The organism is Citrobacter sp. Cu233 (genome assembly GCF_030332225.1).
Lineage (GTDB): Bacteria > Pseudomonadota > Gammaproteobacteria > Enterobacterales > Enterobacteriaceae > Citrobacter.
The window spans coordinates 172667-287465 of sequence record NZ_JAOWIF010000040.1 but is presented as its reverse complement, the minus strand read 5'-3'; the positions used below and the strand labels follow the sequence as shown (position 1 = coordinate 287465).

General features: G+C 51.2%; 113 protein-coding genes, 2 tRNA genes, 2 pseudogenes and 1 riboswitch (2 of these 118 cut by a window edge). Of the genes and pseudogenes, 52 read left to right on the top strand and 65 right to left on the bottom strand.

Annotated features, from left to right (window positions below):
• On the bottom strand, window positions 1-167 hold the 5' end (the start) of the coding sequence (gene ttrB, locus OGX95_RS17735) for a tetrathionate reductase subunit TtrB (RefSeq protein ID WP_353655431.1). The gene continues 568 nt to the left of window position 1, outside the view; the window shows 167 of its 735 coding nt (coding positions 1-167); the start codon lies at window positions 165-167; its stop codon lies beyond the left edge, outside the window.
• A gap of 227 nt (window positions 168-394) precedes the next feature.
• On the opposite strand from ttrB, the gene ttrS reads away from it, so the two are divergent.
• The 9 genes from ttrS to ydhT all read left to right on the top strand — a co-directional run bounded on the left by ttrS (window position 395) and on the right by ydhT (window position 9358).
• Window positions 395-2128 (top strand): tetrathionate respiration histidine kinase TtrS, encoded by a 1734-nt coding sequence (gene ttrS / locus OGX95_RS17730; RefSeq protein WP_286630427.1) that lies wholly within the window; start codon window positions 395-397, stop codon window positions 2126-2128.
• Window positions 2103-2687, top strand: a complete 585-nt coding sequence (gene ttrR / locus OGX95_RS17725; protein ID WP_286630403.1) for a tetrathionate respiration response regulator TtrR — start codon at window positions 2103-2105, stop codon at window positions 2685-2687. The genes ttrS and ttrR overlap by 26 nt, the downstream gene beginning before the upstream one ends.
• 92 nt (window positions 2688-2779) lie before the next feature.
• Window positions 2780-2989 (top strand): fumarate hydratase FumD, encoded by a 210-nt coding sequence (gene fumD, locus OGX95_RS17720; protein ID WP_003029345.1) that lies wholly within the window; start codon window positions 2780-2782, stop codon window positions 2987-2989.
• A gap of 499 nt (window positions 2990-3488) precedes the next feature.
• Window positions 3489-4115 (top strand): ferredoxin-like protein, encoded by a 627-nt coding sequence (locus OGX95_RS17715; RefSeq protein WP_005122832.1) that lies wholly within the window; start codon window positions 3489-3491, stop codon window positions 4113-4115.
• A 121-nt stretch (window positions 4116-4236) separates the two neighbouring features.
• Complete coding sequence (locus OGX95_RS17710) at window positions 4237-6339, top strand: aldehyde ferredoxin oxidoreductase (RefSeq protein WP_286630426.1); 2103 nt, start codon at window positions 4237-4239, stop codon at window positions 6337-6339.
• Window positions 6340-6349: 10 nt separating this feature from the next.
• Window positions 6350-7027, top strand: coding sequence for a YdhW family putative oxidoreductase system protein (locus OGX95_RS17705; protein WP_286630402.1), 678 nt, complete (start codon window positions 6350-6352; stop codon window positions 7025-7027).
• A 64-nt stretch (window positions 7028-7091) separates the two neighbouring features.
• Window positions 7092-7760 (top strand): 4Fe-4S dicluster domain-containing protein, encoded by a 669-nt coding sequence (locus OGX95_RS17700; protein WP_286630401.1) that lies wholly within the window; start codon window positions 7092-7094, stop codon window positions 7758-7760.
• The gene (gene phsC / locus OGX95_RS17695) at window positions 7757-8542 is read left to right on the top strand and encodes a thiosulfate reductase cytochrome B subunit (protein WP_286630400.1); all 786 of its coding nucleotides are present in this window, start codon (window positions 7757-7759) and stop codon (window positions 8540-8542) included. The genes OGX95_RS17700 and phsC overlap by 4 nt, the downstream gene beginning before the upstream one ends.
• Window positions 8543-8545: 3 nt before the next feature.
• Window positions 8546-9358 (top strand): protein YdhT, encoded by an 813-nt coding sequence (ydhT, locus tag OGX95_RS17690; protein ID WP_286630399.1) that lies wholly within the window; start codon window positions 8546-8548, stop codon window positions 9356-9358.
• Window positions 9359-9367: 9 nt separating this feature from the next.
• Here the strand turns inward: ydhT and OGX95_RS17685 are convergent, their stop codons facing one another.
• From OGX95_RS17685 to OGX95_RS17670, 4 genes are read right to left on the bottom strand one after another with little or no spacing between them, the layout of a single operon-like run.
• Window positions 9368-10045, bottom strand: coding sequence for an amino acid ABC transporter permease (locus OGX95_RS17685; RefSeq protein WP_286630398.1), 678 nt, complete (start codon window positions 10043-10045; stop codon window positions 9368-9370).
• On the bottom strand, window positions 10035-10820 hold the full coding sequence (locus OGX95_RS17680) for an amino acid ABC transporter permease (protein WP_286630397.1): 786 nt from the start codon (window positions 10818-10820) through the stop codon (window positions 10035-10037). Before OGX95_RS17680 ends, OGX95_RS17685 begins: the two co-directional genes overlap by 11 nt.
• On the bottom strand, window positions 10820-11638 hold the full coding sequence (locus tag OGX95_RS17675; protein ID WP_286630396.1) for an amino acid ABC transporter ATP-binding protein: 819 nt from the start codon (window positions 11636-11638) through the stop codon (window positions 10820-10822). The genes OGX95_RS17680 and OGX95_RS17675 overlap by 1 nt, the downstream gene beginning before the upstream one ends.
• Window position 11639: 1 nt before the next feature.
• Window positions 11640-12473: an ABC transporter substrate-binding protein gene (locus OGX95_RS17670; protein WP_286630395.1), complete on the bottom strand. Its 834-nt coding sequence runs from the start codon at window positions 12471-12473 to the stop codon at window positions 11640-11642.
• A gap of 248 nt (window positions 12474-12721) precedes the next feature.
• Here OGX95_RS17670 and OGX95_RS17665 point away from each other — a divergent pair, with 248 nt between their 5' ends.
• Window positions 12722-12901, top strand: coding sequence for a hypothetical protein (locus OGX95_RS17665; protein WP_005122845.1), 180 nt, complete (start codon window positions 12722-12724; stop codon window positions 12899-12901).
• 117 nt (window positions 12902-13018) lie between these two features.
• Window positions 13019-13912: a LysR family transcriptional regulator gene (locus OGX95_RS17660; protein ID WP_286630394.1), complete on the top strand. Its 894-nt coding sequence runs from the start codon at window positions 13019-13021 to the stop codon at window positions 13910-13912.
• Between the two features lie 46 nt (window positions 13913-13958).
• On the opposite strand, the gene OGX95_RS17655 is transcribed toward OGX95_RS17660, so the two are convergent.
• Together OGX95_RS17655 and OGX95_RS17650 are read right to left on the bottom strand one after the other, a co-directional pair.
• Window positions 13959-14099: a hypothetical protein gene (locus tag OGX95_RS17655; protein WP_003832695.1), complete on the bottom strand. Its 141-nt coding sequence runs from the start codon at window positions 14097-14099 to the stop codon at window positions 13959-13961.
• Window positions 14100-14191: 92 nt separating this feature from the next.
• Window positions 14192-14413, bottom strand: coding sequence for a hypothetical protein (locus OGX95_RS17650; RefSeq protein WP_286630393.1), 222 nt, complete (start codon window positions 14411-14413; stop codon window positions 14192-14194).
• A 191-nt stretch (window positions 14414-14604) separates the two neighbouring features.
• On the opposite strand from OGX95_RS17650, the gene OGX95_RS17645 reads away from it, so the two are divergent.
• Entirely contained in the window at window positions 14605-16086 is a 1482-nt protein-coding gene (locus OGX95_RS17645) for an APC family permease (protein ID WP_286630392.1), read from the top strand.
• 77 nt (window positions 16087-16163) lie between these two features.
• Here the strand turns inward: OGX95_RS17645 and OGX95_RS17640 are convergent, their stop codons facing one another.
• Window positions 16164-16877 carry a cache domain-containing protein gene (locus tag OGX95_RS17640; RefSeq protein WP_286630391.1) on the bottom strand — a complete coding sequence of 238 codons (714 nt, stop codon included), beginning with the start codon at window positions 16875-16877 and terminating at the stop codon, window positions 16164-16166.
• A gap of 24 nt (window positions 16878-16901) precedes the next feature.
• Entirely contained in the window at window positions 16902-17627 is a 726-nt protein-coding gene (locus tag OGX95_RS17635) for a FadR/GntR family transcriptional regulator (protein ID WP_271440812.1), read from the bottom strand.
• 304 nt (window positions 17628-17931) lie between these two features.
• Between OGX95_RS17635 and OGX95_RS17630 the strand changes: the two genes are divergently transcribed.
• The 4 genes from OGX95_RS17630 to OGX95_RS17615 all read left to right on the top strand — a co-directional run bounded on the left by OGX95_RS17630 (window position 17932) and on the right by OGX95_RS17615 (window position 23038).
• Window positions 17932-19359 (top strand): aminobutyraldehyde dehydrogenase, encoded by a 1428-nt coding sequence (locus OGX95_RS17630; RefSeq protein WP_286630390.1) that lies wholly within the window; start codon window positions 17932-17934, stop codon window positions 19357-19359.
• Between the two features lie 11 nt (window positions 19360-19370).
• Window positions 19371-19844 carry an ester cyclase gene (locus OGX95_RS17625; RefSeq protein ID WP_286630389.1) on the top strand — a complete coding sequence of 158 codons (474 nt, stop codon included), beginning with the start codon at window positions 19371-19373 and terminating at the stop codon, window positions 19842-19844.
• Window positions 19845-19933: 89 nt separating this feature from the next.
• A complete protein-coding gene (locus OGX95_RS17620) occupies window positions 19934-21826 on the top strand; it encodes an NAD(P)-binding protein (protein ID WP_286630388.1) in 1893 nt (630 codons plus the stop codon).
• Window positions 21827-21829: 3 nt separating this feature from the next.
• Window positions 21830-23038: a cytochrome c gene (locus tag OGX95_RS17615; RefSeq protein ID WP_286630387.1), complete on the top strand. Its 1209-nt coding sequence runs from the start codon at window positions 21830-21832 to the stop codon at window positions 23036-23038.
• A gap of 98 nt (window positions 23039-23136) precedes the next feature.
• Here OGX95_RS17615 and pdxR read toward each other — a convergent pair whose 3' ends face one another.
• Window positions 23137-24615, bottom strand: a complete 1479-nt coding sequence (pdxR, locus tag OGX95_RS17610) for a MocR-like pyridoxine biosynthesis transcription factor PdxR (RefSeq protein ID WP_286630386.1) — start codon at window positions 24613-24615, stop codon at window positions 23137-23139.
• Window positions 24616-24720: 105 nt separating this feature from the next.
• Here pdxR and puuE point away from each other — a divergent pair, with 105 nt between their 5' ends.
• The 6 genes from puuE (at window position 24721) to OGX95_RS17580 (ending at window position 32312) form a co-directional block, all read left to right on the top strand.
• Entirely contained in the window at window positions 24721-25983 is a 1263-nt protein-coding gene (puuE, locus tag OGX95_RS17605) for a 4-aminobutyrate transaminase (RefSeq protein WP_286630385.1), read from the top strand.
• Between the two features lie 216 nt (window positions 25984-26199).
• Window positions 26200-28332: a TonB-dependent receptor gene (locus tag OGX95_RS17600; RefSeq protein ID WP_286630384.1), complete on the top strand. Its 2133-nt coding sequence runs from the start codon at window positions 26200-26202 to the stop codon at window positions 28330-28332.
• Between the two features lie 9 nt (window positions 28333-28341).
• Window positions 28342-29352 (top strand): ABC transporter substrate-binding protein, encoded by a 1011-nt coding sequence (locus OGX95_RS17595; protein WP_286630383.1) that lies wholly within the window; start codon window positions 28342-28344, stop codon window positions 29350-29352.
• A gap of 164 nt (window positions 29353-29516) precedes the next feature.
• Window positions 29517-30572 (top strand): ABC transporter substrate-binding protein, encoded by a 1056-nt coding sequence (locus OGX95_RS17590; RefSeq protein WP_286630382.1) that lies wholly within the window; start codon window positions 29517-29519, stop codon window positions 30570-30572.
• Window positions 30559-31563 (top strand): FecCD family ABC transporter permease, encoded by a 1005-nt coding sequence (locus OGX95_RS17585; protein ID WP_286630381.1) that lies wholly within the window; start codon window positions 30559-30561, stop codon window positions 31561-31563. The genes OGX95_RS17590 and OGX95_RS17585 overlap by 14 nt, the downstream gene beginning before the upstream one ends.
• The gene (locus OGX95_RS17580) at window positions 31560-32312 is read left to right on the top strand and encodes an ABC transporter ATP-binding protein (protein WP_286630380.1); all 753 of its coding nucleotides are present in this window, start codon (window positions 31560-31562) and stop codon (window positions 32310-32312) included. Before OGX95_RS17585 ends, OGX95_RS17580 begins: the two co-directional genes overlap by 4 nt.
• Here OGX95_RS17580 and OGX95_RS17575 read toward each other — a convergent pair.
• The 4 genes from OGX95_RS17575 to OGX95_RS17560 form a co-directional block, all read right to left on the bottom strand.
• A complete protein-coding gene (locus OGX95_RS17575) occupies window positions 32281-33021 on the bottom strand; it encodes a substrate-binding domain-containing protein (RefSeq protein WP_286630379.1) in 741 nt (246 codons plus the stop codon). The two genes, OGX95_RS17580 and OGX95_RS17575, sit on opposite strands and share 32 nt — an antisense overlap.
• Before the next feature lie 211 nt (window positions 33022-33232).
• Window positions 33233-33309 (bottom strand) — tRNA-Val (locus tag OGX95_RS17570).
• Between the two features lie 3 nt (window positions 33310-33312).
• Window positions 33313-33389 (bottom strand) — tRNA-Val (locus tag OGX95_RS17565).
• A gap of 407 nt (window positions 33390-33796) precedes the next feature.
• The gene (locus OGX95_RS17560) at window positions 33797-34141 is read right to left on the bottom strand and encodes a DUF1294 domain-containing protein (RefSeq protein ID WP_286630378.1); all 345 of its coding nucleotides are present in this window, start codon (window positions 34139-34141) and stop codon (window positions 33797-33799) included.
• 199 nt (window positions 34142-34340) lie between these two features.
• Between OGX95_RS17560 and OGX95_RS17555 the strand changes: the two genes are divergently transcribed.
• A complete protein-coding gene (locus OGX95_RS17555) occupies window positions 34341-34811 on the top strand; it encodes a GNAT family N-acetyltransferase (RefSeq protein WP_286630377.1) in 471 nt (156 codons plus the stop codon).
• A gap of 274 nt (window positions 34812-35085) precedes the next feature.
• Here OGX95_RS17555 and OGX95_RS17550 read toward each other — a convergent pair whose 3' ends face one another.
• A complete protein-coding gene (locus OGX95_RS17550; protein WP_286630376.1) occupies window positions 35086-35568 on the bottom strand; it encodes a glutathione peroxidase in 483 nt (160 codons plus the stop codon).
• An 89-nt stretch (window positions 35569-35657) separates the two neighbouring features.
• Window positions 35658-36662 carry a tryptophan--tRNA ligase gene (gene trpS / locus OGX95_RS17545; RefSeq protein ID WP_286630375.1) on the bottom strand — a complete coding sequence of 335 codons (1005 nt, stop codon included), beginning with the start codon at window positions 36660-36662 and terminating at the stop codon, window positions 35658-35660.
• A 311-nt stretch (window positions 36663-36973) separates the two neighbouring features.
• Here trpS and OGX95_RS17540 point away from each other — a divergent pair, with 311 nt between their 5' ends.
• Window positions 36974-38371: a hypothetical protein gene (locus OGX95_RS17540; RefSeq protein WP_286630374.1), complete on the top strand. Its 1398-nt coding sequence runs from the start codon at window positions 36974-36976 to the stop codon at window positions 38369-38371.
• Between the two features lie 62 nt (window positions 38372-38433).
• Here the strand turns inward: OGX95_RS17540 and OGX95_RS17535 are convergent, their stop codons facing one another.
• Both OGX95_RS17535 and OGX95_RS17530 read right to left on the bottom strand, forming a co-directional pair.
• Entirely contained in the window at window positions 38434-40218 is a 1785-nt protein-coding gene (locus tag OGX95_RS17535) for a diguanylate cyclase (RefSeq protein WP_286630373.1), read from the bottom strand.
• A gap of 116 nt (window positions 40219-40334) precedes the next feature.
• Entirely contained in the window at window positions 40335-41444 is a 1110-nt protein-coding gene (locus tag OGX95_RS17530) for an AI-2E family transporter (protein WP_286630372.1), read from the bottom strand.
• A 181-nt stretch (window positions 41445-41625) separates the two neighbouring features.
• On the opposite strand from OGX95_RS17530, the gene OGX95_RS17525 reads away from it, so the two are divergent.
• Window positions 41626-42324 (top strand): RluA family pseudouridine synthase, encoded by a 699-nt coding sequence (locus OGX95_RS17525; RefSeq protein ID WP_286630371.1) that lies wholly within the window; start codon window positions 41626-41628, stop codon window positions 42322-42324.
• A 19-nt stretch (window positions 42325-42343) separates the two neighbouring features.
• On the opposite strand, the gene mdtK is transcribed toward OGX95_RS17525, so the two are convergent.
• Entirely contained in the window at window positions 42344-43717 is a 1374-nt protein-coding gene (gene mdtK, locus OGX95_RS17520) for a multidrug efflux MATE transporter MdtK (RefSeq protein WP_286630370.1), read from the bottom strand.
• A 217-nt stretch (window positions 43718-43934) separates the two neighbouring features.
• On the opposite strand from mdtK, the gene OGX95_RS17515 reads away from it, so the two are divergent.
• Entirely contained in the window at window positions 43935-44582 is a 648-nt protein-coding gene (locus OGX95_RS17515; RefSeq protein WP_286630369.1) for a riboflavin synthase subunit alpha, read from the top strand.
• A 48-nt stretch (window positions 44583-44630) separates the two neighbouring features.
• On the opposite strand, the gene cfa is transcribed toward OGX95_RS17515, so the two are convergent.
• Both cfa and punC read right to left on the bottom strand, forming a co-directional pair.
• Window positions 44631-45779, bottom strand: coding sequence for a cyclopropane fatty acyl phospholipid synthase (gene cfa / locus OGX95_RS17510; RefSeq protein WP_286630368.1), 1149 nt, complete (start codon window positions 45777-45779; stop codon window positions 44631-44633).
• Between the two features lie 290 nt (window positions 45780-46069).
• Window positions 46070-47275: a purine nucleoside transporter PunC gene (gene punC, locus OGX95_RS17505; protein WP_286630367.1), complete on the bottom strand. Its 1206-nt coding sequence runs from the start codon at window positions 47273-47275 to the stop codon at window positions 46070-46072.
• A gap of 111 nt (window positions 47276-47386) precedes the next feature.
• Here punC and punR point away from each other — a divergent pair, with 111 nt between their 5' ends.
• Window positions 47387-48319, top strand: coding sequence for a DNA-binding transcriptional activator PunR (punR, locus tag OGX95_RS17500; protein ID WP_286630366.1), 933 nt, complete (start codon window positions 47387-47389; stop codon window positions 48317-48319).
• Here the strand turns inward: punR and purR are convergent.
• Complete coding sequence (gene purR / locus OGX95_RS17495) at window positions 48316-49341, bottom strand: HTH-type transcriptional repressor PurR (protein ID WP_286630365.1); 1026 nt, start codon at window positions 49339-49341, stop codon at window positions 48316-48318. The genes punR and purR overlap by 4 nt on opposite strands.
• A 297-nt stretch (window positions 49342-49638) precedes the next feature.
• Between purR and cydH the strand changes: the two genes are divergently transcribed.
• Together cydH and OGX95_RS17485 are read left to right on the top strand one after the other, a co-directional pair.
• Window positions 49639-49728, top strand: a complete 90-nt coding sequence (gene cydH / locus OGX95_RS17490) for a cytochrome bd-I accessory subunit CydH (RefSeq protein ID WP_003029209.1) — start codon at window positions 49639-49641, stop codon at window positions 49726-49728.
• A gap of 178 nt (window positions 49729-49906) precedes the next feature.
• Window positions 49907-51076 carry an MFS transporter gene (locus OGX95_RS17485; RefSeq protein ID WP_286630364.1) on the top strand — a complete coding sequence of 390 codons (1170 nt, stop codon included), beginning with the start codon at window positions 49907-49909 and terminating at the stop codon, window positions 51074-51076.
• Window positions 51077-51116: 40 nt separating this feature from the next.
• On the opposite strand, the gene sodB is transcribed toward OGX95_RS17485, so the two are convergent.
• Window positions 51117-51698 (bottom strand): superoxide dismutase [Fe], encoded by a 582-nt coding sequence (sodB, locus tag OGX95_RS17480; protein WP_048211764.1) that lies wholly within the window; start codon window positions 51696-51698, stop codon window positions 51117-51119.
• A gap of 127 nt (window positions 51699-51825) precedes the next feature.
• Complete coding sequence (locus OGX95_RS17475) at window positions 51826-52656, bottom strand: C40 family peptidase (protein WP_286630363.1); 831 nt, start codon at window positions 52654-52656, stop codon at window positions 51826-51828.
• A gap of 334 nt (window positions 52657-52990) precedes the next feature.
• Between OGX95_RS17475 and grxD the strand changes: the two genes are divergently transcribed.
• Window positions 52991-53338 (top strand): monothiol glutaredoxin 4, encoded by a 348-nt coding sequence (gene grxD, locus OGX95_RS17470; RefSeq protein WP_003832760.1) that lies wholly within the window; start codon window positions 52991-52993, stop codon window positions 53336-53338.
• A 51-nt stretch (window positions 53339-53389) separates the two neighbouring features.
• Here the strand turns inward: grxD and rnt are convergent, their stop codons facing one another.
• From rnt to OGX95_RS17450, 4 genes are all read right to left on the bottom strand, one after another.
• Window positions 53390-54037: a ribonuclease T gene (rnt, locus tag OGX95_RS17465; RefSeq protein ID WP_286630362.1), complete on the bottom strand. Its 648-nt coding sequence runs from the start codon at window positions 54035-54037 to the stop codon at window positions 53390-53392.
• Between the two features lie 94 nt (window positions 54038-54131).
• Window positions 54132-54539, bottom strand: coding sequence for a lactoylglutathione lyase (gloA, locus tag OGX95_RS17460; RefSeq protein ID WP_003029198.1), 408 nt, complete (start codon window positions 54537-54539; stop codon window positions 54132-54134).
• Window positions 54540-54651: 112 nt separating this feature from the next.
• Window positions 54652-55749, bottom strand: coding sequence for an alkene reductase (locus OGX95_RS17455; RefSeq protein WP_286630361.1), 1098 nt, complete (start codon window positions 55747-55749; stop codon window positions 54652-54654).
• 58 nt (window positions 55750-55807) lie between these two features.
• On the bottom strand, window positions 55808-56407 hold the full coding sequence (locus OGX95_RS17450; RefSeq protein WP_286630360.1) for a TetR/AcrR family transcriptional regulator: 600 nt from the start codon (window positions 56405-56407) through the stop codon (window positions 55808-55810).
• Window positions 56408-56508: 101 nt separating this feature from the next.
• Between OGX95_RS17450 and OGX95_RS17445 the strand changes: the two genes are divergently transcribed.
• The 3 genes from OGX95_RS17445 (at window position 56509) to sodC (ending at window position 58297) form a co-directional block, all read left to right on the top strand.
• Window positions 56509-56748, top strand: a complete 240-nt coding sequence (locus tag OGX95_RS17445; protein WP_286630359.1) for a DUF1289 domain-containing protein — start codon at window positions 56509-56511, stop codon at window positions 56746-56748.
• Between the two features lie 49 nt (window positions 56749-56797).
• Complete coding sequence (locus OGX95_RS17440) at window positions 56798-57694, top strand: aldo/keto reductase (protein ID WP_286630358.1); 897 nt, start codon at window positions 56798-56800, stop codon at window positions 57692-57694.
• 81 nt (window positions 57695-57775) lie between these two features.
• On the top strand, window positions 57776-58297 hold the full coding sequence (gene sodC, locus OGX95_RS17435) for a superoxide dismutase [Cu-Zn] SodC (RefSeq protein WP_286630357.1): 522 nt from the start codon (window positions 57776-57778) through the stop codon (window positions 58295-58297).
• On the opposite strand, the pseudogene OGX95_RS17430 reads toward sodC, so the two are convergent.
• The 3 genes and pseudogenes from OGX95_RS17430 to OGX95_RS17420 all read right to left on the bottom strand — a co-directional run bounded on the left by OGX95_RS17430 (window position 58273) and on the right by OGX95_RS17420 (window position 61412).
• Window positions 58273-60313 (bottom strand): annotated as a pseudogene (locus OGX95_RS17430) (FUSC family protein). The gene sodC and the pseudogene OGX95_RS17430 sit on opposite strands and share 25 nt — an antisense overlap.
• Window positions 60310-61173, bottom strand: a complete 864-nt coding sequence (locus OGX95_RS17425; protein ID WP_286630356.1) for an efflux RND transporter periplasmic adaptor subunit — start codon at window positions 61171-61173, stop codon at window positions 60310-60312. The pseudogene OGX95_RS17430 and the gene OGX95_RS17425 overlap by 4 nt, the downstream one beginning before the upstream one ends.
• Before the next feature lie 2 nt (window positions 61174-61175).
• A complete protein-coding gene (locus tag OGX95_RS17420) occupies window positions 61176-61412 on the bottom strand; it encodes a DUF1656 domain-containing protein (RefSeq protein ID WP_286630355.1) in 237 nt (78 codons plus the stop codon).
• Window positions 61413-61604: 192 nt separating this feature from the next.
• On the opposite strand from OGX95_RS17420, the gene slyA reads away from it, so the two are divergent.
• Complete coding sequence (gene slyA, locus OGX95_RS17415; RefSeq protein ID WP_019076732.1) at window positions 61605-62045, top strand: transcriptional regulator SlyA; 441 nt, start codon at window positions 61605-61607, stop codon at window positions 62043-62045.
• A gap of 48 nt (window positions 62046-62093) precedes the next feature.
• Here slyA and slyB read toward each other — a convergent pair whose 3' ends face one another.
• Window positions 62094-62561, bottom strand: coding sequence for an outer membrane lipoprotein SlyB (gene slyB, locus OGX95_RS17410; protein ID WP_003029175.1), 468 nt, complete (start codon window positions 62559-62561; stop codon window positions 62094-62096).
• A 274-nt stretch (window positions 62562-62835) separates the two neighbouring features.
• Here slyB and anmK point away from each other — a divergent pair, with 274 nt between their 5' ends.
• The 5 genes from anmK to pdxY all read left to right on the top strand — a co-directional run bounded on the left by anmK (window position 62836) and on the right by pdxY (window position 67415).
• Window positions 62836-63957, top strand: a complete 1122-nt coding sequence (gene anmK / locus OGX95_RS17405) for an anhydro-N-acetylmuramic acid kinase (protein WP_286630354.1) — start codon at window positions 62836-62838, stop codon at window positions 63955-63957.
• Between the two features lie 87 nt (window positions 63958-64044).
• Window positions 64045-64374, top strand: coding sequence for a C-type lysozyme inhibitor (gene mliC / locus OGX95_RS17400; protein ID WP_005127174.1), 330 nt, complete (start codon window positions 64045-64047; stop codon window positions 64372-64374).
• Between the two features lie 59 nt (window positions 64375-64433).
• Complete coding sequence (gene pdxH / locus OGX95_RS17395; protein ID WP_005127173.1) at window positions 64434-65090, top strand: pyridoxamine 5'-phosphate oxidase; 657 nt, start codon at window positions 64434-64436, stop codon at window positions 65088-65090.
• Window positions 65091-65216: 126 nt separating this feature from the next.
• Window positions 65217-66491 (top strand): tyrosine--tRNA ligase, encoded by a 1275-nt coding sequence (gene tyrS, locus OGX95_RS17390; RefSeq protein WP_286630353.1) that lies wholly within the window; start codon window positions 65217-65219, stop codon window positions 66489-66491.
• Between the two features lie 63 nt (window positions 66492-66554).
• The gene (pdxY, locus tag OGX95_RS17385; protein ID WP_286630352.1) at window positions 66555-67415 is read left to right on the top strand and encodes a pyridoxal kinase PdxY; all 861 of its coding nucleotides are present in this window, start codon (window positions 66555-66557) and stop codon (window positions 67413-67415) included.
• Window positions 67416-67498: 83 nt separating this feature from the next.
• On the opposite strand, the gene gstA is transcribed toward pdxY, so the two are convergent.
• From gstA to blr, 12 genes are all read right to left on the bottom strand, one after another.
• The gene (gene gstA / locus OGX95_RS17380; protein WP_286630351.1) at window positions 67499-68104 is read right to left on the bottom strand and encodes a glutathione transferase GstA; all 606 of its coding nucleotides are present in this window, start codon (window positions 68102-68104) and stop codon (window positions 67499-67501) included.
• Between the two features lie 104 nt (window positions 68105-68208).
• Window positions 68209-69714, bottom strand: coding sequence for a dipeptide/tripeptide permease DtpA (gene dtpA / locus OGX95_RS17375; protein WP_271440569.1), 1506 nt, complete (start codon window positions 69712-69714; stop codon window positions 68209-68211).
• 611 nt (window positions 69715-70325) lie between these two features.
• Complete coding sequence (gene nth / locus OGX95_RS17370; protein ID WP_286630350.1) at window positions 70326-70961, bottom strand: endonuclease III; 636 nt, start codon at window positions 70959-70961, stop codon at window positions 70326-70328.
• Window positions 70961-71653, bottom strand: coding sequence for an electron transport complex subunit E (locus tag OGX95_RS17365; RefSeq protein WP_286630349.1), 693 nt, complete (start codon window positions 71651-71653; stop codon window positions 70961-70963). The genes nth and OGX95_RS17365 overlap by 1 nt, the downstream gene beginning before the upstream one ends.
• 2 nt (window positions 71654-71655) lie before the next feature.
• Entirely contained in the window at window positions 71656-72276 is a 621-nt protein-coding gene (gene rsxG, locus OGX95_RS17360) for an electron transport complex subunit RsxG (protein ID WP_286630348.1), read from the bottom strand.
• A gap of 9 nt (window positions 72277-72285) precedes the next feature.
• Complete coding sequence (rsxD, locus tag OGX95_RS17355; RefSeq protein WP_286630347.1) at window positions 72286-73338, bottom strand: electron transport complex subunit RsxD; 1053 nt, start codon at window positions 73336-73338, stop codon at window positions 72286-72288.
• Window positions 73339-75456 carry an electron transport complex subunit RsxC gene (gene rsxC, locus OGX95_RS17350; protein WP_286630346.1) on the bottom strand — a complete coding sequence of 706 codons (2118 nt, stop codon included), beginning with the start codon at window positions 75454-75456 and terminating at the stop codon, window positions 73339-73341.
• Window positions 75449-76027 carry an electron transport complex subunit RsxB gene (gene rsxB / locus OGX95_RS17345; RefSeq protein WP_271454397.1) on the bottom strand — a complete coding sequence of 193 codons (579 nt, stop codon included), beginning with the start codon at window positions 76025-76027 and terminating at the stop codon, window positions 75449-75451. The genes rsxC and rsxB overlap by 8 nt, the downstream gene beginning before the upstream one ends.
• A complete protein-coding gene (rsxA, locus tag OGX95_RS17340; protein ID WP_005121199.1) occupies window positions 76027-76608 on the bottom strand; it encodes an electron transport complex subunit RsxA in 582 nt (193 codons plus the stop codon). Before rsxA ends, rsxB begins: the two co-directional genes overlap by 1 nt.
• 76 nt (window positions 76609-76684) lie before the next feature.
• Window positions 76685-77125 carry a DUF2569 domain-containing protein gene (locus OGX95_RS17335; RefSeq protein WP_040233903.1) on the bottom strand — a complete coding sequence of 147 codons (441 nt, stop codon included), beginning with the start codon at window positions 77123-77125 and terminating at the stop codon, window positions 76685-76687.
• A gap of 91 nt (window positions 77126-77216) precedes the next feature.
• Window positions 77217-77432, bottom strand: coding sequence for a transcription modulator YdgT (gene ydgT / locus OGX95_RS17330; RefSeq protein WP_003832804.1), 216 nt, complete (start codon window positions 77430-77432; stop codon window positions 77217-77219).
• A 206-nt stretch (window positions 77433-77638) separates the two neighbouring features.
• On the bottom strand, window positions 77639-77764 hold the full coding sequence (gene blr, locus OGX95_RS17325) for a division septum protein Blr (protein ID WP_040233850.1): 126 nt from the start codon (window positions 77762-77764) through the stop codon (window positions 77639-77641).
• A gap of 241 nt (window positions 77765-78005) precedes the next feature.
• Between blr and OGX95_RS17320 the strand changes: the two genes are divergently transcribed.
• The gene (locus OGX95_RS17320; RefSeq protein WP_286630345.1) at window positions 78006-79046 is read left to right on the top strand and encodes an oxidoreductase; all 1041 of its coding nucleotides are present in this window, start codon (window positions 78006-78008) and stop codon (window positions 79044-79046) included.
• Window positions 79047-79136: 90 nt separating this feature from the next.
• Here OGX95_RS17320 and add read toward each other — a convergent pair whose 3' ends face one another.
• The 3 genes from add to malX all read right to left on the bottom strand — a co-directional run bounded on the left by add (window position 79137) and on the right by malX (window position 83014).
• Window positions 79137-80138, bottom strand: a complete 1002-nt coding sequence (gene add, locus OGX95_RS17315; protein WP_286630344.1) for an adenosine deaminase — start codon at window positions 80136-80138, stop codon at window positions 79137-79139.
• Window positions 80139-80238: 100 nt separating this feature from the next.
• Window positions 80239-81411 carry a MalY/PatB family protein gene (locus OGX95_RS17310; protein ID WP_286630343.1) on the bottom strand — a complete coding sequence of 391 codons (1173 nt, stop codon included), beginning with the start codon at window positions 81409-81411 and terminating at the stop codon, window positions 80239-80241.
• Between the two features lie 10 nt (window positions 81412-81421).
• The gene (gene malX, locus OGX95_RS17305; RefSeq protein ID WP_286630342.1) at window positions 81422-83014 is read right to left on the bottom strand and encodes a maltose/glucose-specific PTS transporter subunit IIBC; all 1593 of its coding nucleotides are present in this window, start codon (window positions 83012-83014) and stop codon (window positions 81422-81424) included.
• A 169-nt stretch (window positions 83015-83183) separates the two neighbouring features.
• On the opposite strand from malX, the gene OGX95_RS17300 reads away from it, so the two are divergent.
• The gene (locus tag OGX95_RS17300) at window positions 83184-84212 is read left to right on the top strand and encodes a Mal regulon transcriptional regulator MalI (RefSeq protein WP_286630341.1); all 1029 of its coding nucleotides are present in this window, start codon (window positions 83184-83186) and stop codon (window positions 84210-84212) included.
• Window positions 84213-84269: 57 nt separating this feature from the next.
• On the opposite strand, the gene OGX95_RS17295 is transcribed toward OGX95_RS17300, so the two are convergent.
• Together OGX95_RS17295 and manA are read right to left on the bottom strand one after the other, a co-directional pair.
• Window positions 84270-85778, bottom strand: coding sequence for a YdgA family protein (locus OGX95_RS17295; protein WP_286630340.1), 1509 nt, complete (start codon window positions 85776-85778; stop codon window positions 84270-84272).
• Between the two features lie 107 nt (window positions 85779-85885).
• Window positions 85886-87061 carry a mannose-6-phosphate isomerase gene (manA, locus tag OGX95_RS17290; protein ID WP_286630339.1) on the bottom strand — a complete coding sequence of 392 codons (1176 nt, stop codon included), beginning with the start codon at window positions 87059-87061 and terminating at the stop codon, window positions 85886-85888.
• A 263-nt stretch (window positions 87062-87324) separates the two neighbouring features.
• Between manA and fumB the strand changes: the two genes are divergently transcribed.
• Both fumB and fumC read left to right on the top strand, forming a co-directional pair.
• A complete protein-coding gene (gene fumB / locus OGX95_RS17285) occupies window positions 87325-88971 on the top strand; it encodes a class I fumarate hydratase (protein WP_286630338.1) in 1647 nt (548 codons plus the stop codon).
• Between the two features lie 141 nt (window positions 88972-89112).
• Entirely contained in the window at window positions 89113-90516 is a 1404-nt protein-coding gene (gene fumC, locus OGX95_RS17280; RefSeq protein ID WP_286630337.1) for a class II fumarate hydratase, read from the top strand.
• Here the strand turns inward: fumC and tus are convergent.
• The 3 genes from tus to OGX95_RS17265 all read right to left on the bottom strand — a co-directional run bounded on the left by tus (window position 90513) and on the right by OGX95_RS17265 (window position 94487).
• On the bottom strand, window positions 90513-91442 hold the full coding sequence (gene tus, locus OGX95_RS17275; RefSeq protein ID WP_286630336.1) for a DNA replication terminus site-binding protein: 930 nt from the start codon (window positions 91440-91442) through the stop codon (window positions 90513-90515). The two genes, fumC and tus, sit on opposite strands and share 4 nt — an antisense overlap.
• Before the next feature lie 73 nt (window positions 91443-91515).
• Complete coding sequence (rstB, locus tag OGX95_RS17270; RefSeq protein WP_286630335.1) at window positions 91516-92817, bottom strand: two-component system sensor histidine kinase RstB; 1302 nt, start codon at window positions 92815-92817, stop codon at window positions 91516-91518.
• A 377-nt stretch (window positions 92818-93194) separates the two neighbouring features.
• The gene (locus OGX95_RS17265) at window positions 93195-94487 is read right to left on the bottom strand and encodes a voltage-gated chloride channel family protein (protein ID WP_286630425.1); all 1293 of its coding nucleotides are present in this window, start codon (window positions 94485-94487) and stop codon (window positions 93195-93197) included.
• A gap of 87 nt (window positions 94488-94574) precedes the next feature.
• Window positions 94575-94636, bottom strand: a riboswitch (Fluoride riboswitch).
• 62 nt (window positions 94637-94698) lie between these two features.
• Here OGX95_RS17265 and OGX95_RS17260 point away from each other — a divergent pair.
• A pseudogene (locus tag OGX95_RS17260) lies at window positions 94699-95540 on the top strand (aminoglycoside phosphotransferase family protein).
• Window positions 95541-95661: 121 nt separating this feature from the next.
• Window positions 95662-96690, top strand: coding sequence for a HoxN/HupN/NixA family nickel/cobalt transporter (locus tag OGX95_RS17255; protein ID WP_286630334.1), 1029 nt, complete (start codon window positions 95662-95664; stop codon window positions 96688-96690).
• 40 nt (window positions 96691-96730) lie between these two features.
• Here OGX95_RS17255 and OGX95_RS17250 read toward each other — a convergent pair whose 3' ends face one another.
• Window positions 96731-98086 carry an L-cystine transporter gene (locus OGX95_RS17250; RefSeq protein WP_286630424.1) on the bottom strand — a complete coding sequence of 452 codons (1356 nt, stop codon included), beginning with the start codon at window positions 98084-98086 and terminating at the stop codon, window positions 96731-96733.
• Window positions 98087-98320: 234 nt separating this feature from the next.
• Complete coding sequence (gene rstA, locus OGX95_RS17245; protein WP_286630333.1) at window positions 98321-99055, bottom strand: two-component system response regulator RstA; 735 nt, start codon at window positions 99053-99055, stop codon at window positions 98321-98323.
• Window positions 99056-99181: 126 nt separating this feature from the next.
• Between rstA and OGX95_RS17240 the strand changes: the two genes are divergently transcribed.
• The gene (locus OGX95_RS17240) at window positions 99182-99517 is read left to right on the top strand and encodes a GlpM family protein (protein ID WP_005121178.1); all 336 of its coding nucleotides are present in this window, start codon (window positions 99182-99184) and stop codon (window positions 99515-99517) included.
• Here OGX95_RS17240 and folM read toward each other — a convergent pair.
• The 3 genes from folM to ydgH form a co-directional block, all read right to left on the bottom strand.
• Window positions 99514-100236, bottom strand: a complete 723-nt coding sequence (gene folM / locus OGX95_RS17235; protein WP_286630332.1) for a dihydromonapterin reductase — start codon at window positions 100234-100236, stop codon at window positions 99514-99516. The genes OGX95_RS17240 and folM overlap by 4 nt on opposite strands.
• Before the next feature lie 37 nt (window positions 100237-100273).
• Complete coding sequence (locus tag OGX95_RS17230; protein WP_286630331.1) at window positions 100274-101656, bottom strand: amino acid permease; 1383 nt, start codon at window positions 101654-101656, stop codon at window positions 100274-100276.
• Window positions 101657-101842: 186 nt separating this feature from the next.
• Entirely contained in the window at window positions 101843-102787 is a 945-nt protein-coding gene (ydgH, locus tag OGX95_RS17225) for a DUF1471 family protein YdgH (RefSeq protein ID WP_005121175.1), read from the bottom strand.
• A 525-nt stretch (window positions 102788-103312) separates the two neighbouring features.
• On the opposite strand from ydgH, the gene pntA reads away from it, so the two are divergent.
• Both pntA and pntB read left to right on the top strand, forming a co-directional pair.
• Window positions 103313-104842: a Re/Si-specific NAD(P)(+) transhydrogenase subunit alpha gene (gene pntA / locus OGX95_RS17220; RefSeq protein ID WP_286630330.1), complete on the top strand. Its 1530-nt coding sequence runs from the start codon at window positions 103313-103315 to the stop codon at window positions 104840-104842.
• Window positions 104843-104852: 10 nt separating this feature from the next.
• Window positions 104853-106241 carry a Re/Si-specific NAD(P)(+) transhydrogenase subunit beta gene (gene pntB, locus OGX95_RS17215; protein ID WP_286630329.1) on the top strand — a complete coding sequence of 463 codons (1389 nt, stop codon included), beginning with the start codon at window positions 104853-104855 and terminating at the stop codon, window positions 106239-106241.
• 45 nt (window positions 106242-106286) lie between these two features.
• Here the strand turns inward: pntB and OGX95_RS17210 are convergent, their stop codons facing one another.
• A complete protein-coding gene (locus tag OGX95_RS17210) occupies window positions 106287-107138 on the bottom strand; it encodes an aldo/keto reductase (protein ID WP_286630328.1) in 852 nt (283 codons plus the stop codon).
• A 262-nt stretch (window positions 107139-107400) separates the two neighbouring features.
• Here OGX95_RS17210 and OGX95_RS17205 point away from each other — a divergent pair, with 262 nt between their 5' ends.
• Entirely contained in the window at window positions 107401-108597 is a 1197-nt protein-coding gene (locus OGX95_RS17205) for a multidrug effflux MFS transporter (protein ID WP_286630327.1), read from the top strand.
• Window positions 108598-108628: 31 nt separating this feature from the next.
• On the opposite strand, the gene OGX95_RS17200 is transcribed toward OGX95_RS17205, so the two are convergent.
• Window positions 108629-109663, bottom strand: coding sequence for an AI-2E family transporter (locus OGX95_RS17200; RefSeq protein WP_286630326.1), 1035 nt, complete (start codon window positions 109661-109663; stop codon window positions 108629-108631).
• Window positions 109664-109794: 131 nt separating this feature from the next.
• Between OGX95_RS17200 and OGX95_RS23045 the strand changes: the two genes are divergently transcribed.
• The 3 genes from OGX95_RS23045 to mdtI all read left to right on the top strand — a co-directional run bounded on the left by OGX95_RS23045 (window position 109795) and on the right by mdtI (window position 110754).
• Entirely contained in the window at window positions 109795-109965 is a 171-nt protein-coding gene (locus tag OGX95_RS23045; protein ID WP_086523670.1) for a protein YdgV, read from the top strand.
• A 110-nt stretch (window positions 109966-110075) separates the two neighbouring features.
• The gene (mdtJ, locus tag OGX95_RS17195; RefSeq protein WP_286630325.1) at window positions 110076-110438 is read left to right on the top strand and encodes a multidrug/spermidine efflux SMR transporter subunit MdtJ; all 363 of its coding nucleotides are present in this window, start codon (window positions 110076-110078) and stop codon (window positions 110436-110438) included.
• The gene (gene mdtI, locus OGX95_RS17190; RefSeq protein ID WP_040233868.1) at window positions 110425-110754 is read left to right on the top strand and encodes a multidrug/spermidine efflux SMR transporter subunit MdtI; all 330 of its coding nucleotides are present in this window, start codon (window positions 110425-110427) and stop codon (window positions 110752-110754) included. The genes mdtJ and mdtI overlap by 14 nt, the downstream gene beginning before the upstream one ends.
• Before the next feature lie 34 nt (window positions 110755-110788).
• Here the strand turns inward: mdtI and OGX95_RS17185 are convergent, their stop codons facing one another.
• The 6 genes from OGX95_RS17185 to msrP all read right to left on the bottom strand — a co-directional run.
• Window positions 110789-111610, bottom strand: coding sequence for a trypsin-like serine peptidase (locus tag OGX95_RS17185; RefSeq protein WP_286630324.1), 822 nt, complete (start codon window positions 111608-111610; stop codon window positions 110789-110791).
• A 100-nt stretch (window positions 111611-111710) separates the two neighbouring features.
• Window positions 111711-111794 carry a small membrane protein YdgU gene (gene ydgU / locus OGX95_RS23040; protein WP_049259791.1) on the bottom strand — a complete coding sequence of 28 codons (84 nt, stop codon included), beginning with the start codon at window positions 111792-111794 and terminating at the stop codon, window positions 111711-111713.
• Between the two features lie 86 nt (window positions 111795-111880).
• Window positions 111881-112261, bottom strand: a complete 381-nt coding sequence (gene asr, locus OGX95_RS17180) for an acid resistance repetitive basic protein Asr (RefSeq protein ID WP_271455396.1) — start codon at window positions 112259-112261, stop codon at window positions 111881-111883.
• Window positions 112262-112398: 137 nt separating this feature from the next.
• On the bottom strand, window positions 112399-113886 hold the full coding sequence (locus OGX95_RS17175) for a carboxypeptidase M32 (RefSeq protein ID WP_286630323.1): 1488 nt from the start codon (window positions 113884-113886) through the stop codon (window positions 112399-112401).
• A 46-nt stretch (window positions 113887-113932) separates the two neighbouring features.
• A complete protein-coding gene (msrQ, locus tag OGX95_RS17170) occupies window positions 113933-114559 on the bottom strand; it encodes a protein-methionine-sulfoxide reductase heme-binding subunit MsrQ (protein WP_286630322.1) in 627 nt (208 codons plus the stop codon).
• Window positions 114560-114799, bottom strand: the 3' portion of a protein-coding gene (msrP, locus tag OGX95_RS17165) for a protein-methionine-sulfoxide reductase catalytic subunit MsrP (RefSeq protein WP_286630321.1). It continues 765 nt past the right edge of the window; the window shows 240 of its 1005 coding nt (coding positions 766-1005); its start codon lies off the right edge, out of view — the gene reads right to left on this strand; its stop codon occupies window positions 114560-114562.

The window sequence follows — 114799 nt, the reverse complement described above, 5'->3', positions numbered from 1 at the left end:
CAGCCGATACACCGACGCAGATCGACCAGCATGCCATAGCGGTGCTGGGGCGATCCTTCATGCCGTTCAGGCGAAAAAGGAAACTGGGCCTGTGCCAGGGGAACCAGTGATGCGCCAGCGGTCAGGACGCCAAGTTGCTGGAGAAACTGCCGTTTACTGCTGTCCATATTTTCTCCCGTCACGATGCAACAACGAAACATTGGTCACGCCGTTGATTTGCGTGTGATGAATAAAGAATCTCAATGATTTACAGTGTAAAAATCGTGGCGGGGGTAGCTCTATTGTGGTTAACCACATACCCGGCTTGTTGTTGATCTAAAACAACATCATTGACAGGGATAATTCAGTGGGATGTAACGTCGTTCGATGTCTGACGGTATTGGCCTCCGTGTGGATGCTAAACACCGTGGCATGGGCAGGTTCGTGGAATGTGGGTGTTTTGGCGATGCGTGGAGAGGTCTCTACACGTACCCACTGGCAACCGCTGGAAACCCTGTTAAATCAGCAAATCCCGGGTGAACAGTTTCATATTCAACCGCTGGATCTTCAGCAGATGCAGGAGGCGGTTAACCGTGGAACAGTCCAGTTTGTGGTCACCAACCCTGCACAATTCGTGCAGCTAAACAGCCATGCCGCGCTGCGCTGGCTGGCATCATTACGCTCCACTCGTGGCGGAAAGGCAACCAGCAACGTGATTGGCAGTGCTGTCCTCGTCAGACGCGACAGTGGGATTGCGAATGCACACGATCTGATTGGTAAAACGGTAGGTGCCATTGATGCCCAGGCATTTGGCGGTTATTTGCTGGGATACAAAGCACTCAGCGATACTGGTTTGCGCCCTGAGCATGATTTACGTCTGACGTTTACCGGCTTTCCTGCCGATGCCTTGCTGTATTTATTACGCGAAAAAGCGGTTCAGGCGGTGATTGTGCCCGTGTGTCTGCTGGAAAAAATGGACGAAGAAGGACTAATCCGCAAAGCGGACTTTAGGGCCGTGATTACCTATCCAACGTCAATTCCTTGCGTAACCAGCACGCCGCTCTATCCTGACTGGTCGTTTGCTGCATTGCCCGCGGTCAGTGATGAACTGGCCGATCGCGTGACGCGGGTACTGTTTAACGCGCCACAAAACGCCGTCTTTCGTTGGGGCGCGCCGGCTTCGACCCGCGAAGTAGAAGCCTTGCTGCGCGATGTCCGCCAGCACCCACAGCAGCGCCAACTCTGGCTGGATGTTAAAAGCTGGTTTATTCAACATCGTCTGGCCATGGGGGCGGCGGGTATCGTCCTGTTGTTGCTGACGCTCAATTACATCTGGGTCATGCTGTTGGTCCGCCGACGCGGAAGACTGCTTGAGCGTAATAATGTGCTGTTGCGCAAACAGGAACAGGCGCTGGAAACCGCGCGTCAAATGAGTGTGCTGGGAGAGATGACATCCGGATTCGCTCATGAACTCAACCAGCCGCTTTCGGCTATCCGTCACTATGCACAGGGCTGCCTGATTCGTCTGCGTGGCCAGGATCAGCAGCATCCGTTGTTACCCGCCCTTGAACAGATTGACGTGCAGGCACAGCGGGGCGCCGATACGCTACGCAATTTACGTCAGTGGGTCAGTCAGGCTCAGGGAAATCCGGTGATGACCGATGACTGGGAGCCCATTAACGTTCATGATGCGATCCATCATGTCTGGCAGTTATTACGCATGGCACAGCAATTCCCGACGGTAGCGTTACAAACGCAGGTCGACAATTCGCTCACGGTGACACTGCCGACCGTTTTGCTGGAGCAGGTTCTGGCTAATCTGGTATTAAACGCGGCCCAGGCGGGGGCAAAAACGGTGTGGTTCTCAGCGTGCAGTGAGGAGCATGGTGTGCGCATTCTGGTGCAGGATAACGCCGGAGGGATCGACGATGCGCAGTTATATCAGGCATTCCAGCCCTTTATGACCACCCGCAAGGAAGGGATGGGACTCGGGCTGGCCATTTGTCAGCGACTGGTTCGCTATGCAAATGGCGATATTAGTATCAAAAATCACCCCGCGCCTGACGGTCTGGCCGGCGTAGTGGTGACATTACAATTTAAGCAAACACAGGAAGGAGGGCGTCGTGGCAATAATTCATCTGTTGGATGATGATGTAGCTGTAACTCAGGCCTGTGCATTTTTACTGGAAAGTATGGGGTATGAGGTGCGTTGCTGGGAGCAGGGTGGCGCGTTTTTGGCTCAGGCCGATCTGCACCAGGTCGGCGTATTGCTGCTGGATATGCGCATGCCGGTACTGGATGGACATGCCGTGCATGAAGCAATGCGTCAGCGCGAGAGCACCCTGGCGGTGGTATTCCTGACCGGGCATGGTGATGTGCCCATGGCGGTTGAACAAATGAAGCGCGGAGCCGTTGATTTCTTACAGAAGCCGGTTTCAGCCTCGCCGCTACAGGCTGCGCTGGAAAATGCTTTGCAGGCCTCGGTAGCGGCTTTTTCGCGACAGGAAATCGTTGCTTGCTATCAGCAACTTACACCGAAGGAACGAGAACTGGCGAATCTGGTTGCAAAGGGATTGATAAACCGGGAAATAGCCGATGCCATGAATATTGCCGTTCGCACGGTTGAAGTGCATCGGGCGCGGGTGATGGAAAAAATGCAGGCCGGAAGCCTTGCCGGGCTGGTAAATCGACTTCAGCAGATCCAGTGAAATTGTGACATTTGTTTGATTTTCATTGGATTTTGTCTAATTCACCAGAGTGATATATGCTGTGGGTTTGAGTTAATGACGAGCGGGTGAATATGGGAAATCAGACCAAAGACGACGAGCTGTACCGCGAGATGTGCAGAGTAGTCGGTAAAGTAGTGCTGGAAATGCGCGATCTGGGGCAAGAGCCTAAGCATATCGTCATTGCTGGTGTACTGAGAACAACCCTCGCCAATCAGCGTGTGAAGCGCAGTGAGTTAGAAAAACAGGCTATTGAGACGGTGATCAAAGCATTGGCCGGTTAATCCATAAAAGAGGTCGGTAGAAATATTCTGCCGTCCTCTTATTTTAATCTTCGTTATCTTCCAATAAATATAATTTAGTTTGGTCACTAAAATTACAAATTTCGTTATATATTTCATTATATATCGAGTGGTATATAACACGGTATTTGTGATTGTACTCCCAAATATTTATCGTGCATATGAAATATTATTTCAATCTCGCTTAATGATAATAAATATCACTCCACATTAATTATTTCCCTTCCGATTTTTAATTGATAACGATCAAGGTTACAGGGGGGGAATAACCACATTATTTATCCGCCTAACCCTAAAGGATTATACCCGTGTTTAGGGTATGGATTGATTCAGTTTAACCACCGTCATCTGTGCGATCAGGTTAGGGCAAAAATTCACGTGTTGTTGGCAACATTTATGGCCGATTTGACCTGATCTGCATTCATTAAAATTAGCCTGGATCTGTTGCTACTACAGCGTTTGCGAAGAGGATGCGAAATAAATGAACCAGGTTGATCGTCCATTTTTAGATTGTGGTTTAACGCGGCTTGAGTTTCTGCGTATATCAGGGAAGGGGCTGGCAGGATTAACTATTGCCCCCGCGCTGCTATCCCTTTTGGGGTGTAAGCAGGAAGATATCGATAGCGGCACCGTCGGACTTATCAATACGCCGAAAGGGGTGCTGGTGACTCAACGAGCCCGCTGTACTGGCTGCCACCGCTGTGAAATTTCCTGTACTAATTATAACGATGGCGCTGTTGGCACCTTCTTTTCCCGCATCAAAATTCATCGAAACTACTTCTTTGGCGATGATGGAGTCGGGTCCGGTGGCGGGTTGTACGGCGATTTAAACTACACCGCAGACACTTGCCGTCAGTGTAAAGATCCCCAGTGCATGAAAGTCTGCCCGATTGGCGCAATTACCTGGAAACAGGAAGACGGTTGCATTGCCGTAGATCATAAACGCTGTATTGGCTGCAGTGCCTGTACCACGGCCTGCCCATGGATGATGGCGACTGTTAATACCGTAACGAAGAAATCCTCAAAATGTGTTTTATGCGGGGAATGCGCTAATGCTTGTCCGACTGGGGCATTAAAAATTATTGAGTGGAAAGATATTACTGTTTGATGGATAGCAGGGCTGCCTGATACGCGTCATTTATTGCCAGAAAAATTGCAGTTTTTGAATAAAAGAACTGCCTGAAAGGTGGCGAGTATATCTATCGGACCTTCTTGCAAAGGAAAACATGATGGCTAATGGTTGGACAGGTAATATTTTACGGGTCAATCTCTCCACGGGTAATATCACCGTTGAAGATTCCAGTAAATTTAAGAAATTTGTCGGTGGGATGGGCTTTGGCTATAAAATTATGTACGACGAAGTCCAGCCAGGCACCAAACCTTTTGATGAAGGAAATAAACTGGTTTTCGCGACCGGGCCGCTAACCGGTTCGGGCGCCCCCTGCAGTTCTCGCGTCAATATCACCTCATTATCGACATTTACCAAAGGCAATTTAGTGGTCGATGCCCATATGGGCGGTTTCTTTGCCGCACAAATGAAATTCGCGGGTTACGACGCCATTATTATCGAAGGGAAATCACCTTCTCCGGTTTGGATTAACATCAAAGACGATAAGGTCAGCATCGAAAAAGCGGACTTCATATGGGGTAAGGGTACGCGCGCAACCACCGAAGAAATTTGCCGTATCACCAGTCCGGAAACGTGCGTTGCAGCTATTGGTCAGGCGGGTGAAAATCTCGTTCCGCTTTCCTGCATGATTAACAGCCGTAACCACAGCGGCGGGGCCGGCACTGGCGCAATCATGGGGTCTAAAAACCTGAAGGCCATCGCGGTAGAAGGGACCAAAGGGGTCAACATTGCCGATCGCAAAGAGATGAAGCGGCTTAATGACTACATGATGACCGAACTTATCGGCGCCAACAATAACCATGTTGTGCCGAGCACGCCGCAGGCCTGGGCTGAATACTCTTCACCTAATTCGCGCTGGACGGCTCGCAAAGGGCTGTTCTGGGGCGCTGCGGAAGGCGGGCCAATCGAAACGGGGGAAATTCCGCCGGGAAACCAGAATACTGTCGGTTTTCGTACCCATAAATCCGTCTTTGATCTCGGCCCGGCCGCTGAGAAGTACACCGTCAAAATGAGTGGCTGCCATTCATGTCCAATTCGCTGTATGTCGCAACTCAATGTTCCCCGTGTGAAAGACTTTGGTGTGCCGAGTACCGGCGGGAATACTTGCGTGGCGAACTTTGTACATACCACTATTTTTCCGAATGGGCCGAAAGATTTCGACGATAAAGACGATGGACGCGTCGTAGGGAACCTGGTTGGCCTGAACCTGTTCGATGATTATGGTATTTGGTGTAACTACGGTCAGTTACATCGTGACTTTACGTACTGCTACGCCAAAGGCGTCTTTAAGCGGGTGTTACCTGCAACAGAGTATGCAGAGATCCGTTGGGATCAACTGGAAGCAGGCGATCCGAACTTTATCAAGGATTTCTACTATCGACTGGCGCACCGCGTGGGTGAACTCAGCCACCTGGCAGATGGCTCCTATGCGATTGCAGAACGCTGGAACTTAGGCGAAGAGTACTGGGGTTACGCGAAGAATAAACTGTGGTCGCCGTTTGGTTTCCCTGTTCACCATGCGAACGAAGCCTCGGCGCAGGTGGGGGCGATCACCAACTGTATGTTCAACCGCGACTGTATGGCGCATACCCATATCAACTTTATCGGCTCCGGTTTACCGCTGGCGCTACAGCGCGAAGTGGCGGGCGAACTGTTTGGTTCACAGGATGCATACGATGAAACCAAAAACTACACCCCGATTAATGCCGCCAAAATCAAATATGCCAAATGGACACTGCTGAAAGTCTGTCTGCACAATGCGGTTACGCTGTGTAACTGGGTCTGGCCAATGACGGTCTCGCCACTGAAGAGTCGAAACTATCGCGGAGACCTCGATCTGGAAGCGAAATTCTTCCAGGCCGTAACGGGGGATGAAACGACTCAGGCTAGTCTGGATTTGGCGGCGGAGCGCATTTTTACCCTGCATCGTGCTTATACAGTCAAGTTGATGCAAACCATGGATATGCGTAATGAGCACGACCTGATCTGCTCCTGGGTGTTCGATAAAGATCCGAAGATCCCGGTCTTTACCGAAGGGACCGACAAGATGGACCGGGAAGATATGCGTCAGTCGCTTACCATGTTCTATCAGGAAATGGGCTGGGACCCGGCGTTGGGCTGCCCAACTCGCGACACCCTTCACCGACTCGGCCTTGAGGATGTGGCAGCCGACCTGGCTGCACACAATCTGTTGCCGGCGTAAGGAACGCAAGATGACTAACGTGAGCAACGCTCTGGTCGCCGATGAGGAAGCGTGCATGGCGCTTCCTGATGAGGTGGATAGCCAAAAGAGACAATGGCTACAGGCGTTACACCCGGCCATAGCGCCCAGCAACGCATCGCAGGTCGAAGAGCCCGTAACGGCGGAGTCGATAGTGGCGGATTTTATCCGCCAGCATTCTGCGTCAGGTCAACTGGTGGCACGCAGTGTGTTTCTGTTGCCACCTTATTCGGTTCCAGAAAGTGACCTGGCTACGCTGCTGGACGCGATATGTCAGCACGCATCCGACGCAGATATTACCTGTATCCAGGGCTCAGAGGATACCTACTTCTACTCGACGCAAACCATGACGGCAAACTACGCCGAGATGTGTGTGCAGGTGGTGGAAAATGATATCTGCCGTGCCATTGCAGAAGCGGTACGTTTTGACTGCCAAACGTATCCTCGCCCCTATAAGGTCGCCATGCTGGCGCAGCCGCCATACCACTTTGAACCTGAGCAGGTTACAGCGGCGCTCACGGCAATGGAAACGCATCCTGATTATGCAGACATACGTGCTGTGGAATCGTCGAATGCGGAACCTTATCTGTTTAGCGAGCGCTTTATGAGTTACGGCAAAGCGTATGGCCTGTGCGAATGGCTTGAGGTTGAGCAGTATCAGAACCCCTGAATTTTTCAGGTTGATGTCATGGAACGTGTGGACGATCACTGTCACAGCATTAGAGGATAACCCGATGTCCTTCACCCGACGAAAATTTGTCATTGGCATGGGGACGGTGATTTTTTTCACCGGCCCAGGCCAAAACCTGTTAGCGAGTACGAAGAGTACTAAAGACGTTCGTTATGTCATGATCCACGACGAATCATTGTGCAACGGATGTAATATTTGCGCCCGGGCATGCAGGAAAACGAATCATGTTCCTGTTCAGGGGAGTCGTTTATCGATAGCCCATATCCCGGTAACGGATAACGATAACGAAACGTTGTATCACTATTTTCGTCAGTCCTGTCAGCATTGTGACGATGCCCCCTGCATTGAGGTGTGTCCTACCGGTGCTTCCTGGCGAGATGAAAACGGGATTGTGCGAGTCGACACCTCTCGTTGTATCGGCTGCAGTTACTGCATTGGCGCATGTCCGTATCAGGTACGCTATCTCAACCCACACACCAAAGTGGCGGATAAATGCGACTTCTGCGCCGAATCACGCCTGGCGAAAGGTTTCCCGCCAATTTGCGTCAATTCTTGTCCAGAACATGCGTTGATTTTTGGCCGCGAGGACAGCCCGGAAATTCAGACCTGGTTACGGGAAAACAAGTACTACGAATATCAACTTGCAGGCGCCGGGAAGCCCCATCTGTATCGTCGGTTCGGTCAACATTTGATTAAAAAGGATAATGTATGAACGCGTCGCAGAATGCCGAACAGTTTCACGCACAGCTTGCTCAGTACGTCCCGATGTTTTCGCCGGATTACTGGCCTGTCTGGTTGGTTTTCGCCGGGTTAATGCTGGTGGGGATGTGGCTGGTGCTGGCACTCCACGCAATGTTGCGCTTTCGTTCAGCGAATAAAGCGTCTGCAGGACACGGAGAGAAGGTCTATTTATACTCGAAAGCTGTCCGTTTGTGGCACTGGTCGAATGCGCTGTTATTTCTGTTGCTGCTGACCAGCGGCCTGATAAACCATTTCACCGCGGTCAGTGCCCCAGTGATGAAAAGCCTGCTGACTGTGCATGAGGTCTGTGGCTTTTTGCTGCTTGCCTGCTGGATCGGTTTTGTCCTGATTAACCTGATTGGGGGGAACGGTCATCATTATATTATTCAGCGTCAGGGCTGGATCGGCCGGGCGCAGAGGCAGACGCGATTCTACCTGTTTGGTATTATGCAGGGCGAAGCGCATCCATTCCCGGCATCAACACGTTCGAAATTCAATCCGTTACAGCAGGCGGCGTATGTCGGCGTGATGTACGGTTTGCTGCCGCTACTGCTGATCTCTGGATTGCTATCCCTGTACCCACAGGCTGTGGGCGATCTGTTCCCTGGCGTACGTTACTGGTTGCTGCAGGCGCACTTTGCGCTGGCGATCGTGAGCTTGTTTTTCATTTTTGGACATCTTTATCTCTGCACGACAGGACGCACACCGGGCGAAACCTTTAAGTGCATGGTGGATGGCTATCACCGGCATTAAGAGATGATGATTACTCGTGGTGACTTACGGGCCTGGCGCGTCGGGCCTGTGATGTATCGCTGGTTTCTGCGTGCGTTTCCTGAGGGAGGCAGCTATGCGGAGGTGCACCGTGCACTCCAGCAGGAAGGATACAGTGACTGGGCGAATAGCCTCGTAGAATACGGCTGGTCAAGATGGCAGGATGAAGAGAATTTTGTCCAGCAGGATATCTGTGCGATGGGCAATGTTGCCTGCCCGCAGACGGCAGACGACAACGGTAAACAATTGGCGAGCGCGGCTGATGGCGACAGCTTAGGTAGCGCGGGGGCTAACATCAAAATCGCCAGCGCCGGGTACGCCGCACAGATTGCCAGTGCAGGCTACAGCGCACGTATTGGCTGCGTGGGTTATAACGCCCATGTTGCCAGCTCCGGTGAGCGTGGTCGTATTGCCATCGCGGGAAATTCCACACGTATCAGTAGTGTGGGGGGCGGTACACGAATGGCCAGCACGGGTATGCGGGTGCGCATCAGTTCGCTGGGTGACAGAAGTCGTATTGCCTGCAGCGGTGATTTAACCCAGATAGCCAGTTTTGGCGCAGAGTCGAAAATCGCCAATTGCGCAGACAACGTGCAGATCATCGCCAACGGAGAAAACACCGTTATTGCCAGTACTGGCGTGGTCGATTCGATAATCCTCGGCCCCGGCGGATGCGCGGCGCTCGCCTATCACGACGGTAAGAGAATGCGCTTTGCGGTGGCTATTGAGGGGGAAAATAACATCCGTGCAGGGGTGAAGTATCGGCTCAACGAAGACCATCAGTTTGTGGCATGTTGAGCCGTGGTGCTATTTCAAGGCGAACCGACGCTGAGTGATCTTCTCCAGGCTAAAGCACAGCAGGTAATAGACCAGCCCGGTAAAGACAAAAATGGCAGCCGGGTAAATTTGTACCCGGCTGTTAACCTGACCCGCAACCGTCGTGAGCTCAGGTACGTTGACGATAAACGCCAGCGACGTGTCCTTTAGTAGTCCGATAAAAATCCCCGTTAGCGAGGGGAGTACGTTGCGCAGAACCTGTGGCAACAGAATTAACCCGAGCGCCTGGAGTGGGCTAAATCCCTGAACGACGGCAGCATCAGACTGACCGCCAGGCAACGCAGTCATGCCTGCATACACGGAATGCATCACCGAGGCGGCGGTAAACCAGGCCAATGCCAGCGTGACGGTTATGGCTCCCGGTAAATCACTGCCTGTGAGCATGGGCAACAGATACCACATCCAGAAAATCACGAAGATTAACGGAATACCACGAATAAACTCTGCCCAGATAAACAGCCCCTTACGTATCCCTCCAGGAAAACGCCAGGCACAGCAGGCGAGCGCAATCCCGGCGGGAAGCGCCAGTACCGCTGCGCCAATCGCCATCAACAGCGTGAGCAGAACGCCCCCCGGTTGACCCTCTGCGACCCGCCCCCACAGGAGATAGTCCAGATTGTCGGTAATAACCGAAATATTAGCGATCATGCAGTAGGCTCCTGAAACGAAATATGCGTGTTTTACGCGCCAACGGTTTACCTGCTGCAGGTACAGGGCCAAGACGGGTTAACAACACCCCCAGCACAATACCGGTCAGCAGGTAGAGTGCCGTGCCGACGGCAAAGGCTTCCAACGCATGGGCGTTATAGCTTTCAATTTGCCGCACCTGGTACGTAAGTTCAGCAAAACCAATGCCGCTGGCCAATGAAGACAGCTTCATCAGATTAAGATATTGCCCCACGATCGGCTGCCAGGCATTTGCCAGCCCCTGAGGGAGCAGGATGTGACGGAACGTCGCCCATGACGAAAACCCCTGTGCTATGGCTGCCTCGCGTTGCCCGCCAGACACAGCCTGTAAACCGGAGGCTACCTCCTCGACCAGAAAGGCCGAGGTAAAAACACCCAGTCCCCATGCGGAGCAGAGAAACTCCGGTGTTAACCACCAGACATCCCCTGGCAGAATGGACCAGGAATGTTCCGCATTAATGAAGGTAATCACGTCGCGAGGAAGGAGATTCCACGCCGCGAAGTACCAGAACATCAGTTGAACGAGTAAAGGGGTATTGCGAAAAACAGAGACCCACACGCTGACCACGGTGGTCGCAAAGCGATATCCTGTCAGGCGCAGGCTGAGCAGAAAGATGGCAAACACCGTGGCGAGTACCACGCCGGCTAACGTGACCCAAAGCGTGGTCAGAAAACCGGAGATTATCCATTGCAGAGGTTGCCCGCTCAGCACCCCCTGCCAGTCCATTGCATGCATTATAACGATGACTCCTGGTGTAACGGGTCGAGCACTTTTTTCAGAAAACGTTGGGTCCTGGGGTGCTGAGGGCGAGTGAAAAACGCCTCAGGAGGCGCGACTTCGAGAATATCGCCGCCATCAATAAACACCACTCGATCGGCAATCTCCCGGGCGAAATGCATTTCATGGGTCACGACAATCATGGTGATACCGCTATGGGCCAGACTCTTCATGACCTGCAACACTTCGCCGATCATCTCTGGATCCAGCGCGGAGGTGGGTTCATCGAACAGGATGATTTGTGGTGAGGAGGCCAGTGCGCGGGCGATGGCAACACGTTGTTGCTGTCCGCCGGAAAGTTGGGCGGCATATGCATCGGCTTTCTCGGCCAATCCTACCTGTTCCAGCAGTTCAAGTGCCCGTTGCTCTGCATCGGCTTTTTTCCAACCGTGAACATATTCCAGCGCCAGCGTGATGTTCTGCTGTGCCGTCAGGTGGGTGTAGAGATTAAATTGCTGGAACACAAAGCCAATTCGACTGCGTAACTGACGCAATGCGGGACCGCGCAGCTGACCGATTGGTTTGTCATCAATAAAAATATCGCCGCCGCTCAGTGACTCCAGTTGGTTGATCAGGCGAATAAGCGTCGATTTTCCTGAGCCAGAGGGCCCGAGAATGGTGACGACTTCACCCGGTTCAACCAACAGGCTGACGCCGTTAAGCACGGTATGATTGTCATAGTGTTTTATGACATTACGCAGTTCAACACGCGCCTGGCGCAAATGCGTAAAATCCGCAGCCGAAGCTGCGGGACGATTAAAAAGGCCTGAGAGCATATTACTTCGCTTCTATTTTGAAGGCGCGGGGCTGTGGATTTTTGGTTTGCGGACCAAACCAGACATCATAAATTTTGGCTGCCTGCCCAGTAGACTCGAGCTTTAAGAGCTCATCGTTCACGGCCTTTAACAGCGCAGGTTCACCTTTTTTCACACCTACACCAATCTCTTCTTTGCTCAACAGGTCGGGCAAAATTTTGAAATCGGCTTTATCCGGCGCACCACCTAACAACCCTGCCAGAATGGTGCTGTCCTGGGTGATCGCCTGGACATTACCATTACGCAGTGCGGTTAATGCCAGCGGAATATCATCATAGGCCAGCACACGTGATTGTGGAAAACGCTGATGCAACGCCTGCTCACCTGTCGTCCCTTTCACTGCGCCGATACGGGCCTTGCTGTAGTCATCAAGGTTATCCGGAGATTTTGCCGGGACAAGAAATTGCTGTCCGGTAACAAAGTAAGGGGCGGAGAAATCGATAACCTGTGCACGCTCAGGCGTAATGGTGATATCCGCTACGATTAAATCGGCCTTACCGGACTGCAATAACGGTATACGGTTAGCCGGATTGGTGGCGACCAGTTCCAGTTTAACGCCAAGTGATTTAGCCAGCGCTTCCGCAAAATCAACGTCGTAGCCGACAATCTTATGCGTTTTTGCATCAATAGAGCCGAACGGTGGATTGGCGTCAAAGGTGGCGATTTTTACCACGCCTGCGGCTTTGATATCGGCCAGTTGATCGGCCTGAGCATATGACGCGGCAATGCCTGACGCCAGCAGGACACTGAGTGCCAGCCATGTTTTTTTTGTGCTGTGAATCGTCGTTGCCATCATTTTCTTTGAATCCCTGTTGTTTTGGTTTGTGCTTTTTACGCTCCCATAACTTGCGGTGGTGACCAAATAAGAAAAAATTCTTATCTATATACAAAATGATATTAGTGAAAGGGATGTTAATTACGGGTGAAAATAATGAAAAACTGAAATGCAAAATAGTGCACAACGTTGGCAAAAATTCGCATTTCATTTTTTACGCATTCTGCGTTGGAATAAGTTGTGTCCAACAGACAGAGGAGGCGGAGAAGATGAACGGGGTTAAATATCTTTGGTTGCGTATAAAGAATCGACATCCACAGACTCCACAACATAGTGCGGAACGAAATCTTCAGCGTGTTGTGGAGTCCGTTCTTCCTGTCGCCAGCCTGTATGGGGTGGATATCGCCAATATTGATCCGGAGTGGTTCCGTGATAAAACAACACGCTGAACTTCGCCTGACGCGCGAAATGTACTGGAATGAAGTGTGCAAAATAATCAGAAAAACTACTGAATCCCAATTCTGACCTGTAACATACATCAAAACAGGTCTGGATTGGGAACAAGCATGCTGCGTGATAATTTTAACGATCTCTATTATCTCATTGTCGTCGCCCGTGAACGCAGTTTTACCCGTGCCGCAGCGAAGCTAGGGGTCTCGCAGTCAGCATTAAGCCATGCAATTCGCGGGCTTGAGGAGCGACTGGATGTCAGACTGCTGACCCGTACCACGCGAAGCGTCGCGCCAACCGAAGCCGGAGAACGGCTTATCAACAGTATCAGTCCGCGTTTCGATGACATTGAAACGGAGCTACTGGCACTCACCGATATTCGCCAGCGTGTGGCGGGTAATATCCGTCTGACGCTCGGGGAACATGCGTTGCAATCGACCGTCTGGCCTGCACTACAGCCGTTTTTGCAGGCGTATCCTGATGTCAATGTGGAAATGACCATCGACAATAGCCTGACGGATATCGTGACGGGCCGCTATGATGCCGGTATCAGGCTCGGTGAGCAGGTGGCCAAAGATATGGTTGCTGTCAGGATCGGTCCCGACTGGCGCATGGTAGTGGTGGGGGCTCCCGCTTATTTTGCCCGCCATGGCAAACCGCAAACCCCACACGATCTACAGAATCATAACTGCATCAATATGCGCATGCCGACCCTGGGTGGGCTGTATGCCTGGGAGTTTACCAGGAATGGGCAGGATCTCCGCGTGCGGGTAGAAGGGCAGCTTATTTTTAACAATCTTCCACCGCGTATCAGTGCGGCAATTTCGGGCATGGGCCTGGCATTTGTACCGGAAGATACCGTCGAACAGGCAGTTGCAGAAGGAGCACTGGAAAAAGTGCTGGAAGACTGGTGTGAACCTTTTCCCGGTTATTACCTGTACTATCCCAGCCGCAGACAACATACTGCGGCCTTTGCACAGTTGATTGAGGCGTTGCGTTATACGGCGTGAAGCGCAGGTTGGCTATAAAAAAACCGGCATTGCGCCGGTTCATAAATTAGATTTTGCAGGCATCGCCGCAGTCGTTATCAGCAATAATTTCCTGCGCTTTTTTGTCTGCATCTTCCAGACGTTCAGCATTACGCTCTTGCGCTTCTTCCAGCCCATCAAAGACCAGATTATCGAGATCAATTTCCATCATTCACCTGCTCAGGTTCAGCGTTTAACATCATTCCATTATATTGCAAAAATGTTGCTGAACAGCAGCGATTATTGCTACTAAGCACGTTCTTATACCAGGTCAGCGTATTTTTCCGGCAGCAGACGGTGTTGCTCAACAGCGTGCTCGGTTTCTCGTACTGAGGATCCCTGCGTCTGTTTAAACGACAGCATCATGGTTTCCGCTGCCCAGGGGACGGTTGAACGATCTGACAGGAAATTATGATGTGTCTTGGGTGATTGTTGCGTTTGCCCTGGTAAGTGGCGGCGGGTCGGCACTGTACGTTCTGTCAATATCTCCCTCGTGTAATCCACTCATTGTGTTAATTTAATGTTAACGAAATGGGCCATATCCTTGTTCATTCAGGAACGTGATGTGCGATTTGTTTTAACAAATATGCGACAAAATCACTATACATATAACTTAATATCTTTTATACATTAATTGTTCAACCCTGCGACTATTCCACAAAAGAGAAAGAAATATGGAACAGACACCTGATAAGAAAAACGATAATTTTCAAAAAGATGGCAAAGAACAGTTCAACCGCTCGATCGGGCTTATTTCAAATTTTGCGTTGGGTTTTACCTACCTGTCGCCGCTCACCGCTGTGTATTCGCTGTTCGCGTTGGCAGTGACGTTGGCGGGCCCCCCCGCTGTGTGGTGGATTTTGATCGTCGCGTGTGGGCAGCTGTTAGTCGCCCTGGTGTTTGGTGAGGTTGCGTCTCAATATCCGATCACCGGGGGACTGTATCCCTGGGCGAGAAGGTTGTGGGGTAAGAAATATGCGTGGATCGCCGCCTGGATCTACCTGTGGGCGCTGGTGGTGACAATTACCTCGATCGCGGAATATACATCAACATTTGTCGAATCACTCTTTCATTATGGCCAGACACCCGCCACCATGCTGGTGACCTCCGTTTTGTTGCTGCTCTTGATGATGGCCGTCAATATGTCCGGCACCAGAAATCTGGCCAGGGTCGCCAAAATTGGTTTCTGGTGCGAAATCGTTAGCGTTATTGCGCTGGGTATTTACCTGCTGATTTTCCACCGTTCACAGCCTTTCTCCGTCATCTTTGATTCGATGGGGGTACTGGCGCATGACGGAAGTTATTCCACCGCCTTTATGTCCGCTGCGCTGATGGGCCTGTTTATGTTCTTTGGCTTCGAGGCGTGCGGTAACGTTGCAGAGGAAGTGCAAAATCCAAGCAAAAAAATCCCGGTAGCCATGATTTTAAGTATCGTGTTTGGCGCGATCTCCGCCATTATCTCCGTCATGGGCTACCTGCTGGCGTCACCGAACCTGGTGAGTATCGTGAATGGCAAAACCGCCGATCCGATCCCGGCAATCCTCAATGAAGCGTTGGGGGAAACCGGTGCGACGGTCTTTATCGTCGTCGCTATTATAGCGATGCTGTCGTGCATTCTGTCTCTGCAAGCGGCATTAAGTCGTCTTATCTTTTCTTTCTCTCGCGACAGAATGCTGCCGGGCAGTGAATGGATGGCCAAAATTTCTAAAAATGGTGTCCCGGATAATGCCATGGTCGTCAGCTGCGTGCTGCCGGTTGTCATTTGTGTCTGGGTCTATTTCCAGCCAGATAACTTATCGCGTATCACCGCATTTGCTGTTATCGGTATTTATATTTCATTCCAGATGGTGGTACTGGCCGCGCTGCGTCAACGTCTGAAAGGCTGGAAACCCGCCGGAGAGTGGACGATTGGTGGTTGGGGTGTGATTGTAAACGTGCTGGCATTAGCTTACGGCCTGTGTGGGATCTGGTTACTGGCACAGCCTGCTGACAGCAGTGACTTCATCGATCGTTGGACAGTCCTGTTTGGTCTGGCGATTGTGGTTGGTTCAGGATTGATCTACATGTTCCTTACCCGACCCTTTGGCCGCTCGGCTGCACCGGAAAACGATGCTATTGCCTACGCCACGAAGCTCAATATGGGGCAGGATAACTAAAACTAAGGGCCTTCGGGCCCTTAATTTCGACCGTTTTACGAGCCGGATACGACGCTGGCATCCTTATCCGGTAACGCTCAACCTTGGATTGACTCTTTCTGGTAGTGATAAAGGATAAAGTAGTCGCTTTGATACACCACCGTGCTGTGCGCAGGTGACAATAATTCACCGACACGAAAGCGCGGCCAACTGGAAAAGATAATCCGGTTTTCCAGATTGGTCAGAATGACATAATCAGGGTGAGGGCAGGAGAGCAGTTCGGCTTCTATCTGACTGACCAGCAGATCGACAGCGGCGACGCCGAGAAACTGATCATGATAGTAAACCGGAACCGCTGAGGTTAGGGTGTAGGAGATGTTACAGATATAGTCGACATACGGGCCATGGATATACGCTTCACCTGCCGGAGGCGAATGCTTAAACCACGCAAAGGTTCTGAAATCCAGCCGCTGCTGCGTCGCCTGATCCAAATCCAGATGTGCCTGACTCAATCCATTATCTTTCTTATACCACCATTCCAGCAGCCAATATTCTTTGGTGGTTTCTGTACTCTCAATATGGCTGGCGAAACCTGCGCCTGAACAGTAGTGATTGTTGTTCAGTGTGTTCTTGATGTGTTGCTGAACCGTTGATCTGACTGCGGGGTCAAGGACAACTTCGGCTGAAGCTTTTTGCACACCGGCAATGGCCTCGTGAATGCTCCTCGCCAGCGCAACGGTAGACTCTACGGTAGAGACGGTAATATCATCAATTTTACGGATTAATGCGCTTAAGGATGTCGAAGAGCTCATGGTCTGTCCTGCCTTCACTGATTGTCAGTTCGAGTTATATTTCAGCTTTTTTTCAATAAGGTAATAGGTAAACGTGTCGATGATCTGCGTGGCGTACTGGACTGACTCGGTCTCGTTATGGGCGGCTAGCGCGTCAGCCAGCGCCGAATAAAGCGCAATAATTTCCGCATGAATATTGTCGGCGCGATAGAGTATTGCCACCAGTGATGCCCACTCGGCCTGGACCTGAAGCTCCTGGTTGGCCAGCCGTGCCGAATGAGAGCTGGCCGCAATTGCCAGCAAACAACGCATATCGGCCTGAGTCATCAGTTCAGGTGAATCGGCTTTCCTCAGCACGTCTACAAACTCGCGAAATTTGGCAATGTCCGCCCCGGTCATGCGCCTGGAGGCTAACCTGGCGCTGTGGCTGATAATGGCACAATGCATTTCGCCTAAATCCGAAAGGTAATCGGTACTGATCGATTTAAACGGATGCAGGGCGCTATTTTTGCCATCAATATTCTCGCAAACGAAGCTCCCGCCATTACGGCCACGAACCGTATGGATAAGATTATTAGCCCGAAGCGTGTTGAGCGCTTCTCTGATAGTGATATGTGAGACACCCATCATCTTTGCCAAATCGGTTTCATTGGGCAACTGTTCTTTTGGCTCCAGCAACCCGGTAATAATGGCGTTCGAAAGGCGCTGCACTATCTGGTCTGAACGACTGACCTGCCCGATAGGCGCAAATATGACCGCATGAGTAATCATAATCTTTTCTGCACTCAATTCCCTGAAACAACGACCATTCTTAACACATGCCCGCGGGGCACGAAAGGTCAGAATGGCCGCGTTATTTTACATGCCCACGCGCAACATCGCTGCACAGGCGGATGTGTGTCCCGATAACGTCAAAACGCACAGCGCGCTGACGATGAAAAACCTTACCCCGAAAATGTAAAATTTAAGTTAAAAGTGCGAGGTTTATCATAGTGTCAATGTTGCGCATTTGAAAAATTTTTACAATATATATATTACATAAGCTTCTTTATGTATTATTTGACGGGAGACAGGCATGAGAACCCTGAAGCATTTTATCAACGGGCAATATGTAGCGGGTAACACAGAAGACACGTTTGAGCTGGTGAGTCCGGTTGACGGTGAAACGTACGCGTTATCGCCTAATGCTGGTGCGACTGAGGTGGAGCTTGCCTACTCGGCGGCCGCGGCGGCATTTAACATTTGGAAAAAATCGACTCCTGCCCAGCGGCAAAAAGCACTGCTGCAACTGGCAGATGAGATCGAAAAAAATGTTGAACGACTGGTCAACGCGCAAAGCCAGGAAACCGGTCAATTGCGTCATTTTATCGAAAAAGAAGAGATCGCTGCTTCGTGCGATGCGATCCGTTTTTTTGCCGGCGCAGCGCGTTGTCTGGAAGGGAAGGCCGCCGGAGAATATTCCGCCGGGTTCACCTCAACTATTCGTCGTGAGCCGTTAGGCATAGTGGGACAAGTCACACCGTGGAACTACCCGTTTATGATGGCGGTATGGAAGATTGCACCGGCGCTTGCTGCAGGCAATACGGTGGTTTTAAAGCCGAGCGATACCACCCCGGTAAGTACGCTGCTGCTGGCAGAACTGGCCGCGCCGCTGTTTCCGAGAGGGGCGATTAACGTCGTGTTGGGCAAGGCCAGTACTGGCTCACTGGTGGTTTCTAACCCGACAGCATCATTGGTGTCGATTACCGGTTCGGTACGCGCGGGTCTGCAGGTTGCGGCATCAGCAGCAGCTAACCTGACAAAGGCCCATCTTGAACTGGGTGGCAAAGCGCCCGCCGTCGTGTTCGCTGATGCAGATATGGACAAGGCGATTACTGCTATCACTACCGCAGGATTTTTTAATGGCGGACAGGATTGTACTGCCGCCACGCGCATCCTGGTGGAAGATTCTGTTTATGCGACGTTCCTGGAAAAGCTGATCCAAAAAACGAAAAGTATCAAGTTTGGTCCTCCGCAGGATCAGGATGCGTTATATGGCGCTCTGAATAGCAAAAACCAGCTTGAGCAGGTGAAGGGGTTTATTGAGCGTTTACCTGCACATGCGAAAATTGAAGCCGGTGGTCATGCGGGGCCAGGGCCAGGTTTCTACTTTGAGCCGACGATAATTTCCGGTCTGCGTCAACACGATGAAGCCATTCAACACGAAGTGTTTGGCCCGGTAATGACTATTCAGTCGTTTTCTGGTGATGAAGATGCGTTGCACAAGGCGAATGATGTGGAATATGGCCTGGCCGCGAGCGTCTGGACCTGCAATCACAGTCGCGCACAGCGTTTCAGTATTGATCTCGATTTCGGCACAGTATGGATTAACAGTCATATTCCTCTGTGCGCCGAAATGCCGCACGGTGGATTCAAAAAATCCGGCTACGGAAAAGATCTCTCCTCTTATTCGCTCGATGAGTATACCCGGGTGAAACATATCATGTGTGATATTTCCGAATAACAGGTAATACGATGAAAACATTAAAAATAGCAGCACTTTCATTGGTGATGTTCTCAGGGTTCTGCCTGGCAGAAAGCTCACCGCTGAACACGGTAAAAGAGTATATGGCAGCATGGAATGCGCATAATGCGCCACTGGCTGCCCAGTACCTGGCGGATGATGCCGTTTATTACGATGCCGCCGCAGGGGAGCCGGTAACCGGCCGGGAAAAGGCTGAAAAAGAGGTGATCGGTGCATTTATTAAGGCGGTCCCGGATCTGACCTGGAAAATGGTCGGTAAACCTGTCGCTGATGAAGATACTGTGGCATTTCGTTGGGAATTCTCGGGTAAAAATAGCGGCGAATGGGCGGGAAGACCGCCGACAAATAATCCGATCAAATTTGAAGGTGTCAGCTATATTCATGTTAAGGCAGGAAAAATCACCTGGCAGGGTGATTATTATGACTCTAAAAAACTGGATGAAGAGCTGAAGCCAGTGAAGTAGTCGGCGGTGTCCTCCTTGTATCTACGAGGGGGAACCTCTCATTTGTAGTGTTTTTAGGACAATGTGTCAGTGGCAAAAGGACAACGTTAATGGCAATTACCCGACGTGATTTTCTCAACGGCGTGGCGGTGACTATCGCTGCGGGACTGACCCCTTTGGATCTGGTCAGAGCGGCAGGAAAGGGGCACGAATTTATTGATGGAAGTTATTATCCGCCAGCGTTAACGGGGCTACGTGGTAACCATCCGGGCTCGTTTGAAATGGCCCATGCGTTAGGCCGTGAACATAAGCACTTTGATTTAAGCGCTCTGCCCGTTGAGGAAGAGTACGATCTGGTGATTGTGGGCGGCGGTATCAGCGGACTGGCCGCGGGTTGTTTCTGGCATGAACTGGCCGGGAAAAACAGCAAGGTGCTGATCCTCGATAACCATGATGATTTTGGTGGTCACGCCAAACGCAACGAATTCACCTCAGCAGGCAAAAAACTTATCGGATATGGCGGGAGTGAAGCCTTTCAGTCACCTGCGCATAATTTCAGTCCCGAAGTGAATAAGCTGATGGAAACCGTTGGCGTAAGCGTCACGCGGTTGAAAAAGAGTTTTGACGTTAATTTCTACCCTGACTGGCAGCTTAGTCGCGGCGTCTTCTTCGATAAAAAGAATTTTGGTGAGACGAAAATAGTCAGCGGCGATCCGGGGCGTGCGGTATCCGATGATATTCCGCCGGATCGGCTCAATGGCCGTAATATCGAAGACTTTATCAACGACTTCCCATTAAGTGAGGAAGATCGTAAAGCGCTGATCGATCTGCACGTGCGTCCGGTTGATTATCTTCCCGGGATGACGGTTGATGAGAAAACGGAATGGCTGGATACCCACAGCTATAGTGAGTTTCTTTCCACCAGGGTTGGTTTAAGCAAAATGGCGCTGCTCTATTTTCAGCAGCGTTCCAATGATTTCTTTGCCATCGGTATTGAAGGTATATCCGGTAGTGATGCTCGTGCGTGCGCATTGCCGGGAATGGAAGCGTTAGGGCTGCCGCCGCTGGACGGTGAATCGCTGGCCGACCTCGAAGAGCCATATGTCTATCATTTCCCGGATGGCAATGCGGGTCTGGCACGGTTGCTGGTCAGACACATGCTGCCGGACGCGCTGCCGGGTAATACCATGGAAGATTCTGTTCTCGCCAGATTGCATTATGAAAAGCTCGATCTGCCGGAAAACGCCACGCGTTTACGCCTGAACAGCACGGTGATAAATGCGGCGAACGTGGAGGGGGGCGTTGCCGTCACGTATCTCCGCGACGGCAAAATGCATCGCGTGCACGGTAAGAACGCCATTATGGCGGGCTATAACATGATGATCCCGTATCTGGTACCGGAAACACCGGAGCAACAGCAGGCCGATCTCAAACTGAACGTGAAGGCGCCGCTGGTGTACACCAATGTGGTGGTTAAAAACTGGCAAGCGTTTAAGCAACTGGGTGTGCATGAGTTTTATTCACCGGCCGCGCCTTACAGCCGAATCAAGCTCGACTATCCGGTCAGTATCGGCGGTTATCAACACCCAGCCTCGCCGGACGAGCCCATGGTGATTCATATGGTCTATGTGCCCACGTATCCTGGCAGTAATCTGTCCGCGAGGGAGCAGTTCCGTTTGGGGCGTGCTTATCTGCTGGGGACCACGTTTGCCGCACATGAAGAGATGATCCGTTCTCAGTTGCAGGAAATGTTTGACTCAACCGGTTTTGACAACCAGCGGGATATCGCGGCCATTACTGTTAACCGCTGGGCACATGGTTATGCGTATTACGCTAATTCACTGTTCGACGATATGGAAAAAATGCCGGAGATTATTGAGCGGGCGCGTAAACCTATCGGACGTATTGCCATCGCTAACTCTGATGCTGACTGGAGCGCTTATGCTCATGCTGCGATCGATCAGGCATGGCGCGCGGTTAATGAACTCAAGGATATGGGGTGATCTATGCGTAATGTAACCGTTCTAATCGCCTGCCTGTTTACCGCTTCTGTCTCTGCCGCTGAATCTCACGGTGAGTACATCGCGAGGATCTCAGACTGCGTGGCATGCCATACCGCAGAAGGCGGAGCAACGATGGCGGGAGGCAAGAAGTTCCCCACGCCGGTTGGTGATATCTATTCGACGAATATTACCCCGGATAAGACTCACGGTATCGGCAACTATTCTTACGATGATTTTGAGAAAGCCGTGCGCCAGGGAATTGCCAAAGACGGTCATCCGCTGTACCCGGCGATGCCTTATCCTTCTTACTCGAAACTGTCCGACGCAGATGTTCAGGCGCTGTATAGCTACTTCATGCATGATGTTAAGCCATCAGCAGAGCCCAATAAAGAGAACGCTATTCCCTGGCTTATCTCGGCCCGCTGGCCGCTGCATATCTGGAATTGGTTGTTTACCGATGCGCCGACTGCCGCTTTTGAAGACAACAACGCGGATGATACGGCAGCGCGGGTAAAACGGGGTGCTTATCTGGTGGAAGGTCCGGGTCACTGCGGGTCATGCCATACCCCGAGAGGGATGGCGATGAACGAAAAAGCCTATACCAATGCCGCTGCTGAGTACCTGAGCGGGGCGATGATCGACGGCTGGTATGCGCCATCGCTGCGGGGAACCGGGATGTCTGAGCAGGAGTTAAAATCATTGCTGCTGACGGGGAAAAGCAAACATGCTGCAGTATCGGGATCGATGTCTGAAGTCGTCAGCCAGAGCACACAGTATCTGACGGACGAAGATGCCACGGCGATTGCACAGTATCTGTTGAGCCTGAAAAGCGCGAAGACGGAACCGGCGCGTACGGCAGGCGCTATGACCTCCTGGTCGAATTCGCCGGAGGCGGGTAAAGTGACCTACAACCGCTATTGCTCGACCTGTCATGGTCTGGAAGGGAAAGGGACCGATGATAATGCACCTTCGCTCATTCACAACCCGTTAGTGATGGTAGACGACCCAACGCCGTTGTTCAGGGTGATTGCCCACGGCGCAGAAACACCGACGACACGGGGGAATGTCTCCTTTAAGATGCCAGCCTATGGTGGGTTGCTCAGCGACAGCGAAATGCGCGACGTGATCAATTACGTGCGTAAAAGCTGGGGTGAGGGTAATGGTGAAGTAAGCCAGGAAGATCTGTCCGGGATTAAAAAAGCTTCACATTAATTTGTGCAATGATGCCGGATGGCGCTGCGCTTATCCAGTCTGTGAATTACGCATTTTTGTAGGCCGGATAAGGTGCTTGCACCGCCATCCGGCAGTGCTTACCCGGTGTTTATTCTGATAATACCCGCCAGTCGGGTAAACGCCGCAGCCATCTCATGTTCTTCAATACTGGCAAAGCCCAGCAGCAGACCGCTGCGTTTTTCTTCTTTCACGTAGTACCGCGAAAGTGGGCGAACCAGAAGACCTTGTGCGTTGGCCTGTTGGGCAATGGCGCCATCATCAGTACCCGCAGGTAGCTGTAAAATCAGATGTAGTCCGGCGTTGCTGCTGTAAGGTCCCAGATAATCCTCACCAAGCTGGTTGATGATGAGCTCTACCAACGTATGTCGTCGGCGGCTATATAACTGGCGCATTTTACGGATGTGCGCCGCATAATAACCCTCACGAATAAACTCAGCCAGCGCCGCCTGAATCAGGAGATGCCCACCACGATAGAGATCGTTATGTACCTTCATCAGTGGAGCGGCAAGTGGTTTGGGTATCACAACGTACCCGAGACGCAGTGCCGGATAGAGGGTCTTGCTGAAGGTGCCGATATAGATAACCGGAGTATCTTCTTCCAGTCCCTGCAATGACGGGATGGGTTGGCCGGAAAAACGAAACTCGCTGTCGTAGTCATCTTCCACAATCCAGCTGTGCGTTTCACGTGCCTGATAGAGTAGTTGCCGCCGTCGGCCAAGGCTCATTACCGGGCCAAGCGGGTATTGATGTGACGGTGTCACAAAAATGAGTTTCGGTGCCGGTTCGACGCAAGCAGGCGGAACCATGCCTTGTTCATCAACCGGGATGGCCGAAAAGTTGACCGCATTGATGCGCAGAATGTTTTTTATTCCCCAGTAACCGGGTTCTTCAATCCACGTATTATCGCCAGGATTACACAAAGAGCGGGTGACCAGATCCAACGCCTGGTGAATGCCCTCGGTGATCAATATTTGATCTGGCGTACAGCGCACGCCGCGTGCGGTGCGCAGATAGTCCGCCAGCGCGTCTTTCAGTTCAATCAAACCACCAGTGGCGTCGTAGGTGAGAAACTCCGGGCGTAGCCGCCTTGCCAACCGATCCTGAATCTTTTTCAGTGTGCGATGCGGGAAAGAATGCACGTCCGGTACACCAGGAATAAAAGCCCCCCACTGGCGGGGGCTGGCGCTGGCATGCCCTAGCAGTTCAAGGCTACGGACGGACAAACTGGCGTGATCTTCACGTGTTACAGGTGAAACCGGAAGTTTATTAGGGGCCCGGCCGAGATTATCCAGCACGCTGTCGGTCACAAATGTACCGCTGCTGGTGCGCGCGGAGATATAGCCTTCGGCCTGTAACTGCTCGTAAACCCGCAGGACAGTATTTCGTGATAACGCCAGCTCACTCGCCAGGTCGCGTGAAGGAGGCATGCGTGTAGCGGGTTTTAGGCTACCTTCAAGGATGCAGCTACAGATGGCGGCATACAGGCGACGATGCAGCTTAACGTCAGTCTGCTGGCTAAATGCATGCTTGATCACATCTCCGGCAAGTGAACGCATTTGGATCCTTAAAATAAAACGATTTGGCTCTCGATTAAAGTACCAGATGGCGTCTAAATTTAAAGGGTAATTCAACCCATTGTGTTTATGGACAAGGTATAGAGAATGAACAATAAAAACCTGCAACAACGTCGTCTGGATGCCACCCCACGTGGCGTGGGTGTGATGTGTGATTTTTATGCCCAGTCGGCTGAAAACAGCACGATTACCGATATTGAAGGCAATCAGTATATTGATTTCGCCGCCGGGATTGCCGTGCTGAACACCGGGCACCGTCATCCGCGTCTGGTGCAGGCCGTTGAAGCGCAACTGCAAGCCTTTACCCATACGGCTTATCAGATTGTTCCCTACGAGAGCTATGTGTCGCTGGCGGAGAAAATCAACGCGGTTGCGCCAATAGACGGCAGGCGTAAAACGACATTCTTTACTACCGGGGCTGAGGCCGTGGAAAATGCGGTTAAAATTGCCCGCGCTCACACCGGTCGCCCTGGCGTTATCGCCTTTGGCGGGGGGTTCCATGGGCGGACATACATGACGATGGCGTTAACCGGTAAAGTGGCGCCATACAAAAAAGGCTTCGGCCCGTTCCCGGGGTCCGTTTACCATGCGCCATATCCTTCTGCGCTGCAGGGGATTTCAACTGCAGACTCGATTAAAGCGATAGAACGTTTGTTTAAGGCGGATATCGATCCGAGCCAGGTCGCTGCGATTATCTTCGAACCCGTCCAGGGTGAAGGCGGCTTTGTTGTCGCACCAGCGGAGTTTGTCGCGGCAATTCGCCGTATCTGCGATGAGCATGGCATCGTGATGATTGCCGATGAGGTGCAAAGTGGTTTTGCCCGTACCGGGGAAATGTTTGCGATGGATCACTATGCTGATAAAGCAGACCTGATGACCATGGCGAAAAGCCTTGCGGGGGGGATGCCGTTGTCGGGTGTTGTAGGCAAAGCCGATATTATGGATGCACCTGCACCGGGTGGACTGGGTGGTACTTACGCCGGGAACCCGCTATCGATTGCGGCAGCTCATGCGGTACTGGATATTATTCGTGATGAAAAACTGTGCCAGCGTGCGGCAGCGCTTGGCGAGCAACTGCGTGCGGTGCTGACCGATGCGCGTGCAGCGTGTCCTGAACTTGCCGAAGTGCGGGGATTAGGCTCGATGATTGCCGCTGAATTCTGTGATGCAGCCACGGGTGAACCCAGTGCCACCGCCGCACAGCGCGTGCAGAAAAAAGCGCTTGAGCAGGGGCTGCTGCTGTTAACTTGCGGCCAGTATGGTAACGTGATCCGCTTCCTTTACCCACTGACTATCCCGCAGGATCAGTTTGCAAAAGCGTTAGAGATAATCAAAACGTCGATGAAGTAATCTCGTTCAGCACAGATCGTGTGTAAAGCCGACAGTAGCCATTACCGTCGGCTTTTTTGTTGTAACCCATTCGCTAATCTCCTCTCGTTATATATTTACATACATATCGATTAGGCCTATTCTATTCATCATACAAATATAATAAACGTGCCCCGCAAGAGAAGGCGCTTGTGTTAGCGACCGCCAGTCTTTCTATCTAACGAATTGAATCAACACATGTTAAATTGCAAAATCACCCCAATTGCCTCCGGGTTGCTGACGTTTTCTTGTCTTGCTACCGTTCTGTCGGCCCATGCTGATGACACCATTACCGTTACCGCCTCTGCGCCTGCTCAATCTTCGTTTCCCGAGCAGGAGCCTGCGGCGGCTGAAAAAAAGGCGACTATCGGTAGCCTGGGCCAGCGAGAGTTAATCGATGTTCCGTGGTCGGTACAAACACTGTCGAAAAAGGTGATTGATCAACAACAAATCAAAGATGTTAAGGATGTTTACCGCTACATACCGTCCGTTCAGGGAGAGGGTGTTCGACCACAAACCCGTGGCATGCAAGGGAGTGTGGTGCAAAACCATATGATTGATGGGCTGAATGCTGTTTCCACCACCGAATATCCGACAGAACAGTTCCAGAATATAGACGTACTGAGCGGCATCGCGGGTTCACTGTACGGACCAGCCAACCCGGCGGGGATGTTTAATCTGGTCTCGAAACGCCCTCAGGATACGCCTTTGCACCGGGTTACCGTAGGGCAAGGTACAGGGTCAGGAACGCTGGCATCAATGGATTTCAGCGGCCCGATCGACGCGGGAGACAGAGTGAAGTACCGCCTCAACCTGATGAATGATGAAGGACACAGTTACACCACCGATAGTCATGTTCGTCGGCAGTACGCGGGATTGGGCCTGGATTTTCAGCTGACCGATCAAACCGTTCTGGAGAGTAATTTCAGCTATTACCATTATTATGAAAAAGGCATGCCGGGCAGCTTTGCGCTGGCAAAAGGCGTGCAGTTTCCTTCGGCATTCGATCCGACTAACAGTAAGTATGGTCAGTCGTATGCAGGCCATGATGATGAAACGACCACCGCGGACATGCACATCAAGCATGATTTTGACGGAAACTGGATGCTGGATCTGGGGGCCTTGCACCAGGTTGCTGACCGTGAATCGACGGCGGTAACCAATACCCTGACGGATAATCGGGGTAACTACACCACCACGACCTCTAATTCAGCGGCCAGTCGCTTTACGATCAACAGCTATTTAGCGAACCTGACCGGCAGCATAGATTCCGGCTGGCTGACGCAGGATATCGCGACTGGAATGCGTGGATTTGTATGGAAAAACTATAACCCGAGAAATGGGGGAACCTTTACGCTGGGGCATTCTTCACTTGATCAACATCCCGACTATCCGCGCCCGCCTTATCCTGACTTTAATAATCGCTATCATTCGGCGACCACTACGCAGCATGCATTTCTGTTAAGCGATACGCTGCATTTCACTCCGCAATGGAGTTTGTTGCTGTCTGGTAGCGAAAACCTGTTTACCGTCAGCAACTATAACAAATCCGGTCATGAAACCAGTCGCCAAAAGGATAACGGCATGAGCGGCTCCGCCAGCCTGATGTATAAACCGGTTGAGAACATCACGCTGTATACCACCTGGGCTGACAGTTTGCAGCAGGGGGATACCGCACCGGCCGGGGCCAGCAACGCAGGACACGTACTGGATCCGTATCGCAGCCATCAGGTGGAGGTGGGGGCAAAATATGCGCCTGTCAAAGATCTACTGCTCACTGCGGCGCTATTTGAAGCAAAACGTCCCTTTGCTTATACCAACGACAACGGTGAATTTGCTCAGGACGGTACGCAGAAAAACCGTGGGCTGGAACTGATGGCTGATGGGCATATCACGGAAAATTTACGGGTGTTAGGGGGAGCTGCCTGGTTGGATCCCATGCTGCACAATACTGCCGCCAGTAATGCAGATGGTAAGCAGGTTGTCGGCTTGCCACGCTTTACTTCGAATGTGCTGGCAGTCTATAGCATTAAACAGGTTCAGGGACTGGATGTGGATGCCAACGTGCATTACGTCGGACGTCGGGCTACCGATAACGCGAATGATACCTGGGTAGGCAGTTATACCACGGTGGATATTGGTAGCCGTTATGCCACCAGACTGTGGAACACGCCCACGACTTTCCGGTTTGATATCACTAACCTGACCGACCGCCGCTACTGGACCAACATTGTCCCGGGCGCATTGACGGGTTATACGGGGGCCGGGGCGGCCAGTGCGCAACTTGGTGCACCACGTCAGGCACAGATTTCTGTTCAGGTTGATTTTTAAGGATTGCTGATGAAAACGTGCCACACATGGTTGCTCTGTGTGTGGCTGGCGTTTCCCGCCCTGGCCACGCGTCAGGTTGTGGATGATGCCGGTCACACTGTCACCGTCCCCACACAGGTTCAACGTATTGCGGATAGCTGGTTTGCCCATCACTCGGTGCTGATGACGCTGGGTGCGGGACGTCAGATTGTCGCAACAGTCAACCATCCACAGAGCCAGCCGTGGATGTTCAAAATAAACCCATCGCTTAATCAGGCCTTACAAATTCACGGGGCATCATTTAATAGCGAGGCCCTGCTGGCTCTGCATACCGACGTTCTGTTTGTCGCAAAGGGCAAGGGGGAGGCGCAGAGCTACAACCAGGCGGGTATCCCGACGCTGGAAATGGCATTTACTGATTATCCTTCGATGGAAAAGTCAGTCACGACCACGGCGGAAGTGTTGGGCACGGACCAGGCTCGCGCCAGGGCGGTGGCATATAATCAATTTTTAACCCGCACTATTGCGGATGTTCGCGCTAAAACGGCGACGTTAGCGGAAAATCAGCGCCCCCGGGTTCTGCACATTCAGTCGCTGAACCCACTGAAAGTCGACGGTAGAAACACGTTGATTGATACCTGGATTACGCTCTCGGGTGGGCGGAACGTTGCCGGGGAAGTGGACGGTAACATGAAAGAAGTCTCACCTGAGCGGGTACTGTATTGGCAGCCGGAGGTGATTATTCTCGGGGCGGGATGTGGCGATATTGCCAGTTCACCTTACGCTGCGTTGTTCAAAGAACTTAACGCGGTGAGACAGGACAAAGTCTGGCGCAATCCGGCAGGGGTCTTCCCCTGGGATCGCTACGGAACCGAAAGCGCGTTGCAGTTGCTGTGGGCCGCGTCAAAGCTACATCCAGCACGGTTTGGCGGTCTGGATATGGTTAATGTAACCCGCGATTTTTACCGCCAGTTTTTTGATTATTCGCTTAGCGAGGCGCAGGCGACGCGGATTTTAGCAGGGCTACCTCCACAGGGGTAAAGCGGCAAGCGCTGACGGGCAAATGCAGGTCAGTTCAGGGCTACACGCTGTATTTGCCGTGATGAATCGCGTGGCTGTATACCGTGTCTGGCGATAATGGGTTGCCAGTCATCACGTTATATAATTTAATGCATATCGATTTTTTCCCAGTTCAGATGGTATCTATGTTAACTCTTCGCTCTTTTGTGCTGGTTTGCGCCAGCATGTTTTTTGCCTTTTCCGCACAGGCGGATCGCACTATCACCGATCAGCTTGGGCGTCAGGTTACGATCCCTGACCATGTCGATAAGGTGGTAGTGCTGCAACACCAGACGCTGAATATTCTGGTGCAACTGGATGCTGCGCAGGATATCGTCGGCGTGATGTCGAGCTGGAAAAAACAACTTGGGCCTGAGTTTGCCCGGTTTATGCCGACAATCACTACGCTGCCTACGCCTGGCGATCTCACCAGCGTGAATATTGAAAGTCTGCTGGCGATTCATCCGCAGGTTGTGTTTGTCGCCAACTATGCGCCCGCCGAGATGATCCAGCAGATTCAGAATGCCGGTATCCCGGTGGTGGCAATCTCGTTACGTCAGGATCTTGCCGGGCAACAGAATAAAATGAACCCGACGATGGCTGATGAAGAGCGGGTTTACAACGAAGGTTTAAAGCAGGGGATCCGCCTGATTGCGGATGTGATAGGACGTAAAACGCAGGCGGAAACGCTGATCAATTACGTCTTTACGGCGCGAGCAAAATTCAATGCACCCGTTGCGGCCATACCGGAAGCGCAAAAGGTTCGCATTTATATGGCGAACCCTGACCTTATGACCTACGGTTCCGGGAAATACACAGGCCTGATGATGCAACATGCGGGTGGGTTAAATGTGGCGGCGGCCAGCGTGAAAGGTGCACGTCAGGTGGCGCTTGAGCAGGTGCTGGCGTGGAACCCGCAGGTGATTTTTGTTCAGGACCGATATCCACAGGTGGTCACGGAGATCCAAAACGATCCTAACTGGCAGGGCATTGATGCGGTGAAAAATCATCGTGTGTGGCTGATGCCTGAATATGCCAAAGCCTGGGGCTATCCAATGCCGGAAGCTTTGGCAATAGGTGAGCTGTGGATGGCCAAAAAACTTTACCCGGATGCTTATAAAAATGTCGACGTGGATGCGCAGGCGCAGGATTACTATCAACGTTTTTATCGTGTGAACTGGCAGTCTGATGCTGTTAAGTAAACGGGGTTTCCCCCTGCAATTATTACTGATAGCAGGGGTGTTGGTGCTGGGTGTCAGTTCGCTGTGCCTTGGACAATATCCGCTGTCGCTACGTGAAGTGTTTTATCAACTCACCCATTTTGGCGATGCGCAGGGTATTGCCAGTCAGGTGATATGGACGGTCAGACTACCGCGTATTCTGATGGCGTTGCTGGCGGGCGGGGCGCTGGGGTTGTGCGGCGCTACCTTGCAAGGGGTGTTTCACAACCCATTGGTCGACCCGCACATCATAGGCGTAACCTCGGGGGCAGCCTTCGGCGGGACGCTGGCCATTCTGCTGGGTCTTGAGCCGTGGCTGATGATGGGGTCAACCTTCTTCTTCGGTCTGGCGGCACTCATTCTGGTGTATGCCATTGCGGCCTTACAAGGGCTGGAAAATACGCTGGTGCTGATCTTGTCTGGCATTATTTTAAGTGGTTTTTTTGCTGCGTTGGTGAGCCTGATTCAATACCAGGCCGATACGGAAGAAACCTTGCCGAACATCGTATTCTGGCTGCTGGGCAGTTTTGCAACGGCTAACTGGCATAAAGTCCTGCTGCTGGCGATCCCGGTATCCATTGCAGCGACGATGTTGTACCAGTTGCGCTGGCGGATAAATCTGTTATCGCTCAATGATAAAGATGCGAAAGCGCTGGGCGTGGCGGTGGTCCCGCTGCGGCGTAGTGTGCTGGTGTGCTGCGCATTTTTAGTTGCCGCTCAGGTGGCGGTCAGTGGCAGCATTGCCTGGGTTGGTCTGGTTATTCCCCATCTTGCGCGGCTGCTGGTGGGTGTTGATCATCGTCGCTTGCTCCCGTGTGCTTTTTGGATGGGGGGCGGTTTTATGATTGCGGTCGATGATATCGCCCGCACCCTGATGCATGCGGAAATACCGCTGGGGATCATCACCGCGTTGCTCGGCGCACCGCTGTTTGCCTTCTTGCTCATTCGTACCAGCCGTCGGGGGAAACAATGACATCTGTTGCGCTCAGCGTGAATCAGCTTAGGTATGGCTATCGCTCTCCACTGTTTGACCCCCTCACTTTTCAGTGTGAGAAAGGCCAGATCTGGGCGGTGCTTGGGCGAAACGGTCTTGGCAAGAGCACTCTGCTGGATACGCTAACTGGCACGCGACCCGCACTGGGCGGGAGTATTGACGTTCATGGGGGTATAGGCATTGTGGCCCAGCATTGCCATCTGCCGTTTCCCTATACGGTGAGCGATGTGGTGTTGATGGGGCGGGCGCAGCACGTAAAATTGTTTGCTCAGCCCGGCCGTCAGGATCAACGACGGGCGGAGCAGGCGCTGGAACAGCTAAACATTGCGCATCTCGCTGCTCTATCGTTTAGCTCTCTTTCTGGCGGTCAGCAGCAACTGGTGATGATTGCCCGCGCTCTGGTTACGGAATGCCAGACGCTGTTGCTTGATGAGCCATGTTCAGCGCTGGATCTTGCCAATCAGCAGGTCGTGCTGCAGCTCATCAGCGATTTGGCACACCGACAGGGCTGTAGCGTGCTTTTCTCGACGCACGATCCGTTGCACGCCTTACAGATTGCAACGCATACACTGTTGCTGCTTCCTGAGGGAAAATGGCTGGCAGGGCCGACGGACGGTGTTGTGACAGAAGACAATCTGTTCCAGGCCTATGGCCTGCCATTGCGAAAATTCAGTGTGGAAAACTATCAGACTCCGTTTATTGCGCCGCTGTTTGCGATCCGCCGCTAGCGGGCAAGAATCCGGCGGCGGTCAGGAACGCCTGACCGTCGTGGGCGAGCATAAATGTAACCAGTCTCATCACCTCTTCGGAAGCATCGAGCACAGCGAGTTGGTATTCACACAAGATGTTCTGTTCACCAGGAATAGCAACGTAGCGAACATCGGACGGTGAACCGGGTGCTTTTGCATAATGCGCATAACCAATAAACAGATCGGCCAACCCCTGGCGAAGAAGCCAACTGCTTGCCAATTCGCCAGGCGGGATGTTGAGCGTATCGCGGCCGCCAACCAGTGGCAGGGCGCGTGCACGGAGCTGTCGTCCAAGACCCGGTTCCAGTGCATCCATGTTGTCGAAAAATGCCCAGGTATAATCACCGGAAGGGTCGCAGCCCGGTGTTGATGTGCCAATACGCAGCGCTGGGTCGCGTAGTAAATCCAGCCATTCACCGCGCCGGTTGGTGGCCAGAGCCAGTTGATTCCAGCACAGTGTATGCGTGGAAACGGCCTGGTGTGTGTCCAGTAGCCGTTGCGGATGTGCCCGATTTGCACTGGCGAACAGTGCACACGGTTCCCCGCCTTCGATACGCTCGCGTAGCAACCCTGCCGGGCCATAGCCAACGTTGACCTCAATGCCGCTAAGGCGGGTGAACTGATTGAGCAATGGGGTAAATGCCAGTCGTAAACTTCCTGCAGCAAGGAGGGTGATTGAAGAGGGCATGAAATCTGATCTCTGGGCTATAGAGGTTATGCGAAGATGATGAATGATACGCTCTGCACAAGGGATTTTGAAGGCATCTGGTGACGCCACAGATTGTGGTGTTTTCGGTACGAAAGTATCTTGCTTGGCCTGCAAGAAGAATAAGGTGACTTTCAGGAGTGTGTTTGAGAATTTTCGAAGTAGATAAGCACCAAATCAAAAGGATATGATTTGGTGCGTCCGAGTGGACTCGAACCACCGACCCCCACCATGTCAAGGTGGTGCTCTAACCAACTGAGCTACGGACGCAAATGGTGCGTTCAATTGGACTCGAACCAACGACCCCCACCATGTCAAGGTGGTGCTCTAACCAACTGAGCTATGAACGCAACGTTGTAGGTGACAACGGGGACGAATATTAGCGGCACAGGCCGAATGAGGCAAGAGGGAATTAGCATTTTTCTGCATGTTTTCACGCGATTGCAGAGTAATTAAGCAAGTTGATTATATTTTGTTGATTTTGCAGCGTGTTTTTCGCGCAAAGGGCGTGACAGGATGCATGTGGGGGGAGTCAAAACACGGAAGCACAGTGTGCGACTCCCCGACGTTATCCCTGTGCTGATTCCTTACTCTGTGTTCGATCGGATGAAATAACAATGGCTATGCCAGCCAGACCGATCAGTGTGCATACCAGAATTCTCAAATCAGGTAATTCGCCAAAAAATAGTACCCCACCTACCGCAGCAATACAGGGCACGCTCAACTGCAAAGTGCTGGCGCTATCCCTAAGTGATGTTCAGGAAAGTGAGAATGGAAAGAAATGATAAACGGCCACCATCGCGGAGGTGCTTAATATCACACTGATGATGAAGTAAGTTTTGAAGGGCTGCTTTTGTGTTTTATGGCGAAAGAGTTGTTGGCCGACAATGGCGCCAGCCCATCCGCCCACAACGCCAAATACCAGCAACGTAGATTCTGGTACTCTGTGCCAGGCCTTACGCGCTGCTATTTTATCCACGCCGTAAATAGTTAGCGTCAATATGTTGGCGAGCAGGCCCCATATCAGCAACGGATGTGGGGCAAAAAGGCTGCTGACTGCAGCGAAGACCAGTAGCAAATAACAACAACGATTGAGATTCATATCATTAACCACAGCCAGAACTGAGAGACGATCATCTTAACCCAGAACCGATACCCAAAACTGGATATGAGATGATCAGAAGCCAGGATTATCCAGACTTCGATGCAGATAATGTCGGGATCGCCTGGTCAGTCTATAAAATAGAACGTTATGAAAAGTAATGATATCGTTCTACACACCACGCTCATAACGAGGTTTTATGAAAATCAGAAGGTTCAGAAATGGAGATGAAATTTCGTTATTCCGCGTGTTTTTATCTTCTGTACATACCCTCGCATCCCACTACTACACACATGAACAAATAGAAGCATGGGCCCCATCAGATATTGACCCGGAACAGTGGGCCAACCGCATGAAGGCACTGCGTCCCTTTGTTGTTGAAGTGGATGGTGAAATCGCGGGATATGCGGATGTTCAGCCAAATGGGTACATTGACCATTTCTTTGTCTCGGGAGCCTACCCGGGACAGGGCATAGGAACGCTACTGATGAACCGCATTCATGAAGAAGCCAGACAGCGTGGAATAGGTGAACTTACTTCAAATGTCAGTATGGCTGCAGAAGCGTTCTTTCTACGACACGGCTTTCATATCGTGGGACGAGGTTTCCCTGTCTGCCGTGGCGTGACACTACAAAATGCACTGATGCGGAAATATTTGGCGAAACAATAGAACACTGGCTGCTCACTCATCAGGTGCCAGTTACGTACTGCGAGACGGGGTAGCGCTTAACACTTTCGCGGTTTAGTGACGTTTGCACTATGCGTGACACAATTCCGTCAGCTTCTACAGGTTGCTTGCTACGCCACAGGTCACACCGACGTTTAATCATAACGTTCTGATTCGGATAGTGGTTGTCATGGCGTTTATCCCGTTCACGAATGCACTGGAATTCTCATCATGTCCGCTCCTGGCACCAGGCTGACGGTTCAAATGACAAGAATACCTAGATTTCAAGTGCAGCAAGGATGGCAGTTTCCATTTTCTCCGGGGTAGTGAACGGTGCAAAACGCTTTAGCGGCTTGCCATCACGTCCGATAAGAAATTTTGTGAAGTTCCATTTTATCCGTCCCCCCAGCATGCCGGGCAATTCATCTTTTAGATAACGAAATACCGGATGCGTAGCGGCACCGTTAACTTCCACTTTTTCAAACATCGGGAAGCTTACACCGTAGTTGACGTGGCAGGTCTGCGCGATTTCGTTGGCGTCGCCGGGTTCCTGCTTACCGAACTGGTTGCAGGGGAAGCCAAGGACCACCAGTCCCCGAGCGGCGTACTTTTTGTAAAGCGCTTCCAGACCTGCATATTGTGGCGTGAAGCCACAATGGCTGGCGGTATTAACCACCAAAACCAGCTTGCCAGCATAGTCAGCCATAGGGACACGCTGGCCGTGTAGGCTGGTGGCTGTTAGTTGATAAAAGGTGGTCATAGCGAACTCCTCAGAACAGAACCTGTTAGACATCGGCAGAGCCCTTCCTCCCGGTGGTTATTTTCCGTCGGGAGGGGCATCAATCCAGATTAAAATACCGACAGTCCCAATCCTTGTTTTACTTCTCTTAGCGTTTGCTGCGTGATGTCGTAGGCCCGCTCGCTTCCTTTTTTAAGCATAGCCATCAGCATACCTTTATCCTGAATATAGGTTGCCCGACGCTCACGCATTGGCGCGATGAGCTCTTGCAGGCACATCTCCAGCTCATTTTTGCATGCCCGATCACCCAATCCTCCTTGCTGATAATGCGCTTTCATTGCTGCGACTTTGGCCTTATCCGGGTGGAAAGCATCCAGGTAGGTGAACACGACATTGCCCTCAACTTGCCCCGGATCGGACACTTTTAGGTGGTTAGGATCAGTGTACATTGCGCCGACGGCGCGATGGATAGCCTCTTCACTTGCCGACAGGAGCAGTGTATTACCGAGTGATTTCGACATCTTGGCGTTGCCGTCAATACCCGGAAGACGGCTGGTTTCGCTTAACATAGCTTTACAATGATGCAGAACCGGGGCCGGTAACAGGCTATTCATTTTGTGTACGATTTCATTAGTTTGCTCGATCATCGGCAACTGATCGTCGCCGACCGGTACCAGGCTGGCTTTGAACGCCGTAATATCTGCTGCCTGGCTGATCGGGTAAACCAGGAAGCCGACCGGAAGCGAACGGGCGAAACCTTTTTGCGCAATTTCATTTTTGACCGTTGGGTTACGCTCGACGCGAGCCACGGTAACGATATTCATATACAGCGCGGTGAGTTCGGCAAGGGCAGGTAGTGCCGATTGTAAACAAAGGGTGGTGAGTGAGGGATCAATACCTGCAGCGAGATAATCGGCCAACACTTCGGGTATGTTATTTTGGATCTTTTGTGGATTGCTGCCGTTATCAGTCAGACCTTGCAGGTCTGCGACCAGAACAAACTGCTGATAATCGTGTTGCAGTATCGCGCGTTGGCGCAGGGAGCCTACATAGTGGCCAAGATGCAGTGGCCCGGTAGGGCGGTCGCCGGTAAGGATGATGGATTTGTTGTTCATAGAGGACTCCTTAAGTATAAAACCGAAAGGGGTCTCAAAATGTAAATAACCGCCTTTCGGCGGTTATTTAAAAATGGATAAACACATTCTGACCGCCTTTAAGAAGGCAGCCACCAACGTTTGTAGTTAAAACCGTTGCAATCGTGTTTTATATTCATCTGATCAACATATCACTGCCAGGAGTAGAGGTAAAGTAATACTCTGCCCGGCCGGGGTGGGCAACATTATTTTGGCTTTACGGGTAGGGCACCCATACTTATGTTTGGAAATCCCTTCTTAATCATGGCGATAACTTTCGACAAGGAAGTACAATGCATAAAGAAGTTCCTGTGAAACTCGATCTTGCGGCATTACAAAGTCGTGGGCCATTGCTGTGGGAGAAAAAGCTGCGTCCAGGTGACGTTTTGTTAGTTTGTGGGAACAGCCCATTCAGCTCACTAATTGTGAAAGCGAGCCGCGGACCGTACTCTCATGCCGCTATCTGGATTCATGGGGGTGATTCAGGCATTGAAAGTCTATATCTTGCCGAATCGGATACATCGGGGGTCGGATTTACTTTCTTATTACCAATGAGTCTGTATCCCGGAGGGCAGTCCACTGCTGAAAGGGTTATTTGCATCCCCGAAAATCCGAGAGAATGGATTTTATTGCGCCATCCTGCATGCGAAAATATTGATCTCGCCAGGATGATTCAGGCTTCGAAAGATCTACAGGAAAATGATTTTTATAAAACCTACTCTGCTGTACCGAGACTTCTTGATGCCATAACGCTACCCGATTTTCCACATTTACTGGCAAAACATGTTGCGCAAGCAATCGAGTCCTGTCGTTTTGATAAAGGAACGCGAGGCACATTTTGTTCTGAGCTTGTTGCTACATTTTTTTCCAGGCTCGGTCTGGAACTGTTTACCGATGGACGTGATCCGCACACCGTTTCGCCAAATGATTTTTTATTGCCAGAATGCCGATTAACCGTGGTTACCGATGCGTTTGTCGATGCAGACAGTTTGCTACCGGGAACCTACGGCTACGGAACGCCTTATCAAAAACGGAGTAAAGATCCTTTTTTGCGTACGATGATAAGCAATCGCGACGTATACGATAAAATCGCCGTAAGTATGGAAGGTGCAGAGAGCGCTCTGCAGGAAGCAAGCGCCTGGATTATTGCACAGCACATTAAGAATGCCAGTGCTATGGAACGCCAGTTTGCTGAGCAGATTGCGCTGGCAGAACAGTGGCATGAGTATGAACAAGTCGAGAAATTACAGCGTTACGCGATAATGTTTAAATATGGCTACCGCTTACTACAAAATTTATATGAACTTAATCATCACTATTGGTTCGGAGATAGTCCCCTTATTGACATTGCTGCCTGGAATCAGGCCAGTGCAACGCTTCAGATTAGCGCCAGCCAGATGCTATATTGTGCCCAGCGTGCACTAATTAGAAACACGGCACTTTCAGGTTTGCGCAGAATAAGAAGTATGCACAAAAATTCACCGCCAGGCCGAATACAGTTAGCCAAATTTAGACGCTTACGAGCTAATAATTTGAAACTTTGGTGCCAGTATAAAACAGACAGTTACACCGGCCTTGATTCCTGTATAAGATTATTACCTGCAGGGGCGCCTGGTGAGCAGGCAACTGCATATATTCAGGATGTAATCCAGAAAACTCACCAGTCACTTATCGATGAATATACCACTTAATGAGGGGACTTCCTCGGGTGGGTTATTTTAGGAAGTACCCGTTTGGGCTTGCGCACCGCTTTTTAGCTCGCTTCCAGCATACCAAAGCTCACTATGCGCGAACGCCCCAGCTCTTTTGCACGATACAGCGCGACATCCGCGGCACGTAACAGGTTATCGCTCTGGGCGTGCTGCGGGTAGCTGGCGACACCAATAGAGACATCAACGTGACCGATATCAGAAACGCCAAAGCTGAGCGTCAACTCGCGTACGCCGTTGTAAATGTCCGTCGCAAAGCGATTGGCCGCTTCTTCATCCATACCGGCAAGTAGAACCAGAAACTCTTCACCACCGTAGCGGAAGGCCATTCCGTGGTCGTGAACAACGCGCTGAATAATTGCCGCAATACTTTTTATCACACCATCACCTGCCTCATGACCAAAACGGTCGTTGATGCTTTTGAAGTGATCGATATCGATCATCAGGCAACTGATCGGTTCCTGGTTGTGGACAGCCTGACTCATCTGGGTGCGCAGCGTGTCTTCAAGGTGATGGCGGTTGCGCAGGCCGGTCAGTGGGTCATAAAGCGCTTTTTCCAGTAGTGCATCGCGCAGACGTTGGTTGGCTAATGCCAGTCCAAGTGCCTCGGCCATCAGCTCCAGATAAGCACGAGAAGGGGCAGAATTGTCGCTGAGATTCTGGAATGAGAGCAGGCCGATGGCTTCCCCCTGGGCGATCAACGGTATGCACAGGGTATGAGCCTGACACGACTCAGGCAGGTGGTAGCAGGCGATATCGGGCTCGCCCTGCACGGGAGGATGACTTTGCCCACGGCGCACTGCCCAGCATTCATCCGGATGGAAAGGGTCTGCTTTGCCTTGCGGCGAGAGCCACTCGGCGGCACAGCGCATGTGCCAGGCTTCCCGGTCAAGAATGTAGAGCCGCCCGGCAACGCCTGGGGCAATGTTCGGAGCAAAAAGCTGTGCGACATTGATAACATCGGCAAAGTTTTCGCAGCCCTGTAAGCGCTGGGTCATACGAGCCAACAGTTCGCGGATCGCCCAGTCGGCATCCCGCTCTTTCTCCAGCCGCTGCCGCGCAAGGCCGTTCTCGCGAAAAATGCGAATGGCTTGTGCCATATCGCCAATCTCATCAATCTGATTAAAGTTTGGCGTTTCTACGGCGTAATCCTGCGAGGCGAGGCGATGAACCACGTCGCTCAGACGCACAACCGGACGCAGTACGCGGCGTTTCAAAATAAAGCCGAGGACAAACAAAAACAACAGCGCGGTTAATCCGACCATAACTTCAGAGAGCGTTCGCAGTATGCGGGATGTCCTGGTAGCATCTTCAATGCTGTTACGTACACGGTTATCGAGCAACTGCCGGAAATGATCTATCCGCACCTGCGCCCGTTCCAGCTCCTGTTCATAGGCTTTACCGTAGAGCAGAACGATAGCCTGTGACGTTTCTCCGCGGGCCATACTGGCGAGCGCCGTTGCTTGCTCTTCCTGCAGCGCATCGACAATTTGTAATCCTTCATGCAGTAGCGCCAGTTCTTCATCTGTCGCGCCGAAGTCTTTTAATTTTGTTAACCGCAGCTCAACCGCTTTTAGCGACGACGCCTTCTGGCGATAGGCGTTCAGCGCCTCTGGATCTTTAGCGATCACGTACTCGCGAGCTAAATCGGACAATGACCAGGCATCGAGCTCTACCTCTTCAGTTAGCTGATCAAATTTATACCGCTGCTCTACCACCTGACGTTCAGTATTGTCTGCTCCGGATGCCATCAGCATAACAACGCCGGAGGCAATGGTCAGACATACCGTCGCACTGTAAGCCCAGTTGGTGATTGTGGCTATTCGCACTTTTTCGTTCCTTCTGCGACGATTAATGAATAAGCATGATTGAAATTATAGGAAACGTATGATTTTGCGTGAAAACAAAAGGCGGCCCGAGGCCGCCCCTTGTTATCGTCATGCCATCATAAATCTGGAGGGTTTTTTCCTTCTTCCATGAACGCTTCATCGATACCTTCTACGTTGCCCTCATGGTCACGTCCGGAGAACAGATTCCAGCTGGCCAAAAAGAGTGCGGCGATCAGCGGGCCAATCACAAAACCGTTGATACCGTATATCTCCATCCCGCCAAGAGTGGTAATCAATATCAGGTAATCCGGCATTTTTGTGTCTTTTCCAACCAGTAGCGGGCGCAGGATATTGTCCACCAGTCCGACAATAATGACGAAAAATCCGACAATAAACAGCCCTTGCCACAGCTGGTGGGTAGCGAAGAGGAAAATGGCAGCGGGAACCCAAACTATCGCCGAGCCAACCGCAGGCACTAGCGAGAGAAATGCCATTAGTGCGCCCCACAAAATGCTGCCGTCGATGTCGACAATGGCGAAAGCAATGCCGCCAAGCGTGCCCTGTACGACAGCGACAACCGCCGTGCCTTTGACTGTCGCCCGTGTGACACCCACGAATTTGGCAAACAAGTGCTGTTTGGCAAAATCAGACAGCGGTAAGGAATCCAGAATCTGACGCACCAGATACGGTCCATCCTTCAGCAGGAAAAACAGCAAGTACAGCATGATGCCAAAGCTGATGGCGAAGCCAAAGGTTCCTTTACCAATCAGGAAAGCACTGCCTGCGAGGTACTGTCCGCCCTGTAGCGCAATGTCGGATAATTTTTTCTGGATCTGCGCGACATCATCCAGATTGTGTTCCGCGAGGAATCCTCTGGCCCAGTCAGGAAGATAAGAAAGAATAGAACTGACCACTTCCGGAAACTGCGTATTGTTTTGCTGCAACTTGGTGTAAACCACATTCAGTTCGATTGCCAACGACGACAGGGTCACCATCAGCGGAATAAAGACAATCAAACAGATAATCCCGATAGTGATTAACGATGCCAGACCGTTACGTTCGCCAAGCGCACTGCGCAGTTTGTTTTTCACCGGGTTAAAGATAGTCGTCAGAATTGCGGCCCACAAGATTGCGGAGAAGTAGGGGGACAACACGTCGAAAAACGCCCAGGTTACGAGGGCAAGAATGAAAATGAAGAAACCTTTGGTCAGTCCGTTAAATCGCATTAGTGAATCCTGTAACTGAGAAGCAGTCTCGACTATAGAACTGTTCAGCAGAATTACCAACTGTGGATGTTGAACGATGTAACCAGGTTGTTCATCTGTAATGTGACGCAGGACGGGCTTGATTCGCCAGCCGGTTGAAAATTCGTTATGATCCCCCCCCACTTTTTAGTCTGGTTGTCTGATGTCTACGATTCTTGATTCCTTTGTTGCTCCGCCGTGCCATGACGAAATAGAGATCCTTTACCAGGATGAACATCTGCTGCTTATCAATAAACCCAGTGGGTTGCTGAGTCTGTCGGGGAAAAATCCGCAAAATCTCGACTCAGTGCACTATCGACTGGTACAGATATTCCCGGGCTGCACGCTGGTGCACCGGCTTGATTTTGGTACTTCTGGTCTGATGGTCGTTGCACGCAATAAAACAATCAATGCTGCGCTCTGTCAGCAGTTCAGCCAGCGTTCGGTGACAAAGGTGTACAGCGCATTGTTATGTGGACACCTTAAACAGGATGAAGGTGTGATTGATGCTGCCATTGTCAAAGATCCAGCACTGTTTCCGTTGATGTCGATTAGCGCAGTTAGCGGTAAGCCTGCGCGTTCTCGTTTTCGGGTGATTGAGCGCTTCAATAAGCGACTGAAGGATGGAAGGTCACTGCCCCTGACGCGGGTGCAACTGATGCCGGAGACCGGACGAACCCATCAGCTACGTCTTCATTGTCAGCATTTGGGTCATCCGATTTGGGGCTGCGATCTTTATGGTGGGCGTGAGTGGCCTGGCACGGAGCAGACGTCGCGGCTGATGCTACACGCCAGCGAACTGCGCCTGGTACATCCCATCAGCAAAGAACAAATCAACGCCTGCCATGCCAGCCCATTTTAACTCGACGGCTATTAGAGTGTTATCTCGCTGCACGTTGCAGAATGACGGCTGACGGCTGGCGTTGCAGAAAACGCATCCGTAGCATCATCAACACTGCGGCAGAGGTCAGGCCAATAATAAAGCCCATCCAGAAGCCTGCAGGCCCCATGCGGTCGACGACCAGATCGGTGAGCGCAAGAATATATCCACTTGGCAAACCCAGCACCCAGTACGCCGTGAAGGTGATAAAGAAAATGGAACGCGTATCTTTATAACCACGCAGGATCCCGCTGCCAATAACCTGAATTGAGTCCGAAATCTGGTACACGGCAGCCAGTAACATCAGCTGTGCAGCCAGTGTGACAACTTCAGGATTATTGTTGTAGAGCAGGGCGATGTGTTCGCGCAATGTGACGGTGAAAATGGCGGTCATCATCGCCATACATACGCCGACACCTAAACCTGTTCTGGCAGCAGTCTGTGCATCCAACGTTGATCCCTGACCCAGGCGGTATCCCACACGAATGGTAACGGCAGCAGCCAGAGACATCGGCAAGACAAACATTAATGAGCTGAAGTTCAGTGCGATTTGGTGTCCGGCGACGTCGACAATCCCCAGAGGGGAGACCAACAGCGCCACCACGGCAAACAGCGTGACTTCGAAAAATAGTGCCAGCGCAATTGGTAAACCCAACTGCACCAGGCGTTTCATCACCGCGGTGTCAGGTTTCTGGAAGCCACGGACATTACGGATGTCGCGCATTGATCGGGCTCGTTTTATGTAAGAAAGCATAGCGGCAAACATCACCCAATATACCGCCGCCGTTGCCACACCACAGCCTACGCCGCCCAGTTCCGGCATACCTAAATGGCCATAGATGAAAACATAGTTAACCGGAATGTTCACCAACAGGCCGAGAAAACCCATTACCATTGCCGGTTTGGTCTTGGCCAGACCTTCGCACTGGTTACGGGCAACCTGGAAGAATAAATATCCGGGCGCCCCCCATAGTAGCGCGCGCAGATAGCCAACAGCTTTGTCGGCCAGAGCAGGATCAATGTTATGCATCGAGCGGATAATGTATCCCGCATTCCAAAGCACAATCATGATCAGAACGGATACGATCCCCGCCAGCCAGAACCCCTGACGTATTTGATGAGCAATACGATCGCGGCGACCGGAACCGTTAAGTTGCGCAATCACTGGCGTCAGCGCCAGCAACAGACCGTGGCCAAACAGAATTGCGGGTAGCCAGATGGACGTACCAATAGCAACGGCTGCCATGTCCGTCGCGCTGTATCCGCCGGCCATCACGGTATCGACGAATCCCATTGCGGTTTGAGCGATTTGCGCAAGAATCACCGGAATTGCCAGAGCTAATAACTGACGCGCTTCACTTACATACTTTTGCACGTGTACACCACTATATTGTTGTTATTTGAGAGACTAAAAAAGCCGCCTTATATGGCAGCAAGAAGAAAATGCAGGGGAAATTTCAGTCTATTGTAGCGAGGAATCCGTATTTCTCCAGTGAAAAAATAGGCGGCAGTGGCGCATTGCTGGCAACCTGATTTTCCACCTGCTATTGTGCACAGCAGAGATGTCTTAATTGAGTTCAGGAGTTACAGGTATGTTTACGGGTATTGTGCAGGGCACCGCGAAACTGGTGTCGATTGATGAAAAACCGAATTTTCGCACACATGTAGTGGAGTTACCTGAATACATGTTGGATGGGCTGGAGACCGGCGCATCAGTGGCGCACAACGGTTGTTGTCTGACAGTGACCGACATTAACGGTAACCAGATAAGCTTCGATCTGATGAAAGAAACGCTGCGTATCACTAATCTGGGTGACCTGAAAGTCGGGGATCTGGTCAACGTTGAACGTGCGGCAAAATTCAGCGATGAGATCGGCGGACATTTGATGTCAGGCCATATTATGACTACCGCTGAAATATCTAAAATCCTGACCTCTGAAAATAATCGCCAGGTGTGGTTTAAAGTTCAGGATCCGTCGCTGATGAAATACATCCTGTACAAAGGATTTATCGGTATTGACGGTATTAGCCTGACGGTAGGTGAAGTCACACCGACACGCTTTTGCGTGCATTTGATTCCGGAAACCCTGGAACGTACGACGCTGGGCAAGAAAAAACTGGGTGCGCGAGTCAATATCGAAATTGACCCGCAAACACAGGCCGTTGTTGATACGGTTGAACGTGTATTGGCTGCGCGTGAAAGTGCGATGGGTACCGTTACTGGCGAAGCGGGAATTTAAGTCAGAATAAAAAGCCCCCGATAGCTCGGGGGCGACAGGCGATACCCTCTAACGCGGAACACGGAGCCCGTGTTCAACGCCACGAGAGAACACAACCTGCCACAGCTGAATGTCGCGCGCGCGAAATGCGCCAGCACACGCATTCAGGTAATAACTGAACATCCGTTTAAAGCGCTCAGTATAGTTGTCGGCAATTTCTGGCCAGGCTGTCATGAAACGCTCGTGCCAGGCCATCAGGGTGGTATCGTAATCCGCACCAAAGTTGTGCCAGTCCTCCATCACAAAATGTGGCTCGCTGGCATTGGCAATCTGGCGAACTGACGGTAAACAGCCGTTCGGGAAGATATATTTATTGATCCATGGATCAACATTATTGTCGGTTTTTCTGGAACCGATGGTATGCAGCAAGAAAAGACCATCTTGCTTTAAATTGCGGTCAACAACGTCAAAATAGGTGTTGTAGTTTTTGGGTCCCACATGCTCAAACATACCGACGGAAACGATACGGTCGAACCGGTCGTTCAGGTCACGGTAGTCCTGCAGTAAAATCGTGACATCCAGCCCTTCACAGCGCGTCTGCGCCATTTTTTGCTGTTCTGCTGAAATCGTTACGCCAGTCACGCTCACCCCGTATTGTGACGCCATGAACTGGGACAAGCCTCCCCAGCCGCAGCCAATATCGAGTACGCGCATACCTGGCTTCAATTGCAATTTCTCGGCAATCATTTTTAGCTTCGCCTGCTGGGCAGATTCCAGGGTATCGGCATCTTTCCAGTAGGCGCAGGAATATTGCATGTAGGGATCAAGCATGCGGGTAAAGAGATCGTTGCCAAGATCGTAGTGTTCTTTGCCAACGACCCACGCACGTTTTTTGGTTTGTAAATTAAACAGACGAGCCGTTGCGATACGTAGCGTATCTCTGAAGTTGCGGGGGAGTTGGCTTTCAAGACCTGCACGCAGGACTTTGCTAAAAAACATATCCAGCCGATCGCATTCCCACCAGCCGTCCATATAACTTTCACCTAAACCCAACGATCCTTCCTGCAACACACGTTTGAAAAAGTCGGGGTTTTTAACGCGAATATCTGCCGGTGCCGGGCCATTAATGGTAATGCCTGCACGGCTCAATAACTCATTGGTGATTCGGTACCAGTTATCATCCGGTACGCTGACGTCTTCTATACATGATGAACTCATAGCTTCTCCATCACTGGTCGGTGATCAGAACCTTAAAACAGCGTAGACGCTTTTTTGGGCTTTGTGAGAAATCTCACGGAATTAATCCGCGAATCTATAATCCGACGTAGAACAGAGGAAGGGAGAAACCCTTGCCGAAAAGGCCATCCATGGGAAAACGGGAACCTGCTTGCTCCCGTTACTCTATAAATCTTATCGTTTTATTAACAGCCGAAAATCAGTATAGGCCTGAATTTTTGGCTATTCAACCGATAATTGTTAGCGGGCTAATTAAGTGCCCGCAACAATGATTAATGCGACTCACCGTGCGCAATTTGCGCGCTCTCATCCGGCAAGGATGTGTTGTCAGTCTGTGACTGCATTTTGTAGCCTAGCGCGGCCAGCAGCACTGTCGTCAGCATAACGCTGGTGGTGGTGAGCAGCGGCGTGCTGATTAACCACGAAACGACCAGGCTTGCCAGGAAGCATAACCCCAGTTGCAGCGTGTTCTGCAGCGCAGCGGCACGCCCTGTTGCCTGAGGGAATGGACGCAGCGCCTGGGCGACAACGATAGGGTAGATTGCCCCGTTTGCAATGGCCATCACGCAGAATGGGATCAGGATTTCAGCCAACGCAACGTGGTGAATAAAGCCAGTAGCCCAGGTGGCGATAACGCTAATGGCATACAGGATAAGTAACCACGGCAGAAGCTGGCGACCCTGCCATTTTTGCAGTGCCGCGCGGCAGCCGTAACCACCGATCAAAAATGCAATAGTTTGCGGAACATAGCTCAAACCTATCACAGCCGGACTATAGCCCATTTCGCTAAGGATAAACGGTGAACCCGTCAGCCATGCGAAGAAGCTCGCAGAACATGCTGCGTAAATCAGTACATTTCCACGGTATGCTTTGGAGCGCAGCAGCGTAGCGAACGTCAGTTTATCCTGGCTATCATCGCGCGCTTTTGCTGTTGGTTTTAAGCGCAGAGCCGGCAACATCAGGATCAGGGTAATCGCAAAAAGGGTGGCAAAAATGGCCTGCCAGGAAAAATGTATCAGGATCCAACTGCCTAATAACGGTGCAAGTGCAGGTGACAATCCGACCAGCGGCATAATGGTGGCAAAGATGCGGTTTACTTTTTGTGAAGGATAATAATCGGTAACCAGCGCCTGCCAGATAACCGAAGCCGCACAGACACCAACGGCCTGAATAAAGCGAAGCACCAGTAAGCCGGTGGCGTTTTCTACCCACAACATGCCCAGGCTGCCCAGCGCGAAGATGGATAAGCCCAGCATCAAAATCGGTTTACGACCATAGTGGTCGGAGAGTGGACCCCACAAAAGTTGTGCAACGGCAAAACCGGCTAAGAACAAACTAAGGCTGGCACTCACGGCAGAAGCGGGTGTCTGTAAATCGGACTGAATAGCAGCAAAGGCGGGCAAATACATATCGGTTGCCAGAAATCCTAGCACGCTTAGACCTGCCAGCCAGACTAAAAAACCTTTTCCTGGTTGCATTATCGTTTCTCTTTTTAGCAATAGAACATTGCCGCTGAGTGTAGTGAGTGTAATTCTCGCTGTGAAACGCTAATATTTGCTTACTGATTTCAAATTTTTTGCAGGCAGAGCATGTGGTCGGAATATTCACTTGAGGTTGTTGATGCGGTGGCGCGTAACGGTAGCTTTAGTTCGGCCGCTCAGGAGTTGCACCGCGTACCTTCGGCGGTAAGCTACACTGTGCGCCAACTGGAAGAGTGGCTGGCTGTACCTCTTTTTGAACGTCGTCATCGGGACGTGGAATTAACGCCTGCTGGCGCGTGGTTTTTAAAAGAAGGTCGGTCTGTTATCAAAAAAATGCAGATCACCCGGCAGCAATGTCAACAAATCGCCAATGGCTGGCGAGGACAGCTGGCGATTGCGGTAGATAATATTGTTCGCCCGGAACGAACCCGACAGATGATTGTGGATTTCTACCGCCATTTCGATGATGTGGAACTTCTGGTCTTTCAGGAGGTGTTTAATGGCGTCTGGGATGCGCTTTCGGATGGTCGCGTGGAGTTAGCTATCGGAGCAACGCAGGCCATTCCTGTAGGGGGACGCTATACGTTCCGGGATATGGGAATGCTGAGCTGGAGTTGTGTGGTAGCCAGTCATCATCCGCTGGCGACAATGCCGGGACCGCTCAGTGACGATACGTTGCGCAACTGGCCATCGCTGGTGCGCGAAGACACGTCCCGCACGCTGCCGAAACGTATTACATGGTTGCTGGACAACCAAAAACGCGTCGTGGTTCCTGACTGGGAATCCTCGGCCACCTGCTTGTCAGCCGGACTCTGTGTCGGGATGGTACCGACGCATTTTGCAAAACCGTGGATCGATAGTGGAAAATGGGTGGCGTTACAGCTGGAAAATCCGTTCCCGGATGCCGCTTGTTGCCTGACCTGGCAGCAGAATGATACGTCGCCTGCACTGAGCTGGTTACTGGACTACCTGGGGGATAGTGAGACGCTGAATAAAGAGTGGCTGCGGGAGCCGGATGAGGCTCCCGCACAACTGACTTAACGACGATAATCGCGGAATGGACCGTCGGCAACGGAACGACGTTCTACCAGACGTGGATGCACCTCGATTGACTGCGATTCTTCACGTTTATTCACGATACGGTCTAACAGCATGTTGAAAGCTGTTTCACCAAGTGAATCTTTTGGCTGGTGGATGGTGGTCAGCGCAGGGGTGAAGTAACGAGCGTTGCGCACGTTGTCGTAACCGATAACTGAGATATCCTGCGGCACGCGCAGTCCCATCTCGTCTGCGGCACACAGCGCACCCATCGCCATAATATCGCCACCACAGAATACGGCGGTTGGGCGATGCGACTGGGAGATGATTTGCTGCATAGCGCGGTAGCCGGATTCAGGTTCGAAATCACCCTGTACAATCCAGTTTTCGGGAACTTTAATCAGCGCTTCTTCCATCGCTTTCATGAAGCCAGCCAGACGGCCTGCGCCGGTATTACGCTCCATGGGACCCGGGATCACACCGATCTCACGATGACCGCGTTCAATCAGATACCGGCCCGCCATGTAACCACCTTCGAAAGCGTTATCAATGACGGTATCGGTAAAGTCGGCTTTTGCTTCGCCCCAGTCCATGACCACCATTGGAATATGGCGATACTCTTCGAGCATGGAAAGCAGTGATTCTGGATACTCTGAACACATTACCAACAGGCCATCTACGCGCTTTTGCGCCATCATAGACAGGTATGCCTGCTGTTTTTCAAGACTGTTCCAGGCGTTGCCCAGAATCAGCGTGTAGCCTTTCTGGAAACAATTCTTCTCAACAGCCTCGATAATTTCGGCAAAATAGGCAGCTTCACTGCTGGTTGCCAACAAACCGATCGATTTGGTGTGATTCACCTTCAGGCTACGTGCCACTGCGCTGGGGGAGTAGTGCAGTTCTTTAATCGCTGCCCAGACAGCGTTGCGCGTTTCTTCTGCGACAAAGCGCGTTTTGTTAATTACGTGTGATACGGTTGTAGTGGAAACGTTTGCTCGCTTCGCTACATCTTTAATAGTTGCCATTACATCTCACTCCAGACCATATCCTAAGCTCCTGAGAATACTCCAGGTAAACGTTTGCCTTCACACACCCTCAACGCAACGTCGGGGTTGCGGCACGCCGGGAAAACGACACGGAACGTCAGGAAGGGGTCAATGGCCGGTACGCTAATCAAGTAAGCGTGGAATTTTGTCTGATCTTAACGAAAAGGGGAAGAGTTAAAAGCAGTTATCAATATAAATCGTGAGAGATTTTTGCTTTCAAGTGTGTAAAAATGCGCAATATCACTTTTTGTGTGGGAATAAAAAGGAGAAAACTTGATGAGCACCGATCTGAAATTTTCGTTAGTGACAACCATAATTGTTCTGGGCCTGATTGTCGCGGGTGGCCTGACTGCAGCACTGCACTGATTTCCCCCCGAGGGAGTTTGCTCTCCCTCATCCTTTCTGCTTGTCTTTTCCGTCCTATTTTTTGCCAATAAGCAAAAGTCTTTTGCAATTTTGTTAACTTTATTAATTTTGCGATCAATGTCATGCTTTTGACTCTTATGATGTGTCGTGCCAAGGCTCGACGTTACGGAGTCGATAGATGAAAATAAATTATCCTTTACTGGCACTGGCGATAGGTGCGTTTGGCATTGGAACGACAGAATTTTCTCCCATGGGATTGCTACCCGTCATTGCCAAAGGTGTGGATGTTTCAATTCCGGCAGCTGGGATGTTAATCAGCGCGTATGCGGTAGGCGTGATGGTTGGCGCACCGCTGATGACATTACTGCTGTCCCATCGTGCGCGTCGCAATGCGCTTATCTTCCTGATGGCCATTTTTACGTTGGGTAATGTGCTTTCGGCGATATCTCCGGATTACACGACGCTGATGCTGTCGCGCATTTTGACCAGTCTTAACCACGGGGCATTTTTTGGCCTCGGTTCGGTTGTGGCAGCAAGCGTTGTCCCCAAACATAAACAGGCCAGCGCCGTTGCGACTATGTTTATGGGGTTAACTATCGCCAATATTGGCGGTGTTCCTGCGGCAACCTGGCTTGGGGAAACCATCGGCTGGCGTATGTCCTTTATGGCGACGGCGGGACTGGGTGTTATCGCAATGGTCAGTCTGTTCTTTTCGTTACCGAAAGGTGGGGCTGGTGAGCGCCCTGATGTGCGCAAAGAACTGGCGGTGCTAATGCGTCCACAAGTGGTGTCAGCGTTACTGACGACCGTTCTGGGGGCCGGGGCGATGTTTACGCTTTATACCTACATCTCACCCGTGCTGCATAGCATTACTCATGCTACGCCGGCGTTTGTCACCGGTATGCTGGTGCTGATTGGCGTTGGGTTCTCTATCGGTAACTATCTGGGGGGGAAACTGGCTGACCGTTCGGTTAACGGTACGCTGAAAGGCTTTTTGCTGCTGCTAATGATTATTATGCTGGCAATACCTTTCCTTGCTCGTAATGAGCTGGGTGCGGCCGTGAGTATGGTGGTGTGGGGCGCAGCAACGTTTGCGGTGGTTCCGCCGCTGCAGATGCGAGTGATGCGCGTTGCCAGCGAGGCACCTGGATTGTCATCGTCAGTTAATATTGGCGCGTTTAATCTGGGGAATGCCCTGGGAGCGGCTGCTGGTGGGGCGGTAATTTCCGGAGGGTTGGGCTACAGTTTCGTACCGGTAATGGGGGCGATTGTGGCGGGTCTTGCGCTACTGCTGGTCTTTGTCTCGGCAAGGAAACAAGCGGAAGAAGTCTGCAACGCAACGAATTAAAAACAAAAACGCAGAAGGGAACCCCTTCTGCGTTGTCATTTTATGCTGCGAAGTTTTTCGCAACAAATTCCCAGTTCACCAGTGCCCAGAAGTGTTCCAGGTAGCCAGGACGGGCATTACGATAATCGATGTAGTAGGCATGTTCCCACACGTCAACGGTCATCAGAGGCGTCGCGTCAGTCGTCAGCGGTGTACCTGCGTTGGAGGTGGACACGATAGCCAGTTTGCCATCCGTTCCTTTTACCAGCCAGGTCCAGCCAGAACCGAAATTCTTGATAGCGGCGTCGGTGAATTGTGCTTTGAAGTCTGCAAAGCTGCCAAAGGAGGCAGCAATCGCTTCGGCCAGTTTACCGGTCGGCTCGCCACCTGCGTTTGGTGCCAGGCAGTTCCAGTAGAACGTGTGGTTCCATACCTGTGCTGCGTTATTGAATACACCACCTTCAGAGCTACGTACGATCTCTTCCAGTGATTTACCTTCAAACGCGGTGCCTTTAATCAGGTTATTCAGATTGGTCACGTAAGTTTGATGGTGTTTGCCATAGTGGTATTCCAGCGTTTCGGCAGAAATGTGCGGTGCCAGAGCATCTTTGGCATACGGTAATGCAGGTAATTCGAACGACATTGCTTCTCTCCTTATTATTTATATTGAGTACACACAATAGCCTCATTGTGAGTAAGGATAGGGTAGCAAATTGAAAGGTTATGCAAAAGAAGAACTTACCCTACAGCATATTCTGCAGGGTAAGTTTTTAGCGAATTGTTTTCGGCGTCATCACACGGCGAGCGCCCACGTAGTGGCGTTGCCAGTAGTCTTCGCTCAGAGAGGTTATTTGAATTTCCTGACCGCTACGTGGAGACTGGATAAATTTACCATTGCCGACATAGACGCCAACGTGGTCGGCGGTACCGCGACCCTGCGTGCGGAAGAAGACCAGATCACCGTTTTTCAGTTCACCACGTTCAATCGGCGCAGCGTCGCGCAGGTGATACATTTCATTAGCGGTACGCGGAATGCGGAACTTCACCAGATCTTTGTATGCATAATAAACCAGCCCGCTGCAATCAAAACCGGTTCTGGGTGATGTACCACCCCAACGGTAAGGTTTACCGATTTGGTTCATCAGGGTAGACATGGCGGTTTTGGTCGCTTTCTGTACTTTCACTTTATGTACATCCGCAACGGCTGTTGGTGCAGTCGTCTTCACTTTTACACAACGTGGCTTATGACCTTTGCGCGGGGTACATTTTTCAGTCCAGGTGACGGCGGGGGTTTGTATTGCCGCTGCTTTACTGCGACGATTTGCTGTTTTCGTCGATTTTGCCGGAGTCGCTGTGCGTTTTTTGGAAGAGGAGGCCGTTTTCGTACTGGTTTTACTGGTGTTTTTTGCCGCTGTTTTCTTGTTGGTTTTTGTTGCTTTTTGGCTGGTTGTTGCGCTTTTCTTTTTATCTACCGTCTTGACGGTGTGGGAAACGGTAGGTGTCGTCCTGGCCTGCCTGGAAGCATGGGCCACTGACGTAAAAGGCAGTGTGGTAAAAAGCAAAGCACAGAGCGTGATCGAGATTCGGTTTATCCGCGCCACTGAGCAGTCCTCTGGTAAGGCAGGTCTATCGTGCCTGCGTGTGATTTTCAAAACTTGACGATTCTAATCTATAGAAAGAGGGAAAGTTAATAGCTTTTTTCGTTTAAAACTACGTTTCGTAACCGACCGCAAAAAAAAACAGCAATTCAAGGCGTAATTGGTGAACAGATAATCAAATCCACAGGCATTATGCGGATAAATGAGATTGTGAATGCAACTTTTAACGACAGGCGATAAAATAATACCGCGTAATGAAAATGTTATTTTCCGTTACCTGCCTGACCCGCTACAATGTCAGACTACTGCCGTAAAAGAAGTTTAAGGAAGCAAGATAATGAGCACCACTATCGAAAAAATCCAGCGCCAGATCGCTGAAAACCCGATTCTCCTGTACATGAAAGGTTCCCCAAAACTGCCAAGCTGCGGTTTCTCTGCTCAGGCTGTGCAGGCGTTGTCCGCCTGTGGTGAACGTTTTGCTTACGTTGATATTCTGCAGAACCCGGATATTCGCGCCGAGCTGCCGAAATATGCCAACTGGCCGACTTTCCCACAGCTGTGGGTTGATGGTGAACTGGTAGGCGGCTGTGACATTTTAATTGAAATGTACCAGCGCGGTGAGTTGCAGCAGTTGATTAAAGAAACTGCGGCGAAATACAAAACCGAAGAGCCGGACGCTGAGTAACCAGCAAAAATAAAAAAGCGACCTCAGCAGGTCGCTTTTTTTATGCCGCCGTTACGCCTCTTCGGGCACTGGCAGAGGCCAGCCGCCGAGACGTTTCCAGCGGTTAACAATTTCGCAGAACAGAACGGCTGTCCGTTCTGTGTCATACAGCGCCGAGTGCGCCTGAGTCCCATCAAACTCCATTCCTGCAGCCAGACAGGCTTTTGACAGTACTGTTTGCCCCAACGACAGGCCGCTTAATGCTGCCGTATCAAAGGTGACGAAGGGGTGAAACGGATTGCGTTTCAGTGAGGCGCGTTCTGCCGCAGCCATCATAAAACTGTGATCGAATGTCGCATTGTGCGCCACCATGATCGCCCGATTACAGCCGCTATCTTTGATACCTTTACGCACCATTTTAAAGATGGCATGCAGCGCGTCGTGCTCGCTGACGGCGCCACGCAGCGGGTTGCTCGGGTCAATGCCGTTAAATGCCAGCGCTTCGGGTTGTAAATTCGCCCCTTCAAACGGTTCAACGTGGAAATGTAACGTCATGTCCGGCATCAGCCAGCCTTGTTCATCCATTTTCAGTGTGATGGCGGCAATTTCAAGCAGCGCATCGGTTTTGGCGTTAAATCCTGCTGTTTCGACATCAATGACGACAGGATAAAAACCACGAAAACGGTCACACAGACCGGAAAGTTGAGCGTTATCGGACATCTGGGTCTCTTAATACGGGAAAATTGCAGCGCGTATTATGGCAAAATGATGAGTATAAAACTACGGGCACAGACGATCTGCGCCCGAGGAGAGGTTAGTCGCCCAGACCGCGACCGGCGTCTTTTTCTTCGATCAGCTCAATTTTATAGCCATCTGGATCTTCAACAAACGCGATGACCGTCGTACCGCCTTTTACCGGACCCGCTTCACGCGTCACGTTACCGCCGTTTTGACGGATACGTTCACAGGCCTCTGCCGCGTTATCTACGCTCAGGGCAATGTGACCATATGCGGTACCCAGTTCATACTTGTCTACACCCCAGTTATAGGTCAGTTCGATCACGGCTTCGCTGGTTTCAGGGCCGTAACCGACAAACGCCAGAGAGTACTTATATTCAGGGTTTTCGCTGGTACGCAGCAGCTTCATGCCCAACACGTTGGTATAAAACTCGATAGAACGCTGCAGGTCACCCACACGCAGCATGGTATGAAGTAAACGCATCTTTCTTCCCCTTCAAAAATGGCTAATACATTCAAAATGTTGTTTTAGTATAGCGGCGTTATAACGCCGCTATCAATGAACGATTAGAAATCGATTGGCAATTCTCAGGACGTTACAGGGTAGGATAATCGGTATAGCCTTCAGCTCCGCCGCCGTAGAAACTTTCCGCACGCTGTGGATTGAGCTCTGCCTTACGCTGCAGACGTGCAACCAGATCCGGGTTAGCAATGTAAGCACGACCAAAGGCAACTGCATCGATCAGACCTTTCTCGATCAGTGATTCGGCTTTCTCTGGCGTATAGGCACCCGCACCAATAATCGGACCGTGGAAACGTGCGCGAACTTTCTCGCGAAACGCGTCTGAATACGGTTCGCCACCCGCCCAGTCTGGCTCGGACATATGCAGATAAGCGATGCCGCGCTTGCCCAATTGTTCGATCAGGTACAGAGCATCAGCTTCTTCATTCGGACCGTTGTCGACGTTCTGGAACGAGCCGATAGGGGAAACACGGATACCAATACGATCGGCACCCCATTCTTTAATACCTGCATCGACGACGTCCAGCACCAGACGCGCGCGATTTTCAACGCTACCGCCGTATTGATCGGTACGCTGGTTTGAGGTTGGCGACAAGAACTGGTGCAGTAAGTAACCGTGAGCCGAGTGCAGCTCAACCAGGTCAAAGCCGGCTTCACGCGCATTGGCAATCGCCTGGCGGAAATCATTCACGATGCCAGGGATTTCTTCGGTTTCCAGCGCACGCGGCATTGAGGTATCGGCACGTGTGGCCAGTCCATTTTCATCGCGTAGAGACGTTCGGGTTCCGGCACTGATGGCGGACGGGGCAACCGGAGCCTGACCGTTTGGCTGCAGACTGGAGTGGGAGATACGCCCGGTATGCCACAGCTGAACGGCAATATGGCCCTGCTCAGCGTGTACAGCCGCCGTAATCTTTTTCCACGCAGCAATTTGTGCATCACTGTGCAAACCTGGTGCTCCGGCATAACCTTTCGCTTGCGCTGAAATCTGTGTAGCTTCGCTAATGATCAGACCTGCACTGGCGCGTTGACGATAGTACTCGGCCATCAGCGGAGTAGGGATGTCGCCAGGTTCGATACTACGCAGACGCGTCAGCGGGGCCATAAAGACGCGGTTTGCCGCGGTGATCGCACCCACTTTGAGCGGGGAAAACAATTTATCAGATGACATATTAACTCCAGGTATGAATAGACCGGTCGTCTAGTAATTGGGTAAATAAAAACGCCTGTTAAACGGCAGGCGCTGCAATGATGGTTTTAACGTGAGCCAGCGCGTTTTCCAGCGGCGTGGCACTACGCGACATTTTGGCCTGCAGGTTGGCTCCCAGCCACAGCGCATATAACACCTGCGCCTGCTGCAAAGGTTCGCCCATAAACGACAGACAATGGTTCGCCTGACCTTTTTCCAGCGCCTGCGCCAGCAGCGTAATAATGTGTCGGGCGCCTTTGTCCATTGCTGTACGCATATCTTCGGAAAGATCGCACACTTCGGCGGACAATTTTACGGTTAAACAGCCACTGATGATGCCGTGCTGGCTAAACTGGTTCAGGGTTTCCTGATAGTAGGCCAGAATACGGTCACGGTAGTTCCCTGCGCCCGTCTCAAAATGCGCAGCCAGTCGCTGATGATAGGCCGCGTAATGACGCTCCAGCATCGCCACACCGAACGCTTCTTTTGAGCGAAAATAGTGATAAAACGAACCCTTGGGAACCTCTGCGGTTTTCAGTAGCTCGCTTAAACCCATACCGGTGAAACCGCGCTGCATACACAGTTGCTCGCCGGTCGCCAAAAGATGTTCGCGTGTATCGTGTTCAGTTACTTTGTTCATGTCGAGGAGTGTAATAGACCAGTCGGTCTAATGCAATAGCGCTTGCCAGATTTTCAGTTACCGTCTTCAATAGGTATATCAATCTTACAAAAGGAGGGGATGTGGCCGAACAGCTGGAGTTTTTCCCCGTCCAGAGCCCATGCCGCGGTATATGTCAGTCTGACGATCGCGGTTTTTGTCGTGGATGTTTTCGCAGTCGGGATGAGCGTTTTAACTGGCAGAAAATGAGCGATGCCCAAAAGCAAGAGGTACTGCGGCTTTGTCGCCAGCGACTGATGCGTAAATTGCGCGCAAGCAAACCCAACCCGCCGGAAGAACCGCAACAACCTTCACTCTTTTAAACGCGTAATTGCGTATACTCGATGCACACTCATTTATAAGGAAGCTGCTATGGTTCAGCGTATTACTATTGCGCCGCAAGGCCCGGAATTTTCGCGCTTTGTGATGGGGTACTGGCGCCTGATGGACTGGAATATGTCCGCGCGTCAGCTAGTCAGCTTTATTGAGGAACATCTCGATCTGGGTGTCACGACAGTCGATCACGCGGATATTTATGGCGGATACCAGTGTGAGGCAGCGTTTGGCGAGGCGATGAAACTGGCGCCGCACCTGCGTGAAAAAATGCAGATTGTGACCAAATGCGGTATTGCCACGACGGCGAAAGAGGAAAACGCGCTGGGTCATTACATCACTGACAGCGCCCATATTATAGCCAGTGCCGAGCAGTCGCTGAAGCTGCTGGCAACCGATCGTCTTGATCTGCTGTTGATCCACCGCCCCGATCCGTTAATGGATGCAGACGATGTGGCGGAAGCTTTCAAGGCATTACATCATAGCGGTAAGGTGCGCCATTTTGGTGTCTCTAACTTCACGCCAGCACAGTTTTCACTGCTGCAATCGCGATTACCCTTTACCCTGGCAACCAATCAGGTCGAAATTTCACCGGTGCATCAACCGCTCCTGTTGGATGGAACGTTAGATCAGCTGCAACAGCTGCGTATCCGCCCAATGGCCTGGTCTTGTCTGGGAGGTGGGCGTCTTTTCAATGATGACGCCTTCCAGCCGCTGCGCAATGAACTGGCAGTGATAGCAGAAGAACTGAACGCGCAGTCCATAGAACAAGTGGTGTATGCGTGGATCCTGCGTCTGCCCTCGCAGCCACTGCCGATTATTGGCTCGGGTAAAATCGAACGTGTGCGTGCTGCAATTGAATCAGAGTCATTGAACATGTCTCGTCAGCAGTGGTTCCGTATTCGTAAAGCGGCTCTTGGTTACGACGTGCCTTAATCACGTATTCAGCGTTCCGTCGTTCAAATTTGTGTCACTGGATTACACTTATCAGTCAGACACCTGGATAACGGAGGTTGTATGAAACGTTTGAGTTTAGCCATCATCACGTTACTGGCCTGTGCAGGTGCACAGGCTGCCAGTGAGAAAGTGGTGATGAATCTGGTGACGTCGCAGGGCGTTGGCCAGGAAATTGGTACTGTCACCATTGCTGAATCCGCAAAAGGGCTGGAGTTTACGCCCGCTCTTAAAGCACTGCCGCCGGGTGAACATGGTTTTCATGTGCATGCTAATGGCAGTTGCCAACCCGCTATTAAAGAGGGGAAAGCCTCGGCAGCAGAATCTGCTGGTGGTCATTATGACCCGCATAAAACTGGCAAGCATGAAGGTCCGGAAGGCGCAGGCCACATGGGCGACCTGCCATTGCTGGTGGTAAATAACGAAGGGAATGCCACGACGGCAGTGACAGCCCCCCGGTTGAAATCACTTGATGAAATTAAAGGTAAAGCGCTGATGATCCACGTTGGTGGCGATAATATGTCCGATCAACCGAAACCACTTGGTGGCGGAGGGGCGCGCTACGCCTGTGGTGTTATCAAGTAATCAGCGACTCAGCGTACCCGGTGGCGGCGCTTGCTCAAGTTGTGAAAGTGAGCAGTGTAGTCGCCAGATAAGGGCCGATAACTCCTGCGCTGCGGGCTGATGATGATGGGCCAGTGCATCACAGATGCGCTGGAGTTCATTAAGCGTGGCATTCAGCGGACGTTGCTGCACGCCACGTTCACTCATCACATCGCGTAACAGTGAGATACATACATCCCTGACGCGCGCCAGCGGATCTGATCGCACCTCCCAGACGCGAAGTTGCCATACTACGTGTGAGCAGTTTAGTAACACCACTCCCCAGCGGAGTAACCAACGTCGCGCCAGTGCATCCTGGCTGTTGCTGAGTTGGCTGACATGATGGTAGGTCAGTGACTCAAACTCATTTTCACTGAGTGAAGGATGACGGCTAAGCTGATCGACAAAGTTACGTCGTAACGCGCGAATATGACGGCGGCTTTTTCTCGCATCAGAACCGGGCCTTAGAATAGCAAAAGCCAACCACGACAGCGCGACGCCAGTGATCTTCGCCGTATTGTCATTCAAAAAACCTGCAAAATCATAGACGGGAGGATTGGTCACCGCGATGAACGATCCCATAAAGACAATCAGCTGTCCCCAAAGCCCCGCCAGTTTGGGCATCTGTAATTTTAATAACTGCATGGTGGCAAGCAGCGGGAAGAGAAACAGAATGAACTGCCAGAGATCGGTAATTTGTACCATCAGGCCGAATTTCACCACAAAACTGAACAGTGACAGCAGGACCAGCGTGCGCATCAGCAAAGAGAGTGATTTGAATGGGGCCGCTACGGCGGAATACAGCACACAACTGATGGCGGCAAGCGTCAGAGCCCCGGAGCCTGACTCCCATTGTGCGCCAATGCTCCACGCGCCGATTGCCATCAGCGTAATGAAGGTACGCAATCCGCTCCAGAGAGCCTCCGCGTTATCGGTATGACGGGCAAGACCCGGCGTGCGCTCAACATTGATACGATCGGCCGTGACACCTTTTTCCAGTAAGCGTAGATAATGACTGCTTTTCAGATAGATACGGCAAAAATAGCGCAGACGCTGCCAGAAGGCGACGTGCCGATAGTCATGCTGATCGACAGGGCACAGCGGGGCGATAATCCGTGAGACGGCGTAGCTGTCGGTATCAGGTTTGACTAACGCGGTCAGCAACTGCTCGATGACATCACGGGTATTAGCCGGAGGATTTGGCCAGTTCAGTAGCATCCGCCGCAGACTGGAAATGACGCTGGTCAATCGCAATTGTTGGTGTAACAACGCATTGAGTAAGGTATTTTGACGACGAAAACGGTAGTGGCTCCAGAACGCCTGAATACGTAGCAGATTCATTGTCAGGATTTGACCGATCACCCCTTCATGGGCGGTGCGGATAGCATCTGTGGTTTCTGGCTGCCAGAGTAAACTGGCATGCTCCAGCAAACGTGCATGCATGTTTTTCAATGCGGTCAGCAGCGTGGTGCCATCGGATGTACTGGGCAGGATCATCATCATCAAGCCGCCACAGAGGATCCCGACGATGACTTCGCACACTCGTGCCTGGGCGATATCCCACAGCTGCGTAACCTCTGTAATATGCACCATTGGAAACGCAATAATCGCCGCTGTATAGCCTGCCAGTTGGAAAGCGTAGGCCACGTTGTTGGTGAAATGCGCGCACGCCCAGGTACAAAAACCGATCCAGACTGACATGCTCAACAGAAACAGCCAGGGTTCATTGAGGGTATGGCCAGCTATAATCAACGCGGCCGTTGCACCAAGTAAACTGCCCGCTATACGCCCCAGGCTTTTGCTGATCACGCCACCAACGGTTGGAAAACTGACCACCGCTGCTGATGTCATCGCCCAGTAGGGTTCGTCCAGATCCAGGTAATAGGCGAAGGTTAACGCCAGACACATCGCAATAGTATTACGCAGCGCGTAACGCCACTGTCCACCCGTGGCTTTAAACCACGGCAGACTGGCTGGTGTCAGGCGGGGTAGTTTCATTTTTGCTGACCGATGGACACGCTACAGGTTGTCCCTGAAACCAGCGTCACATCGTGCGGAAGGGTATCAAATTCGATACGAACGGGAACCCGCTGCGCCAGACGAACCCACGGAACGTTTGGTTTGATGTCAGGAACCAGACCAGAATTGCTTTCCACACTCTGATCATAAATGGCGCGACCAATGCTGGAAACGTGACCCTGTAACTTAATATTGCCACTGTAGAGTGTGATTAGTGCAGGTGCCCCGTCTTGAATGTGGCGTAGCTTGGTTTCTTCGAAATACCCCATGACATAAAAAGAGTGACTGTCGACCAGAGCAAACAGAGGTTTACCCGTTGAGGCGTAGTCTCCGGTACGGGTTGATAGATTGGTGATCCAGCCTGTGACCGGAGCTTTGACTACCGTTTGCGCCAGTTGCCACTGAGCATGGCGCAAACTGGCCTGGGCGGCGGCAACGGTCGCCTGCATGGCTTTTACATTGAGCAGTGCACTGTCCAAATCTTCTGCAGAGATGAAGTTTTGCGACAAATTGCGGCGGCGTTTGGCTTCATTATTGGCTTTGGTCAGATCGGACTGCGCTTTGGCCAACTGAGCCTGTGCGTTCAGCTCAGCAATTTGGAAAGGGGTCTTGTCGATAACAAAAAGAATATCACCTTTGTTAACCAGTTGATTATCTTTAATGTTGAGTTCGCTAATGCTGCCAGAGATTTGCGGTGTGATGCTGACCTGTTCAGCGCGGACTTTTCCGTCACGCGTCCAGGGCGATTGCATATAGTAATTCCACATCCACCATCCGGCGAGGACGGCAATGGCAGCGACTATAATAGTGGAGAAGTATTTAAGGGTTTTAAGCGACATAATCACCACGCAATCAACATGACAAAGGCCAGACACACGCAAAGCGTAAAGAGGGACAGATCCATTAGCAGGGGATGCCAGATTTCGCCAGAATAGATCCCGTCGCGTAGCAGGCGATGAACAACTAGCCAGAGGATAAATCCTGTAACAAACGCCTTGAAAATAGGGGGGAAGTAGACAGATGCTCCGATCATTAAATCTTGTAGGGGCAATCCTGTTGCATTAAACATAAACTTCACGGGCAAAATCCTTGGCGAAAAGAGCGTTGCTATAGGTTTAGCAAAAAAAGGGACAATGTGTCTCTGTAACGCAGAATGTCTGAAAAAATGTCATCCGGTAAGCAAATTTGGCAATACATTTGTTTTGGGAATACAAATGCTGCACACTATTCTAAAATCAGCACAATAACTTAGCAAGCTAATTATAAGGAGATGAAATTGGAATCGCCATTAGGTTCTGATCTGGCACGGTTGGTGCGCATTTGGCGTGCTCTGATTGACCATCGCCTGAAACCTCTGGAGTTGACGCAGACGCATTGGGTTACGCTGCACAACATTCATCAGTTGCCACCGGATCAATCACAGATTCAACTGGCTAAAGCGATTGGTATTGAGCAGCCTTCATTGGTGCGTACGCTCGACCAGTTAGAAGAAAAGGGACTCATTTCACGACAGACTTGCGCCAGCGATCGTCGGGCAAAGAGAATTAAATTAACGGAGAAGGCCGAACCGCTGATTGCTGATATGGAAGCGGTTATCAACAAAACGCGCGGCGAAATTTTGGAAGGGATTTCTGCTGAGGAAATTGATCTGCTGATAAAACTGGTCGCCAGACTGGAACACAATATCATTGAACTGCAGTCGCAGGGCTAAAGCGATCAAAACGACGTGTGGCCAGAGGCTGACCACACGTGAATTCGATTAACGTGGAGACACGGTAACCTGGCTACCATTGTTAGCCATAACAACGCGCTGACCCGCAGAGAATTTGGTCGCACCCTGCTTCTGAACCACCATGATGGTATTGCCGTCATCCTTACGAATTTCCAGTTCTACGCCCTGGGTTTTATTCATCGCGCCTTGTACGCCCTGGCCTGCTACGCCACCGGCAACCGCACCTGCCGCTGTCGCTAATGAACGACCGGTACCGCCGCCTACTGTGTTACCGAGGAACCCACCCAGCACAGCACCACCAATAGCGCCAATCACGTTTGCGTCGTCACCACCCTGGATTTGCACCGGACGAACATGAACAATCGTACCGTAGGTAACGTTCTGAACTTGTTTCGCTTCGGATGCGGTATACACATCACCTGAAAGGCTATCATTGTTAACGCAGCCCGCTAAAGATACGCCCATTAATGAAACAATCAGCACACGTTTAATCATTTACAAATCTCCTTTGCCACCACGAAACGCTAATAAAGCACTCCTCATGGCTAAATTATATGGCATTTGTGAGTCTAAGGTCACATGTTCTACTGGAACAATATGAAAATCTTAACTGAAATCGGGTTAACCGAGTATAAACGAATCATTCATCTCGTTGATGGAATTTAGAGGTTACTGAAAAGATTAACCCGCAAAAATCATCAAGGAAGCATGGAATTAGTCGACACTTTATGGTGGAGTGTCAAGGCTAATTTGCTTAAAAGGATGACGTATGAAATCAGGCCGTTTTATCGGAGTGATGTCTGGAACCAGCCTTGATGGTGTGGATGTTGTGCTGGCGGCGATAGATGAAACGATGGTTGCGCAACAGGCAAGTCTGACATGGCCCATACCCGTACATGTAAAACAGGCCATTCTGGATATCTGCCAGGGGCAGCAACTGACGCTTTCTCAATACGGTCAACTGGACACGCAGTTGGGGCGTTTGTTCGCCGATGCGGTGAATGCGTTGCTGCAGCAGGAAAAATTAAAACCGCAGGATATTGTCGCGATCGGCTGTCATGGGCAAACCGTGTGGCATGAACCGACAGGAATCGCGCCACACACGCTACAAATTGGTGATAACAACCAAATTGTTGCGCGTACCGGGGTAACGGTGGTCGGTGATTTTCGTCGGCGCGATATCGCGTTAGGCGGACAGGGGGCACCGCTGGTTCCTGCTTTTCACCAGGCGTTGCTGGCGCATCCAACGGAGCGCCGGATGGTGTTAAATATTGGTGGTATTGCCAATCTGTCACTGCTCATACCAAAACAACCGGTTCGGGGATATGACACTGGTCCGGGCAATATGCTGATGGATGCCTGGATTTGGCGGCAATGTGGTAAGTCTTATGATAAAGACGCGCAGTGGGCCAGTGAAGGAACGGTGATTCTCCCTCTGCTGCAAAATATGCTTAGCGATCCTTACTTCGCCGCACCCGCGCCAAAGAGTACGGGGCGTGAGTATTTCAATTATGGCTGGATTGAACGCCATCTGGCGCAGTTTCCGGGAATTAGCCCACGAGACGTACAGGCGACTTTGGCTGAACTGACGGCAGTGACGATTTCAGAGCAGGTCCTGTTGAGCGGTGGGTGTGAACGGTTAATGGTATGTGGCGGCGGTAGTCGCAATCCACTTCTTATGATGCGTCTGGCGGCGCTGCTGCCGGGTACGGAAGTGACCTCCACCGATGACGCTGGGATCAGTGGTGATGATATGGAAGCGTTAGCCTTTGCCTGGCTGGCGTGGCGTACACTTGCAGGACTGCCGGGGAACCTGCCTTCTGTGACCGGTGCATCTGAGCCCAGTGTTTTAGGGGCTATTTTCCCCGCCAATCCACGAACTCAGAGTTAACTGAAATTATTCCAGGCGGTATACCGATAAACTAGGGATGTTAGGGAGGGTGTTTTTGCCCTCCGGGACCAGGAAAGTCTTCAGGATATGGCTATGAAAAAACTGTTATTAGTGTGTCTGCCCGTATTGCTTACCGGTTGTAGTGTGTACAACCAATTTGTCGAGCGTATGCAAACGGATACGCTCGAATATCGCTGTGATGAAAAACCGCTTACCGTAAAATTGAATAATACCCGACAGGTGGCGAGCTTTGTTTATGATAATCAGCTATTGAATCTCAAACAGGGCGTGTCGGCATCGGGTGCACGCTACACAGATGGTATCTACGTCTTCTGGTCTAAAGGCGACAGCGCGACGGTATATAAACGAGACAGAATTGTGCTGAATAACTGTCAGTTACAGAACCCGAAGCGTTGAGATTTCCAGCAGGGCGGCGCACAATAGCGTCACCCACTGACAATCCGTAGCCCAACATCATGTCTGATAACGACGAATTGCAGCAAATCGCGCATCTGCGCCGTGAATACACGAAAGGCGGTCTTCGCCGCCGCGATCTTCCCGCCGAACCCCTCGCGCTGTTTGAGCGCTGGCTGGGGCAAGCCTGTGATGCCAAACTGGCAGACCCTACCGCTATGGTCGTCGCAACAGTCGATGAAAACGGTCAACCGTACCAGCGAATCGTGTTGCTCAAACATTATGATGACAAAGGGCTGGTGTTTTATACCAACATGGGTAGCCGTAAGGCGCACCAGATCGAAAACAACCCGCGTATCAGCCTGTTATTCCCCTGGCATACGCTGGAACGGCAGGTGATGGTCATCGGCAAGGCCGAACGCTTGTCCACGCTTGAGGTGGTAAAATATTTCCACAGTCGCCCGCGCGATAGCCAGATTGGTGCCTGGGTTTCTAAGCAGTCCAGTCGGATCTCCGCACGCGGAATTCTGGAAAGTAAATTTCTTGAGTTGAAGCAGAAGTTTCAGCAAGGGGAAGTTCCGTTGCCGAGTTTCTGGGGCGGCTTTCGCGTGAGCATTGAACAAATGGAGTTCTGGCAGGGTGGCGAAAACCGTCTGCACGACCGTTTTTTATACCAACGTGAAGATGACGCGTGGAAAATTGACCGTCTGGCCCCCTAAAGATGCAAAATTCTTGTTTTAAGCGCTGGTGCTGATGAATCCGGCGCTTTATTCTATGTCTCTTTCGCATCAGGCGAAAAGTCGTGTACCGGCAAAGGTGCAGTCGTTTTATACATGGAGATTTTGATGGCAAGCAGTAACTTGATTAAACAATTGCAAGAGCGGGGGCTGGTGGCCCAGGTGACGGACGAGGAAGCGTTAGCAGAGCGACTGGCGCAAGGCCCGATCGCGCTCTATTGCGGCTTCGATCCTACCGCTGACAGCTTGCATTTGGGGCATCTGGTTCCATTGTTATGCCTGAAACGCTTCCAGCAGGCAGGCCATAAGCCTGTTGCGTTGGTAGGTGGTGCAACGGGTCTGATTGGCGATCCGAGCTTTAAAGCCGCCGAGCGTAAACTGAATACCGAAGATACCGTGCAAGAGTGGGTGGATAAAATCCGCAAACAGGTTGCACCGTTCCTCGATTTCGACTGTGGCGACAACTCGGCGATTGCTGCGAACAACTACGACTGGTTTGGCGGTATGAACGTACTGACTTTCCTGCGTGATATCGGCAAACACTTCTCCGTAAACCAGATGATCAACAAAGAAGCGGTTAAGCAGCGTTTGAACCGTGACGATCAGGGGATCTCCTTTACCGAGTTTTCTTACAACCTGCTGCAAGGTTATGATTTTGCCTGCCTGAATAAACTGCATGGCGTGGCATTGCAAATTGGTGGTTCTGACCAGTGGGGTAACATTACCTCTGGTATCGATCTGACCCGACGTCTGCATCAGAATCAGGTCTTTGGCCTGACGGTTCCGCTGATCACTAAAGCTGACGGTACCAAATTCGGTAAAACGGAAGGTGGTGCAGTTTGGCTGGATCCGAAGAAAACCAGTCCATACAAGTTCTACCAGTTCTGGATCAACACGGCTGATGCGGACGTCTATCGCTTCCTGAAATTCTTCACCTTTATGGACATTGAAGAGATCAATGCGCTGGAAGAAGAAGATAAGAACAGCGGTAAAGCACCGCGTGCCCAGTATGTTCTGGCTGAGCAGGTAACGCGTCTGGTTCACGGCGAAGAAGGTTTAGTGGCGGCGAAACGCATTACCGAAAGCCTGTTCAATGGTAACCTGGCCTCCCTGAGCGAAGCGGACTTCGAACAGCTGGCGCAGGATGGTGTACCCATGATCGAAATGGACAAGGGTGCCGACCTGATGCAGGCGCTGGTGGATTCTGAACTGCAGCCTTCGCGCGGTCAGGCGCGTAAGACCATTGCGTCTAATGCGGTCACCATTAATGGTGAGAAACAATCTGACCCGGAATATTTCTTCCAGGAAAGTGATATTTTGTTCGGCCGCTACACCTTACTGCGCCGTGGCAAAAAGAATTACTGTCTGATTTGCTGGAAATAAGTCAAAGTCAGCAGGGGCGTGGGAAACTACGCCCCTTTATTTTTTAGGGTTGTGGTAAGTAAAATGAAGAATATCCTCGCCATCCAGTCCCACGTTGTTTTTGGCCATGCCGGCAACAGTGCTGCCGAATTTCCGATGCGTCGTCTTGGCGCGAATGTCTGGCCGCTCAACACCGTTCAGTTTTCTAACCACACGCAGTACGGTAAATGGACCGGCTGTGTTATGCCGCCCAGTCATCTGACTGAAATTGTTCAGGGCATTGCTGATATCGATAAACTTCAGACCTGCGATGCGGTGCTGAGTGGTTATCTGGGATCCGCAGAGCAGGGCGAGCATATTCTGGGTATTGTGCGCAAAGTGAAAGCGGCAAATCCTCAGGCGAAATTCTTTTGCGATCCAGTGATGGGGCATCCTGAAAAAGGGTGCATCGTGGCGCCTGGTGTTGCGGAATTTCATGTTCGTCATGCACTTCCGGCCAGCGACATTATCGCGCCAAATCTGATTGAACTCGAAATTCTGTGCGAGCATGCGGTTAACAATGTTGATGAGGCGGTGATGGCTGCCCGTGAACTGATTGCTCAGGGACCGGAAATTGTTCTGGTTAAGCATCTTGCCCGTGCTGGTATCAGCACAGATCGCTTTGAGATGCTGTTGGTCACCGCTGAACAGGCGTGGCATATCAGCCGTCCACTTGTCGATTTTGGCGCACGCCAACCGGTTGGTGTTGGTGACGTCACCAGTGGCTTGTTGTTGGTTAAACTGTTGCAGGGGGCTTCATTGCAGCAGGCGCTGGAGCATGTGACTGCGGCGGTGTACGAAATTATGATCGCCACCAAAGAGATGCAGGAGTATGAACTGCAGGTGGTTGCCGCGCAGGATCGTATCGCGAAACCAGAACACTACTTTAGCGCCACTCAGCTGTAATCAAGATGCAATGGCGCTCACGCTTATCGGGCCTACGTTTGTCTGTAGGCCGGGTAAGCGCAAGCGCTACCCGGCAACACCAATTAATTTAATCCTTCCGCTTTAAGCGCTGCGGCAACTGCCGGACGCTCAGCCATGCGCGTCATATACGCCTCGATATGGCTTAATCCTGCCATATTCAACTTAACCGCATACGCCCAACGCAGCACGGTAAACAGATAGGCATCAGCAATGCTGAAGCGTGCGCCGCAAATCCACGGATTGTCTTTCAGCGATTCGTTCACATACTGCATTTTTTTCTCAAGCAATGCGCGAACGGTTGGTTTGTACTCCTCTGGTGTATCCGGGCGGAACAGAGGGGTAAAACCTTTATGTAGCTCTGTCGCGATATAGTTAAGCCATTCGATAGTTTTGTAGCGGGAGAGACTGCTGGTAGGGGCCAGGAGATGACGGTCTGGAACGGTATCTGCCAGATATTGCATGATGGCGACGCCTTCGGTCAGTAGTGTACCGTCATCCAGCAACAGTGCGGGAACTTGTCCTTTCGGGGTTACCGCGAAAAAATCGTCGCCGTTTTCCAGACGTTTCTTCATCAGATCAACACCATCCAGCGTGAAATCTTTACCGCTCTCACGAAGTGTGATGTGGGAAGCAAGAGAACAAGCGCCCGGTTTGTAGAACAGTTTCATCGGTAACTCCTTTTGGCTGAGGTATACCGTATGGTAGTGCTACCTGGAACAAAAAAAAAGCCGCTAACAACAGTTAGCGGCCTGAAATAAAGTTTCCCTGAGAATTACGCTGTTGCGGCCTTAGAGGCTTTCTCACTGACGTCGTCATCTTGCGTCATGCGGTTCAGTTTCGGCGCAGTCAGCAGCATCAGAACGGCGATAACTGCGGTAGCAACACCAATCTGCAGGAACACACGACCGTAGACTTCGAGGGACATCAATGGGTCGGTCACATTCTCCGGAACAGCCATCATGTTAGCCACGTAGCCACCGATGATGTTTGCACCTGCAGTTGTCAGGAACCAGCTACCCATAATGAAGCCCATCAGACGCTGTGGAACCAACTGTGCCACCATCGCCAGACCCAGACCAGAAATCATCAACTCACCAATACTTTGCAGACCGTAGCAGATGATCAGCCAGTTCACAGAAACGATGCCCGCATCGGTCGCGAATTTCGCACCCAGCGGCAGGATCAGGAATGCACCTGAGCACAGCACCATACCGATAGCGAACTTGGTAGGCATTGGCAGAGTGTCGCCCATCTTGTTATAGATAGCGGCAAGAATTGGGCTACCGATGATGATCCAGAACGGGTTCAGTGCCTGATACTGTTCTGGTTCGAAAGCAATACCCAGAATAGAGTGTTCAACGTTACGAATCGCAAAGAAGTTCAGGGACGTCGGCATCTGGCTGTACAGCACGAAGAAGATAATGGCTTCCAGCATCAGAATAAAGGCGACGATCATCTTACGACGCGCAGCACCCTGCATAGAGAACGCTTCTTTCGCAAAAATAACCACGATACCCATGGCGATAACACCCAGAACCATACGTGCGATGCCCTGGTTGTGCAGCAGCCATGTCGCGATAGCGATAAGAACCACAACACCAACAATGGTCAGCAACAGGTTGCGGAAGTTAATGGGTTCAAAGTCAGGCTTGGAACCGTACTGTTTAACCCAACGCTGGCAGAATGCGAAGTTAACAACGGTGATCAGCATACCCACGACGCTCAGGGCGAACGCGGTGCTCCAACCGTAACGTGCTGCCAGCCACGGTGTTGCCAGCATAGAGAAGAATGAACCGATGTTGACGGACATGTAGTACATGGTGAATGCACCATCAAGACGCGGGTCATCTTTGGCATAGCAGGTAGAAAGCAGAGAAGATGGGTTTGCTTTAAACAGGCCGTTACCGACCGCGATGGCCGCCATACCCATATAAACAATACCTGCATCGTGACCAGACCATGCAACCAGTGCATAACCGATGGCCAGGACAACAGCACCCAACATAATTACACGCTTTGTGCCCAGAACTTTATCACCTAACCAGCCACCAATAGCCACAAGGCCATAAACCAGGGCGCTAAAGGAGGAGAAAAGAGTGATGGAATCCGCTTCTGACATACCCAGTTGCTTCACCAGGTAGACGGCCATAATCCCTTGCAGGCCGTAATAACCAAAACGTTCCCACAGCTCAATTGAGAAAATGAGATAGAACGCTTTTGGTTGTTTGAAGGCGTTTAAACTGACGCTTTCTGTTGGTTTATTGTTTGCAGTAGACACTTTTACCTCTTTTTTTACATCCCATATCAACGGGGGTGTTCTGGTACGTGATGAGTCAAGTTCATCCGTCCGATTGTTATAGTGGGAGGGGAAACGGCAAGTAATGTTCACTATCTTGACCATTCAGACAAGGGGTTTGTAATAATCTGTTACATATAACTCAGGTGGTGAAATCGTCGGGGCTGAGAAATGTTATCCAGCGTTAAATTTCTTCATTTGAAGAATGGCAGATTTTTACACTGTCAGGATAGGGTGAAAATGGGAATGTGGCGATATGTTCTGCTATTTTGGTATGAAGGTAGTGATATAGGCCATTATCTTAAAAATAGTCAGTGTAATGTTTTGTATCGAAACGAGCCTGTCAGGTCATCTGATTGTCATTTTAACTACAGAATAATAAATATTTTACATGGTGTTATCATGGTGATCTTGATCACGGATGGATAGAAATTTCTACTATAAAAAAAACGATTAACCTGCTCAGGTGTTAGTTCACAAGAATATTACATTAGATATGCTGGAAGGTACGGCATCATTGTCGGGAAATGAATGATTGAGAAGTGCATAACTAATCGTTATGGAATGGGGGCCAACGTTATGGCCCCATTTTGTCAGATATCGACTTTCTCTTTGAATTCGCAAAGATCTTCGATAATACACGACCCGCAGCGTGGTTTTCTGGCTATGCAGGTGTAGCGACCATGAAGAATTAACCAGTGATGACAATCGACTTTAAATTCACTGGGGACGACTTTCAGCAGTTTCTCTTCGACCTGTTCTACGTTTTTACCCGGGGCAAATTGTGTACGATTACAGACCCGAAAAATATGGGTATCTACAGCAATCGTTGGCCAGCCGAAGGCGGTATTCAATACCACATTGGCCGTTTTACGACCAACGCCTGGCAGCGCTTCCAGTGCCGCTCTGTTTTCCGGAACTTCGCCATTATGCTGTTCCAGCAGGATACGACAGGTCTTAATCACGTTCTCTGCTTTACTGTTGAACAGACCAATCGTCTTGATGTACGACTTAACCCCCTCAACACCGAGCTCGAGCATGGCAGCAGGCGTATTAGCGACAGGATACAGCTTTGCTGTGGCTTTATTAACGCTGACATCAGTGGCCTGCGCAGAAAGCAGCACCGATATCAGCAGCTCAAACGGTGACGTAAAGTTGAGTTCGGTAGTGGGATGCGGATTGTTGTCACGCAGGCGCGTCAGTATTTCCAGCCGTTTCGTTTTGTTCATTACACATTCCCTGTTTCACCCATCGGGTCTTCTGCCATGGCGGCCTCGGCGCGACGTTTCTTCACCTTCTCATCAATCAGATATTTAACAGCCAGCATCAGCCCAAGGCCAATGAATGCTCCCGGCGGTAGCATGGCCAGCAAAAATGGTGTGTCAGTATGGAAGATCTCCACGCGCAGGACTTTGGCCCAATTGCCCAGCAGTCCGTCTGCACCGTCGAACAATGTACCGTTACCGATTATTTCACGCAGCGATCCGAGAACAAACATGGCACCGGTCGCCCCCATGCCAATAGAAAAACCATCGAGCGCGGATAAAGCGGGGCCCTTTTTCGCGGCAAAGGCTTCAGCACGGCCAACGACAATGCAGTTGGTCACAATCAAGGGGATAAAGATACCCAGTGATTGATACAGGCCAAAGGCGTAGGCATTGATAAGCATTTGTACCGCACTCACCACGGAGGCGATGATCATGACATAGATCGGAATACGAATTTCGGGGGGCGTCCAGCGGCGCAACGCTGAAATAGTCAGGTTTGTTAGGGTCAACACCAGCGTAGTTGCAAGCCCCAGACCTAAGGCATTGGTTGCGGTAGAGGTCACGGCCAGCAACGGGCACATGCCGAGTAACTGTACAAGGGCGGAGTTATTTTTCCAAAGTCCCTGAACAATGACGTCTTTAATTTCGCTCATGGTTATTCTCCACAGGCGCTAAGTTGAGGAAGTTGTGCAGGCAGCGTCTGTGCAAACAGGCCTGCACGTTTCACAGCATTAACCACGGCCCTGGGCGTAATGGTCGCGCCGGTGAACTGATCAAAATCGCCGCCATCTTTTTTCACGGCCCAGTGCGGGTCGTTCTCCGCACTAATCGTTTTGCCGCTAAAATGAGTGATCCAGTCAGACAGACGTAATTCAATTTTATCACCGAGGCCTGGTGTTTCATGATGTTCCGTCACCCGCGTACCCAGCACAGTACCGTTGAAATCGACACCAACCAGCAGCTGAATTGCACCGGAATAACCATCGGGTGCCGTGGCCTCCAGAATTGCCGCAACCGGACGGTCGTCCTGGCGGGCAATATAGACACGATGCGTACCTTTACCTAATGCCTGAGCATTCACCAGATAGCAACTTTCAGGCAGATTGTTATTGTAGCGATCGCCAGGCAGTACCTGATCAAACAGCGCCTTTTGCTGAAGGGCCGCTTGTTCATCAATGGTAGACTTGGTTAACTGATTAATCGCCGCCGTTAACCCTGTAGAGCCCGCGGCAAACAGTGCCAGAGTGATACCGTGTTTACGAATCGTTTTCAGCATGCGTTGTCCTTAGCGATGTCCGTACACACGAGGACGGGTGTAATAATCAATCAGCGGAACGGTGATATTTGCCAGTAACACGGCAAAGGCCACGCCATCAGGATATCCCCCAAAACTACGAATCAGCCAGACTAACAGACCCGCGAGCGCGCCAAAAATCAGGCGACCACGGTTGGTTGTTGATGCCGTAACGGGATCGGTAAGAATAAAGAATGCGCCCAGCATGGTGGCACCTGAAAGCAGATGCAACTGCGGTGATGCCAGCGACGCAGGAGAGAAAAACCAGCCTAATGTTGAACAAACGGCAAGCGACAGCAGAAAACTAACCGGGATATGCCAACGAATTGCTTTTTGCCATAACAACACGATGCCGCCCGCAAGCCAGGCAAGGTTAACCCACTGCCAACCTGCACCCGCGAGCATGCCGCTGTAGATCGGATACTGCATCACCTGTTCAACAGAGTGTCCCGCGTGCAGGGAGGTCTTAAAGGTGTCCAGAGGTGTTGCCTGACTGATGCCGTCGATCCCTATACGGAGCGTGTTCATATCGCCGCCGCCAGCGGTATGTCCGGTAAAGATAACGTTTAAAGCATCAAAAAATCCGGGCACTGTAGCGGCAATTTCATGCGGTGGCAGCCAGCTTGTCATCTGCACCGGGAAGGAGATCAACAGAACAACATAACCAATCATTGCTGGATTAAATGGGTTCTGCCCAAGACCGCCATACAGTTGCTTGGCAATGATAACGGCAAAGACGGTACCCAGAATCACCATCCACCACGGAGCCAGGGGGGGAATACTGACGGCAAGCAGCAACCCTGTGAGCAGGGCGGAATTGTCTTTCAGGGTCGCGGCCACTGGCTGTTTACGTAGTTTAAGCACGCCCGCTTCGGCAGCGATGGCACTCACTGACGCCAGCGCTATCTGGAACAATGTACCCCAGCCGAAGAACCACAATTGAGCGGCAATCCCTGGCAATGCAGCAATAAGAACCCACATCATGATACGTGATGTCTGACGCTGGTTATGGGTATAAGGGGAGCTAGCTATTCTGAATACCATTTATTCCTCGTTTACAACCTGCTGCTGTGCGGCTTTCTTGGCCTGAGCGCGTGCAATAGCGGCCGCAACGGCAGCTTTGCGCGAGTCAACCGGTTCGACAGATTCCGTGGCGGCCTGTTGCTCGAGCTTCCGGGCTTTAGCACGGGCAATCGCGGCTTCAACGGCAGCTTTGCGCGAGTCAACCGGTTCGGTGGGTTCTGTGGTGGCTTGTTGCTCAAGCTTCCGGGCTTTAGCGCGGGCAATCGCGGCTTCAACGGCAGCTTTGCGCGAGTCAACCGGTTCGACAGATTCCGTGGCGGCCTGTTGCTCGAGCTTCCGGGCTTTTGCGCGGGCAATCGCGGCTTCAACGGCAGCTTTGCGCGAGTCAACCGGTTCGACAGATTCCGTAGCGGCCTGTTGCTCGAGCTTCCGGGCTTTAGCGCGGGCAATCGCGGCTTCGACGGCAGCTTTGCGTGGATCCGTACCCGCGCTGCTGTCCTCATCCTTTGACGGATTTTCAGTGCGTGCGGCGCGAGCCTGCGCTTTTCGCGCTTCACGTGCGGCAATCACTGCGCTGTTATCAGGTTTTTCACCCGCCTGGATTACAACCGGCTGCATAGCCTGAGCCTGTTTCTCTTTTACGCGAGCCAGTGCGGCAGCGATGGCATCATGATCTTTCGCTGCAGGTTGTACAGCTGCGCTTTTATGCCGCTCAAGACGTGCCGCTTTTTCACGTTCAAGTCGCGCCTGTCGGGCCTCAAAGCGTGCTTTTGCTTCTGCTGCGCGTTTTTCTTCCTGACTGATGGCGTAAATCTCAGCCTTTTCCTGGCGGAAGTACTGTACCAGCGGAATATTGCTTGGGCATACCCATGCACATGCGCCGCATTCAATGCAGTCAGCAATATTGTGGGTTGTCGCTTTATCATGCTGCTGGCCTTTACTGAACCAGTAAAGTTGCTGCGGCAGAAGATCGGCAGGGCAGGCATCGGCACAAGCGCTACAGCGAATACACCCTTTCTCTTCCTGCGGTTCACCCATTTCACTGGCAGAGGGCGCAAGCAGGCAGTTGCTGATCTTCACGATAGGAACATCCAGCCAGGGCAGGGTAAAGCCCATCAGCGGACCGCCCATGATCACCATCTGGTCAGCAGAAGGACAGAAACCTGCATCGTTGAGCAGGTGACGAACAGGTGTACCTAATCGTGCCCAAACATTGCCCGGGCGACTGACTGCTTCGCCCGTTAGCGTGACCACTCGCTCAGTGATTGGCTCGCCGTCAATAACGGCCCGCTTGACAGCATAGGCAGTCCCCACGTTTTGCATCAGAACGCCAATATCCGAGGAACGCCCGCCGTGCGGGACCTGTTTCCCGGTCAGAATTTGGGTCAGTTGCTTCGCCCCGCCGGAAGGGTATTTGGTCGGGATAACGCGCAGGCTGATGTCGTGTGAGTCCGCCAGCACCGCACGCAGCATGGAAATGGCCTGTGGTTTGTTATCTTCAATGCCCAGCAGAATCTCGCGCGGTTGTAAAATGTGGGCCAGGATGCGGATACCTTCCACCACCTGGGCGGCACAATCCTGCATCAGGCGGTCGTCAGCGGTAATGTAAGGTTCGCATTCAGCGGCGTTGATGATCAGCGTTTCAATTTTATCACCGCCACCTTGCAATTTGACGCCAGTTGGAAAACCTGCGCCGCCGAGTCCGGCAACACCGAATTGGTGAATACGGGCGATGAGCTCCTCTCGGCTGTGGGCACGATAATTTGCCCAGCCGTCACGCTCAATCCAGCGATCTTCACCGTCCGCATCAATGATGACGCTAAGTTCAGCTAAAGCCGAAGGATGCGCGGTAGAGTGTGGGGCAATGGCTACAACGGTGCCGGAGGTGGGGGCGTGCACGGGCAACATTCTGCCGCGCCCACGGGTTAGCGCCTGACCACGCAGCACGGTGTCGCCCACATTGACACACAGTTCACCTTCAGCGCCAATATGCTGCTTCAACGGAATAATAAAGCGCGGAGCCAGCGGAACCTGTCGCAGCGGTGTCCCGTTAGACTGGGTCTTCATTTCTGGTGGATGAATGCCGCCATCAAAGTCCCAGATTTTATTTTTTCTGAATGCAGAGAATAACTTAAGCATGTTGTTCCACAGGAATGATGCGTACAGGAATCGTGTTTAAATCCCACTTCCAGCTGTCAGGTGTCTCGGCGACCGGACGTAATTCGATACATTGCGTCGGACACGGGTCGACGCACAAGTTGCATCCGGTGCACAGATCGCTCATCACCGTGTGCATGGCGCGCGTAGCGCCCACGATGGCATCGACCGGGCAGGCCTGAATACATTTCGTGCAGCCGATACAGTTATTTTCATCAATGACCGCCAGCATACGAACGGGGGTAGCATCCTGCTCATCACCATCAATAGGTTGCGGATCGACGTTCAACAGGGCCGCAATTTTTAGCATCACCGCTTCGCCACCGGGGGCGCAGCGGTTGATTTTTTCGCCCTGACAACCAATCGCTTCCGCATAAGGACGGCAGCCCGGGTAACCGCACTGTCCACACTGGCTTTGCGGGAGAATTTCATCAATTTTCTCCACGACCGGATCATCCTCGACGGCAAATCGACGAGAGGCATAACCCAAAATAGCGCCGAACGCCAGACCCAGTAGACTCACTGCGGCAACGGCAATCCAGATAGCATTCATTACAACTTCACCAAACCACTAAAGCCCATAAAGGCCAAAGACATTAAACCAGCGGTAATCAGCGCAATCGCATTACCGCGGAACGGGGCAGGAACGTCTGCCACGGCGAGGCGTTCGCGAATGGCGGCGAACAGAACCATCACCAGTGAGAAGCCGACGGCGGCGGAAAAACCGTACAGCGCCGACTGTAAAAAATTATGCCCGAGGTTGATGTTCAACAACGCTACCCCCAAAACCGCGCAGTTAGTGGTGATCAGCGGTAAGAAGATCCCCAGCAGGCGATACAGCGCAGGGCTGGTTTTGCGTACAACCATCTCGGTAAATTGCACCACCACGGCGATGACCAGAATAAAGGCCAGCGTGCGCAGGTAGATGAGATCGAGAGGGATGAGGATCCAGGTGTCAATCAGCCATGCGCAAATGGATGCCAGCGTCATTACAAAGGTCGTGGCGAGGCCCATACCCATTGCGGTTTCCAGTTTTTTGGAAACGCCCATAAAGGGGCATAAGCCCAGAAACTTGACCAGTACAAAGTTATTGACCAGTACAGTTCCGACAAACAGCAGCAGGTAATCAGTCATTTTTCGGCCTGAAATAAAAAAGCCGCCTATTATCTGACAATCTACAACAGGCGACAACAGGTTAACTGTAGGGTTATTACGGGTTCACAAACGTTGTCTTAACGCGCTGCGAGCGTTTGAAATAGGGCACCAGCAGCGCAGCAGCCAACAAGGGGAACAGCAGCTGACGCACGGCAAACGCATCCGGAACAGGAGAGAATGCAAACGCTTTAATCGCCAGCAACACCGAGATCAGCAGCCATATAATATAGTGTTTTGGCACACAGGCTCTGCGTTTGAAAAACGCGATAGTCAGCCACAGCGTGTAGTACCACATGGCGATAGCGGTAATAAAGGAGACGCCCCAGAGCAGCAAATTCGTCGTACTTTGCTCGCTCAGCGTGTGAAATGTCTGCGGTGTGGCCAACGCAGTGACATACAGCAGTAACGCCAGCGAAGCACTTAACAACGCGACTAACAGCCAGGCCAATGGTCCAAGTAGCCAGCCTCCGATACGTTGTGCCGGTGTTGTAGTCATTTCATCTCCAGGTTTACGCGCGTGAACAGACATGCCGTTCATTTTGGGGCAATGATTATATAGCTTTTAACGCCAGGCGCTACTTTCTTGTTTATTGCACGTAATGCCAAACGGATTTGGGCACCTGACCGACATCGAACAGGCGACCTCCCGAAATGAGCTCGGCACGGCGGTGGTCTGCAGCGCGATACATATTGATAATGTCGCTATCGTCAGTAAGTGTGTAGTTAAGATGATCGAACAATTTTTCCAGACTTTCTAGCGAACTGATTTTGCGGAATTTTAATAAGTAATCCTGAACAGTCATAAAAGGCAATCCATATTAATAAAATAATACTAACGGAGTAGTAAATATTAAAAAACAACCAACGTTGTACAGGTTAAACGCGAATTTGCGCGCAAATGTAAGAAGAGTTTTCAACCCTGTGGGAAACCAGGCGCTATTAGCGCCTGCGGAAAGGGTAACGCCCTTCACGATCGCAGGCAATACGTGCTGGAGCGGGATGCGTCTATTTATTTTTTCTGTACTGCAGCGACGGGTTCCGGTGGTTGGTAGTTGTCAATATGATTGGCAACACCCAACAGGATCACGGAGACCACGAGAACAATCCAACCTGTTAATTCAATAAGACGATTCATTACTGACGACATTTGCTTTGATTTATCCATAAACACAGGTAGCAAATGTTACTTATCAATAAATAATACAGCAAGAGTATTGGGAACGATTTCGATGACTTTTTCACGGCAAGTTAACGCTAAGTGGCATATGTTTGACTTAAGTTAAGCAACACCCTTTGTAGCACAAAGGTTATTAAACTATTGTGGCGCTACTATCTATGGTGTGAAATAGGCCAGATCTGAATTGAGAGGCAAAAACATGAGTGACAACATCCGCGTTGGGCTAATCGGCTACGGTTATGCCAGTAAAACTTTCCATGCCCCCCTGATCGTGGGCACTCCGGGTCTGGAACTGGTTGCGGTGTCCAGTAGTGATGAAACAAAAGTGAAGGCGGACTGGCCTTCAGTGGCAGTTGTTACTGAGCCTAAACATCTGTTTAACGATCCGAGTATCGACCTGATTGTGATCCCGACACCCAATGATACACACTTCCCGCTGGCGAAAGCGGCGTTGGAAGCAGGTAAGCATGTGGTTGTTGATAAGCCTTTTACTGTGACACTGTCACAAGCGCGCGAGCTGGATGCGCTGGCCAGAAGCGTAGGTCGCCTGCTTTCTGTCTTCCATAACCGTCGCTGGGACAGCGATTTTCTGACGCTGAAAGCGTTGCTGGCTGATGGTGCGTTGGGTGAAGTGGCTTATTTTGAATCTCATTTCGATCGCTTCCGCCCGCAGGTCCGTGACCGCTGGCGTGAACAGGGTGGTCCGGGGAGTGGTATCTGGTATGACTTAGCGCCGCATCTTTTAGATCAGGCAATTAACCTGTTTGGCTTACCCGTTAGTTTGACGGTCGATCTGGCACAGCTCCGCCCGGGGGCGCAGTCGACAGATTACTTCCATGCCATCCTGACGTATCCGCAGCGTCGGGTGATTCTGCACGGAACGATGCTGGCAGCCGCTGAGTCTGCTCGTTATATCGTTCACGGATCGCGTGGCAGCTATGTGAAGTATGGTCTGGACCCACAAGAGGAACGTCTTAAAAATGGCGAACGCCTGCCGCAGGAAGACTGGGGTTATGACATGCGTGATGGTGTACTGACACGCATGGAAGGTGATGAGCAGGTGGAAGAAACCTGGTTAACCGTTCCAGGCAATTATCCGGCTTACTATGCGAGTATCCGTGATGCGCTGAATGGTAATGGCGAAAACCCGGTTCCAGCCAGACAAGCCATTCAAATCATGGAACTGATTGAGCTGGGCATTGAATCGGCGAAACACCGATCGACACTGTGCCTTGCCTGATAATGTCAATGCCGGATGTCGGGGCATCTTATCCGACCTACAGTGTAACGTAGGCCGGATAAACGTTAGCGCCATCCGGCAATCAAACCACTACGCTGCGGCAACTTTCTCACGCAGTGCTTGTTTCTCTTCATTGCTCAGGAACGCCATTTCCAGACCATTGATTTGCGCCTGGCGAATCTGTTCACGCGTCAATCCTGCAGCCGGGGCTGCTACGGTGTACTCGTGAATAATATCCACGCCCTGAACCGCCGGATCGTCCGTATTCAGACTCGCCAGCACACCGTGCTCAAGGAATGTTTTTAGCGGATGTGTCGTCAGTGAGGCGACGGTACTGGTTTGAATATTCGATGTCAGGCAGGATTCAATGCCGATACGCTGCTCGGCGAGAAAATCCATCAGGGCGCGATCTTCGACTGCTTTTACGCCGTGGCCAATGCGCTCTGCTCCCAGTTCTCTGATAGCTTGCCAGATGCTTTCCGGGCCCGCCGCTTCACCTGCATGAACCGTGATATGCCAACCTGCGTCGCGCGCACGGTTGAAATGGGACAGGAACAAACTGCCTGGGAAACCGAGTTCATCGCCGGCCAAATCCAGGGCGGTGATGTGATCACGGTGGGCTAACAGTGCATCCAGTTCCTGCAGACAGGCAGCTTCGCCGAAAGTACGGCTCATGATACCAATTAAACGGGCTTCAACGCCGAAAGCCTTACAACCTTCGCGTACGCCTGCAATAACGGCTTCAACCACACCTGCGACGGGGAGTTGATGCGCCATAGCCATGTAGCCTGGAGAAAAGCGTAGTTCAACGTAGTGCAGACCATTACGTGCGGCATCCTCAATATTCTCAAATGCGACGCGACGACAGGCATCCAGCGATGCCAGCATTTTCACACCCCAGTCAAGCTTTGACAAAAAACTGACCAAATCAGGCTCAGTTGACGTCACCTGCACGTGAGGGATCAGCGTTTCAAGTGTTTGCGCAGGAAGCGTTAAATTAAACTGACGACCAAGATCCAGGATCGTTTGGGCACGGATGTTCCCATCAAGATGGCGATGGACGTCGGTTAAAGGAAGGGAAGTATCAATCATGGTCGCACTCATGTTTTTAGGTAAAGTGCGCAGTATTATAAGAATAAATTGGGATAAAAATCTATGTTGCGCAATGATTAATTTCATTGCGCAACTTTAGTTAGCGCAGAGAGCACAGAGCGTTAATTAATCCCTGAACGCCTTTTTCAAGTTTTGAGCGGGGGCATCCGGTATTCAGGCGCACAAAACCGTGCCCTTCCTCTCCGTAGGTCGAACCTGGCATGATCGCCACTTTTTGCTGGTGGATAAGCGCATTTTGTAACGCCTTGTCATCAACCTTGAGCGGACGTAAATCTATCCAGGCCAGATAGGTGGATTGTGGGATCTGCCAGTTAAGTTCTGGGAACGCGGTATTAAGTTCATCTGCAACGTAATGCAGGTTGCCGGCAAGATAATCCCGTAAGGCATCCAACCAGCGATCACCTTGCTGATAGGCGGCAATATGTGCGGTGAGTGCCAGCACCGCAGGAGAAGACAATCCGTCGCGTCCCTTTAGTGCACTGAGATAATCGTTGCGGCTATTGGCGTTTTCGATGATCCCATACGCTCCGGTTAATGCCGGGATATTGAAACTCTTGGAGCCGGAGGTGAGTAGCGCCCAGTCGCCGCGTGCGACATTGATCCACGGAATATGCGGTTGGTCTCCCCAAACCATATCCATATGGATTTCATCGGAAATGACGTTTACACCATGTCGCTGGCATAAGTCGGCCATGGTTTCCAGTTCATCGCGTGTCCACACTTTGCCTGTTGGATTTTGTGGGCTACATAGCAGAAGAATTTTACTCTCAGGCCTTGAGAGAGCTGCCTCCAGCTTTGCCATGTCGCAATACCAACCGTCGCTCCGCTTTTCCAGACCGACGGGGAGCACTGTGCGCTGGTTGCCTTCGATAGCCTTGTAAAATGCATCGTAAGCGGGCGTATGGACAACGACCGCGTCGCCAGCAGACGACCACTGGCGGATGAGTTCAGAGACCATATAGATAACTGAGGGGCCATATACCAGCGATTGAGGATCGATCCGGGTATTGTGACGAGTTAGAAACCAGTGGCTAATGGCCGCCAGAAATTCGTCATTTTTCCAGCGGCTGTATCCTAATACACCGTGTGACAGGCGCTGGGTCAGCGCCTCCAGAATGCAAGGAGCCGTTGCGAAATCCATATCAGAGATGGTGAACGGCAGCAGATCGGCAGTGCCAAAACGGTCAGCGACATAATCCCACTGGGTGCACCATGTTCCCTGCCTGTTCACAACCTTTGAAAAATCAAACATGTCGTTGTCCTCACGCTTGTACTGTATTCATCAGAACCGCGATTTCGTCTTTCACTGACTGGACCTGCGGACCAATAACGACCTGAAGGTTATGCTGATTAAGCTGTACCACGCCAATAGCCCGGTTGTCTTTCAGTGCCTGGACATTTACACGTGACATATCTTTGACCGACAAACGCAAACGCGTAATGCAGTTATCAAGACTAACGATATTCTCCGCGCCACCCAGTGCCGCCAGAATTGCCGGGACATTGTAGCCAGATTTACCGGGTGTGCCTGCCATCACTTTCTCGATATTGCTGGCAACTTCGACATCACGGCCGGGTGTCTTCAGATTAAAGCGGGTGATCGCGAAACGGAAGATAACGTAGTACACGGCAAACCAGATGGCCGCGACAACAGGGACCAGATACCACTTGGTGGACAACCCGTGCAGGATCCCGAACACCACGAAGTCAATCAGGTTACCGTCTGTGTTGCCGATAGTCACACCGAGCACCGCCATCACGGTAAAGCCGAGGCCGGTCAACAAGGCGTGAATCACGTACAGAACTGGGGCAACAAACAAGAACAAGAATTCCAGTGGTTCGGTGGTACCGCCAATGACGCAGGCAATCAGACCAGAAATTAATAACCCTTTAATTTTATGTCGATTCTCAGGACGAGCACAGTGATACATCGCTAATGCTGCACCCGGCAAACCGCCGAGGAATGCCGGCATTTTACCCTGAGACAGGAAGCGGGTTGCGCTTTCAGAGAAGCCTTGCGTGGTTGGGCAACTCAGCTGGGCCTGGAAAATAGTGAGTGCGCCACTGACGCTATGACCACACACTTCCTGGGTTCCGCCCGCTTCAGTAAAGCGAATGAGGGCCACCAGAATATGGTGCAGGCCAAAAGGCAGCAGAAGGCGTTCACCGGTACCAAACAGCATCGGACCAAATTCACCTGCGCTGTTGATGATATTGCCGAGCCCGGTAATACCCATCGCAAATACAGGCCAGATCAGAGGGATAACTAACCCAACCAGCCCCATGACCAGTGAAGAGATGATGGGGACAAAACGGGTGCCGCCGAAGAAAGCCAATGCGTCCGGCAGACGGATATTGTGGAAGCGTTCATGCAGCATCCAGACAATGATCCCGGCGATGACTGCACCGAGGATCCCGGTGTCGATCGACTGGATCCCCAGGATGTTTTGTATGTTGTTGGCCTTCAGTATTGCCGCATCTGTGGTAGGTAAAATCCCTTTCGCCGTCAACCAGAAGTTAACGGCAAGGTTCATAACCGCGTAGCCAACAAACCCGGCAAATGCCGCCACACCTTTGTTCTCGCGCGCCAGACCGAGAGGAATAGCAATACAGAACATCACGGGTAAGAAACTAAATGCGAAAGAGCCGACTTTACTCATCCAGGTAAAAAGAACCTGAAGCACCGGGTTACCCAATGCGGGGATCAGCGTTAAGACATCATGACTGCTTAACGAACTGCCGATCCCCAACATGATCCCGCAGAAGGAGAGCAGAGCCACGGGCAACATAAAGGTTTTGCCCAACTGCTGGAAAAATTCCCATAACGTTATTTTTGGTGTGGTTCTCGTCGTCATCTAACGACTCCTCGTGAAAGCACGGTGACTAATGATGGCGAGAAGATAAAACGTTTTACCTAATTTTAGTGCGGTATACATCACATTATCGAATGATAATAGGGCGTATAACTATAACCGATTGATAAAACGTTTTATCCGTCACGTTATCAGGGAGTTTTCTGTTTTTATGGCTATAGCCAAAAAAATAACCATCCATGATGTTGCGCTCGCTGCGGGAGTTTCGGTCAGTACAGTCTCATTGGTGCTGAGTGGAAAAGGACGTATCTCCACCGCAACCGGGGAGCGGGTAAACGCTGCCATTGAGCAACTGGGGTTTGTACGTAATCGTCAGGCATCGGTGCTGCGTGGCGGTCAGAGTGGTGTGGTCGGGCTGATTGTACGCGATCTGTCTGCGCCATTTTATGCTGAACTGACGGCAGGCCTGACGGAAGCATTAGAAGCACAGGGTCGGATGGTATTTCTTTTGCACGGCGGTAAAGACGGTGAGCAATTGGCTCAGCGTTTCACGATGCTACTCAATCAGGGAGTGGATGGCGTAGTCATTGCTGGTGCTGCTGACAGCAGTGATGCACTGCGACAGCTGGCTGAAGAAAAAGGGATTCCGGTCGTATTTGCCTCACGAGCCAGTTACCTGGATGATGTGGATACGGTCCGACCTGACAACATGCAGGCAGCGCAATTGTTGGTTGAGCATCTCATTCGGCACGGTCACCAGCGAATCGCGTGGCTGGGTGGACAGAGTTCTTCTTTAACCCGCGCCGAGCGGGTCGGCGGCTATTGTGCGACGCTGTTAAAATATGGTTTACCGTTTCATAGTGATTGGGTTATGGAATGTTCTTCCAGTCAGAAGCAGGCTGCCGAAGCCGTTACTGCACTGTTACGCCACAACCCGACGATCAGCGCCGTTGTGTGTTACAACGAAACTATCGCTGTTGGTGCCTGGTTTGGTCTGATGAGAGCGGGGCGTCAGAGCGGCGAAATTGGCGTCGATCGCTATTTTGAACAACAAGTTTCACTGGCTGGATTTGCGGATGTGGCGGAAAACTCGCTGGATGACATTCCCATTATCTGGGCCAGTACCCCGGCACGCGAAATGGGTTATACCCTGGCTGAACGTATACTGCAGCGCATTGGTAATGATGACAACCAATCCCGCAATCTGACGCTTTCCGCCCGCCTGGTCACGCAGAAGTAGCTTGCCGACGATCAAAAGCCCGATAAGCGGTATTATCGGGCTTGGTTCAGAGAAGAATTACTGTTGTGGAACTGCCGGCGCATCCGGTTCGCCAAGGGTCGGCATGCCGAACATACCAACAAACTCATCCAGCGGCATCTTCTGCCCGTTGAGCGTTACCTGGCCATTGGTGTACTGCAGGCTGGAGCCGATGGTGTTGTCCTGCATCGTGGTAATGCGGAACATTTGCCCCATCGCAGCCAGACCATTGACCTGCTGTTTAGCCAGACCCGCGGCTTGCTCCTGCTGATAGCCTTCAATTTTGGCTATCTGTGTCATGAACTCAGTCGCCATATCCACAGGAATAGCCAGCTTCGCGTCCAGTGATTTGACAGAGCGATCCACTTCCTGAGCCAGCGTTTGTGGCTCTTCTTTGGTCGCGGTTGGATCTTTGAGCAGCAGTGACAGGTTAAACGTTGTTTCGCCTTTCGCATTTTTCCAGCTTAACGGCGCAAGGGTGATGACGGGTTCACCCTTCATCAGAATGGGCAGCGCATTAAAGAACGCTTCCGTGACTTTCTGCTGATACAGCTCTGGGTTTTGGACGACATCAATCTGCGACATCAACGCCTTGGTTTGGGCACTGTACTGCTGGCTGAACTGATGCAGGGCTTCACCGTCAATCTGACCCACTTTCAGCGTCAGCTTACCGCTACCCAAATCCTGACCCTGTAATTTAAGGCTGTTCAGGGTGTAATCCAGCTGACTGTTCACGGTTTTTCCATCGTTAATCAGATCGGATTTACCATCAATTCCCATGCCTTCCAGCACGGCCAGTTCATTGCCTTCGACCGATATTGACAGTTTATCGAGAGACAGCTTCTGGTCGCCGATGCGTTCACCAAAACTGGCGACGCTGCTCGACCCTTCGGTTGTCAGGTTATTAAAGGTAATTTGCACCTTCTGGTCGTATTCGTTGACTGCATTAACCTGACCGTTTTGCGCAGCGCCCGTCAGGGAAACCGCGTTACCGTCTTTATCTGCGGTGAACTGGAATTCCCCACCGCTAAAGGTCACTTTTTCGTCGCCTTTTTCGTAGTTCAACGGTTTGAGGGAGAGATCTGAACGGGTGTCACCACTATAGCTAATACGGGAGTTGATGACGAAAGGAGACTCGCCTTTGGCTATATCAAACAAGGGCTTAGTGACATCATTATTCACCAGTATTGTTCTCACCGAAGCCATAGCAGGAATAAGGTTCAATGACTTAAGCTGGGTTAACGGGAAAGGTCCGTGATCCACCGTTTCATCCAGAACGATCGTTTGGCCTGCTTTCAGCCATGCGTTTTCCTGCCCGGCGATAGGTTTCACTACCAGTTGCAGTTGGCTACTGAACACGCCGCGCTGGTAGTTTTGATAACTCAGTTCAATTCCCGCCTCAGGTGAGTAGCGTTTGATCTGATCATTTGCCTGCGTCACCATCTCAGCGAGATGCGTTTCCAGTTTCTTTCCGGTGTACCATGCGCCGCCCGTCCAGACGATACCCAGCGCAACCACCACACCCGCAGCTACCAGCGATTTTTTCATTTCGATATCCATAAAATAAAACCAGGCGTTTGAAGACGCCTGGAGGAGTGACATGTTTTTAACTCTCTACTAGCTTAGCAAGAGTTGTTAAAAATATCAGTATCTTGCTAGAGCTTGTTGTAAACACGGGCTAAACGGCCGACACCGCTGACGCTTATTGGCGATTCATTCGCACTAATAAATGCGGATTCACCCGGTTTTAGTACCAGCCGTTGATCGCCTTTGCTCAGTAGCGCTTCACCTTCTATGCAGAACAAAATCGCCGCGCTGTGCTGGCTAATTACGGCTTCCCCGGCAGAAAGTTCGTGCAGAGAGAAGGCGAAATCATCAACCGGGATCGGGAAGTCGAGTTCACCACCGGTTTTGACCGGAGTGGTCAACAGTTGGTTCGCCGGTTTTGCGACAAATTTAACGTTGGCCACCAACTCCGGAATATCAATATATTTCGGTGTCAGCCCTGCACGCAGCACGTTATCAGAGTTTGCCATGACCTCAAGTGCCACACCTTGCAGATAGGCGTGCGGCGTTTCGGCGAACAGGAACATCGCTTCGCCAGGATTTAGCTTCACTACATTCAGCAGCAGTGGGGAGAAAAGACCGCTGTCGTTCGGGTAGACATCAGCGATAAGGCGAATAGTCTGCCACGGTTCGCCTTGCTGGCTGTTAAGGGCTGATTTCAGTATTGCCAGTGCATGCGTTTTTTCCTGGTCCTGCATATTTAACAGGCTGGCGAAAAGGTAGCTCAGGCGCTCGGCACCGGGTTCCTGCAAAAAGTGAGCAATGGCAGGATGCGCGCCTGCAACCGGTTGTAACAACGCAACGATGTCAGAGAACTCGCGAAACGCATTCATCGCCAGGAATGGCGTCAGGGCAAAAACCAGCTCTGGCTTGTGGTTCGGATCTTTGTAGTTACGCTCAGCGGCATCCATCGGGATCCCGGCTGCGTTTTCTTTGGCGAATCCTATCTCAGAGTTGTGTTTGTTCGGATGGACCTGAATAGAAAGTGGTTGAGCGGCGCAGAGCACTTTAAACAGGAAGGGCAGTTCGCCAAAGCGTTTTGCTACGGCATCGCCTAACAGTGCGGATTTATCGTGCTCGATAACATCGCGCAGAGCAACGGGGTGGCCATCGGGCCCTTGAACCTGAGAGCTGCTTTTCGGATGAGCCCCCATCCACAGCTCGGCCATTGGCTGCTGGGTGGGGTTGGCAATGCCATAAAGTTCCGTTAACGCAGTTTTACTTCCCCAGGCGTAGTGTTGCACTGAGTTGATGAGTTTTTGCATTATCAATGCCCTGTTTCAATGTTGAAAAATCTCTGGCTATTAAACCAAGAAACCCCGGACGAAGTAACCTGCACGTGCAAAAAGTCGTACTAGTCTCAGTTTTTGTTAAAAAATTGTGTAGGATATGGTGACTCGCTTTTAATACCCTGAGTAATTCCGGTTGCAGAAAGCCATACCTTCTACAACCCGATCTGCGGCAGGGAAGCAGGGCAATGGAACATCTGCCCAGAGAATAACCAGACCGAGCAGTAAGTGAGAGCACAATGTCAAACAAACCCTTTCATTATCAGCATCCTTTTCCCCTCAAAAAGGATGATACCGAATACTATCTGCTGACCAGCGACCATGTCTCTATTGCCGAATTTGAAGGTCAGGAGATTGTCAAAGTTGCGCCTGAGGCCTTAACTTTGTTGGCTCGCCAGGCGTTTCATGACGCATCGTTTATGTTGCGTCCTGCGCATCAGCAGCAGGTTGCGGACATTCTGCGTGATCCGGATGCCAGCGAAAACGATAAATATGTCGCCCTGCAATTCCTGCGTAACTCTGATATCGCGGCAAAGGGCATTCTGCCGACATGTCAGGACACCGGCACAGCGATTATCGTGGGTAAAAAAGGACAGCGTGTCTGGACCGGCGGCGGTGACGAAGCGGCGCTGGCGCGTGGGGTTTATAACACCTACATCGAAGATAACCTGCGCTATTCACAAAACGCCGCGCTGGATATGTACAAAGAGGTGAACACCGGTACCAATCTGCCAGCACAGATTGACTTGTATACCGTCGATGGCGATGAATACAAATTCCTGTGTATTGCCAAGGGCGGTGGTTCGGCGAACAAAACCTATCTGTACCAGGAAACCAAAGCACTGCTTACACCAGGCAAATTAAAAAATTACCTGGTGGAGAAGATGCGTACGCTGGGAACAGCAGCTTGCCCGCCGTACCACATTGCGTTTGTGATTGGCGGAACGTCCGCAGAAGCCACGCTGAAAACGGTGAAACTGGCGTCGGCGAAATACTACGATGAACTGCCGACCGAAGGTAACGAGCATGGTCAGGCATTCCGCGATGTTGAACTGGAAAAAGAACTGCTGATTGAAGCGCAGAACCTTGGTTTAGGCGCTCAGTTTGGTGGGAAATACTTCGCACACGATATCCGTGTGATCCGCTTGCCACGTCACGGCGCGTCGTGCCCGGTTGGCATGGGCGTTTCCTGTTCAGCGGATCGTAATATTAAAGCCAGGATCAACCGTGAAGGGATCTGGATTGAGAAGCTCGAGCACAATCCTGGCAAATATATCCCGGAAGAACTGCGTCAGGCTGGAGAAGGCGAAGCCGTGCGTGTCGACCTGAACCGTCCGATGAAAGATATCCTGGCACAGTTGTCGCAGTATCCGGTTTCTACCCGCTTGTCGCTGAATGGTACGATCATCGTTGGACGTGACATAGCGCATGCGAAACTAAAAGAACGTCTGGATAACGGCGAAAGTTTGCCGCAGTATGTTAAAGATCACCCAATCTATTACGCCGGACCGGCAAAAACGCCGGAAGGTTATGCCTCTGGCTCGCTTGGCCCTACCACCGCCGGTCGCATGGATTCCTATGTTGATCAGCTTCAGGCCGCGGGCGGGAGTATGATCATGCTGGCAAAAGGAAACCGCAGCCAGCAGGTTACTGATGCTTGCCATAAGCATGGTGGTTTCTACTTAGGCAGCATTGGTGGTCCAGCAGCTGTGCTGGCCCAGGGCAGTATCAAGAGTCTGGAGTGCGTGGAATATCCCGAACTGGGGATGGAAGCCATCTGGAAAATTGAAGTGGAAGATTTCCCGGCGTTTATCCTGGTGGATGACAAAGGCAACGATTTCTTCCAGCAAATTCAGACGTCGCAGTGCGCACGCTGCGTTAAGTAACGTCAACCGCCCTACGGGGCGGTTTTTTTTACCGCACGAACCACCAAACGACAGTTTTTTCCTCGTTAATACTCATAAGACCAATGCAAGTGGGCAATGTCGAAACATAACCTAATCAATCGTTAATATAAGGAGCAGGTAATGGTAACGGTACGCCGCGAGAATGATTCAATGGGTGCGATCGATGTTCCGGCCGATAAACTCTGGGGCGCGCAAACTCAACGATCGCTGGAGCATTTTCGCATATCAACAGAGAAAATGCCGGTCTCGCTAATCCACGCGCTGGCGCTGACTAAGCGGGCCACTGCGAAGGTTAACCAGGATCTGGGATTGCTGGCTGCGGAGAAAGCCGCTGCCATCATGCAGGCTGCAGACGAGGTGCTGGCAGACAAACATCGTGATGAGTTTCCGCTGGCTATCTGGCAGACCGGCTCCGGTACGCAAAGCAATATGAATATGAATGAGGTACTGGCAAACCGGGCCAGCGAATTGTTGGGCGGCGCGCGGGGGATGGAACGAAAAATACATCCGAACGATGACGTCAACAAAAGCCAAAGTTCAAATGATGTTTTTCCCACGGCAATGCATGTTGCCGCGCTGTTGTCTTTGCGTGAGCATCTGATCCCTCAGTTGAATGTGTTGACCACCACGTTACGTGAAAAATCGCATGCCTTCGCCGACATTGTCAAAATCGGCAGAACCCACTTACAGGATGCGACGCCACTGACGCTGGGCCAGGAGATCTCAGGCTGGGTGGCAATGCTGGAACATAACCTGAAGCATATCGAGTATAGTCTGCCGCACGTTGCTGAACTGGCGTTGGGCGGTACGGCGGTAGGGACCGGGCTGAACACCCACCCGGAATATGCCGAGCGGGTTGCGGATGAACTGGCTATGTTGACCTCTGCACCTTTTGTCACCGCCCCGAATAAATTCGAAGCCCTAGCCAGCTGTGATGCACTGGTACATGCCCACGGTGCGCTCAAAGGCCTGGCAGCATCGCTGATGAAAATCGCCAATGATGTACGCTGGCTGGCATCCGGTCCGCGCTGCGGCATTGGCGAAATTTCTATTCCTGAAAATGAACCGGGCAGTTCCATCATGCCGGGTAAGGTCAACCCGACACAATGTGAAGCCCTGACTATGCTGTGCTGTCAGGTCATGGGTAACGATGTTGCCGTTAATATCGGCGGGGCGTCAGGGAATTTTGAACTGAACGTCTATCGCCCGATGGTTATCCACAACTTCCTGCAATCGGTTCGCCTGTTGGCTGATGGTATGGAAAGCTTCAATGAGCACTGTGCGACAGGGATCGAGCCCAATCGTGAACGCATTGATCAGTTGCTCAACGAGTCACTGATGCTGGTAACCGCGCTAAACACCCATATTGGCTACGATAAAGCGGCTGAGATTGCTAAAAAAGCGCATAAAGAAGGACTGACCTTAAAAGCGTCAGCCCTGGCGTTGGGATATTTAACCGAGGCCGAATTCGACAGCTGGGTCCGCCCAGAACTGATGGTCGGTAGCCTGCGTCCGGATCGTTAATCTGCTACATACAGGTGCAGCCGTGGGATAATCAGTCTTAACGGTTGCGCCTGAGGTTTAAAACGGTGCTGAACATTGTCAGCATCGTAGTTCAGTAATCCTCCGATATCCGGTACCGTCATGCTGTTTTCGTTATTTATTAGTGCAATTAATGGCGTCGGGCAGGCATATTGCACCTGTTTTTGTTGCCCTTTGTACCAGACACGGGCGATGGGTTGTACTTTGACCGGGCGTTTGATCTTCAATTTTGCCTGTTGTGGCAGGGCAGCGATGTCCTGGTATTCGCGCTCAAGCCTGGCCTGCCACTCTTCGCGGGTCCACGGATGCACGCTGCGGGGTGATGTCAGGCTCTTTTCCAGTTGTTGCAGTACCTCATCACGCGTCAGGTTCTTAATAATGTGCTTGTTAGCCCAGCCAAATCGCAGGGTAGCCGGTTCTCTGACGACCGTTAGCGTACGATAGGCGTTCAACGTAATCAGCCCCGGTAAGTGGCGGTGCACCCATTCAAAACGCGCGGCCGATGGCAGACCAGAATCTACGGTGACAATACGCTCAAAGGTAGTTTTAAGCTGATTAATACGTTGTATTTGCTCTTCCAGCACGACTTGTGTGCCGGTATCCACCTGATAGCAGAGTACCCCCGGCAGGCGGACAGCCGCTTTGCTACTGCGATTCTCGGACTGCTGTTGAATAAACAAGTGGCGATAGTGGCGCAGTGCCAGGGTTTCCGCCTCTTTACCCAGGTGCTGTTTAACGTCGATGGTTTCCAGTGGCGCGTGTTCTGCCTCTTTCACCACTTCCGGCAAAGAGAACACACGAGCAATCAGTAGTGTCTGCTGTTGCAATTGCCCGGTGAGGTGTGCCAGTTCTTGTTCCATCTGGCGAAAGGTTCCGTTTAAGCGTTCGACGAGATCGTAACGAGCCATAGGTTTACCATTTTAGTTACAACATACTTTTTTATAACACAAGACACTCAGCCTGACCACCGAGCAGTGCAGGTCAGGCAGCTGAAAATTCAGGTATGTTATGCCAGACAGGCCAACTGAAGGAGAAGCGGGCACCACCCAGTTCACTTTCATCACAGACCACCGTACCGCCCATAGCCAGAGCGATAGAGTGGACGATGGCGAGGCCAAGTCCGCAGCCACCTGTCGCCCGGTCACGGCTGGGGTCCAGACGTACAAACGGTTCAAAAATTTGCTCGCGCGCAGCGGGCGCGATGCCGGGTCCATCATCTTCGACGGTCAGCGTTGCCTGACTCCCATTGAGTTGCAGGCTGGCTTGAACAGTAGACTGGCAGTAACGCAGAGCGTTGTTTAACAAATTATCCAGCACACGCTCCATCAAACGCATATCCAGTGCGCCGTAGTCTCCGCTCTGAAGATGGCGCAGGCGTACCGCACGATCAGGGTTGACGCTTTGTACATCTTCCAGATGGGTTGTTAGCCACACGGGCAGGTCCGGAACACTGAGTTTTAGCTCATTTTGCGGCCGATCCAGACGAGCATAGGTGAGCAATTCTTCAATTAACGCTTCCAGTTGACCAATATCGCGGTTTAGCGCCTGCGATTCCTGAGCGGTGAGGTTATCGCTCATCTCCAGGCGGTAACGCAACCGCACCAGCGGTGTGCGAAGCTCATGGGCAATACCGTCAATCAGCTGTTTTTTACTGGCAATCAGGGCATTGATATTGTCTGCCATTTGGTTAAACGCCACGCCCAGACGTTCAAAGCTTGAGCCACTGTCGAAGTGCAACCGCTCATTAAGATGTCCTTCACCAAAACGCTGCGCAGCGGCCTCCAGTCTGAGCATCTCTTGCCAGTGTGGGCGCATCCAGATCAGCACAGGGAAGGCCAATGAAATAGCAATGAAGGCCATCAGTGCGACGTCCAGCAAGCGCATCTGGTGCAGGAAATAGAGATAAGGTACCGGGCCGACAGCCAGTACATAGTGGCTTCGCGGAATTCGTTGAATAAAGGTGTACTGATCGTCGAGCGCAACGATATCACCTTCCCGTAAGCGCTGCATGGTGGGAGCATCCAGATGGTATTTATTCAACGGTTCTACGCGAAGATCAAAAGACAGGTTTAAATCCATCTCTTTCAGGGTTTTCCCCCAGTCACGCGGTGGGATTTCGCGTAATTCGCTGCGCATCAGATACAACGAGCTTTTCATCAAATCGTCGAGCGACTGTCTGCCCGCACGTTCTGCGGTGAATTTGTACACCAGGCCAACCAGCAGGGTCATCACCAGAAAACAGACAAACAACAAGAGATAAAACTGCACAAACAGCTTTTTCATACAAACCACCGAACACTTAATAGGTTAGCTAATGTGCAGTTGCCCCCGGAGCAGGTGGACGGTATCCCGTATCCACTGGCGCACAGGGTGAATATCAATCCGACCACCATCAACGCACTTATCCTGGCAGATTACACGGTATAAACCATTTCTGCATTCTTATGAGCTACCAGGCGACTATACAGGAGCGTCATTTAATGGGTATAACTCTACGCAGACCAGTCACTCAATAGCTTACCTGAGCCTACACCAGGGGAAAATTTCGATTTATACAACAACACTACCCGCCGAAAAAATAGCGATATCCTGCGCCGGTTCAAAAGATAAACCATTTATATAAACGGGTGTATTTAGAATTCTTTATCTATCCAAATGATTTAATCCTGTTTGCGGGTATTTGCCGCGAGGAAAGCCGGTATATCCGCCAGTTTAATGTTCTCCGGGACAAAACCGTGTTTCGGGCAGGCAACACGCTGAGAACGATAAATACTGGTATAGCCAGATATCAGCCAGGCAACCGCGCAGGCCAGTGCGGCATAAATTCCCGTTTCTGATCCAAATAACTCAATGGCCATCAGTGTTGAAGCGACAGGTGTATTTGCGGCCCCGGCAAAGACAGCGACAAACCCCATACCCGCAAGGAAACTGACGGGTAAATGCAGTAATGGTGCAAGTGCATTGCCCAGGGTGGCCCCAATATAAAAAAGCGGGGTGACTTCCCCTCCTTTAAAACCTGTGCCCAGTGAGACCGCGGTAAATACCAGTTTGCCCAGAAAATCCCAGGGGGCCAGCTGTTGCTGGAAAGCATCCACGATCACCGGAATGCCGAGGCCGATATAGCGATCTGCAGCTAAAAAATACACCGCGACGGCCACGACAAGTCCCCCAATGAACGGCCTGAGCGGTGCGTAACGAAAGGTTCGTTGCATAATGCTACCGATAGTATGCGTGAGGTTAGCGAAGACCCGCGCGGTAAAACCAAAGCAGCAACCGGCGATAATAACGGCAATCAGTGTCCATGCGGAGAAATCAGGGACCTGAGAGATGACGTAATGTGTATGCTTCACACCCCACAACAAACCTGTCTGATCGGCGATGATAGCCGCAAAAATACAGGGAATAAGCGCATTGTAATTCATGCGGCCGATCGCCAGCACCTCAAGGCCAAAGACTGCACCTGCCAGCGGGGTGCCAAATACGGATGAAAACCCCGCGCTGATGCCCGCCATCAGAACAAGACGCCGGGAGTCAGGTGTCAGTCTAAAAAGACGCGTAAACTGATCGGCGATGGATGCACCCATTTGTACTGCCGTTCCTTCACGCCCGACAGAGGCACCAAACAGATGAGAAATCACGGTGCTGATAAATACCAGCGGCGCCATGCGTAGGCGGATGATGCTGTGAGGATGGTGGATTTCATCAAGAACGAGGTTATTGCCACCTTCAACGGCGCTTCCGTACAACAGATAAATCCATCCTACAATGAAACCGGCGACAGGAAGTAACCAGATAAGCCAATGGTGGTTGACTCGGGTCGTGGTGGCCCAGTCAAGAGAAAACAGGAATAATGCAGAAGCTGTACCGGTTAGTACGGCGATGAGAAAAGCAAGGGCAAGCCATTGCCCGAGTGCAGTTATTGAATTATTGAGCAGAAAGTGATTTGAGCGCATTGACGCATCCTCTGATGAATTATCATCCCGGACACACAGCGCAGCATGGCTAAAAATACGTACACCTGCTTCTTCCCGGTCCGGGAATATAAAGCAGGCATCATTAGCCACATGGCGGTTCAAGGGGGAATGCCATCCCCTGTGTGCTATATTACTACAAGAATCGATTCAGCAAAAGAGCGCAGCCTCCTGGCTAGCATGAGGGAATACATTGGAAAAATGCATGTTTCAAACCTGGCTTCGCCAATGGGCGCTTATTCCTGACGGCAATCCGGTTATGACGCGAACATCAACGCTATTACCTGTTGCCACAATTAAAGAGGGCCGGAAAGCCATGCTTAAGCTTACTGATGATGAAAATGAGCGTACTGGTGGTGAGCTTATGGTGTGGTGGAATGGCAGCGGTGCGGCGCAAGTGATGGCTCATGATAATGGCGCGACCTTGCTGGTACGCGCCACAGGAGCGGATTCGTTATCCGCGATGTCCAGAACGGGGGAGGATGGGCTGGCATGCCGCATTCTTTGCAATACCGCCGACAGCTCCATCGGCCTGCAAATGCGTCTACACCGGTATTAACGCCGCTGCGGCACTGGTTTCGCAATCTTGCCCCTGCGGCGAAAATTTATGGTGGAGTCATGAGGCGCTGCGCAGAGATCGCAAACCAATTGTTCTCTTCTCCTCAGGATGACGTCGTATTGCATGGTGACTTACACCACGGCAATGTCCTCGATTTTGGTCCGGCAGGATGGCTGGCAATTGATCCCAAGGGGCTACTGGGTGAGCGAGGGTTTGATTATGCCAATATATTCACGAATCCTGACCTTGCCGATCCCCGTGTTGCTATCGCGACAGACCCAAATATTTTTAAGCAACGCGTGCAACTTGTCTCTGAGATAGCCGGGATTGAACGACAGCGGCTGCTGATGTGGATAGCTGCATGGTGCGGTTTATCTTCTGCATGGTTTCTGGAGGATGGGGAAAATGCGGCGATAACCTTGCGTGTCGCGGAGTTAGCGATTGCTGAACTGGACGAAGAGAGCAGGCAATGTTGATCTAAGACACGGGGCTGGTAATTCTTAAACGTTATCATTAGGCTGGTAAACGTTTTATTAATCTATCAGTGAACGGCGGTGATGTTGTGTTGTTTATTACAAAACGAGTGGGCCGGAAATAATGACTTCGTGGTTTTCATTAATAAAAAAACGGCCAAACCTCATATTGCTGGTGGTTTTTCTCATCGGAGCAAACATCGTCGCCTGGTTTTGGGCATTCGCCGCGTTTAGTCATAATACGTCACTTCTGGCGCTGAGCCTGATCGCGTGGTGCTATGGTTTGCGTCATGCAGTCGATGCCGATCATATTGCTGCCATAGATAGTGCGACGCGAAAGCTCATGCAGCAAAACAAACGTGCACTGACGACGGGGGCATGGTTTTCTCTGGGGCACTCTACCATCGTCGTGCTGGCAAGCATTGGTATTGCTCTGACCACCAGCGCGTTTAAGCAGCATATGATATGGTTTCAGAATATTGGTGGAATTATCGGAACCTCCGTTTCTGCCGCATTTCTGCTGATTCTGGCTACCATCAACCTCATTATTTTCTGTCAGGTCTGGAAGGCGTTCCGCCATCTGAAACGTACCGGTATTTATGATCTCTCCACGGAAGATGTCACGGTTTCAGGTCCGCTGAGTTGGCTATTCCGCTCAGCCTTCAGGTTGGTTGGGAAAGACTGGCACATGTATTTTGTTGGTTTCTTATTTGGCCTGGGCTTTGACACCGCGACTGAAATCTCGTTATTGGGCATATCGGCTTCAAGCGCCTCCAACGGGATGTCTGTCTGGTCCATTTTAGTATTCCCTGCGCTGTTTACCTGCGGTATGGCGCTGATTGATTGTCTCGACAGTATTCTGATGGTTGAGGCCTACGGTTGGGCATTCAATAAGCCACAACGTAAGCTGTATTACAATATGACCATTACCGGAACCTCAGTGATTGTGGCGCTGTTTATTGGCGGACTGGAGGGATTGAGCCTGCTGTCTGATGCGTTTTCGTTACAGGGCGGGTTGTGGGACACGGTCAGTAACTTAAGTGACCACATGGGCAACGTCGGGTTTGCCATTATTGGTGTCTTTATTGCCTGTTGGATTATTTCCGCGTTGAACTACCGCTGGAAAAAATATGACGGTCTGACGTTCGGTTAACATAAAAAAGCCTTCCGTGATAAGGAAGGCTTTGATCTTATTAGTGGTCTACTAACTCATTTGAATTTGCACATTGTGAACCCACTATGCGCTTGTTCAACATCCGGTTGGCCACCACGCCAGACATCATAGAGCCGTTCACATTTAATGCCGTTCGCGCCATATCGACAATCGGTTCAATGGCGATAAAAATCCCCACCAGCGCCACCGGGAAATTAAGGGTTGAAAGAACAATCAACGCGGCAAATGTGCCGCCTCCACCAACGCCGGCAACACCGATAGACCCCAGCGCAATTGCAGGTAACATGGCGAGGAGAAAGTGGATTGAAAGCGGGTCAATGCCCATTGTCGGCGCAATCATTGCCACCATGATGGCAGGATAGATCCCGGCGCAACCATTTTGTCCCATGCTGGAGCCAAATGAAGCCGCGATGTTGGCTATGGTACTTTGTACCCCCATTTTTTCCTGTGCTGAAATAGCCAGCGGGATCGATGCAGCGCTGCTGCGTGACACAAATGCAAAGGTTAATACTGGCCAGACGGTTTTAAAATAGTTAATGGGATTATTGCCGCTGAATACCAGTATCAGCGCATGCACGATAAACATCATTAAGATCGCGATATAACAGGCAGCAATAAAACCTAACAGGCTAGCGAACTGTTCCAACCGATATGCGGAGAATACACCGGCCATTAATGCCATCACGCCGTAGGGTGTGAGAGCAATAACGATACGCACCATTTTCATCACCCAAATCTGGATGGCATTAATTCCCACGCTTAATTTCTTCCCGTCTTCTGGCGCGTCTTGTTTAACTTTTAATAATGCAATACCGGCCAGAAGAGTGAAGATCACGATACCAATAACAGAGACGCTTCTTGCTCCTGTTAAATCGAGAAAAACATTGGTGGGGATTAACGATGTAATCAGTTTAGGCAGGGAAATTGCCGTGGTTTTGCTCACATCATCCGCTGTCAGCGTTGATTGCATATGACTAAATGCACTGGCATCGAGACCTAACACATGCGCTGTGAGTAGCCCAATAAACCCAGCAATCATCACCAGACACAGCATGCAGCCAACGATGGTTAGCGACATTTTACCAATACCTGCGTTGTTTTCGAGTTTATTGATGGCGGAGAGAATCGAGATAAAAATCAGCGGAACGGCAACCAATTTCAGCAAGTTCACATAGCCATTGCCAATAATGTTATACCAGTCGATGACTATTTTACTATTGTCGGCGGCAACCAGATGTAGAGACATGCCAATGACAGCGCCCAAGAAAATGGCTATAAAGACGCTTTTAGAAAGGGAATGGCTTTTTTGATGAATTCTGAAAATTGCCCATGAACAAACCAAAAAAATCGCGATATACGCGAGAGTAACGAACATATTGTAGCCTCTTGCCTCATTCAGCACCTGAAATGCCGGAAAGAGTTGTTTTCTGAACTATCCCCAAAACCCCCATGGTTTCAGGACCGGGGGGATTATAGGGAGGGAGGCCGTTCACAGCCACACAAAAAGTGTGGAACTGATTCAAGCGGCATCCTTATGCTTATTCTGCAAACAGTTTTTGTGACAATGTAACGGATTAACATGGCTGGTTGGGGAGCCAGCCCGGTTAAATTACTGACGAGACTCGTCGTCCCAGGCATGCGGAGCGAACAGATAACCTTTGTTGCGTACCGTTTTGATTCGATAGGGTTCAGTCGCGTTATCAAGCAGTTTTTTGCGCAACCGGGAGATCGCAACATCGACACTGCGGTCCATACCGTCGTAACTTACGCCGCGCAGGTTTTTCAGCAAGGCATCGCGATCCATAATCTGCCCGGCATGGGTTGCCAGTTCCCAAAGTAACTCAAAATCCGCCGTAGAGAGGGCGACTTGTTCACCGCCGAGCAGCACAGACCGATTCGTTGGGTCAATGGTCAGTGCGCCAAAACGCAGTGTGGTGTGCGGGGTGATGGTGGCAGTCTGAATCCCTTTAGCCTGGGCTGAATGTTCGTTTTGGCGTAAATGCAGGCGCAGGCGAGCCAGCAGTACTGCCGGTGGTGTGGTTTTCAGGATATAGTCGCAGGCACCCATTTCGAGGGCCAGAATATGGTTCATGTCGCTGTCCAGCGAAGTCAGCAGGACAATTGGACCTTGCCAGCGCCCACGCAAATCACGGCAAATAGTCATACCGTCTTTACCTGGAAGCATAATATCTAACAACACCAGGTCGGGTTGCACTTGCAGGATTTTCTCTTCGGCCAAATCACCACGAGGTTCAACGATAACCTCAATATCATGCCGGGCCAGATAGGCCGCAATCAGCGAACCTACTTCGGGATCATCTTCAACAAATACGATGGTGTTCATATCATTCATTTTGAATATAAAACGCCAACATACACCGCCATCGTTTTTCCTTCCATTAATCTTTTCTAAACGAGAACGCTTCCGTTATGCTAGGGACTGATGTTATTGATGTGTTAAGGCAAAACGATGGGACTCGTAGTAAAAGCGGCGCTGGGTGCGCTGGTAGTGGTGCTGATTGGTTTACTGGCTAAAACAAAGAATTACTATATTGCGGGATTAATTCCACTGTTCCCGACCTTTGCGCTGATAGCTCACTATATTGTGGCCAGTGAGCGTGGAATAGAGGCATTACGTACAACCATTGTATTCAGCATGTGGTCGATTATTCCCTATTTTGTCTACCTCATTTCACTGTGGTACTTCACCGGTTTTATGCGTTTACCCGTCGCGCTCATTGGCTCGGTAGTTTGCTGGAGCCTGAGCGCGTGGTTGCTAATCTTTTGTTGGATAAAACTGCACTAGCGCAGGTGGCGACCACCGTCAACGGCAAAGCTGCGGCCAGTGACAAAACAACTGGTAAACAGGTAGTCTATTAAATCAATGACTTCTTTTTCACCGGGCGCTGTTTTCATCAACGATTTATTCAGCGCCTGCTGGCGATATTCTGCATCGTCACCTTCGTTAAACAGGATTAGCGAGGGGGCGATTGCATTAACTTTCACTTCCGGGGCCAGTTTGCGGGCGAATGAGCGGGTCATATTATCCAGAGCCGCTTTACTGGCAGCATACGCAATATGCTTGTCGCTGCCGCGTTCTACGACGTAATCAGTAAAATGGATAATATCGCTGGCCGCATGCCCATGTCCTCGCAGCAGTCCTTCCAGCGCGTGATTAAGCAGGTAAGGGGTATTCACGTGGATCTGCATCATACTGGACAGCACGTCAGAAAGCGGCAGCCCCGGTTTTTCGGCAACCCAGGCGCTGGCATTATGCACAATAGCGCGTAACCCTTCTGTACGGGCTTTCACTTCATTGGCAAAAGCGAGGACACCTTCGTCGGTCGAGAAGTCAGCCTGAATACACAGTGCACCCGCCTCTTGCAGGCCATCAATCGCCGGGTAGTGTGTCCGGTAGCTGACGATCACCGGCTGCTTTTGATTCAGAAAATGCCACGCGATGGCGAGACCGATGCGACGGCCTCCTCCGGTGATAAGTATTGGCAAAGCGGGCTTTTTACCCATCGAGATCTCCATGAGTCGCAAACGATGGGTCAAAAATTTAACCCATCAGCATCCAGGTCGCTGGAACAGCTGCTACAAGAAGCAGGCCGATCAAAGCCATTTCCTGGCGTTTTAATACGTTGTCATGCGCGTGAGTTTTGCGGGCATAAAGGAAAACCAGCAACCCCGGAGCATACAGCACCACGGACAACAGCAGGTGCATCGGACCTGACGCGTACAGTAACCATAAGCCATAAATGCATGCACCGACACCCACAGCCTGATGAATTGGACGGGTCGCTATTTTCAGTAAAAATGCGCCGACGAGGAAATAGGGCACCAGAATCATCTCTGAGGCAATAGTCAGCAGCGTATTGTAGTCAGAACCTGTGAGCCAGATCAGCACCAGACAGACCTGTACGCAGATGTTAGTCAGCCACAGTGATGCAGATGGTGCACCTTGCGCATTCTGACGGGCAAAAATACGCGGGAATGCTTTGTGCGTGGATGCCAGAAACGGGACTTCCGCTGCCATAATCGTCCAGCTCAAATAGGCGCCGCAGACAGAGACAATTAAACCCGCGGCGATAATGATTTCGCCCCACGGCCCCATCATTTTTACCATCAGACCAGCCATTGATGGGTTGCGGATTTCAGCCAGTTCCGGGCGTGCGACCACGCCAAGAGAAAGCAGGGTCACCAACAGGTATACGCCAAGCGCGGCAAGTACGGCCAGCAGCGTTGCGCGTCCGACATCGCGTTTGTTCCTCGCCCGTGCGGAAACTACGACAGCGCCTTCCACACCGATAAACACCCACAGGGTGATAAGCATGGTGTTTTTGACTTGCTCCCAAACAGGAACCCCCAGTTTCACACCGGTAAAGTCGAGGCTAAAGGTGTCAAGCTTAAATAACATGAATGCCAGAACGATAAACAGGCCAAGCGGCAGTAGCTTCGCCAGCGTCGCCACCAGATTAATGCTGGCGGCTGTCTGTACGCCACGTAACACCAGAAAATGCACGATCCACAGCAGTACCGATGCTCCAACAATAGACTGCCAGGTATTCCCGTCGCCAAACAGACGAAATGCAGGTGTATCGGTAAAGAAGCTAAGTGCGGAAAAGACGATAACCAGATAGGAAACGTTAGCGATAACGGCACACAGCCAATATCCCCACGCGGAACAGAAACCGATCAGCTCTCCGAAACCTTCACGCGCGTAGGTAAAGATACCGCCGTCCAGTTCCGGGCGGATACGTGTCAGGATAAGCATGGCAAACGCGAGCAGCAGGATCCCCGCCCCCGTAATCGCCCAGCCAATCAATAACGCTGCCGGGCTCGCTACCGCAGCCATATTTTGTGGCAGGCTGAAAACACCAGCGCCAAGCATTGAGCTTAAAACCAGCGCTGTCAGTGCGCTCAGACCCAATTTCTTTTCCATTTGTATCCAGTTACAAAAACGAGAGTGAGAGAATAATTATTTTGGCAAACCGCATAAAAATGGTGAAAGCCACTAAGGCGCGGGATTTTACGGAGAGAAGACAGCGCATGCAATGGGGATAGGCAGATTTGTGACTAAAAATGCTAAAGGCGGCATAAAGCCGCCTTTTATTATTACTATTGTCTGTTACTTATACAGGTCGGCGCTGATGGTCATGTTGTTACCACGTTCCGACCACTGGCGGGTGATGTGGTAGTACTTAGCCCCTTTTTTCGCTGCACGTTTAGCAACCTGGTAAGATACTTCGGTCATGTTGCCATAGTTACCGGTGAACTTGATGCTGTCGAATGGCACCATCATCGCGGCGGTAGCTTTGTTCAGCTCTTCAACTTTAGTACCGTCAGGCAGGGTGACAGTGTAACGTCCGCCTTTAGTTGACTGCGTTTCGAAGAAACGACCCACTTCGGCACTCGGAGACGCGGTTGTTGCCACGCCAGGAATTTCAACTTTCTTCGCGGCTTCGCCACCTGCTGCTAACGCGGCACGTCCGGCATCAGAATCAGCCGGGATCGCATCAGGGCTTTGAACAACACGTTTTTTCGCATCTTCTTTGTAGATGAATGCGGTAATACGTTGGTTACCCCCCTGGTTGGCATCAACCTGGCGTACAATATAGAAAGAGTAAGCCCCTTTTTCTTTCGCCACTTTGGTGATGGCATCATTGACTTCAGGCTGGCTGCGGTAGAAACCCTGAACCGTAACGGTATCGAAAGGTTCAATCAGAACGGCCTGGTCTTTCGGTAATTCCATAACGCCGTTGATGACGCGATTTTTGGTGACTTCTGCTTTTTCAGCGTCGGCTTTATAGATATCGGCGACAACACGCCAGTTACCGCCACTGCCAAAATCTGAGGTATCAACAACATAAAAGGAGGCTGCACCGTCTTTATCTGCACGACGGGATACAGCGTCTACCGCATCACCGATAGCATTAAAACGACCGGTAACCACAATGCGGTCATAGGGTTTCAGGGCAGCTGCTTGCTCCGGCGTCAATTCTGTCGCTGCATTTACAGAAAAAGCAGTCGCAGAAAGAAGAGCGGACGCCAGGAGAGTGTTCTTAAGCTTCATAAAAATAATCCTTCGCCTTGCGCAAACCAGGTACTGGTATTGTTATTGACTAGAAACGTGGCTGATTATTGCATTTAAATTGTGTCAGTGTCTGCGTGATTTTTCACTCATCGTGCCACCCATGCTAACAACATCGATAACATTTAGTGATATGTCTAAAAATTCGGCGTTTGGCGGCTAAAACTGATAAAGCGGTTGAATTTCATAAGTTAATTTAATGTTAATTAATTGTTCTACGGTGGCGCTTAATCATGTTTTGCCGCTTCGCTTGAGCGAATTATCAGCCTTTGCGGGCTATTTAAAGGGCATTATCCCTGCTTGCGAGTGAATTCATTCCTGTTTTGCAAATTTCATAATAAATACTGTTTTTTGGCGCTAGATCACAGGCGTCATTTTCAGTAGGTTATACAGAGTTTGTTACTGTTTTATTTTATTGAGGTAACACTGAGCTCTCTCGGGAGTGTGCGCATGCCTCTTGCGAACATTGATAAACCATCATCAAAAATACAGATGGAAGGGAACATTATGCGAATTGGCATACCAAAAGAACGGTTAACCAATGAAACCCGTGTTGCAGCCACACCGAAAACGGTTGAGCAGCTGCTGAAGCTGGGTTTTAGCGTCGCGGTTGAAAGCGGCGCAGGTCAACTGGCTAGTTTTGACGATAAGGCGTTTGTGCAAGCAGGCGCAGAAATTGTTGACGGGAATGCGGTCTGGCAGTCAGAGATTATCCTGAAGGTCAATGCGCCAGAAGCGTTTGAGATTCCGTTGCTTAATCCGGGTACAACGCTGGTGAGCTTTCTCTGGCCTGCGCAGAACCCTGAGCTACTGCAAAAACTCGCTGAGAGAAATGTGACGGTCATGGCCATGGATTCAGTGCCACGTATTTCGCGTGCGCAGTCACTGGATGCCTTAAGCTCGATGGCCAACATTGCAGGGTATCGTGCAATTGTTGAAGCTGCACATGAGTTCGGACGGTTCTTTACCGGACAAATTACCGCGGCGGGTAAAGTTCCACCTGCCAAGGTGATGGTGATCGGTGCGGGAGTGGCGGGATTGGCCGCTATCGGTGCAGCAAACAGCCTCGGGGCAATTGTTCGCGCTTTTGACACTCGCCCGGAAGTAAAAGAACAAGTTCAAAGTATGGGCGCTGAGTTCCTCGAACTGGACTTTAAAGAAGAAGCGGGCAGCGGTGATGGCTACGCCAAAGTGATGTCCGAAGCGTTTATTAAAGCGGAGATGGCGCTGTTCGCCGCTCAGGCAAAAGACGTCGACATCATCGTTACCACCGCGCTGATCCCGGGGAAACCCGCGCCGAAACTGATCACGCGAGAGATGGTTGATTCGATGAAGTCCGGCAGTGTCATTGTCGATCTCGCCGCGCAAAACGGAGGTAACTGCGAGTATACCGTTGCCAATCAGGTGACCACCACCGAGAACGGCGTCAAGGTTATCGGCTATACCGATTTACCGGGTCGTTTGCCGACGCAGTCTTCACAATTGTATGGCACCAACCTTGTCAACCTGCTGAAACTCTTGTGCAAAGAGAAAGACGGCAACATCACCGTTGATTTTGACGATGTGGTGGTGCGCGGCGTGACAGTGGTTCGCGATGGTGAAATTACGTGGCCTGCACCACCAATCCAGGTTTCTGCTCAGCCACAAGCGGCGCCTAAAGCTGCACCTGCACCACAGGAAGAGAAAAAACCTGCGTCTCCATGGCGTAAATATGCCCTGATGGCTCTGGTGGTGATTCTGTTTGGCTGGCTAGCCGATGTCGCGCCAAAAGAGTTCCTCGGACACTTTACGGTGTTCGCACTTTCCTGCGTGGTGGGTTACTACGTGGTGTGGAATGTCTCGCATGCGTTGCATACCCCGCTGATGTCCGTGACTAACGCTATCTCCGGGATCATCGTCGTGGGGGCATTATTACAAATTGGCCAGGGCGGCTGGGTGAGTTTCCTGAGTTTTATCGCGGTGCTTATTGCCAGCATTAATATTTTCGGTGGCTTCACCGTGACTCAGCGCATGCTGAAAATGTTCCGGAAAAACTAAGGGGTAACATATGTCTGGAGGATTAGTTACAGCTGCATACATTGTTGCCGCAATCCTGTTTATTTTTAGTCTGGCGGGGCTTTCCAAACACGAAACGTCTCAACAGGGTAACAACTATGGTATCGCCGGGATGGCGATTGCGCTGATTGCCACGATTTTTGGCCCGGATACCGGTAACGTCGCCTGGATTCTGGTCGCAATGATTATCGGTGGTGCAATTGGTATTCGTCTGGCGAAAAGAGTCGAGATGACCGAGATGCCGGAGCTGGTGGCGATTCTGCACAGCTTCGTCGGTCTGGCAGCCGTACTGGTTGGTTTCAACAGCTATCTGTATCACGATACCGGTCTGGAACCGATCCTGGTGAACATTCACCTGACAGAAGTGTTCCTCGGCATCTTTATCGGTGCAGTAACCTTCACCGGTTCTGTCGTGGCGTTTGGTAAACTGCGCGGCAAGATCTCATCGAAGCCGCTGATGCTGCCGAATCGCCACAAGTTGAACCTGGCGGCGCTGGTGGTCTCTTTCCTGCTGCTGGTCGTGTTTGTTCGTACCGAGAGCGTGGGCCTGCAGGTCCTGGCGCTGCTGGTGATGACTATTATCGCACTGGCGTTTGGCTGGCACCTGGTAGCATCCATCGGTGGGGCCGATATGCCGGTCGTCGTCTCTATGCTGAACTCCTATTCAGGATGGGCGGCAGCAGCGGCAGGCTTTATGCTGAGCAACGATCTGCTGATCGTTACGGGGGCGCTGGTCGGTTCCTCGGGTGCGATCCTGTCTTACATTATGTGTAAGGCAATGAACCGCTCTTTCATCAGCGTTATTGCGGGGGGATTTGGCACTGACGGCTCCTCAACCGGTGATACCGAAGAAGCAGGTGAACATCGTGAGATTAATGCCGAAGATACCGCTGAAATGCTGAAAAATTCGCATTCCGTGATTATCACCCCAGGCTACGGTATGGCGGTGGCGCAGGCGCAGTATCCGGTGGCAGAAATTACTGAGAAACTGCGCGCCCGTGGTATCAAAGTTCGCTTTGGTATTCACCCGGTAGCAGGGCGCTTGCCTGGTCATATGAACGTGCTGCTGGCGGAAGCCAAAGTGCCGTATGACATCGTGTTGGAAATGGATGAGATCAACGATGATTTCGCCGACACCGATACCGTGCTGGTGATTGGCGCGAATGATACGGTAAACCCGGCAGCGCAAGACGATCCGCGCAGCCCGATTGCCGGAATGCCAGTACTGGAAGTGTGGAAAGCGCAGAATGTTATCGTGTTCAAACGTTCAATGAACACCGGCTATGCAGGCGTGCAGAACCCGCTGTTCTTTAAAGAAAACACCCATATGCTGTTTGGCGATGCCAAAGCCAGCGTGGATGCGATTCTAAAAGCGTTGTAATGCGTGCTTAAAAGTAAGACGGCCTCTGCGGAGGCCGTTTTTTTGTTACACATCCAGTTTACGCTGGGTTAACCATTCCACGCGAGCGGGATCGCGATGCGAGAAAAATGCACTGACCCCGGCGTCCATGGCGGCGATTTGCGTCATTTCTTCAGCCGTTAGGGTAAAATCCAGTATCTGAATATTCTCTGCCATACGCGCTTCACGCACGGTTTTCGCCAGAGAAATAATTCCGCGTTGATAAATCCAACGCAGCACCACCTGACCGACGCTTTTCCCGTACTTCTCACCAATCGCGGTCAGTGTCGGATTTTGAAACAGGTCATTGCGTCCCTCGGCGAATGGCGCCCAGGCCTGTGGTTGAATATTGCGGCTCTGCATCCAGGCTACGGCATGCGGTTGCTGGTGGAAGGGATTCACCTCTATCTGGTTCACCGCCGGGATGATGCGGTTGAAGGCCATCAAATCTGCCAGACGGTCCGGGTGAAAATTGCTGACGCCAATCGCACGAATTTTCCCTTCTTCGTAGAGTTCCTCTATAGCACGCCAGGCACCGTGTACGTCGCCATAGGGCTGGTGGATTAAATACAGGTCAAGGTAGTCAAGCTGAAGACGCTGCAACGAACGCGCAAACTGAGCTTTCGCGCCAGCGTAGCTGGTATCCTGTAACCACAGCTTGGTTGTGATGAAGAGTTCATCGCGGGGTACGCCGCTTTGTTTCAGCGCATTGCCGACCTGAGTTTCATTCAGATAGGAGGCGGCGGTATCGATCAGGCGATATCCTGTTTCGATGGCATCCCGCACGGCTTGCTCACACTCGTTTGCTTCGGTCATTTGGTATACGCCGAAACCGAGCAGAGGCATCTCAACACCGTTATTTAAGACGGTTGTATTCATGGAACGCTCCTGAACATCATTTTTGCATTGGCAGCAGATTAGCAAATATCTGTTCACACCATTAGTCGGTTAAATCGGCATAGACCTATGAGCTAAATTCATTTTTAGCAGGATAATATGCGAAGATTGTCACATATGTTTGGTGCGAAAAGGGTGTTATTCATGATTGACACTCATAAACTTATGCTTCTTTCGCTATCTAATCACGGCCATTCACCCTGTATATACTGCCACCTGACTTTTCCTAAGATATCAGGACGCTATGCGTATATGTAAACAGCGCTCGCCGGTTGCTACTGCAAGCCACACCGGTTTCTCTTTTATTCTTATCCTCAGCGGTTTGATGGCCTTTACTTCACTTTCAACAGATATCTACCTCCCGGCGATGCCGACTATGGCAGGGGATTTAAACGGTAATGTGGAGCTTACTGTTACCGGTTTTTTGGTGGGGTTTGCTATTGCGCAGTTGATCTGGGGACCGATCAGCGATCATCTGGGCAGACGTAAACCGCTGTTCATCGGCATGGTGCTGTTTATCATCGGCTCAGCGGGGTGTGCGCTGTCTACGGATATTACGCAAATTGTTTTCTGGCGGGTCTTTCAGGCGCTGGGGGCCTGTACCGGACCGATGCTGGCGCGTGCCATGATTCGTGATCTCTTTGCTCGTACTCGTGCGGCACAAATGTTGTCAACCCTGGTACTGGTTATGGCGATTGCCCCCATCGCAGGGCCATTGATTGGCGGGCAAATTATTCGACTGAGCACCTGGCACTCTATTTTTTGGTTACTGGTCGTCATTGGTGTGCTGATGTTTATCTCTTTGCTGTGGTTGCCTGAAACACTACCTGAAGAAAGACGTGTAAAAGCCTCACTGGCAGGCGCATTTCATCATTACCGCGTGCTATTAACCAATGGTCGATTTATGCGCTACACCCTGAGTCTGACCTTTTATTACGTGGGTGCGTATGCGTTTATTACCGGTTCGCCATTTGTTTACATTCGCTATTATCATGTCGATCCGCAGCATTACGGCTGGTTATTTGCGTTAAATATTGTCGGCGTTATGGCGATGAGTGCGGTCAACCGCCGGCTGGTGCAACGGCATGCGTTAGAACAGTTGCTGAAGTACGCGACGATGTTGGCGGCACTGGCTGCTGTTGCATTGGCACTGTTGGTTAAGCTGGAAATAGGGGGGGTTATTGCCATTATCATCACTGTGTTTCTGTTGTTTTCGATGAATGGGATCATTGCAGCAACGTCGACGGCCGCCGCGCTGGATGCGGCCCCCAATATCGCCGGTTCAGCTTCGGCGCTGATTGGCTCATTACAGTATGGCAGTGGCATCATCTCGTCTTTACTGCTGGCGAGATTGAGTGACGGCACCCCCTGGACCATGGCATGGATTATTGCGCTATTCACACTGATGAGCGCCGCACTGGTATTCCGTGTCAAACAGTAGTTGAACAGCCCCGCGATAGCGGGGCATACACTTATTCTTTGTTAAGATCGCTCAGCAGGACGGCAATGCTTTGACCACCATTTGTTTGCTCAAGGGCAATCTTTACGATGATGGTCAGCGGTACTGAAAGCAGCATTCCAACGGGGCCGAGCAGCCAGCCCCAAAAAATCAGCGACAGGAATACCACCAGCGTAGAAAGTCCCAGCCCACGCCCCATGATGCGGGGTTCGAGGATATTGCCGAATACCAGGTTAATCACAAGATAACCTGCCAGCACGAGCAATGCGTCGTAAAAACCACTGAATACCAGTACCTGAGCAATAGGGGGAATTGCTGCCAGCACCGAACCGATGTTAGGAATATAGTTCAGGGCAAAGGCCAGTAGTCCCCAGACAAACGCGAAGCGGACATCCAGTGCGGCAAGCATGCCCCAGGCGACCAGACCGGTGACGATACTGATGGCGGTTTTTAGTACCAGATAGTGTGAGACACTGTCGATAGCGCGTTGGATCGCGGCCATTCCTTCAAGCGGCCGGCTCATCATTTGTTTAAGTTTGCTGGGGAGTTGCGGTACTTCCAGCAGCATAAAAACCACGGTCAGCAACAATAGGAATATCGAGGACATCGCATTAGAGAGTTGCGTCAATAAATTGGTGACCAACGTCATCGCAGCGTTTGGATCGACATATTTCACCAACTCGTCTACGGAAACACCGATCCCCGCACGTTGTAGCCACGGTTCGATATTTTTCAGTGGGATAACCAATGACGAACGATATTGCGGTAGTGTACGCGCAAGCTCATTTAAGGATGTACCTAAATAAGCCAGAAGCAGCACCATTAGCATGACAATAATAACAACCAGCAATGATACGGCGAATACACGCGGTATGCGGAGCTTAGCCATGCGTTGTACTACAGGATTGAGTACGACGGCGATAAATAACGCCAGAATAAACGGTACGATGATATCGGCAGCAAATCGGATACCGGTTAGAATGATAACTAACATGCCAAGCATAATAACTATTTTTAGGCCGTTAAGCGTGATGATCGGTTTTGCCATGTGAATCCCTGAATTTTTTTATCAATATAATAATGTGATCTGCCTCGAGCCGTTATAACAAAAATCAAACGAGCCGGGTAAAGAAGTGAAAAGATTTTGAGTTCGCATTGAAGCTATGATACAAATCATCTGTGTTTAACTACCGAGGACAATTATCATCCGCGATGATGAGAAGCAACACTGCGGATAATTGTAATATTATGGACAATACGTTCAGGATGTTTTTGCGTTTACCTACACTTCTTCGTACCTCTTCCACTTTCTTGCTTGCGGGTGAGCAACACTGGCGCAACGCGCTTTAGTCCCTTCTTCTGCCTGAGCTGGCGTTATGCGCTGAGCTATCTGATTCTATTTTTTGGTTTACTGCGTGCAGTAGGCCCAAAGGACTATATTCTCAAGCAGGAGAAGCATCATGTTTTACTGGATATTATTAGGTCTGGCCATCGTGGCTGAAATTACCGGTACGCTGTCAATGAAATGGGCAAGTGTAGGCCATGGTAATGCGGGCTTTATTTTAATGCTGGTAATGATCGCCTTATCGTATATTTTTCTTAGTTTTGCCGTTAAAAAAATCGCCCTTGGTGTGGCCTATGCCTTATGGGAAGGTATCGGAATTTTATTTATTACGCTGTTTAGCGTGCTGTTATTCGACGAAACCTTATCCACGATGAAAGTTGCTGGACTGGTCTCGCTGGTGTTAGGCATTGTGTTGATCAAATCGGGTACACGCAAGCCGGCAAAAGCGAGGAGGGAGGTGATCCATGCAGCAGTTTGAGTGGGTTCACGGCGCCTGGCTTGGAATGGCCATCGTTCTTGAAATCGTCGCTAACGTCTTCTTAAAATTTTCCGATGGTTTCCGCCGTAAGGCTTATGGCGTGTTGTCGCTGGTGGCGGTGTTAGCGGCCTTTAGTGCGCTGTCCCAGGCGGTAAAAGGGATCGACCTTTCTGTCGCCTACGCGCTGTGGGGAGGATTCGGGATCGCCGCAACGTTAGCCGCAGGATGGGTGCTTTTTGGTCAGCGCCTGAATAACAAAGGCTGGATTGGCGTCGCACTGCTTCTGGCTGGAATGATAATGATCAAACTTGCCTAATCTTCGTGCTGCCCGCAAACGTGGGCAGCATGTGTCATCCTTTCGCCAGTGCTTCGAGTTTATCGCGAAAACCCGTCACAGAAATGGCGCGATTATCTGCCCGCCAGCGATCTTTTGCTGCTGGAGCGGAGCTTTGCACACCAATCAATTGCCAGCCTGAATCTGTCTTTAACATCAATGGGGAGCCGCTGTCGCCAGGGAGCGTATCGCACTGATGCGACAAGACTGTATTTTGCGCCCAGCCAGTTACCACGCAATCCTGATGCGTGTACAGGTCATCCAGGTGATCTTCCGGGTACCCCGACTGAGTCACTTTACGGTCAGCTGCTTTTAGCGCAGCGGTTAACGCGGCTTTATCACCGTCAAATAACGGTAGCGGCGCGATCCCGGAGGGGGGATAACGTAACACCACCAGACCAAAATCCCACGGTGCCGCAGAAGGGGGGACAATCCAGCCGTCACCATCTGCTTTTAGACGCTTGCCGAGAGAGGGATCAACCCGACCTTCAATGCCGTGGATTTCATAGCGCCAGATACCCTTTTTCGATACAAAACGAAGCGCGACGGCTTTATCCGGCTTGCCTTTCGGTGGGGTGAGTAAGCAGTGCCCGGCGGTCAGGGCCAGGTGAGGTGAAATGAGCGTAGCCGTACACAGGTTGCCGCTGGCGGTTTCCAGTTGCCCGATAGCGTCCCACGGTGATTGCGTTGGGTCAGTCACCCTCACACGATCGTCATGACCAAAAAACAGCGTTTTTATGTTATCGGCTTCAGCAATGGTCGTTGCAGGTTGCTCCGCATGTGCAACGACAGGAAATAGACAAATTGAACCCAGTAATACCGCAATGGTTTTATGCATATCACACTCTGGTGGGGAATTATGATTATTAACAGCAAACCCTCAGTTAATACTATAGACGGGACGGCGGGAAAGTGGGAGTAAAATCAGATAACTACACTCAGGAAAGATAAAAATGCATGGCGATAAGCGCGCAAATTATCAGGGTAATAAGAATGAACTCAAAGCGGTAATGTGACACCATTTTACCCTCCGAAAGGCGGCGCTAAATCAGACTGATTTAGCGCCGTATGCTATGGCATGGGGGACGCCATGGTTACTACAGATGTTTTATGCAGCCGGTTGAGCAGCGGGTTTAGCGGTTTCGTGTTTTACTGCTTTTTTGGTGTGTTTTTTAGCGGCCTGAGCTTTCTGCTCTGCGGCTGGTTTGGTTGCTGCTTTTTTGGTGTGTTTCTTCGCAGCCTGAGCTTTCTGCTCTGGCGCTTTTTGTTCTACAGCCGGTTTAGCTGCGGATTTTTTAGCGTGCTTTTTGGCAGCCTGTGCTTTCTGCGGAGCTGCTTTGTGTTGTTTTTTATGATGAGTGGTTTTTGCCGGTGCGGCTTTCGTGGTCGCAGCAGCAGTCGGAGCGGTAGTAGCAGTTGTTTCAGCAGCAAATGCAGCGGAAGACAGACCCATAGCAGCGGCAACAACCAGAGCTAATACTTTTTTCATTCTCATACCCTCGATTTGGTTTTTCATTCAACCCCACTGCGGGGCCGTTGAAATAACTATATCGCTGTAATCTCTGGGCTTCCGTGAGTCATTGGTTTCGACGTGTAACCGTTTGTACAATGACTCACGGTATATGATTACAGATAGCGGGCTTCCAGATGGGCGCGGAAATAGCGGCTGCTCAGCGGTTCTCCGGTTGCCTGGGTAATGAGCTGCTCGGTCGTGAAACGACTGCCATGTTGCCAGATATTCTGGCGCAACCAGTCAAACAAGGCGCTGAAGTTTCCTTGCGCAATGGCGTGGTTTAAGTCTGGCAATGCGCGGTTAGCCGCACTGAAAAGCTGTGCTGCATACATCGCCCCCAATGTGTACGAAGGGAAGTAACCAAAACCGCCATCGGTCCAGTGGATATCCTGCATACATCCATTACGATAGTTCCCGATCGTAGAGAGCCCTAACCAGGCCTGCATTTTTTCATTCCACAAGGCAGGAATATCATCGACCTCAATGTCGCCGTTAATCAACGCGCGCTCGATTTCATAACGCAGGATCACGTGAGCAGGATAGCTAACCTCGTCAGCGTCAACGCGGATAAAGCCCGGTTTGACCTGCTGGTTCCAGGCGATGAAATTGCTTTCCTCAAAGGCGGGTTGATCGCCAAAATGCCGTGTTACTGCGGGAATTAACCGTTTCAGAAACGCCGGACTACGGCCTAATTGCATTTCAAAGAACAGGCTCTGAGACTCATGGATGGCGGTCGATCGTGCCAGGGCAATAGGTTGTCCTGACCAGTTACGCGGCAGATTTTGCTCATAACGCGCATGACCTGTCTCATGAATGACGCCAAATAACGCGCTGAGCAGTTCGTTTTCATCATAGCGGGTGGTAATCCGAACATCTTCTGGTACGCCGCCACAGAACGGATGTGCACTGATGTCCAGCCGTCCTGCGGTAAAATCAAAACCTAACTGCGCCATGGTTTCAAGGCCCAGCTCACGCTGAACTGCAGTCGGGAAGGGGCCGGTGGGGGCGATAAGCGATTGTTGTGATTGTTTGGCTACCACCTTATTGAGCAATTCGGGTAGCCAGCTTTTGATATCGGCAAAGAGAATATCCAGCCGGGCGCTGGTCATCTCTGGTTCAAAGACATCCAGCAATGCGTCGTAGGGCGAACATCCTTTCGCTTCTGCACGCAGTTGGGCTTCTTCGCGGCTGTACTTAACCACCTCTTTCAGGTTTTCAGCAAACCCTTCCCAGTCATTGGCCGGGCGTTGGCTGCGCCAGGCATGTTCGCAACGACTGCCCGCCAGTGATTTCGCTTCTACCAGTGATTCGGGTAGCAAGGACGCTTGATGATGTAGCCGTGACATTTCGCGCAGATTGGCCTGCTCGACATCGTTCAGGTCTTCCTGCTGTGCGGCGGCGATCCACTTTGCCACATTGGCATCGGTTAACAGTTGATGTTCAAGCACGCTCAGTTCGGCCAGCGCTTCACCCCGGGCTTTGCTACCGCCAGGCGGCATCATGGTAAACATGTCCCAACTGGCGATTGCCGAGAGGTGAGAGAAGCGAGAGAGGCGCTGGAACGTGCGGGTGAGTTGATGGTAATTATCATTGTTACTCATTTTTTGTTCTCGTTCTGCTTAGGTGTAGTGAGAAGTTTATCGTGATTCATTCACTTTTCATAAACACACCTTTATAACTGGTTTTCCGTAACAGCTTTTTATAGCGAAAAGCCAGCAGCACGACAAAACAAATGGCGTAGATAATGGGGAGCGGTGATAACACTTTTACCGACCACAGGTAATGCAGCGGTAGCAAAATAGCGGCCAGATAGACGTAGTTGTGCAACGTTTGCCAGCGTTTGCCCATTTTACGTTGCGCGACTTGTGTGGAGGTCAGCGTCAGCAGGAGTAAGATAGCCCAACCCGTCATGCCCAGCGTTAGCCATGGGCGCGAAACCAGTTCACGTCCTAACAATCCTGGATTTTGTATACCCAGCTCCAGCAACGCATAGCTGGTCAAATGCAGCGTGGCCCATGCAAAACACCATAAACCTAACAACCGCCGGGTGCGAAACAACAAAGGCTGCTTTGCATAGCGCGCAAGCGGCGATATCAGCAGGGTAGCCAGCAAAAACTTCAGCGCGGTAATGCCTGTAAAGTGCTGGATATCTTTTCCCGGATCGGCACCTAACCCACCATGCTGTGCGGCCCAGAAGAGCCATAGCAGGGGTAAAAAACCGGCGAGATGCAGCAACCCTTTCAGGCTGGTTATCTGTTTTGCGGTTAGCCTCACTTAAAAATACTCCCGTAAATCCATGCCCTGATATAAAGAAGCCACCTCATCGGCATAACCATTAAAAGGCAACGTGGGCTGTCGCTGTACATCAAGAATGCCACCCGAACCGATAAAACGCTCCGTGGCCTGAGACCAACGAGGGTGATCGACCTGTGGATTTACATTGGCGTAAAAACCGTATTCGTTCGGCGCTGACATATTCCAGGTCGTCGGCGGCTGCTCGCGCGTCAGCTTAAT

Excerpts from the sequence above, each read along its gene's own strand:
- folM (WP_286630332.1), bottom strand. The coding sequence starts at position 100,236 with ATGGGTAAAAAGCCCGCTTTGCCAATACTTATCACCGGAGGAGGCCGT.
- rsxB (WP_271454397.1), bottom strand. The coding sequence starts at position 76,027 with ATGAATGCTATCTGGATTGCCGTTGCCGCAGTGAGTCTACTGGGTCTG.
- OGX95_RS17585 (WP_286630381.1), top strand. The coding sequence starts at position 30,559 with ATGCTGTTAAGTAAACGGGGTTTCCCCCTGCAATTATTACTGATAGCA.
- phsC (WP_286630400.1), top strand. The coding sequence starts at position 7,757 with ATGAACGCGTCGCAGAATGCCGAACAGTTTCACGCACAGCTTGCTCAG.
- sodC (WP_286630357.1), top strand. The coding sequence starts at position 57,776 with ATGAAACGTTTGAGTTTAGCCATCATCACGTTACTGGCCTGTGCAGGT.
- gloA (WP_003029198.1), bottom strand. The coding sequence starts at position 54,539 with ATGCGTTTACTTCATACCATGCTGCGTGTGGGTGACCTGCAGCGTTCT.
- punR (WP_286630366.1), top strand. The coding sequence starts at position 47,387 with ATGTGGTCGGAATATTCACTTGAGGTTGTTGATGCGGTGGCGCGTAAC.
- add (WP_286630344.1), bottom strand. The coding sequence starts at position 80,138 with ATGATTGATACTTCCCTTCCTTTAACCGACGTCCATCGCCATCTTGAT.
- grxD (WP_003832760.1), top strand. The coding sequence starts at position 52,991 with ATGAGCACCACTATCGAAAAAATCCAGCGCCAGATCGCTGAAAACCCG.
- rsxD (WP_286630347.1), bottom strand. The coding sequence starts at position 73,338 with ATGGTATTCAGAATAGCTAGCTCCCCTTATACCCATAACCAGCGTCAG.
- OGX95_RS17185 (WP_286630324.1), bottom strand. The coding sequence starts at position 111,610 with ATGCATAAAACCATTGCGGTATTACTGGGTTCAATTTGTCTATTTCCT.
- fumB (WP_286630338.1), top strand. The coding sequence starts at position 87,325 with ATGTCAAACAAACCCTTTCATTATCAGCATCCTTTTCCCCTCAAAAAG.
- tus (WP_286630336.1), bottom strand. The coding sequence starts at position 91,442 with ATGGCTCGTTACGATCTCGTCGAACGCTTAAACGGAACCTTTCGCCAG.
- OGX95_RS17240 (WP_005121178.1), top strand. The coding sequence starts at position 99,182 with ATGGGACTCGTAGTAAAAGCGGCGCTGGGTGCGCTGGTAGTGGTGCTG.
- anmK (WP_286630354.1), top strand. The coding sequence starts at position 62,836 with ATGAAATCAGGCCGTTTTATCGGAGTGATGTCTGGAACCAGCCTTGAT.
- malX (WP_286630342.1), bottom strand. The coding sequence starts at position 83,014 with ATGACGACGAGAACCACACCAAAAATAACGTTATGGGAATTTTTCCAG.
- OGX95_RS17630 (WP_286630390.1), top strand. The coding sequence starts at position 17,932 with ATGAGAACCCTGAAGCATTTTATCAACGGGCAATATGTAGCGGGTAAC.
- OGX95_RS17555 (WP_286630377.1), top strand. The coding sequence starts at position 34,341 with ATGAAAATCAGAAGGTTCAGAAATGGAGATGAAATTTCGTTATTCCGC.
- OGX95_RS17645 (WP_286630392.1), top strand. The coding sequence starts at position 14,605 with ATGGAACAGACACCTGATAAGAAAAACGATAATTTTCAAAAAGATGGC.
- ydgH (WP_005121175.1), bottom strand. The coding sequence starts at position 102,787 with ATGAAGCTTAAGAACACTCTCCTGGCGTCCGCTCTTCTTTCTGCGACT.
- OGX95_RS17175 (WP_286630323.1), bottom strand. The coding sequence starts at position 113,886 with ATGAGTAACAATGATAATTACCATCAACTCACCCGCACGTTCCAGCGC.
- slyB (WP_003029175.1), bottom strand. The coding sequence starts at position 62,561 with ATGATTAAACGTGTGCTGATTGTTTCATTAATGGGCGTATCTTTAGCG.
- ydhT (WP_286630399.1), top strand. The coding sequence starts at position 8,546 with ATGATGATTACTCGTGGTGACTTACGGGCCTGGCGCGTCGGGCCTGTG.
- mdtI (WP_040233868.1), top strand. The coding sequence starts at position 110,425 with ATGCAGCAGTTTGAGTGGGTTCACGGCGCCTGGCTTGGAATGGCCATC.
- sodB (WP_048211764.1), bottom strand. The coding sequence starts at position 51,698 with ATGTCGTTCGAATTACCTGCATTACCGTATGCCAAAGATGCTCTGGCA.
- OGX95_RS17705 (WP_286630402.1), top strand. The coding sequence starts at position 6,350 with ATGACTAACGTGAGCAACGCTCTGGTCGCCGATGAGGAAGCGTGCATG.
- OGX95_RS17540 (WP_286630374.1), top strand. The coding sequence starts at position 36,974 with ATGCATAAAGAAGTTCCTGTGAAACTCGATCTTGCGGCATTACAAAGT.
- OGX95_RS17670 (WP_286630395.1), bottom strand. The coding sequence starts at position 12,473 with ATGATGGCAACGACGATTCACAGCACAAAAAAAACATGGCTGGCACTC.
- OGX95_RS17560 (WP_286630378.1), bottom strand. The coding sequence starts at position 34,141 with ATGAATCTCAATCGTTGTTGTTATTTGCTACTGGTCTTCGCTGCAGTC.
- tyrS (WP_286630353.1), top strand. The coding sequence starts at position 65,217 with ATGGCAAGCAGTAACTTGATTAAACAATTGCAAGAGCGGGGGCTGGTG.
- OGX95_RS17655 (WP_003832695.1), bottom strand. The coding sequence starts at position 14,099 with ATGGAAATTGATCTCGATAATCTGGTCTTTGATGGGCTGGAAGAAGCG.
- pdxH (WP_005127173.1), top strand. The coding sequence starts at position 64,434 with ATGTCTGATAACGACGAATTGCAGCAAATCGCGCATCTGCGCCGTGAA.
- fumC (WP_286630337.1), top strand. The coding sequence starts at position 89,113 with ATGGTAACGGTACGCCGCGAGAATGATTCAATGGGTGCGATCGATGTT.
- rsxG (WP_286630348.1), bottom strand. The coding sequence starts at position 72,276 with ATGCTGAAAACGATTCGTAAACACGGTATCACTCTGGCACTGTTTGCC.
- punC (WP_286630367.1), bottom strand. The coding sequence starts at position 47,275 with ATGCAACCAGGAAAAGGTTTTTTAGTCTGGCTGGCAGGTCTAAGCGTG.
- OGX95_RS17615 (WP_286630387.1), top strand. The coding sequence starts at position 21,830 with ATGCGTAATGTAACCGTTCTAATCGCCTGCCTGTTTACCGCTTCTGTC.
- OGX95_RS17250 (WP_286630424.1), bottom strand. The coding sequence starts at position 98,086 with ATGTTCGTTACTCTCGCGTATATCGCGATTTTTTTGGTTTGTTCATGG.
- OGX95_RS17295 (WP_286630340.1), bottom strand. The coding sequence starts at position 85,778 with ATGAAAAAATCGCTGGTAGCTGCGGGTGTGGTGGTTGCGCTGGGTATC.
- trpS (WP_286630375.1), bottom strand. The coding sequence starts at position 36,662 with ATGAACAACAAATCCATCATCCTTACCGGCGACCGCCCTACCGGGCCA.
- gstA (WP_286630351.1), bottom strand. The coding sequence starts at position 68,104 with ATGAAACTGTTCTACAAACCGGGCGCTTGTTCTCTTGCTTCCCACATC.
- OGX95_RS17635 (WP_271440812.1), bottom strand. The coding sequence starts at position 17,627 with ATGATTACTCATGCGGTCATATTTGCGCCTATCGGGCAGGTCAGTCGT.
- OGX95_RS17660 (WP_286630394.1), top strand. The coding sequence starts at position 13,019 with ATGCTGCGTGATAATTTTAACGATCTCTATTATCTCATTGTCGTCGCC.
- OGX95_RS17665 (WP_005122845.1), top strand. The coding sequence starts at position 12,722 with ATGAACGGGGTTAAATATCTTTGGTTGCGTATAAAGAATCGACATCCA.
- rnt (WP_286630362.1), bottom strand. The coding sequence starts at position 54,037 with ATGTCCGATAACGCTCAACTTTCCGGTCTGTGTGACCGTTTTCGTGGT.
- OGX95_RS17440 (WP_286630358.1), top strand. The coding sequence starts at position 56,798 with ATGGTTCAGCGTATTACTATTGCGCCGCAAGGCCCGGAATTTTCGCGC.
- OGX95_RS17680 (WP_286630397.1), bottom strand. The coding sequence starts at position 10,820 with ATGCATGCAATGGACTGGCAGGGGGTGCTGAGCGGGCAACCTCTGCAA.
- OGX95_RS17715 (WP_005122832.1), top strand. The coding sequence starts at position 3,489 with ATGAACCAGGTTGATCGTCCATTTTTAGATTGTGGTTTAACGCGGCTT.
- pdxY (WP_286630352.1), top strand. The coding sequence starts at position 66,555 with ATGAAGAATATCCTCGCCATCCAGTCCCACGTTGTTTTTGGCCATGCC.
- purR (WP_286630365.1), bottom strand. The coding sequence starts at position 49,341 with ATGGCAACTATTAAAGATGTAGCGAAGCGAGCAAACGTTTCCACTACA.
- OGX95_RS17600 (WP_286630384.1), top strand. The coding sequence starts at position 26,200 with ATGTTAAATTGCAAAATCACCCCAATTGCCTCCGGGTTGCTGACGTTT.
- OGX95_RS17485 (WP_286630364.1), top strand. The coding sequence starts at position 49,907 with ATGAAAATAAATTATCCTTTACTGGCACTGGCGATAGGTGCGTTTGGC.
- OGX95_RS17595 (WP_286630383.1), top strand. The coding sequence starts at position 28,342 with ATGAAAACGTGCCACACATGGTTGCTCTGTGTGTGGCTGGCGTTTCCC.
- rsxA (WP_005121199.1), bottom strand. The coding sequence starts at position 76,608 with ATGACTGATTACCTGCTGCTGTTTGTCGGAACTGTACTGGTCAATAAC.
- OGX95_RS17685 (WP_286630398.1), bottom strand. The coding sequence starts at position 10,045 with ATGATCGCTAATATTTCGGTTATTACCGACAATCTGGACTATCTCCTG.
- OGX95_RS17590 (WP_286630382.1), top strand. The coding sequence starts at position 29,517 with ATGTTAACTCTTCGCTCTTTTGTGCTGGTTTGCGCCAGCATGTTTTTT.
- pntA (WP_286630330.1), top strand. The coding sequence starts at position 103,313 with ATGCGAATTGGCATACCAAAAGAACGGTTAACCAATGAAACCCGTGTT.
- nth (WP_286630350.1), bottom strand. The coding sequence starts at position 70,961 with ATGAACAAAACGAAACGGCTGGAAATACTGACGCGCCTGCGTGACAAC.
- OGX95_RS17455 (WP_286630361.1), bottom strand. The coding sequence starts at position 55,749 with ATGTCATCTGATAAATTGTTTTCCCCGCTCAAAGTGGGTGCGATCACC.
- OGX95_RS17550 (WP_286630376.1), bottom strand. The coding sequence starts at position 35,568 with ATGACCACCTTTTATCAACTAACAGCCACCAGCCTACACGGCCAGCGT.
- ttrS (WP_286630427.1), top strand. The coding sequence starts at position 395 with ATGCTAAACACCGTGGCATGGGCAGGTTCGTGGAATGTGGGTGTTTTG.
- blr (WP_040233850.1), bottom strand. The coding sequence starts at position 77,764 with ATGAATCGTCTTATTGAATTAACAGGTTGGATTGTTCTCGTGGTCTCC.
- rstA (WP_286630333.1), bottom strand. The coding sequence starts at position 99,055 with ATGAACACCATCGTATTTGTTGAAGATGATCCCGAAGTAGGTTCGCTG.
- cydH (WP_003029209.1), top strand. The coding sequence starts at position 49,639 with ATGAGCACCGATCTGAAATTTTCGTTAGTGACAACCATAATTGTTCTG.
- pdxR (WP_286630386.1), bottom strand. The coding sequence starts at position 24,615 with ATGCGTTCACTTGCCGGAGATGTGATCAAGCATGCATTTAGCCAGCAG.
- OGX95_RS17210 (WP_286630328.1), bottom strand. The coding sequence starts at position 107,138 with ATGAATACAACCGTCTTAAATAACGGTGTTGAGATGCCTCTGCTCGGT.
- OGX95_RS17320 (WP_286630345.1), top strand. The coding sequence starts at position 78,006 with ATGAGTGACAACATCCGCGTTGGGCTAATCGGCTACGGTTATGCCAGT.
- OGX95_RS17365 (WP_286630349.1), bottom strand. The coding sequence starts at position 71,653 with ATGAGCGAAATTAAAGACGTCATTGTTCAGGGACTTTGGAAAAATAAC.
- rsxC (WP_286630346.1), bottom strand. The coding sequence starts at position 75,456 with ATGCTTAAGTTATTCTCTGCATTCAGAAAAAATAAAATCTGGGACTTT.
- OGX95_RS17230 (WP_286630331.1), bottom strand. The coding sequence starts at position 101,656 with ATGGAAAAGAAATTGGGTCTGAGCGCACTGACAGCGCTGGTTTTAAGC.
- OGX95_RS17200 (WP_286630326.1), bottom strand. The coding sequence starts at position 109,663 with ATGGCAAAACCGATCATCACGCTTAACGGCCTAAAAATAGTTATTATG.
- OGX95_RS17300 (WP_286630341.1), top strand. The coding sequence starts at position 83,184 with ATGGCTATAGCCAAAAAAATAACCATCCATGATGTTGCGCTCGCTGCG.
- OGX95_RS17310 (WP_286630343.1), bottom strand. The coding sequence starts at position 81,411 with ATGTTTGATTTTTCAAAGGTTGTGAACAGGCAGGGAACATGGTGCACC.
- OGX95_RS17710 (WP_286630426.1), top strand. The coding sequence starts at position 4,237 with ATGGCTAATGGTTGGACAGGTAATATTTTACGGGTCAATCTCTCCACG.
- OGX95_RS17515 (WP_286630369.1), top strand. The coding sequence starts at position 43,935 with ATGTTTACGGGTATTGTGCAGGGCACCGCGAAACTGGTGTCGATTGAT.
- puuE (WP_286630385.1), top strand. The coding sequence starts at position 24,721 with ATGAACAATAAAAACCTGCAACAACGTCGTCTGGATGCCACCCCACGT.
- mdtJ (WP_286630325.1), top strand. The coding sequence starts at position 110,076 with ATGTTTTACTGGATATTATTAGGTCTGGCCATCGTGGCTGAAATTACC.
- OGX95_RS17205 (WP_286630327.1), top strand. The coding sequence starts at position 107,401 with ATGCGTATATGTAAACAGCGCTCGCCGGTTGCTACTGCAAGCCACACC.
- rstB (WP_286630335.1), bottom strand. The coding sequence starts at position 92,817 with ATGAAAAAGCTGTTTGTGCAGTTTTATCTCTTGTTGTTTGTCTGTTTT.
- OGX95_RS17265 (WP_286630425.1), bottom strand. The coding sequence starts at position 94,487 with ATGCGCTCAAATCACTTTCTGCTCAATAATTCAATAACTGCACTCGGG.
- ydgT (WP_003832804.1), bottom strand. The coding sequence starts at position 77,432 with ATGACTGTTCAGGATTACTTATTAAAATTCCGCAAAATCAGTTCGCTA.
- OGX95_RS17640 (WP_286630391.1), bottom strand. The coding sequence starts at position 16,877 with ATGAGCTCTTCGACATCCTTAAGCGCATTAATCCGTAAAATTGATGAT.
- asr (WP_271455396.1), bottom strand. The coding sequence starts at position 112,261 with ATGAAAAAAGTATTAGCTCTGGTTGTTGCCGCTGCTATGGGTCTGTCT.
- OGX95_RS17575 (WP_286630379.1), bottom strand. The coding sequence starts at position 33,021 with ATGCCCTCTTCAATCACCCTCCTTGCTGCAGGAAGTTTACGACTGGCA.
- OGX95_RS17255 (WP_286630334.1), top strand. The coding sequence starts at position 95,662 with ATGACTTCGTGGTTTTCATTAATAAAAAAACGGCCAAACCTCATATTG.
- OGX95_RS17425 (WP_286630356.1), bottom strand. The coding sequence starts at position 61,173 with ATGTCGCTTAAAACCCTTAAATACTTCTCCACTATTATAGTCGCTGCC.
- OGX95_RS17450 (WP_286630360.1), bottom strand. The coding sequence starts at position 56,407 with ATGAACAAAGTAACTGAACACGATACACGCGAACATCTTTTGGCGACC.
- OGX95_RS17580 (WP_286630380.1), top strand. The coding sequence starts at position 31,560 with ATGACATCTGTTGCGCTCAGCGTGAATCAGCTTAGGTATGGCTATCGC.
- ydgU (WP_049259791.1), bottom strand. The coding sequence starts at position 111,794 with ATGGTGTCACATTACCGCTTTGAGTTCATTCTTATTACCCTGATAATT.
- OGX95_RS17700 (WP_286630401.1), top strand. The coding sequence starts at position 7,092 with ATGTCCTTCACCCGACGAAAATTTGTCATTGGCATGGGGACGGTGATT.
- mliC (WP_005127174.1), top strand. The coding sequence starts at position 64,045 with ATGGCTATGAAAAAACTGTTATTAGTGTGTCTGCCCGTATTGCTTACC.
- manA (WP_286630339.1), bottom strand. The coding sequence starts at position 87,061 with ATGCAAAAACTCATCAACTCAGTGCAACACTACGCCTGGGGAAGTAAA.
- OGX95_RS17675 (WP_286630396.1), bottom strand. The coding sequence starts at position 11,638 with ATGCTCTCAGGCCTTTTTAATCGTCCCGCAGCTTCGGCTGCGGATTTT.
- cfa (WP_286630368.1), bottom strand. The coding sequence starts at position 45,779 with ATGAGTTCATCATGTATAGAAGACGTCAGCGTACCGGATGATAACTGG.
- OGX95_RS17335 (WP_040233903.1), bottom strand. The coding sequence starts at position 77,125 with ATGACTACAACACCGGCACAACGTATCGGAGGCTGGCTACTTGGACCA.
- OGX95_RS17620 (WP_286630388.1), top strand. The coding sequence starts at position 19,934 with ATGGCAATTACCCGACGTGATTTTCTCAACGGCGTGGCGGTGACTATC.
- OGX95_RS17525 (WP_286630371.1), top strand. The coding sequence starts at position 41,626 with ATGTCTACGATTCTTGATTCCTTTGTTGCTCCGCCGTGCCATGACGAA.
- OGX95_RS17625 (WP_286630389.1), top strand. The coding sequence starts at position 19,371 with ATGAAAACATTAAAAATAGCAGCACTTTCATTGGTGATGTTCTCAGGG.
- slyA (WP_019076732.1), top strand. The coding sequence starts at position 61,605 with ATGAAATTGGAATCGCCATTAGGTTCTGATCTGGCACGGTTGGTGCGC.
- fumD (WP_003029345.1), top strand. The coding sequence starts at position 2,780 with ATGGGAAATCAGACCAAAGACGACGAGCTGTACCGCGAGATGTGCAGA.
- pntB (WP_286630329.1), top strand. The coding sequence starts at position 104,853 with ATGTCTGGAGGATTAGTTACAGCTGCATACATTGTTGCCGCAATCCTG.
- OGX95_RS17530 (WP_286630372.1), bottom strand. The coding sequence starts at position 41,444 with ATGCGATTTAACGGACTGACCAAAGGTTTCTTCATTTTCATTCTTGCC.